Origin of the sequence: Maribacter aurantiacus (genome assembly GCF_005780245.1) — a bacterium.
GTDB lineage: Bacteria > Bacteroidota > Bacteroidia > Flavobacteriales > Flavobacteriaceae > Maribacter > Maribacter flavus.
The window spans coordinates 57672-173014 of sequence record NZ_VBUK01000006.1 but is presented as its reverse complement, the minus strand read 5'-3'; the positions used below and the strand labels follow the sequence as shown (position 1 = coordinate 173014).

General features: G+C 41.5%; 95 protein-coding genes and 1 tRNA gene (2 of these 96 cut by a window edge). 42 read left to right on the top strand and 54 right to left on the bottom strand.

The genetic code is table 11. The features are described 5' to 3' along the window. A protein-coding gene (locus tag FEK29_RS11685) for a relaxase/mobilization nuclease domain-containing protein (protein ID WP_138258615.1) crosses the window boundary here: on the top strand, positions 1–1198 show its 3' portion. 1106 nt of this gene lie to the left of the window's left edge; only the last 1198 of its 2304 coding nucleotides appear in the window; the start codon falls outside the window, past its left edge; it ends in the stop codon at positions 1196–1198. A gap of 146 nt (positions 1199–1344) precedes the next feature. Here FEK29_RS11685 and FEK29_RS11680 read toward each other — a convergent pair whose 3' ends face one another. From FEK29_RS11680 to FEK29_RS11640, 9 genes are all read right to left on the bottom strand, one after another. After that, positions 1345–3612, bottom strand: a complete 2268-nt coding sequence (locus tag FEK29_RS11680; protein WP_138258614.1) for a S8 family serine peptidase — start codon at positions 3610–3612, stop codon at positions 1345–1347. Next, positions 3602–3943: a hypothetical protein gene (locus tag FEK29_RS11675; RefSeq protein WP_138258613.1), complete on the bottom strand. Its 342-nt coding sequence runs from the start codon at positions 3941–3943 to the stop codon at positions 3602–3604. The genes FEK29_RS11680 and FEK29_RS11675 overlap by 11 nt, the downstream gene beginning before the upstream one ends. Positions 3944–3946: 3 nt before the next feature. Further along, positions 3947–4357 carry a hypothetical protein gene (locus FEK29_RS11670; RefSeq protein WP_138258612.1) on the bottom strand — a complete coding sequence of 137 codons (411 nt, stop codon included), beginning with the start codon at positions 4355–4357 and terminating at the stop codon, positions 3947–3949. 476 nt (positions 4358–4833) lie between these two features. Then, complete coding sequence (locus tag FEK29_RS11665; protein ID WP_138258611.1) at positions 4834–5946, bottom strand: Fic family protein; 1113 nt, start codon at positions 5944–5946, stop codon at positions 4834–4836. 88 nt (positions 5947–6034) lie between these two features. Continuing rightward, entirely contained in the window at positions 6035–7249 is a 1215-nt protein-coding gene (locus tag FEK29_RS11660) for a site-specific integrase (RefSeq protein WP_138258610.1), read from the bottom strand. Between the two features lie 431 nt (positions 7250–7680). Further along, positions 7681–9855, bottom strand: coding sequence for an alpha-glucuronidase family glycosyl hydrolase (locus FEK29_RS11655; RefSeq protein ID WP_138258609.1), 2175 nt, complete (start codon positions 9853–9855; stop codon positions 7681–7683). A gap of 313 nt (positions 9856–10168) precedes the next feature. Continuing rightward, on the bottom strand, positions 10169–10387 hold the full coding sequence (locus tag FEK29_RS17960; RefSeq protein WP_154918731.1) for a hypothetical protein: 219 nt from the start codon (positions 10385–10387) through the stop codon (positions 10169–10171). A 32-nt stretch (positions 10388–10419) separates the two neighbouring features. Beyond that, entirely contained in the window at positions 10420–12351 is a 1932-nt protein-coding gene (locus FEK29_RS11645; RefSeq protein ID WP_138258608.1) for a tetratricopeptide repeat-containing sensor histidine kinase, read from the bottom strand. 144 nt (positions 12352–12495) lie between these two features. Continuing rightward, positions 12496–13989, bottom strand: coding sequence for a DUF1593 domain-containing protein (locus FEK29_RS11640; RefSeq protein ID WP_240042739.1), 1494 nt, complete (start codon positions 13987–13989; stop codon positions 12496–12498). 272 nt (positions 13990–14261) lie between these two features. Here FEK29_RS11640 and FEK29_RS11635 point away from each other — a divergent pair, with 272 nt between their 5' ends. From FEK29_RS11635 to FEK29_RS11605, 7 genes are all read left to right on the top strand, one after another. Continuing rightward, positions 14262–14849 (top strand): DUF4202 domain-containing protein, encoded by a 588-nt coding sequence (locus FEK29_RS11635; protein WP_138258607.1) that lies wholly within the window; start codon positions 14262–14264, stop codon positions 14847–14849. Between the two features lie 20 nt (positions 14850–14869). Continuing rightward, positions 14870–15454, top strand: coding sequence for a precorrin-2 dehydrogenase/sirohydrochlorin ferrochelatase family protein (locus FEK29_RS11630; RefSeq protein WP_138258606.1), 585 nt, complete (start codon positions 14870–14872; stop codon positions 15452–15454). 4 nt (positions 15455–15458) lie between these two features. Beyond that, positions 15459–15827 carry a DUF7009 family protein gene (locus FEK29_RS11625; protein WP_138258605.1) on the top strand — a complete coding sequence of 123 codons (369 nt, stop codon included), beginning with the start codon at positions 15459–15461 and terminating at the stop codon, positions 15825–15827. A 62-nt stretch (positions 15828–15889) separates the two neighbouring features. Further along, a complete protein-coding gene (locus FEK29_RS11620; RefSeq protein ID WP_138258604.1) occupies positions 15890–17758 on the top strand; it encodes a feruloyl-CoA synthase in 1869 nt (622 codons plus the stop codon). A gap of 318 nt (positions 17759–18076) precedes the next feature. Continuing rightward, positions 18077–19504: a DUF1593 domain-containing protein gene (locus tag FEK29_RS11615; RefSeq protein WP_138258603.1), complete on the top strand. Its 1428-nt coding sequence runs from the start codon at positions 18077–18079 to the stop codon at positions 19502–19504. 694 nt (positions 19505–20198) lie between these two features. Beyond that, positions 20199–21473, top strand: a complete 1275-nt coding sequence (locus tag FEK29_RS11610; RefSeq protein WP_138258602.1) for a ribonucleotide-diphosphate reductase subunit beta — start codon at positions 20199–20201, stop codon at positions 21471–21473. 1 nt (position 21474) lies between these two features. Next, positions 21475–23280: a ribonucleoside-diphosphate reductase subunit alpha gene (locus tag FEK29_RS11605; protein ID WP_138258601.1), complete on the top strand. Its 1806-nt coding sequence runs from the start codon at positions 21475–21477 to the stop codon at positions 23278–23280. Between the two features lie 72 nt (positions 23281–23352). Here FEK29_RS11605 and FEK29_RS11600 read toward each other — a convergent pair whose 3' ends face one another. After that, complete coding sequence (locus FEK29_RS11600; protein WP_138258600.1) at positions 23353–24864, bottom strand: carboxylesterase/lipase family protein; 1512 nt, start codon at positions 24862–24864, stop codon at positions 23353–23355. 18 nt (positions 24865–24882) lie between these two features. Beyond that, positions 24883–26865 carry an alpha/beta hydrolase-fold protein gene (locus tag FEK29_RS18100; RefSeq protein WP_205123417.1) on the bottom strand — a complete coding sequence of 661 codons (1983 nt, stop codon included), beginning with the start codon at positions 26863–26865 and terminating at the stop codon, positions 24883–24885. Between the two features lie 260 nt (positions 26866–27125). Between FEK29_RS18100 and FEK29_RS11585 the strand changes: the two genes are divergently transcribed. After that, positions 27126–27956 (top strand): DMT family transporter, encoded by an 831-nt coding sequence (locus FEK29_RS11585; protein ID WP_262710138.1) that lies wholly within the window; start codon positions 27126–27128, stop codon positions 27954–27956. A gap of 10 nt (positions 27957–27966) precedes the next feature. On the opposite strand, the gene FEK29_RS11580 is transcribed toward FEK29_RS11585, so the two are convergent. Then, entirely contained in the window at positions 27967–28158 is a 192-nt protein-coding gene (locus FEK29_RS11580) for a hypothetical protein (RefSeq protein ID WP_138258599.1), read from the bottom strand. Positions 28159–28420: 262 nt separating this feature from the next. On the opposite strand from FEK29_RS11580, the gene FEK29_RS11575 reads away from it, so the two are divergent. The 6 genes from FEK29_RS11575 (at position 28421) to FEK29_RS11550 (ending at position 37028) form a co-directional block, all read left to right on the top strand. Next, positions 28421–29674 (top strand): tetratricopeptide repeat protein, encoded by a 1254-nt coding sequence (locus tag FEK29_RS11575; protein WP_138258598.1) that lies wholly within the window; start codon positions 28421–28423, stop codon positions 29672–29674. Positions 29675–29806: 132 nt separating this feature from the next. Beyond that, complete coding sequence (locus tag FEK29_RS11570; protein ID WP_138258597.1) at positions 29807–31519, top strand: PorP/SprF family type IX secretion system membrane protein; 1713 nt, start codon at positions 29807–29809, stop codon at positions 31517–31519. Positions 31520–32146: 627 nt separating this feature from the next. Then, positions 32147–32767, top strand: a complete 621-nt coding sequence (locus FEK29_RS11565) for a response regulator transcription factor (protein WP_138258596.1) — start codon at positions 32147–32149, stop codon at positions 32765–32767. A 269-nt stretch (positions 32768–33036) separates the two neighbouring features. Beyond that, the gene (locus FEK29_RS11560) at positions 33037–34518 is read left to right on the top strand and encodes a xylulokinase (protein ID WP_138258595.1); all 1482 of its coding nucleotides are present in this window, start codon (positions 33037–33039) and stop codon (positions 34516–34518) included. Positions 34519–34539: 21 nt separating this feature from the next. Further along, a complete protein-coding gene (gene xylA, locus FEK29_RS11555) occupies positions 34540–35856 on the top strand; it encodes a xylose isomerase (protein WP_138258594.1) in 1317 nt (438 codons plus the stop codon). Positions 35857–36011: 155 nt separating this feature from the next. Beyond that, positions 36012–37028 (top strand): LacI family DNA-binding transcriptional regulator, encoded by a 1017-nt coding sequence (locus FEK29_RS11550; RefSeq protein ID WP_240042738.1) that lies wholly within the window; start codon positions 36012–36014, stop codon positions 37026–37028. Here the strand turns inward: FEK29_RS11550 and FEK29_RS11545 are convergent, their stop codons facing one another. Then, positions 37029–38405, bottom strand: a complete 1377-nt coding sequence (locus FEK29_RS11545; RefSeq protein ID WP_138258593.1) for a Gfo/Idh/MocA family protein — start codon at positions 38403–38405, stop codon at positions 37029–37031. Positions 38406–38549: 144 nt separating this feature from the next. Between FEK29_RS11545 and FEK29_RS11540 the strand changes: the two genes are divergently transcribed. The 5 genes from FEK29_RS11540 to FEK29_RS11520 all read left to right on the top strand — a co-directional run bounded on the left by FEK29_RS11540 (position 38550) and on the right by FEK29_RS11520 (position 45071). Beyond that, entirely contained in the window at positions 38550–39926 is a 1377-nt protein-coding gene (locus FEK29_RS11540) for a sialate O-acetylesterase (protein WP_138258592.1), read from the top strand. Between the two features lie 141 nt (positions 39927–40067). Then, a complete protein-coding gene (locus tag FEK29_RS11535; RefSeq protein WP_138258591.1) occupies positions 40068–41789 on the top strand; it encodes a GMC family oxidoreductase in 1722 nt (573 codons plus the stop codon). A gap of 4 nt (positions 41790–41793) precedes the next feature. After that, positions 41794–42516 carry a gluconate 2-dehydrogenase subunit 3 family protein gene (locus FEK29_RS11530; protein ID WP_138258590.1) on the top strand — a complete coding sequence of 241 codons (723 nt, stop codon included), beginning with the start codon at positions 41794–41796 and terminating at the stop codon, positions 42514–42516. 11 nt (positions 42517–42527) lie between these two features. Continuing rightward, positions 42528–43346: a sugar phosphate isomerase/epimerase family protein gene (locus tag FEK29_RS11525; RefSeq protein WP_138258589.1), complete on the top strand. Its 819-nt coding sequence runs from the start codon at positions 42528–42530 to the stop codon at positions 43344–43346. Between the two features lie 99 nt (positions 43347–43445). Then, the gene (locus FEK29_RS11520; RefSeq protein WP_138258588.1) at positions 43446–45071 is read left to right on the top strand and encodes a sulfatase family protein; all 1626 of its coding nucleotides are present in this window, start codon (positions 43446–43448) and stop codon (positions 45069–45071) included. A 1-nt stretch (position 45072) separates the two neighbouring features. On the opposite strand, the gene FEK29_RS11515 is transcribed toward FEK29_RS11520, so the two are convergent. From FEK29_RS11515 to FEK29_RS11505, 3 genes are read right to left on the bottom strand one after another with little or no spacing between them, the layout of a single operon-like run. After that, a complete protein-coding gene (locus tag FEK29_RS11515) occupies positions 45073–46062 on the bottom strand; it encodes a sugar phosphate isomerase/epimerase family protein (RefSeq protein WP_138258587.1) in 990 nt (329 codons plus the stop codon). Positions 46063–46100: 38 nt separating this feature from the next. Then, positions 46101–47879 (bottom strand): arylsulfatase, encoded by a 1779-nt coding sequence (locus tag FEK29_RS11510; protein WP_138258586.1) that lies wholly within the window; start codon positions 47877–47879, stop codon positions 46101–46103. A 55-nt stretch (positions 47880–47934) separates the two neighbouring features. Continuing rightward, positions 47935–49056, bottom strand: coding sequence for a glycoside hydrolase family 130 protein (locus FEK29_RS11505; protein ID WP_138258585.1), 1122 nt, complete (start codon positions 49054–49056; stop codon positions 47935–47937). 142 nt (positions 49057–49198) lie between these two features. Here FEK29_RS11505 and FEK29_RS11500 point away from each other — a divergent pair, with 142 nt between their 5' ends. The 3 genes from FEK29_RS11500 (at position 49199) to FEK29_RS11490 (ending at position 51283) form a co-directional block, all read left to right on the top strand. Further along, a complete protein-coding gene (locus FEK29_RS11500) occupies positions 49199–49912 on the top strand; it encodes a M15 family metallopeptidase (RefSeq protein ID WP_138258584.1) in 714 nt (237 codons plus the stop codon). A gap of 19 nt (positions 49913–49931) precedes the next feature. Further along, positions 49932–50846, top strand: a complete 915-nt coding sequence (locus FEK29_RS11495) for an alpha/beta hydrolase (RefSeq protein WP_138258583.1) — start codon at positions 49932–49934, stop codon at positions 50844–50846. A 363-nt stretch (positions 50847–51209) separates the two neighbouring features. Continuing rightward, positions 51210–51283, top strand: a tRNA-Pro gene (locus FEK29_RS11490). Positions 51284–51910: 627 nt separating this feature from the next. Here the strand turns inward: FEK29_RS11490 and FEK29_RS11485 are convergent. Further along, positions 51911–52711 carry a membrane metalloprotease gene (locus tag FEK29_RS11485; protein WP_138258582.1) on the bottom strand — a complete coding sequence of 267 codons (801 nt, stop codon included), beginning with the start codon at positions 52709–52711 and terminating at the stop codon, positions 51911–51913. A 363-nt stretch (positions 52712–53074) separates the two neighbouring features. Between FEK29_RS11485 and FEK29_RS11480 the strand changes: the two genes are divergently transcribed. Further along, positions 53075–54025 (top strand): DUF4382 domain-containing protein, encoded by a 951-nt coding sequence (locus FEK29_RS11480; RefSeq protein ID WP_138258581.1) that lies wholly within the window; start codon positions 53075–53077, stop codon positions 54023–54025. A gap of 74 nt (positions 54026–54099) precedes the next feature. Here FEK29_RS11480 and FEK29_RS11475 read toward each other — a convergent pair whose 3' ends face one another. The 11 genes from FEK29_RS11475 to FEK29_RS11425 form a co-directional block, all read right to left on the bottom strand. Next, positions 54100–55236 (bottom strand): serine hydrolase domain-containing protein, encoded by a 1137-nt coding sequence (locus FEK29_RS11475; protein ID WP_138258580.1) that lies wholly within the window; start codon positions 55234–55236, stop codon positions 54100–54102. A 47-nt stretch (positions 55237–55283) separates the two neighbouring features. Continuing rightward, on the bottom strand, positions 55284–55889 hold the full coding sequence (locus FEK29_RS11470; RefSeq protein WP_138258579.1) for a hypothetical protein: 606 nt from the start codon (positions 55887–55889) through the stop codon (positions 55284–55286). Positions 55890–56051: 162 nt separating this feature from the next. Next, complete coding sequence (locus FEK29_RS11465) at positions 56052–57011, bottom strand: alpha/beta fold hydrolase (protein WP_138258578.1); 960 nt, start codon at positions 57009–57011, stop codon at positions 56052–56054. Between the two features lie 91 nt (positions 57012–57102). Then, positions 57103–57747, bottom strand: a complete 645-nt coding sequence (locus FEK29_RS11460; protein ID WP_138258577.1) for a hypothetical protein — start codon at positions 57745–57747, stop codon at positions 57103–57105. A 215-nt stretch (positions 57748–57962) separates the two neighbouring features. Further along, positions 57963–58580: a CatB-related O-acetyltransferase gene (locus FEK29_RS11455; RefSeq protein ID WP_138258576.1), complete on the bottom strand. Its 618-nt coding sequence runs from the start codon at positions 58578–58580 to the stop codon at positions 57963–57965. Next, positions 58577–58963 (bottom strand): hypothetical protein, encoded by a 387-nt coding sequence (locus FEK29_RS11450; RefSeq protein ID WP_138258575.1) that lies wholly within the window; start codon positions 58961–58963, stop codon positions 58577–58579. Before FEK29_RS11450 ends, FEK29_RS11455 begins: the two co-directional genes overlap by 4 nt. Before the next feature lie 5 nt (positions 58964–58968). Continuing rightward, entirely contained in the window at positions 58969–59832 is an 864-nt protein-coding gene (locus tag FEK29_RS11445) for an SDR family oxidoreductase (RefSeq protein WP_138258574.1), read from the bottom strand. 25 nt (positions 59833–59857) lie between these two features. Next, a complete protein-coding gene (locus tag FEK29_RS11440) occupies positions 59858–60316 on the bottom strand; it encodes a hypothetical protein (protein WP_138258573.1) in 459 nt (152 codons plus the stop codon). A gap of 21 nt (positions 60317–60337) precedes the next feature. Beyond that, positions 60338–61417 carry a serine hydrolase domain-containing protein gene (locus FEK29_RS11435; RefSeq protein WP_138258572.1) on the bottom strand — a complete coding sequence of 360 codons (1080 nt, stop codon included), beginning with the start codon at positions 61415–61417 and terminating at the stop codon, positions 60338–60340. A 100-nt stretch (positions 61418–61517) separates the two neighbouring features. Next, the gene (locus tag FEK29_RS11430) at positions 61518–63290 is read right to left on the bottom strand and encodes a helix-turn-helix domain-containing protein (RefSeq protein ID WP_138258571.1); all 1773 of its coding nucleotides are present in this window, start codon (positions 63288–63290) and stop codon (positions 61518–61520) included. Between the two features lie 179 nt (positions 63291–63469). Continuing rightward, on the bottom strand, positions 63470–64936 hold the full coding sequence (locus tag FEK29_RS11425) for a sensor histidine kinase (RefSeq protein WP_240042737.1): 1467 nt from the start codon (positions 64934–64936) through the stop codon (positions 63470–63472). A 302-nt stretch (positions 64937–65238) separates the two neighbouring features. Here FEK29_RS11425 and FEK29_RS11420 point away from each other — a divergent pair, with 302 nt between their 5' ends. From FEK29_RS11420 to FEK29_RS11390, 7 genes are all read left to right on the top strand, one after another. After that, positions 65239–65640, top strand: coding sequence for a response regulator (locus FEK29_RS11420; protein ID WP_138258569.1), 402 nt, complete (start codon positions 65239–65241; stop codon positions 65638–65640). A 77-nt stretch (positions 65641–65717) separates the two neighbouring features. Further along, a complete protein-coding gene (locus FEK29_RS11415; RefSeq protein WP_138258568.1) occupies positions 65718–66260 on the top strand; it encodes a heme NO-binding domain-containing protein in 543 nt (180 codons plus the stop codon). Next, positions 66253–68655, top strand: a complete 2403-nt coding sequence (locus FEK29_RS11410; protein WP_138258567.1) for a PAS domain S-box protein — start codon at positions 66253–66255, stop codon at positions 68653–68655. The genes FEK29_RS11415 and FEK29_RS11410 overlap by 8 nt, the downstream gene beginning before the upstream one ends. Then, complete coding sequence (locus FEK29_RS11405; protein WP_138258566.1) at positions 68624–69754, top strand: FIST signal transduction protein; 1131 nt, start codon at positions 68624–68626, stop codon at positions 69752–69754. The genes FEK29_RS11410 and FEK29_RS11405 overlap by 32 nt, the downstream gene beginning before the upstream one ends. Beyond that, positions 69754–70812: a sensor histidine kinase gene (locus FEK29_RS11400; protein ID WP_138258565.1), complete on the top strand. Its 1059-nt coding sequence runs from the start codon at positions 69754–69756 to the stop codon at positions 70810–70812. Before FEK29_RS11405 ends, FEK29_RS11400 begins: the two co-directional genes overlap by 1 nt. A 1-nt stretch (position 70813) precedes the next feature. Then, on the top strand, positions 70814–71134 hold the full coding sequence (locus FEK29_RS11395) for an Hpt domain-containing protein (RefSeq protein WP_138258564.1): 321 nt from the start codon (positions 70814–70816) through the stop codon (positions 71132–71134). Positions 71135–71136: 2 nt separating this feature from the next. Further along, positions 71137–71847: a LytR/AlgR family response regulator transcription factor gene (locus FEK29_RS11390; protein ID WP_138258563.1), complete on the top strand. Its 711-nt coding sequence runs from the start codon at positions 71137–71139 to the stop codon at positions 71845–71847. 580 nt (positions 71848–72427) lie between these two features. Here FEK29_RS11390 and FEK29_RS11385 read toward each other — a convergent pair. Continuing rightward, the gene (locus tag FEK29_RS11385) at positions 72428–74449 is read right to left on the bottom strand and encodes a tetratricopeptide repeat protein (RefSeq protein WP_240042736.1); all 2022 of its coding nucleotides are present in this window, start codon (positions 74447–74449) and stop codon (positions 72428–72430) included. 587 nt (positions 74450–75036) lie between these two features. Between FEK29_RS11385 and FEK29_RS11380 the strand changes: the two genes are divergently transcribed. The 3 genes from FEK29_RS11380 to FEK29_RS11370 are packed head-to-tail and all read left to right on the top strand — an operon-like array spanning position 75037 to position 78746. Further along, positions 75037–76179: a response regulator gene (locus FEK29_RS11380; RefSeq protein ID WP_138258561.1), complete on the top strand. Its 1143-nt coding sequence runs from the start codon at positions 75037–75039 to the stop codon at positions 76177–76179. A gap of 38 nt (positions 76180–76217) precedes the next feature. Continuing rightward, complete coding sequence (locus FEK29_RS11375; RefSeq protein ID WP_138258560.1) at positions 76218–77495, top strand: oligosaccharide flippase family protein; 1278 nt, start codon at positions 76218–76220, stop codon at positions 77493–77495. Positions 77496–77516: 21 nt separating this feature from the next. Continuing rightward, complete coding sequence (locus tag FEK29_RS11370) at positions 77517–78746, top strand: glycosyltransferase (RefSeq protein ID WP_138258559.1); 1230 nt, start codon at positions 77517–77519, stop codon at positions 78744–78746. Positions 78747–78797: 51 nt separating this feature from the next. Here the strand turns inward: FEK29_RS11370 and FEK29_RS11365 are convergent, their stop codons facing one another. From FEK29_RS11365 to FEK29_RS11320, 11 genes are all read right to left on the bottom strand, one after another. Next, positions 78798–80324: a glycoside hydrolase family 2 TIM barrel-domain containing protein gene (locus FEK29_RS11365; protein ID WP_138258558.1), complete on the bottom strand. Its 1527-nt coding sequence runs from the start codon at positions 80322–80324 to the stop codon at positions 78798–78800. Then, a complete protein-coding gene (locus tag FEK29_RS11360; RefSeq protein ID WP_138258557.1) occupies positions 80321–81544 on the bottom strand; it encodes a hypothetical protein in 1224 nt (407 codons plus the stop codon). Before FEK29_RS11360 ends, FEK29_RS11365 begins: the two co-directional genes overlap by 4 nt. A gap of 2 nt (positions 81545–81546) precedes the next feature. Continuing rightward, positions 81547–84636, bottom strand: a complete 3090-nt coding sequence (locus FEK29_RS11355) for a hypothetical protein (protein WP_138258556.1) — start codon at positions 84634–84636, stop codon at positions 81547–81549. 407 nt (positions 84637–85043) lie between these two features. Then, positions 85044–85886: a universal stress protein gene (locus tag FEK29_RS11350; protein ID WP_138258555.1), complete on the bottom strand. Its 843-nt coding sequence runs from the start codon at positions 85884–85886 to the stop codon at positions 85044–85046. A 149-nt stretch (positions 85887–86035) separates the two neighbouring features. Then, complete coding sequence (locus tag FEK29_RS11345; protein WP_138258554.1) at positions 86036–86449, bottom strand: DUF6691 family protein; 414 nt, start codon at positions 86447–86449, stop codon at positions 86036–86038. Between the two features lie 3 nt (positions 86450–86452). Further along, entirely contained in the window at positions 86453–87010 is a 558-nt protein-coding gene (locus FEK29_RS11340; RefSeq protein ID WP_138258553.1) for a YeeE/YedE family protein, read from the bottom strand. A 218-nt stretch (positions 87011–87228) separates the two neighbouring features. Continuing rightward, on the bottom strand, positions 87229–87366 hold the full coding sequence (locus FEK29_RS17955) for a hypothetical protein (RefSeq protein WP_161595348.1): 138 nt from the start codon (positions 87364–87366) through the stop codon (positions 87229–87231). 30 nt (positions 87367–87396) lie between these two features. Next, positions 87397–88851: an NAD(P)/FAD-dependent oxidoreductase gene (locus FEK29_RS11335; protein ID WP_138258552.1), complete on the bottom strand. Its 1455-nt coding sequence runs from the start codon at positions 88849–88851 to the stop codon at positions 87397–87399. Between the two features lie 116 nt (positions 88852–88967). Next, the gene (gene cydB, locus FEK29_RS11330) at positions 88968–90005 is read right to left on the bottom strand and encodes a cytochrome d ubiquinol oxidase subunit II (RefSeq protein WP_138258551.1); all 1038 of its coding nucleotides are present in this window, start codon (positions 90003–90005) and stop codon (positions 88968–88970) included. A 10-nt stretch (positions 90006–90015) separates the two neighbouring features. Then, on the bottom strand, positions 90016–91371 hold the full coding sequence (locus FEK29_RS11325) for a cytochrome ubiquinol oxidase subunit I (protein ID WP_138258550.1): 1356 nt from the start codon (positions 91369–91371) through the stop codon (positions 90016–90018). A gap of 161 nt (positions 91372–91532) precedes the next feature. Further along, positions 91533–92198: a peroxiredoxin gene (locus FEK29_RS11320; RefSeq protein ID WP_138258549.1), complete on the bottom strand. Its 666-nt coding sequence runs from the start codon at positions 92196–92198 to the stop codon at positions 91533–91535. Between the two features lie 195 nt (positions 92199–92393). On the opposite strand from FEK29_RS11320, the gene FEK29_RS11315 reads away from it, so the two are divergent. Next, on the top strand, positions 92394–92771 hold the full coding sequence (locus FEK29_RS11315) for a hypothetical protein (RefSeq protein WP_138258548.1): 378 nt from the start codon (positions 92394–92396) through the stop codon (positions 92769–92771). A 76-nt stretch (positions 92772–92847) separates the two neighbouring features. Beyond that, positions 92848–95145: a TonB-dependent receptor gene (locus tag FEK29_RS11310; protein WP_138258547.1), complete on the top strand. Its 2298-nt coding sequence runs from the start codon at positions 92848–92850 to the stop codon at positions 95143–95145. Positions 95146–95203: 58 nt separating this feature from the next. On the opposite strand, the gene FEK29_RS11305 is transcribed toward FEK29_RS11310, so the two are convergent. Both FEK29_RS11305 and FEK29_RS11300 read right to left on the bottom strand, forming a co-directional pair. Then, positions 95204–95800 carry a class I SAM-dependent methyltransferase gene (locus FEK29_RS11305; protein ID WP_138258546.1) on the bottom strand — a complete coding sequence of 199 codons (597 nt, stop codon included), beginning with the start codon at positions 95798–95800 and terminating at the stop codon, positions 95204–95206. Positions 95801–95807: 7 nt separating this feature from the next. Continuing rightward, a complete protein-coding gene (locus FEK29_RS11300; RefSeq protein ID WP_138258545.1) occupies positions 95808–96335 on the bottom strand; it encodes a DsrE family protein in 528 nt (175 codons plus the stop codon). A 198-nt stretch (positions 96336–96533) separates the two neighbouring features. Between FEK29_RS11300 and FEK29_RS11295 the strand changes: the two genes are divergently transcribed. Continuing rightward, positions 96534–97574 carry a c-type cytochrome gene (locus FEK29_RS11295; protein WP_138258544.1) on the top strand — a complete coding sequence of 347 codons (1041 nt, stop codon included), beginning with the start codon at positions 96534–96536 and terminating at the stop codon, positions 97572–97574. 6 nt (positions 97575–97580) lie between these two features. Further along, a complete protein-coding gene (locus tag FEK29_RS11290) occupies positions 97581–98918 on the top strand; it encodes an OprD family outer membrane porin (RefSeq protein ID WP_138258543.1) in 1338 nt (445 codons plus the stop codon). 71 nt (positions 98919–98989) lie between these two features. Here the strand turns inward: FEK29_RS11290 and FEK29_RS11285 are convergent, their stop codons facing one another. Together FEK29_RS11285 and FEK29_RS11280 are read right to left on the bottom strand one after the other, a co-directional pair. Then, positions 98990–100297 (bottom strand): NAD(P)/FAD-dependent oxidoreductase, encoded by a 1308-nt coding sequence (locus tag FEK29_RS11285; RefSeq protein ID WP_138258542.1) that lies wholly within the window; start codon positions 100295–100297, stop codon positions 98990–98992. Positions 100298–100454: 157 nt separating this feature from the next. Then, the gene (locus FEK29_RS11280; protein ID WP_138258541.1) at positions 100455–100658 is read right to left on the bottom strand and encodes a YgaP family membrane protein; all 204 of its coding nucleotides are present in this window, start codon (positions 100656–100658) and stop codon (positions 100455–100457) included. 199 nt (positions 100659–100857) lie between these two features. Between FEK29_RS11280 and FEK29_RS11275 the strand changes: the two genes are divergently transcribed. Both FEK29_RS11275 and FEK29_RS11270 read left to right on the top strand, forming a co-directional pair. After that, positions 100858–101742: a sterol desaturase family protein gene (locus FEK29_RS11275; protein WP_138258540.1), complete on the top strand. Its 885-nt coding sequence runs from the start codon at positions 100858–100860 to the stop codon at positions 101740–101742. A gap of 157 nt (positions 101743–101899) precedes the next feature. Continuing rightward, on the top strand, positions 101900–102751 hold the full coding sequence (locus FEK29_RS11270) for a universal stress protein (protein ID WP_161595347.1): 852 nt from the start codon (positions 101900–101902) through the stop codon (positions 102749–102751). A 152-nt stretch (positions 102752–102903) separates the two neighbouring features. Here FEK29_RS11270 and FEK29_RS11265 read toward each other — a convergent pair whose 3' ends face one another. From FEK29_RS11265 to FEK29_RS11220, 10 genes are all read right to left on the bottom strand, one after another. Then, positions 102904–103908, bottom strand: a complete 1005-nt coding sequence (locus tag FEK29_RS11265) for a c-type heme family protein (protein ID WP_138258538.1) — start codon at positions 103906–103908, stop codon at positions 102904–102906. Positions 103909–104045: 137 nt separating this feature from the next. Continuing rightward, positions 104046–104312, bottom strand: coding sequence for a heavy-metal-associated domain-containing protein (locus FEK29_RS11260; RefSeq protein WP_138258537.1), 267 nt, complete (start codon positions 104310–104312; stop codon positions 104046–104048). 19 nt (positions 104313–104331) lie between these two features. Continuing rightward, on the bottom strand, positions 104332–104679 hold the full coding sequence (locus tag FEK29_RS11255) for a rhodanese-like domain-containing protein (RefSeq protein ID WP_138258536.1): 348 nt from the start codon (positions 104677–104679) through the stop codon (positions 104332–104334). A gap of 335 nt (positions 104680–105014) precedes the next feature. After that, positions 105015–106424 carry an MBL fold metallo-hydrolase gene (locus tag FEK29_RS11250; RefSeq protein ID WP_138258535.1) on the bottom strand — a complete coding sequence of 470 codons (1410 nt, stop codon included), beginning with the start codon at positions 106422–106424 and terminating at the stop codon, positions 105015–105017. A gap of 389 nt (positions 106425–106813) precedes the next feature. Then, a complete protein-coding gene (locus tag FEK29_RS11245; protein ID WP_138258534.1) occupies positions 106814–108229 on the bottom strand; it encodes an MBL fold metallo-hydrolase in 1416 nt (471 codons plus the stop codon). 129 nt (positions 108230–108358) lie between these two features. After that, on the bottom strand, positions 108359–109171 hold the full coding sequence (locus FEK29_RS11240) for a sulfite exporter TauE/SafE family protein (protein ID WP_138258533.1): 813 nt from the start codon (positions 109169–109171) through the stop codon (positions 108359–108361). 72 nt (positions 109172–109243) lie between these two features. Beyond that, complete coding sequence (locus FEK29_RS11235; protein ID WP_138258532.1) at positions 109244–109876, bottom strand: Crp/Fnr family transcriptional regulator; 633 nt, start codon at positions 109874–109876, stop codon at positions 109244–109246. An 8-nt stretch (positions 109877–109884) separates the two neighbouring features. Beyond that, positions 109885–110274 carry a DUF983 domain-containing protein gene (locus FEK29_RS11230; RefSeq protein ID WP_138258531.1) on the bottom strand — a complete coding sequence of 130 codons (390 nt, stop codon included), beginning with the start codon at positions 110272–110274 and terminating at the stop codon, positions 109885–109887. Positions 110275–110419: 145 nt separating this feature from the next. Beyond that, complete coding sequence (locus FEK29_RS11225) at positions 110420–110779, bottom strand: DUF2200 domain-containing protein (protein WP_138258530.1); 360 nt, start codon at positions 110777–110779, stop codon at positions 110420–110422. Between the two features lie 23 nt (positions 110780–110802). Next, a complete protein-coding gene (locus tag FEK29_RS11220; protein ID WP_205123416.1) occupies positions 110803–111603 on the bottom strand; it encodes a 3-keto-disaccharide hydrolase in 801 nt (266 codons plus the stop codon). 297 nt (positions 111604–111900) lie between these two features. On the opposite strand from FEK29_RS11220, the gene FEK29_RS11215 reads away from it, so the two are divergent. Beyond that, the gene (locus FEK29_RS11215) at positions 111901–115224 is read left to right on the top strand and encodes a transglutaminase family protein (protein WP_138258529.1); all 3324 of its coding nucleotides are present in this window, start codon (positions 111901–111903) and stop codon (positions 115222–115224) included. A gap of 13 nt (positions 115225–115237) precedes the next feature. Continuing rightward, positions 115238–115343: the start of a circularly permuted type 2 ATP-grasp protein gene (locus FEK29_RS11210; RefSeq protein ID WP_138258528.1), read on the top strand. The gene runs 2459 nt beyond the window's last position; the window shows 106 of its 2565 coding nt (coding positions 1–106); its start codon is at positions 115238–115240; its stop codon lies off the right edge, out of view.

The window sequence follows — 115343 nt, the reverse complement described above, 5'->3', positions numbered from 1 at the left end:
GACATCCTATCTGAAATCTCCGAAGCAGAACGGGTTGCTATCGGAACATATCATGAAAAGTAAGTTAGAAGATGTCGTCCCAGCAATATTGGCTTCGGAAAAATATAGTTTCTTGGAACGTTATGTTCCACGGAACCAAAAGTCGGAATTCAGGAAAGTCATGGAAAATGAATTCCCCATGGTCAGAAAAAAGATATACGAACTTGAGAACAAAAAGGAGAAGGCACTATTGGATGACAAGTTCAAACTTATAGGAAACATATTGGAAAAGCGGATTTTCAATGTCGGTACGGAACAGGGAAGTATCCGTCTATTGTTCCAAGCTTTGGGCGTAAAGTACCATGACAACCAATTGTCCTTTACCCAATCAGACAAGCATATCGTACCCGTTAAATTGGGCAATCTAACTTTTCCAAAGGAAATGGAAAAATATGTGTCTTCGGGTTTTGTCCGCCAAAACCATTTGATGTTGGAAATGTTGACGGAGCAGTCTTCCGTAAATAGTCCTAAGCTGACGGCAGCTGCCATGTTCCTACCAATGATTTTTCCTCAACTGTATGATAGAATGGATGCCGATTATAAAAAGCAGTATGAAAGTGTCGCCCTGGGTTCGTATATTAAGAATGCCGAACGTATGCATGAGCCTTTCGAGAAATCGGCGAAAGATTATATCGCCCTTTTCAATGCCAAAGGGTTCTATTTTGTCAAAGGGGAAAAAGGAATCGAGGTCAAATCTATTTATACGGACAACAAATCTAGTTGTACCCTGCCGAAACGGACGAGCCAGTATCTGGGTTCGATTCCCGATTTGGCCACAACATTACAAGGGCAACAACCCGTCATCAACGACCTTATTGAAAAAGGCAGGAATAAGCTCGAAAACCTATGGGCAGGACATTTGATGGAAAAGGGGCTATACGATAATTTCGCATATATGCTCACAATTGAAAATGTACGTCCCAACTTGCATTGGGAAGTGGTCCGGCACCATATGGACAACGGACTTCGAAAATGTATGAACCATATGATCCAACAAAAAGCAAGTGTCCAACAAAACCGTTTGCTTAAAAAGGGTGTTTACGCCATTAATTCGTTATTGGGCGGTAGCGGTAACAAAACGGAGGAAATGTACAACGGGTTCAAGGATGAGCTGACCAACTACTCAAAATTTAAGAAGAGTAAGGGAATTACATTTTAATCCTAAAAAATTGATATTTATTTAATGGTCCGAAAATCTTAAGTTTTTCGCGACTATCAAATGTCAATAATTTAGCAAGAGTCCTTTCAAAAGAAAAATCGGGGGATTCATCCCTCGATTTTTAATTGTTTTATGAAATGAGGAACCTATTCCTTTATTATCTGGTGTACTTCATCGATTTCTTTACCTATAATTCTTAAAAAGTAGGTAGCCTGTTTTAGGTCGGATATATTGATTCTCGGCACATTACTGGACTTTTCAAATTGTTTAGCCATAATCAAATTGCCATAAAAATCATAGATTTCCGTTTTTAATGGGCCCTGCTCGGTAACAGACCGGATTCGTCCCCCATTTTCGTCACTTGATTTCTCATAATCATAGACTATGAACAATTCCGAACTTGATGGGTTCGGATATACTGCCATCATATATGAGCCACAATTTTGATAGATAGTTCTTGTGCCTTCCGATGTTCCACAATTAGTATTACAGGTTACTTTCAACAGCCCTCCTGAGCAACCCCAATTGAGATATACGGATGGCGAACCTGATGATAACAGAAGGGCACCATTCTTGTAATATTTGTAATTTCCCGTACCGTTGCTTACAGATACCGACAGGCCGCCCGAAGCATCCGCCATGTTTGGGGCGGTAACGGTGATTGCAGTGCCCACTAGAACAGTTTTCGATAAAACTGCAAACTCACAGTTAGCATCGGATCCCATTATTGTTGCTCTTATTGTAACGCTTCCAGTAAAATTATTTACCCTAGTAAAAGTTTTAGAACTACCTCCACCAGAAAAACTAAGTGCATTTGTGGGTATAACATTCCAGCTTACGGTAGTTCCTGCAGGGTTGGCCACAGTATAGGTTCCTGTTGTGCAAATACTATTTGAACCATTAATCGGCAACATAGCAGATTGAACTGCCTTTTGGGCATCCAACCTACCATGGCCATATGTGTTGTCAAAACCTGTAGGTCCCATAGGGTAAGCTGTAGTATGGAGTATATTCTTTAAATTCTGTTCGGTCAAATTAGGATTCAATGACAACATTAATGCTGCCACACCGGATACTTGAGGGCACGCCGCCGACGTACCCCCAAAAGTATTGGTATAATTTCCTCCATTATAACCAGGTGCACCTGGGCGATCAGTTGTACGTACATTACCTCCCCCTGAGGGAGCCACTAAGTTCATTTCTGGACCTCTACTACTATATCCTTGGATAGTACCCGTATTTGTAATTGCGCCTACAGTAATGACACCAGTCACTTTAGAGGGGAAAGCTACACCGTTAAACTGGATAGGTTCCCCTCCTCCAGGATGGTAATTCCCGGAGGAGAATACAACTACAGAACCATTACCATTTCGACCCAATGTACGAGCACGCCCGATTGCTTGTGCAATATTGTCATAATAAACTGTTGCTGATGGATACGACCAAGAATTACTTAGGACATCTGCATTTCCTTCATCCCATGCCCAATCTATGGCATCTGCAATATCAGCAGTAGATTCGTTTCCAACAAAAATGTTTATGGGCACAATGGTTGCACACGAATAAATCCCCGCCACACCCTCACTATTGTTTCTTGTAGCTCCTATTATTCCAGCACAGGCTTGGCCGTGTTCGGAGGGAGCTGTAGGTGTACCAAACCCATTTGCATTTCTTGGGGAAAATCCTTGTACAACCCTGCCATTTAAGTCGGGATGGTTTTCAACACCATCATCTATTACTGCTACCCTCACATCAAAAAGTCCTGTTCCTAATGCCCATGCCTGAGGGGCATTAATATCAATTCCTGCATTTCCACCAAACTGCCCGGTATTGTTTAAATAATATTGATCTGGGTACAAGGGGTCATTTTGAGATTTTATAAGTTCCATAATAAAATTAGGATGGCTATATTCTACAAGCCCACTCTCATAAATTTTATTTGATACAGATAATAGATTTTTATATTCATTTATAAAGACCCTAAAACTTCCATATTTTTCTTTTACAATTTCAAATTGTCCACCTACAAGTTTATTTATATCATTTAATGAAACACCCTTTTTAGGCATAAATAGAATTTCTCCAGTAGGAATTACCATATGGCCTGAATCATCGAAAAATGAATATGATAAATTGCCAGTTATAGAACTTAGACCTTCAATGCTTTTGAAGCTGGGTTTTAATCTTATTAAGAGAGTATTTTGATTTATTCTTTCAATAGTTTCCAAGTTCTGTAATCTCGAAAGACTATTCTCAATCTCAGATTCAATTTCAGCTCTTACTATTATAGAAGTCGTATCTACTTCAAGTGTTATTTTGTTATTCGCCCCCCAATAATAATTCTGACCCTTGACATTTAATGAATTTATTAGAAATAAAAAAAATGCCAATCTAAAAGTAAATCTAATTTTCATCTAGTAATAATTTAACGTTACTTATTTTATAAAACTGATTAGGAAAAAAATTGTCGGTACAAATGGTCAAACCATCTTTTGAGGGTTTCATATCAAATTGAATTCTTAGTCCTTCTTGCTTAAATTCCTCGGGCAATGTAGCTGTAATGATGAATTCTACCTCATTCAAGCCATCAACGTCTATAGTATAGGCAAGATTGTTTTCTTTGGTATTACAAGAAGTCTCCACAAGAACGGTTCCCATCTGATTTAAACGAAGGTTATCGTCGTCGTTACTGCAACCTTGTATGACAATTGTTGTTATAAGCATTATTATTAGATTCTTTTTCATGATTTAGTCGATTCGTTTATAAATGGATGTTGTGAAAATGGCGTTGACCTGCCAGTCCAGTCTAAGCCTGTTTCGGTTTTGGAACTCATACTTAAAGCTGTCAATAAAGGTTAATGTGTCCCTATCTATCACGTCTATATAACTGGACTCGTGCATTAAAAGGGAATTCTGAAACCAATACCTTTGAACAATAATTTCTTCGCCGGGATTTCCGATGCGCATGATGCTATCTGGCAAATATTCGATAAAACTGCCATTTCCATCATATTCGGGAGGGTTGGAGCCGTTTCCCAAATGGGTGATCTGCCATCTACCCAAAATTGCCTCTTGGGGATCTCCAATAGGAAGGTCTTCTTTATTACAGCCAATAAGAAGGAGTATGACTAAAATTGGACACCATACTTTCCAAATCATAATTTTTGGTTTAAGGTTGTTAATATGTTTTTTTGACTATTACCAATCACAATTTTCCATCATGAAAGGTTCTAAACCCTCAAAGATTTTGAAAAGGGAAAAATTGTCAAGATAATTTGAAAATGGAATGCGGGATGCTGAAGTTGGCTTTGTCCACCGATGGGCAAGATGCCAGATGTTGATTATATTGCCCGCATAAGATTAAGAATTAAGTATAGTAAATATAGGAAATTTCCCAATTCAAAATACATGTCGTAAAAAAAATAATCCCATTAAACTATTGAAAAACAATTGTTAAGGTCTTTAAATGAGAAACAACATTAATTCCTTCAATTTCACCTTTCGTTTTTATACTCGTCGATAGATTTTTTGACAACCTAAATTGAACACGTACGCCCTAACGGGCGTTTTTTTATGGATAGGGAGAAGAAGAACCGAAAATTGACCAAAGTGACCTAACGGCAATCCAAGGCAACCTACAAAGGTTTGAGGTTCAAGTAATACCTAGTGCCCTTAAGTTGTCCCGTTTTTATCACCATTCTTTTTTGCAACATATCCCCCAAATCCCTAGTTGCCGTGGAAGCCGAGGTCTTGGCTATTTTGGTATAATTGTCCGCACTCAAACCTCCTGTAAAACCCTCTGGCCCGGCCTCGAATAGTCGTTTTATGACTTTTTTCTGCCGTTCGTTCATTTCAGGGGCAAATCGGTCATAGAATTTGGCTTTTTCGATGATGAAGTCAATCGTTATCAACGTATCCTCCTGAGCCTGAATAACAGTCCGGGCAAAATAGCGCAGCCAATCGGTGACCTCAAGGTTTTTGTTGTTGGCTTCCAAGGCATCGTAATAGTCTTTTCTTTTGGCCTCGATCGTTTTGGAAAGCGAAATCAGAGCGGGCTGCCCTATACTAATTCCTAAAGATTTTTCTGCCAAGGCCCTTGCTATTCGGCCGTTGCCATCCTCAAAGGGATGGATGCAGACAAAATATAGATGTACCAGCCCGGAAAGTGCAAGGGGCAGGAGGTTCTTTTCTTGATGTATTTTGTTGAACCACGAAACGAATTTTTCCATTTCCTCTTGAACCCTTTCCGACGGAGGAGCTTCGAAATGTACCGTGGGCCTGTCCAACCTCCCTGATACGACCTGCATGGGTTCCGAATGGGTGCGGTATTTACCAATGTCGGTCAAATCACGTCTACCATTGGTAATCATTCTATGCCACTGAAAAAGCTGTTCATGGGTAAGGGGTGTGTCGTAATGGTGGTATAGGTCGACCATCATTTCGGAAATTCCATACTCGGCAGGAGGCACTTTGCGCTTGTCCGTGGAGAATCCCAAATTGTTTTTGATGGATGATTGAATACTATCCCTGTTTAAGTATTCTCCCTCGATTTCAGAAGTTTTCAGGGCCTCGCTGGACAGCACCTCGACCAGAAAGGTGTTTTTTTCTTCAACACGAACATGTTTCAGCGCACCCAAGACCGTTCCCGTATTTTGGGAAAATTGAAGTTCCAAAGTGGAAAGTGCGTCTTTATCATAGGAAAAATGGGGCCATTCTTCGCTTTGCCAATTCCAGATATTTCGAGCCATGAGCTATATTACAGTGGTTTATAGCTCAAAAATAGTAAATTTTTTGGGCTATATTTTGTTTTCTTTTAGCCTGAACATATAAACCAGTTCAAATTTCAAGTCGTTCCTGATATTCATCCATGATGTGGGTCGGGAGGTCTTTGATGTAGATTTGAGTAGTCTGTAAGTCGCTATGACCTAACATTTTACTTAATGCATTGATTGGTACATCACTTAATATGAGATTGGTCGCCATAGAATGGCGGCTTACATAACTGGTCAAGTTTTCCTCAATATCACAAAGCTTTGCAATTTCCTTTAACCGACGATTGTATTTGATACGGGCATCCCGAATGTCCCTGTGTTGGTTTTCAAGTTTTGTGCGTTTAATTACCGGAAAGATAAAATCATCATCCTTTTTATCAATAAGGTAAAAATCCAAAATAGGAGAAAGTTGCTCCGTAATTTTTATATCATACCGCTTACCAGTTTTTTGTCTACGATATTGAATTCGTTCATCGACAATATTACTTAACCTGAGAAAGGCCATATCTATAAATGAAATACCGTTCATAAGGTAGGAGCATATAAAGTAATTCCGAGCATGGAACAGGGGAGAGGCAGTTTCCAACTCCAACTCCAAAATCCGTTTTATTTTTTCCTTGGAAATAGCACGTTTGGCCGTGGGTTCTGATTTTATCCTATAACGGGTGAACGGGTATCTATCCTGTGCAACCAGCCCTTGGGTAATCGCTTTATTATAAATAGCCCTTACTGTTCTTAGATACATGGAAAGCCCATTGATACTATTTCCTTTTTTCAAATGCGCCGTTTCAAAGCGTTTTAGAAACTGATAGGTAATTTCCTCAAATCGAAGGCTTCCTGTTCCATTAAACGTCTTTAGGACGTTATATACCTGCTGATAAGCCCGGGCATTCCCAAATTTCTTGGCTTCCTTCATCTCGGCGATCAAGGTCGTCGTAAACTCAAAAAAGGAAATACTGTTCGATGGTCGGGATAACGTATTCTTCAATTCCAATATACTTAGACCTTCTAATCGGCCTTCTTCCTCCAAAGCATTGATACAATCTGTAAATTCCGTCTTCTTTTTGGTGAGCATATTGTTCAGTCGGGTAACCGAGCTTACACCTTGATAATTTCTTTTGACCTCCCTTTTCTTTTGGTCCCAATATTCGGGAGGTACAGAAATGCCAGATGGAATGGCTATGGTTTTGCGGTGATGGCTCAATCGAAATATAATGGGACAGGTACCATCTTTTCTTTTTCGCCGGGCATCAAGGGAAAGGGTTATATTTGTTTTCATAACCTCAAGATACTAAAATTTGCACTCAATTTGCACTCAAAATATGGTTTTATATGGTCGTTTATGATTTTATAAAATTTATAACTAATTGATATACAGAATAATTATAATTTTTTATAAACCATATCAAACCATAAAAAGGCCGCTTTGGGAGCAGGAGGTCGCAGGTTCGAATCCTGCCACCCCGACTTGATTATCAGAGGTTTACAAATTATTTTTTGTAAACCTCTTTTTATTTGTACTCTACAAAATACTTAATATATATTCAATTCGAAATTTGAAATTCAGTATTTGAGGTAGTACAATTTACCATTTTGATCTGCATACAAAAATCACATCTAAAAACTGAGGTTTTTTAGTATAGAACTAACAGGAATCTTTGGCCGCCAATCCGTAGCCGTAGTACCTTGTTTCTAACTTACATCAATAATTTAATCCCATCTAGGACGTATTCCCGGTGCAAATGGGAACTTTAAGGATTTAAAATATTCCAAGGATTTCGTGGGCCTTTCTACACCTGTGGGCAAAGGACGATTGGAAAAGGTCTGAAAGTAGAGGAGACAGGCATCTCGCCACCATTTTGCTTCCTTCAATTGGATTTCCAATAACATGGACACCTCTTTGTACTCATTTTCAGAAAGATAAGGTTTCATACGATCCCATGTTTTGATCATTTGTGTTACCTGGTCCACACCTTCCTGATATTTTAATGCGATGGCATCCCAAAGAATTTCACCATTTTCCAACTTATAATCCCAAGGTAGGTGATGAAACCACAACAGGTATTCCTGAGGTATGGTTTTTGGGTCATTATACTGCACGGCAATTTCGGATGCGTATTGCTCCGTGGCATTGCTTCCGCTTGGCGTTCTATCAAAACCAACTCCTAATGAATCGGCTTTATGATAATAAACAGGGTTCCAATCCGGTCTACCTAGATTGTCGACCCAAGGACCCGGTCCGTAATGGTGACCGGTATCGAATATGTGGTGCAGACCAAGCGGATTCATATAGTTAACTATCGCTTCCCTAGAATCTAGCATCATTTCCTTTATCGGATCCACAAATTCCTCTTCATTGGAATAGGTGGCCCTTAGCCATTCCTCTGCAATGGTGTTCGCGCTTAGGTAAGGGTCCCAGGCCAAACGTCCAAAACCATACCAATTGGCCTGTGCAAAAGGGTGGCCTGTCCAATTGATATCAGTACCAATGTTGGAGACTCCCGCCATACCTGTCAGTTTGTTCCCATATAGGCTTCCGTCTATGACTTTTGCTACAGTAGAACCTTCCCCTTTCTGAAAAGTATCGGCGTCCAAGACTTCTTCGAAAAGTTTGGGCAAATACACCAAATGAGTGCTGAACCCCAAGTATTCTTGGGTTATCTGAAACTCCATTATTAGCGGTGTCTTTTTCATGGCACCGAACATAGGATGAAAGGGCTCCCTTGGTTGAAAGTCTATAGGGCCATTTTTTACCTGCACCAAAACATTGTCCATAAAGTTACCGTCATACGGTAAAAACTCGTCATAGGCCTGCTTGGCACGATCCGTATCGTCATGTTCTGAATAGACAAAGGCACGCCAAATGACATTGCCCCCAAAGGGTTTTACGGCCTCTGCCATCATATTGGCACCGTCAACATGATTCCTACCATAATTTTGGGGTCCGGGCTGTCCTTCGGAATTGGCCTTAACCAAAAAACCACCAAAGTCTGGAACGATTGCATAAATTTCTTTGACCTTATCTTTCCACCATTGTTGTACTTGGGCATTTAAGGGATCCGCAGTTTCCAGTCCACCGATTTCCATAGGAGCGGAGAAACGTGCTGTCAAATATACTTTGATGCCATAGCTCCTAAAGATATCTGCCAAGGCCTTTACTTTTTCAAGATACATGGGAGTAAGAATCAAGGCGTTTGCATTAACATTGGTAAGTGCGGTAGCGTTTATTCCAACGGAGGCATTGGCCCTGGCATAGTCAATATAGCGTTGGTCTACATATTCAGGTAATTTTTGCCAGTTCCAAAGTGAGAATCCCGCATAGCCCCTTTCCACTGAACGATCCAGATTGTCCCAGTGGTTGAGCATTCGAATGTCCAATTTAGGATTGTCTACAACTTTTAAATCATCGAGGAGATGTTGGGACTGCATAAGATGTAGAAATCTGAATGTACCATAAAGAACCCCAAGATCCGTTTTGGCGGTGATTACTGTAACTTTTTTATTTGTTAATTTGACAGATTTCAAAACGAAACCATCGCCTTTTACATCCATCATTTCCTTGGATACGGCCGATTTAAGGTCTACCGGTAGATTCTGATAAACGTCCACGATCAGGGCGTTGCCCTTATCGATCGCACTCAAAAACTCGATGTCCGTACCAAGCATTTGAGGCAGGGCCAGCGCTAGTTCTTCTTTGGCATTAAGTAGCGAAGGCGTGCTCTCGCCAACAACTATTTTGGAGCTTATATCTTTGTAGGAAGCCGATAATTTGGAATCGGTAATTTGTTCATATTTCAGCCAGAGCTTATAATCATTTAATTGTTGACCGTTTGTTTCTAAGTTGTAAAAGCATAGGAATATTAGAAAAAACCTACATAGTTTCATTTGATGTATTTTAGAAGTATTCAATTTATGCCAAATTGCTAATTCTTTGCGGGTTAAACAAGTTAATTAATAGTATTCACACAATATATTTTGGAAAGACAAAATATGGTGATTAAAAAATGGTCCCACCCCCCGTACAACGGTACAATAATTCCCTTTTTTTATGAAGCTAACTAAAAGCTTTTCGTTGATTTTCCTATTCGGATTATATATCCTTTGGGAATTTTGGTAAAACGGAAAACAATGAGTAAGCTACTGATAAGGCTTATGAATTCACCTATGACCTTATTTATAAATCCAGTCCCTATTTGCTTCAAAATCCGCATAATCCTATGGATTGGAAACCTTGGATACCTGTAGTGGCCGTAGCAGAGGCTTTACCAATTTTGTAAGGACTAGGGCATCCTAAAATTATTTCGTCCACATTCACGAATTTCTTATAATCAAAGGTTTTTAACAGGGATTTCGTTACTGTCCTGGGCAACATGATGACAACCCGAAACATGCTACTTTTTAAGTCTCTAGATAACATCAATTGTTTTTTGAAGATAGGGATTTGTATACCTAGGCTACTTTTTGATTTTCGGAAAAGGTTACAGTAATCGTAGTTCCTCTATCCTCAACGCTATCCACATGTATATCACCATGGTTCCTTTTTATGAGTTCTGAGCTGAGTACCAGTCCAAGCCCACTTCCTTTTTCACCGTTGGTACCGTTCCTTCCTTTTGGTTTTTGTACCGAAAATAACTGTTTTCTGAATTCAGGGGTCATACCGATTCCTGTATCTGATATTATGATCTTAATTTCCTTGAAAGTATGGGTAACGGATAGTTTGACAATGCCATTCTTGGGAGTAAATTTTATGGCGTTATTTATCAAATTTCGAACTACAAACTCAATTTGGTTCTTATCTCCCATAAATTTTGGATTACCTATTACGGAAGTTTCAAGTGCTACCCCTTTGTTAGATGCTATCACCATAAAAATTTCCGTCACTTCATCAATTATTTCCTTAAAAGAAATTAGTTCCGTTCTGTCCTCCAGCACGTTCATTTGACATTTGGCCCAGATAATCAAATTATCCGTCATTTTTAGTGTATTATCAACAGATGAACTTAGTTGTTTTCCCATATTCAATATCTCCTCCTTGCTTAATAAATCTAGATGATCAACCAGAACAGTAATGAAGGATTTTAAAGAGGTCAAAGGGCTTCTAAGGTCATGTGCTACAATGCTGAAGAATTTATTTTTAGTGGCGTTTAGTTCCTGTAGTTCTTCTTTTTGCGTTTGAATGGTTTCATTTTGCTCCGTTAGTTCTTTGTTGATGCGTTTCAATTTTCTTAAAACAAGGAAGAATCCAATAAGAAATAAGAGAATTATGATTATACTAATGTTTCTATATACTATCGTTGAGGCCTGCGCGGCATTTTCCTTTTCCAAAGCTTGGGTGGTTCTGTTCAATGTATGTATAGAGGCCATACTTTGCGTCAACCTATTTCTATCCTCCAGTTGAATTCTTTTAATGGATTCAGAGAGTTCATTATGGGCATTGAAATAGTAGTTTACCTTTTCTAGGTTGCTCCGTTCCAAATAAAAAGCCTGTAAGTCTTTATATACCCTTAATAAGGGCTGGTTCAAATGAAATTTATTGCAATATGCCTCGGTGCTTTCCAAGTAAGAATATTGAAGACTTGAATCGCCTTCGTTTTTGGCAATTTGGGCTAGTTGAAGCATTGCCTCCACTGTCGCAACCTTTTGGGAGTTTTTACCTAGCTCCTCGGAAATCTTGAGTATACTTTTAAAATAATGTTTAGCGGAGTCGATTTGGTCATCGTTTACCTTTATAAGTCCCATAACTTTAAAGCAACTTGAAAGAACGGGTAGATTACGTATGGAATCGTTTATTTTAATGGCATACCGGGTTAAGTTTTCGGCCTCGGCCAAGTCTTTGTTGTTATAGTAGCTTTCTCCTAGATTATGGGCCGATACCCCTATTCTTTCGGTGATACCCAAATCCTTGAAAATCTCGAATGATTTTTTGTGGTAATTTATTTCTTGTAAGCGATTGTTAAGAATGCGATAGATATGTCCCATGGAAATATAACAGTTCGCCAATCCCTCCTTGTTGGAATTTTTCTCAAAAATATCGATGGCCTTATGAATATATTCAGTGCTCATAAAATAATTATCATTTATGGCATATATACTGGATAATATCCTGTAGCTGTAGGCTATACCTGTTTCATCCTTCAATTCTATAGATAACTGCAACGCCTTTTCGGCATATTTTAATGATTTTAAATTATCTACGTACGTCAATTCCCTACTAAGGGTATAAAGAATTTCAATTTTTTCCTTGGAAGTGAGCTCTGGTTGGGTCAGTAAATATTCAAGTTCCTTTACGGTTTGCGAGCGTACAATTGTTCCTATCAATAGAATTAATAGGAAAATGAATTTCCTGGACCGTATTCCAGTTAGAAAACCAAAAATGTTCATATTTCCGGGGGATTTGTAGGAAATTATTTATAACTGAACGGTTGCCCTCTTAAAATAGTATGTTCAACCGTTTAATATAAATCAATATTGTTTCGTTGCCCTAAAGAAACACATTTTTGAAAAGTTAATTTTTCGCATTTTGAGCTACAATACAGAAACAATGACTCTTTGATATCGTGTCAATGCTGGAAATCCCGTATCGGTCCCTTCAACAATAATATGAAATTGATTCTTTTTTTTGGCCGTTTTGGGTATTTGTACGGTAACGATAGCGTTCTCCACTTTAACCTCGGCATGACCGTCACCCGACTCGTCATAGCACCAGGCCTTCAGGTAAACAGGATGCCCGTCAATGTCATTTAAAGCAACGTGAATGTTGAAGATTTCACCCGCTTTAGCGGTTATGGAAAGCCCTTCTTTTATGATAACTTCAGGTGCGTGGTTGGCTTCCTCAAAGGTTTTGACGCACCAATCCGCACGAGCGGCAAAATCGAGTTGCATGGCTTTTATCCATCGGGTTTGGGGATAGCTTTTGTCCATCTTGCCCGTTTCGGGATTTAGGTCAGCCGCATGGTCCCCATCCTCATATCGGTACGGGTTATCCTTGGAAAGCACAAATCGACCGCTCCATCCACCTCTTGAAGGGTCTTCGTAGTTGTTCAATCCTACATCCAATAAATGTAAAAATGCGGGACTGTCGCCTTCCGATATAAAGTCATATTTGGAGAAACTCCCGCGTTCCGTGTTGGCAATTTTAGTGATATCGCCCTCAAAATGATTGGGGTCTCCTTCTTGTTTTTGTCCGTCCCCATAGGAATAATATTTTTTTAGAAGGGGACCATGGTCATTGATAATATTGGCGCCCATAAAACTTCCCTCTAAAAAAGGTTGCTGACTTTTGGGAACCACTTGTTTCCAAGGATAGGCAAAACACCAGAACTGATTCGCGTTGTAGAAAACCCTAATCTTCGGCCAATTGGGTCCTATATAGTTTTTGTAGGTGGCATCTTGGTCCATAATGGTATAAATAATGGCTTTTTTAGAGACTTTTTCCTTGATATCTTTCCAGTCCCGGGTGTCCTTGTAATCTTCCTCAATGGATTTTAAGGCCCTGGCAATGGTATTGGTACCTCCCCATGCTTGTAAAAACAGCTCTCTATCGTCATCATCAAGCAACTTTTCTCGTATCAATTTTGAACCTTCTGTACGTTGGGCCATTTCCCCTTCAAAATCGATATTGCCCACGCGTACCAAGTCCAATAATTCTTGCGGGGAAGGATAATTGCTATCATGGCCTATGAGGTTTGGGTAGACCTTGGCATATTCCGCCAAAAGCTCTTGTATCCAATTGGTTCCCGGCCATCGTAGGTCCGTAAGGTCCTTGCCATAGATTTTTTTGGTCATTTCCATTTCGGACGTGAATGTAGTACCCTTACCATCACCCTTCCAATGCCACATGGAGCTGGAATAGACCAAACCCTGGGTTTCAAATTCATTGGAGTAGAGGAGGTACCTGATGAAGGTATCTACATCGTCAATTTCACCATCGGTGGTCACAATGGTTCTTTTCATGGTTTCCTGGGCCCAAGCCATAGTGATAAAGGCCAAACCTAGAGAAAGTAATAGGATATTTTTCACACGTTTAGTATTGGATTAATTGCTTGATTTTAAACATTTCTTTTTATAGAGGTATTTAACATAGCATAACAAATCCCTCGATTAGGGTTTCATGCGGTAATGTATTGTCATTCAGTATGTTTTATGGAAGCGTAAACTCCGACTTTGAAAAGATATGAAAATTCAAATTTTGGAAAAGACATATTATAGGTATTTTCAGAGGCATCCAGTTAGTTTATTCGGTCCATTTACAGCGACGAATCATTATCGTATCTTAGTCTAAAATTCCGATTATGGCAACTTCCAACAAATTATTGAAGGCATTTGAGCTCTTTGACCTTGCAAACTCAAAGGATCCAAACAAGGAGCTTTTCATGGGAAGGGAATATCCCAAAGAAGTGCTGTATGCCATTAGGATGACCGAAAAACTCAACGAATTTGCCCCTGATGCCTCAGAAGTTTTGCGCTTAACGGTAAGGGCTCAACACATTTGTAGGTGGGAAATTCCTAGGGAATCCTATGAAATAAATCGGACAGGTTATTTGAAGTGGCGACAGTACCTTAAAAAGTTTCATGCCGAAAAAGCCTCTGAAATATTGGAAAAAGTTGGATATGATTCGGAAACAATAGGCAAGGTGAAATTTCTGTTGGAAAAAAAACAACTGAAACGAAACGCAGAAACCCAAACCTTGGAAGATGTCATTTGTTTGGTCTTTTTGGAATTTTACTTTGAGCCCTTTGCCAGGGAGCATCCAGAGGAAAAGGTGGTGGATATTTTACAAAAGACCTGGCGGAAAATGTCGAAAAAGGGACAGGAGGCCGCATTGAAACTCCCTTTGTCACAAACATCCAAGGAGTTCGTGGAAAAGGCCTTGTCATAAATGAGAATAAATGTGAGCATATGGAGCGAAATGAACTATATCCTATTTTTTTAAAGGTTTCCAACCTAAAAATATTGATCGTGGGCGGAGGCAATGTGGCCTTGGAGAAATTGACCTTTTTGCTAAAATCGAGCCCCAATGCGCAGGTGGAAATGGTTTCCCCCATGTTTCGGGAGGAGACCGTGCAATTGGCCCAAACTGCGCAAGTGGTGATGCATAAGGAATACTATGACCCAAGTTATTTGGAAGGCAAGCATATGGTCGTTGCCACGACGGATAATGTTGCCGTGAACGAGCAAGTGTACCATGATTGTAGGGAACGAAGTATTTTGGTGAACGTGGCGGACAACCCTCCATTTTGTGACTTTTACATGGGAGGTATCGTCACCAAGGGGAACGTAAAAGTGGCGATTTCCACGAATGGAAAATCCCCCACGACCGCCAAAAGACTTCGGCAGTTTTTTGAGGACGTCATCCCTGAGAATATTGATGATTTGGTAAAAAACCTCAATGAATTCAGAAAGACCATCAAGGGCGATTTTGAGGAGAAAGTGGAAACCTTAAACGAATTCACCAAAGGTTTGGTTGAAAAGAAGAATAAATGAACTTATGAAAATTAGAATCCAAGGGAATACGGTGCGCTATCGACTCACAAAAAGTGAAGTGGAAACGTTGGCGCAAACGGGATATTACAAAGAGGAGACCCTCTTTGGGGAAAGGACCTTTGTGTACGCGATTAAGGCAGATCAGGCCATACAAGAATTGCATGCCGACTATGTAAACGACACCATCACCATGTACCTGAACAAGGACAAAAGCTCAGCATGGCCTAAAAACGAAATAGTGGGTTTCAGCTCGGAAATAAAAACTTCAAAGGGCAACACCTTGTCGCTTTTATTGGAAAAGGATTTTGTGTGTATGGATAATACCGATGAAGACCAATCTGACAATTATCCAAACCCGAAATTGTCAAAATAGGGCTTGATTGACTATTTTTACCTCCTCTGGACCGTCAAGCAGATGGTCAATTCAATTACGTTATGAGCGAACAGACCTGGGTGACCGATAACATTCCCTATTTGGAGGTACCAACAATTTCCATTGATATAGAGAGACGGGTCGGGGAAAAGGGCGTTAATTATCTGAAATCCAAAATTCCTCTGGGGCAACACCCGGTAAAGGTCACCGAACGTTTACAATTTTGGGCACATACAACACCTAAAGCCATTTTCTTGGCCCAGCGTGAGGATGGCGGAGACTGGAGAACGCTGACCTATGTGCAAGCTTGGCAGAAAATTCAGGGAATCGGGCAGTATCTATTGGATACCGTGACCTCAAAAGACAGGCCCATTGCCTTGCTTTCCGGCAATAGTATTGAACATGGACTATTGGCACTGGCCGCCATGCATATCGGGATACCTTATGCGCCCATTAGTCCCGCGTACTCCTTGAAATCGGATAGTTTTGAAAAACTGAAGCATTGTTTGGATGTTTTGGACCCCGAATTGATTTTTGTTCAGGATGGAAATGCCTATAAAAAGGCGTTGGATGGCGTAGCCAGCAACACCCGTAATACCCGATTGGTTTTTGTTGAAAATGGGATGCCGGAGTCGGACCGTTTCGAGGATCTCTTAAAAACCAAATCGACACCCAAGGTAGCGGAGGCCTACGATAAAATAGGCAGGGAAACCTTGGCAAAGGTATTGTTCACCAGTGGTTCCACAGGGCTGCCCAAGGGTGTCATGAATACCCACGGTAACCTTACGGCGAATTGGCAGCAGATTACCCAGACCTTTCCCTTTGTGCAGAACGGTGCCTTGCAGTTGATGGATTGGTTGCCTTGGAACCATACCTTTGGTAGCAACCATAATTTTGGGTTGGTCATGTACAATGGAGGTTCCCTGTACATCGATGAGGGTAGCCCAACCCCAACGGGAATGCTGCAATCCATTAAAAATCTAAAGGGTTTTGCCCCAACGGTTTATTTTAACGTACCTAAAGGGTTTGAGGAGCTTTTGCCCTTTTTAAATACCGATGAAGATTTGCGGCAGACGTTCTTTTCCAGACTGAAGATGCTTTTTTATGCCGGAGCCAGTATTTCACAAAAAGTGTGGGACGAACTTGACAGACTTTCCATACAGACTACAGGCAAACGGATATTGATTTCATCCGGTTTTGGGATGACGGAATCTAGCCCGTCTGCCATGTTTTGTACCGCCTATGACAGCAAGGCCGGATTTTTGGGGGTGCCGGTTCCAGGTTTGGAAATGAAACTGGTACCCATGGGGGATAGGTGGGAGGCAAGGTTCAAGGGACCCAATATCACGCCGGGCTACTGGAAAAATGAGGTAGCCACCGCCAATGCTTTTGACCGGGAAGGATTTTATAAAACCTCGGAAGCTTTAAAATTCATTGATGAGGGCGACCCCAATGTAGGCATGCGCTACGATGGTAGGATAGCCGAAGATTTTAAATTAAGTACGGGAACCTGGGTCAATGTGGGAAATCTCCGAGATAACATTATAGCCCAAGGCAAAGGTTTGGTAAAGGATGTTGTCATCACGGGGCATGACCGAGATTTTGTAGGGGCCGTTTTATTCCTGAATCTGGGATATTGTGCGGATTTTTTGGGTGGCGAACGTCAAACGACCGACTCCAATGCAGCGCATTCCCTCCCCATACGGGACCGTGTACAGGAAATGCTGGATACCCTTGCCCAAAACAGTACAGGCAGTTCCACAAAAGTAAAGCGTGCCCTCATTGCCGATTTTGAACTTTCACCTGAAAGGGGAGAAGTAACGGAAAAAGGATCCATAAATCAGTATGCTTTTTTAAAGCACAGGAGTTCCTTGGTGGCCAAACTATATGGGCACAACTTGGAACCCGGTATTTTGGAAACGAACTACTAGCGGATCAAGAATGTACCGTAGGTCCTTTGTTGCTCCTTATGTTTTTTGGCATGTAAGTTCGAATGATTTTCGATAGAAAATTGTATCGAGAACCGCATGCTAAAATGACAAATTTTACTTGTAACAACCAATAACCAATAACCTGCATCTATCCTTCCGAAATTGCCCCGGTGCTACACCCGACTGGTTTTTGCAGGAAGGAAACAGTATCAATCTTACTTTGGTTTTCTTAACTTTAGCATCCATGTATAAAACTAGATCAATAGAAACGAAGCTAAACGGGGTACACCCTTAAGTGCTACACCTAACTTTATTACTATGAAAACATTTTTGTGCTTAATTTTTCTTTGTTTACTTGTTTGCACACCATCGCTCGCCCAAAACCATCAAAAAAACAGGGTCATTATCCTAACGGATATTGAAGCGGATCCAGATGATACGCAGTCCTTGGTGCGTTTGCTGCTCTATGCCAATCAAATAGATATCAAGGGACTGGTGGCTACTACCTCCTGCTGGATGCAAAACAAAATAAATCCGGAGTCCATTGCCAGGGTCATCCGCGGCTATGGCAAAGTACAACCCAACCTTTTAAAACATGAATCCGGCTATCCGGAATCGGAAACCTTGTTATCGCTGATCAAAAACGGACTTCCGGTCTACGGGATGGACGGTGTAGGCGACGGTAAAGATTCCGAGGGTTCAGATTGGATCATTAAGGTTTTGGAAGAAAAGGATGATCGCCCCTTGTGGATTTCGGTTTGGGGCGGGGTAAATACCTTGGCGCAATCCCTCCATAAAATAAAACAAACGAAAAGTAAGAGCGAAGCGAAGCGGATGATCTCAAAACTGCGGGTATATACCATTTCCGATCAGGATGACAGCGGACTTTGGATACGCAATACGTTTCCGGAGCTGTTTTATATCGTTTCCCCGGGAGATCACTATGCCTCGGCGACTTGGACGGGAATTAATACGTATGTCAACGGAATCGATAACAGTACCATTAGCAATACGTGGATTGCCGAAAATATTCAGCAGGTCCATGGGCCTTTAGGTGCGGAATATCCCGATGTGGCTTGGGGCATGGAAGGCGATACCCCGGCTTTTTTGTCCCTGATACCCAATGGGCTCAATGCACCCGAACATCCGGAATGGGGCGCATGGGGCGGCCGATATGCCCTCTACAAACCGGAATTTGACAAGACCAAAAAAGGAACTTCGGTGGTAACCATTGCTCCCGAGACCCGAGCAATTTGGACGAATGTTGATGATACGTACACGCCTTATGTGTCCCAAGAATATGGGCGGACAGTAAAAAGGGATACCCTAACCTTCAAGAACAATAAGGCCACCTTATGGCGGTGGCGGGATGATTTTCAAAATGATTTTGCCGCCCGTATGGACTGGTGTCTCATGACGTATGAGGAGGCGAACCATCCGCCGGTGCCCGGTCTGACCCATCCGGAGGAATTTACCGTAAAATCGGGCGAAGCTTTCAGTCTGGATGCTTTTAAATCCACCGACCCAGATGGGGACAACCTAAGTTATTTATGGTTTCACTATCCAGAGGAAAGCACGTATCAAAAGGAAATCTATATGGGGGCGGAGAACGTTCATATCGTGAACCTTACGGCACCTGAAGTGGATAAAAAGGAAACCCTTCATTTTATTTTGAAGCTCTCCGATAAAGGCAGCCCTTCCTTAACAAGGTACAAACGGGTTATCGTTACCGTTGTGCCTAAATAGAGGGATCTAGTTAATGGAGTAGAAGCTGAGCCATACGTTTTTTTGGGACACTTTTACGGTATAGGGCATTTACAATTTTGCATACCTAGTGATGTGTTACGTCTTACCAATGAAACATACAACTAATAATGTCTCTTTTTTTTGAACATTTGGGACACAAATTTAGTTGTAACGCATACATAAGACGCGAGACGAAAATCGAAAAGTACGTAATCAACAATCAAACGCAGGAAATAACAAAAAATCCTATTGGTCAAACCAATCTACGGTGGATTTGTTTCTATTGACCAAAAAAATACAGAAGGATTATTTTTGTTTTTTAAAATTTGTAATACATCAATTTGTAAAAATTTAGAGGTTGGGCGCGCATTTATACAGGTCCTATTTGCCACTATTTTAGGGGTATAGGTTTTTATATCTTTTGAAGGCCTTTAGATCGATTATAATTGTAACCCTAAGACGTACTAAATTGAGTGCTGCCGGGTATTCAAGGTAATTTGTAACTTTATTTGTTTGTTTTTAAATAACTGAAAAACAGTTATTTAAAAATTATATTTTTGCTTTTTTACTCAGTTCGGGTTTTTAATTGTTGATAAAACTGTTGAAAAACTAAAACGTCCCACCTACCATTTAAGGGTTAAAAATTTGACCTTTATACCTCTCGAAAATAGTTTCATTTTAACCTTTTATTAACATGGAGATAACTGAAGTCATCAAAAGGGACTTTACCACTAAACCCTTTCAATTAGAGAAGATAACGAATGCAATTTTGAAGGCAATGACCGCAGTGGAACTTGGTGGTCCCGGTGATGCCGAAAAAATTTCAGAAACCGTTTACTCGGCGCTGCTGGAGAGAAAAAGGGCAGATGACGCTTACAAACCTACCGTAGAGGAAGTCCAGGACTTTGTGGAGAAGAAATTAATGGAAGGTGGCTTTTTTGAAGTGGCCAAGGCCTACATCCTTTATAGAAACGAACAGGCCCAAAAAAGAAAGTCGAACATTTTCGAGAAACGCATCAACCTAAAACCCTATGAATATCCTGCCTTGTACGAGTATGTACCGGCAATAAGACATTCGTACTGGATTCATACCGAGTTTAATTTTACCAGTGATATACAGGATTTTAAGACCCGTCTTAATGACACCGAGCGTAGTGCCATCAAGAATACCATGTTGGCCATTTCACAAATTGAGGTAGCCGTAAAAAGTTTTTGGGGCGATATCTATCACAAAATGCCCAAGCCTGAAATAGGTTCCGTAGGCGCCACTTTTGCCGAAAGTGAAGTGAGGCACCACGATGCTTACTCCCATCTACTGGAAATCCTGGGCTTGAACCAAGAATTCAAAACCTTGAAGAAGAAGCCCGTTATTATGAAGCGTGTCCATTATTTGGAGACCGCCCTCAAGAATGCAAAGAGCGAGGACAATAAAGAGTATGCGGAATCCATCCTTTTATTCTCCCTGTTCATTGAACACGTTTCCCTGTTCTCCCAGTTCTTGATCATCATGGCCTTCAACAAATACAAGAACATGTTGAAGGGTATCTCCAATGTGGTGGAGGCCACTTCCAAAGAGGAGCAGATTCACGGGGATTTTGGTATCGACATTATCAATATCATAAAGGATGAAAATCCGGATTGGTTTGATGTGGAATACCACGCCATGGTTCAGGATATGTGTAAGGATGCCTTCGAAGCTGAAAGTGATATCATCGATTGGATTTTTGAGGCAGGAGAAATCGACTTTTTGCCTAAAGTTTTGGTAAAAGAGTTCATTAAAAAGCGATTCAACGATTCCCTGGACAGCATAGGAATCGACAAAATATTTGAGGTAGACGAAAATTTATTGGCGCAGACCGAGTGGTTTGACGATGAGATTATCGGTACCAAACACGGAGACTTTTTCGTGAAAAGATCTATCAACTATAGCAAAAGAACACAAAGTATAACCAGCGACGACTTATTTTAACATGAACGAGACAAAACCAAACCTACAAAACGAAGTAGTACAAGAAGGAAAAGTATTAAAAGGTTCAGACCAACTGGTGCAAGCCAGAAAGGAGGCATTGAGGAACTTGTCCGAAGAGAAGGGCCAAGGAAAGGGATTTGCCTGGTTGAACGAACATAGCCGAAATTTTTTGGCATCGGGCTACCTTACAAAAGGAGTTACCCCAGAGGAACGAATCCGTGAAATTGCCGATAGGGCAGAGGCTATTCTGAAGATTCCAGGATTTTCCGATAAGTTCTATGGCTACATGAGCGAAGGCTTTTTCTCGTTGGCCTCACCTGTATGGTCTAACTTTGGTAAACAGAGGGGATTGCCTATCAGTTGTTTTGGGTCGCACATCGATGATGATATGGGTAATATCCTGTATACCCAATCAGAAGTGGGCATGATGTCCAAATTAGGTGGAGGAACATCTGGCTATTTCGGAAAAATCAGACATCGCGGGGCAGAGGTTAAGAACAACGGTCAGGCTTCCGGTGCCGTGCATATCATGCAATTGTTTGAATCCATGGTGGATGTCGTTAGTCAGGGTTCCGTACGTCGCGGTCGTTTTTCACCCTATTTACCTGTGGAGCATCCGGATATTAAGGAGTTCTTGGAAATCGGAACGGAAGGAAATCCCATTCAGGAGCTGACCCACGGGGTAACCGTTACCAACCAATGGATGCAGGAAATGGTGGATGGCGATACCGATAAAAGGGCTATATGGGCGAAGGTTTTACAGCGAAGGGGAGAAATGGGCTACCCATATATCTTCTTCAAGGACAATGCGAACAACGGTGCTGCGGATGTATTCAAGGATAAGAACCTGCCTATCTACGCCAGTAACCTGTGTACCGAAATCATGTTGCCTTCCAATGACAATTGGTCTTTCGTATGTGTATTGTCCTCCGTAAACCTTTTGCACTACGATAAATGGAAAAATACCGATGCCGTGGAAACTATGGTGTACTTCCTGGATGCCGTGATTACCGAATTCTGTGAAAAATTGGAGGCCTACCGTGATTCAGATAGCCGTGAGGACCGCCAGACCTTCCTATTTATGGAGCGTGCCTATAATTTTGCGAAGGACAACCGCGCTTTGGGCCTAGGTGTTTTAGGATGGCATTCCTTCCTACAATCCAAAATGTTGGCCTTTGACAGTCAGGAAGCCTATAACTTGAACAGTGAAATTTTCAAGACAATTAAGGACAAGTCCTATAAAGCATCCGAGGAGTTGGCGGAGAAATTTGGTGAGCCAGCCGTTCTAAAAGGTTATGGAAGACGTAACGCCACCTTGAACGCCATTGCGCCAACAACCTCCTCCGCATTCATTTTGGGCCAGGTTTCACAAGGTATTGAGCCAATTTGGTCCAACACCTATGTAAAGGACATCGCCAAGGTAAAGACCACCATACGAAACCCATATTTGGAAGCGCTATTGGAAGAAAAGGGAAAAAATACCACCGAAGTTTGGAGAAGCATCCGGGATTTTGACGGTTCCGTGCAACACCTGGATTTCTTGACCCAAGAGGAGAAAGACGTGTTCAAGACGTATTCCGAAATCGACCAAATGGATATCATCTATCAAGCTGCCAACAGGCAGAACCATATTGACCAAGGACAGTCCGTGAATATCATCGTCCACCCGGAAATGCCCGTGAAGGAAATCAACAAAATCCATGTAACCGCTTGGAAACTGGGCTTGAAGTCATTGTACTATCAACATAGTATGAACGCGGCACAGAAGTTCAAGCAGAAGAAAGATTGTGCTAGTTGTGAAGCATAGTCCATGAGTTATAAATTAAGAAAGGCCCGCGGGAAAGCGGGCCTTTTTGTTTTCTGAAGTTAAATATCGATATCAATTCGTCAAAAACTCAAATTCGGATTTATACCTGTCCTGCATGCCCAAATCATTGGTATCAAAAACCATTATATTTCCGATATTCAAATCATAAGGTTCCCAGTTTGGTAAGTTTTCCCCATTTGGATTCCCGGTTTTGGCAAAATTGACCCAATAACCGGACATTTGATTTTCCAAGGTACGCTCCGCAGGCTTCCAGTCCCGTTGCCACTGATCTAAGGTATGAAGGGCAAAAGGCACTTCTGAGGTATGGAAGGCCCCATAATTGGGAAAACCAGGTTTGTCCGTGGGAACATGGGTAAACTCATACAACCATACGTCCTTGTCCATGTATTTGGCCAACAGGTAACTAGGTATACCCGCGAAATTCAAAAGGTTCAATTTCTTTTGGGATTCGGCGGCCTCTTCATTGGTGTTGGCGGGAAAATATTCCAGAAATTCACCCGTTCTATCCCCATAATTCTTAAAAACCTGTTCTTTGAAGGAATCCGAGGTAATATCGTTTACGGGAAAGAGGGCCGCATCACCGGGCAACCAACCCGATAGTACGGAAACCTGATTCTGTTTCCCATCCTTGAAGGACTGTAGCAAATCGGTCGGCAGGAAGTAGTCGTCCAAAACCACCCCAAATCTGCCAGCCTCCCGCTGCGAACTCATTTTTTGAAGCTCGTCCGCAGGTATTTTTCGTAAATCTGATATGGAGTTAGCTCCGGCCAGTTTTTGGAAAGTCAATCCTTGTTGCTCGGCAGTAGGTAGATCTTGCATCAACCGACCGCTTAAAATCCCTCCGCTTTGGGTGATGGCCTTATGAAAATATCCCGATGCCAAAGGAGAGGCAATCTGGGCATTCACGCTAAAGGATCCGGCAGATTGCCCTGCAATGGTCACATTTTCAGGATCCCCACCAAAGGCTTGAATATTATTTTTCACCCATTTCAGGGCTTGGAGTTGGTCCATGAAACCGTAATTTCCAGAGGCATTATTACCGGATTCCGCACTCAATTCTGGGTGCGCCATAAACCCTAAGACCCCAACTCGATAATTGATACTGACATAGACAACGCCCTGTTCCGCCATCTGGGCACCGTCATAAATATCGCAGTTGGCCGACCCTGAACTTAATCCACCCCCATAGATCCAGACAAAAACGGGCAGTTTTTCGGTTTCGGATTTTGCGGGCGTCCAAATGTTCAGGTACAGGCAATCCTCGCTCAAGGGCTCAGGTTTGGCAATAAATTCTTCGGTCCAACATAGAAAAGGTTCCGGTTTGTTCTGTATGGGACTGGGCCCGAATTCGGTACATTCCTTTACGCCCTCCCACGGAGTTACAGCTTGTGGCGACTTCCATCGCAAATCTCCTACTGGGGGCTGGGCGAAGGGGATTCCCTTAAAAATTTGGATATCGTTACTGGTGTAGCCTTTTATCATTCCATCTTTCGTCTGTATGGTTTGTGCTTGTACTCCATACGTAATCAAGACGAGTAGTACACCAAAAGTCTTTAGTTTCATCCTTATCGCGTTTAAGCATTATTTCTTTTTAAACAGTAAGGGCGCAAAATCGTGTAGATTTCGTCGCCATGCCCGGAAGGTATGGCCACCTTCACTATTTGTATAGTTGTATTTGATTCCGAAGTCGTCGAACATGGCCATCATGTTCAAGTTGTTTTGGTAGGCGATATCGGCTTCGCCACCCATGTAAATTTGGAAAAGTTCAAACCGATTGATTTCTTCGTTTTCCATTACATCGGCATAATTTTCCTTTATTTCCTTGATATTGGGAGAAAAATAGCCGGTACTCATAGGTATCACATAACCGAACAATTCCGGATTCCAAAGTGCGGTGTTCAAGGTCTGTACACCTCCCATGGAAAGTCCGGCAATAGCCCTATCGGTACGCTTGTTGGAAACTGGATAGGTGTTCTCTATAAATGGAATGATTTCGTTTAGCAAATCCCCGCAAAAGGGATCTTGTTGTGGTCCCGCACCCATGAAAAATCCTTCTTTACCGGTATGTCCGCTGGGCATTACCACGATCATGGGGGCCAGTTTTCCTTCGGCGTATAGATTATCCAAAATCACATTGGCCCTGCCCGCTGTGGTCCAGGATGCATCATTATCGCCTCCACCGTGCAATAAATACAGGACTGGAAGATTTTCCTTCTTCTTTAATCGATCGTACTTAGGTGGGAGGTAGACATGTAGCCGTCTTTGGGCACCATCCAAAGTTTTGGAGGTATACCAAACTTTTTCGACTCGACCGTGCGGAACATCCTTTCTGGTTTGAAAGTCATTTTCCTTTCCTTCAATCTCTACAAGATTTGAGAAACCGTTCAGACTTTCCTTGACCAGGGTATTTTTAGGATCCAAGGTCTTGATTTTGTTCACGGTAAAGTCATACGTATAAATATCAGGGGTAACTTCATTTTCTGTCTGACCGGACCAAACACCCAAGTAATTCTTTTTCAATGCAATTCCCGGAAAGCCATTTGGGAAATCCCCAGTAACGGATACTTCCTCCGCCATTGGGGCATAAATTTTAAATTCCAATTTCTTGTCCGCATTCAATAAAACGGATCGTAGGGAGTCATTTGGGCTAGTGGGTCTTTGAAACGGGGAGAGGTTGGTAGAACCTTCCATTAATCCGTGCATTTTCAGCCATGCCCCAAAGGATTCGTACCATGTATCGGTCGGCAGGTTTTGTGTTCGCATGCCAAATCCATGCCCTCCTTTCTCATAAATATGAAGTTCCGCGGGTTGCCCGGCCTTGAACCATTTGTTGTAAATATTTATACTGTACGGTACCATGCCCAGTAGATCATCGCTTGCCACAGCAATGTAGATGGGGGTTTCTTCCGATGGTATTTCAGAACCGATGATTGCCGGTTCATAGGCATAGATAGGCGCAACAAAGTTGGGTCGGTTGCTCTCTTGGGAATTATATAAAACCGACATTGTTAAGGTGCCACCGGCCGAAAAGCCCATAAACCCGATTTTTTCAGGGTCGATATTCATGCTTTCCGCATTTTTCCGAACATATTCCATGGCCTTTAGTCCATCGTTCATGGCAAGTGTAACAATAGGTTCGTTTTCCTTGTCCAACGCTTCAAAATCGTTCATTTTACTCATGAGTTCCTTTACGGGGTCATCGGTAAAGCTTCGCGCTACCCGGTACTTAAGAACAAAAGCGGCAATACCCTTGCTGTTGAGCCATTTGGCCACATCGACCCCTTCTGATTGGATACTTAGGGTATGAAAGGCTCCACCGGGAGCAATGATTACCGCAGTTCCATTCGCCGATGCCTTGTGGGGTAGATAGGCCGTGATTGTAGGGTCCGTGACGTTGTAGACGACCTTGGTATTAAAAAGGTTGTTTTCGCTCAGACCTTCCTTCCAATCCCATGTCTCAGAGCCTGGGGCGATTCCCTCATATAATTTAATTTCCTTTTGCCCATGGGCAAATTGGGTGAAGGTGAAAAAGAGAATTAATATCGATATAGTCTTCGGTAACATGAATGCCTAAATGTTTAAATAGATTGTCTCAAAATGTAACAATATTATACCGATTTTTTGATACTTGCTCGTTTTTATGTAATTAAATTCAATTCTATGTGATTTTCTTTAGTATTTATTGTCAATACGGACGGAACTACTTTTAGTGAGTTGGTAATAATAGGGTATTCCGGTTTGTGTTTTTTGTAGTCTGGAAATTATCGGGTTTCATATTTTATACGGTTTCCTTCGCGTAACTTTGTACAAAGCCATGCTAGACCTTGAAGAAAGCCGTCCTGTACATGATCATAAGTACGTTCTCGTTCACCTTAATGAACGCATTCGTAAAATACTTAAGCCATTTCCCAACGTTTGAAATCGTTTTTTTCAGGTCCGTTGGCTCGCTGTTTCTAGCTACCTCCTACATTCTTATAAAAGGCATACCTATAATGGGTAACAACAAAAAGCTCATGCTCTATAGGTCGTTTGCAGGCTTAACGGCCATGAGCCTTTTTTTCATGTCCTTAAAATACATCCCTGTGGGCACTGCCGTTTCCTTAAGATATATCGCCCCCATCTTTGCCACCTTTTTTGCGGTCTTTTGGTTGAAAGAAAAGTTGCGGGCCGTACAATGGTTACTTTTTTTAATAGCCTTTTGTGGTGTTTTGGTCATAAAGGGTTTTGGGGAAGATTTGGATACAACGGGTCTGTTATTGGTATTAACGGCCTCCGTATTTAGTGGGCTGGTCTACGTGTTGATCCGCAGGATCGGAAATGGGGATCATCCCTTGGTGGTGGTGAACTATTTTATGTTTATCGCCACGCTGATAGGTGGCTTGTTGAGCATAAATAATTTTATGCTGCCTAAGGGAAATGACTGGTTCTTGCTGTTAAGCTTAGGTTTTTTTGGTTTTTTTGGTCAATTGTTCATGACCAAGGCCTTTCAAGTGGCCAAAACGACCTTGGTCGCTCCGCTGAAATATATTGAGGTAATTTTTACGCTTACTATAGGCGTATTTTGGTTTGGGGACTTCTACTCCTTTTTTAGTCTCTTAGGAATCCTGATGATCATTGGTGCCCTGGTGGCCAATGTCTTTATAGGAAAACGGTAGCTACTACCATTTACTTACCTGTCCTGGTTTCGGCAATACTATGGTTAATGTCGTGCAGGGAATTAAGGAGAACACTTGAAATCTCATTTTCTATTTCATGGTAGTTCTGAAAGAACAGCATGGCTACTATAATGAACATTATTAAAACCAAGTTGTCCGTAAGTAATTTAATGTTCGGGTTTGTTTTGGAAGAAGTGCTCATATCAAATAGTGTTGGTATTGTGTACTAGCAATTTACAAACCTTTAACAGAATTAACAAATAATTAAGAAAAATAAACCATGTCTTGACTAAAATTTTTAGTTAGAAACTGAAATTCCAGGATGAACGGCTACAATTATTCGATGAAATACATAAAATTTTAAGGAAATCATCAAAAAAAGGGTAAAACCTATGAATTTTTAATAAGTCGGTGCACGGTATCTTTTGGGAACTTTGACTTGTTGAACCCCAAATACCTGTATTATGAGAAATACGTTAGCTTACAAAATGGTCATAGGGTGTAGTCTTTTAATAGGATGCTATACGCTGAATGCCCAAAATGGAATGGCGGTTTCCAATGAATCGGCTCGTATAAGCGAGTTGGAGAAGCGCCAACAGAACTATGAGGACCTAAAATCCCTGGGTTATACTGAAAAGGAGATATATCAGGATTTGGGCAATGCCCATTTTTTGTCCCACAATTATGAGACGGCGCTGTTTTGGTACGAAAAGTTGATGGAAATCAGTCCCAATGGTCAACTAGATTCGTCCTATCAAAAACGGTACGACCATGCCCTGTCCAAATTGGGACAGGAAGCCAAAAAGACCGATGCCGATGAAAACTGGACGGAGCTGGTAAAACAGGACTATCACATGACGGACGCTTCCTTGAAGTCAAACAAAAGGCAATTGAGAAGGAACTATTTTAAACCTTTATATATCGATTCGGATTACAGTACGGCTTCCATTGGGAACGATAGGCCTTATGTAGTAAAAGAGCAGGAAGTAAAACCCGAGCGGGAATTAAACTACGAAAGCCCAGTGGTTTTAACTAGGGACGGTAATACCGCCTATTTTAGCAAGGAAGTTTTGGTAAAACCTACGACCGGCCTGTTTTCAAAGAAACAGAAGGTCCACCGCATCTTTAGGGCGGACAAGGTAAACGGTGAATGGAAATCCATCAAGGAACTGGCCTTGTGCCCCAAGGATTATTCGGCCTTGCATCCTGCCATTTCAAAAGATGGTACCAGATTGTTCTTTGCGTCCAATATGCCAGGTACCTTTGGCGAGTATGATATTTATGTATCTACCATAAAAACAAACGGTGTGGTAGGCGTAGCCAAAAATTTAGGTACCAAAGTAAATACCCCAAAAAACGAAATGTATCCAAAGGTTATGGAAGGCAATACCTTGGTGTTTGCCTCCGAAGGCCATCAAGGCTATGGAGGGCTCGATGTTTATATGGTTGAAGTGGAAAAACGGAACGTTGGTTTGGCCATGAATATGGGCAGTTCCATAAACAGCCCAAGCGACGACTTCTCCATACAGTTTACCAACGGTCAAATGGGATACGTAATGTCCAATAGGGGAGGCGATGGACGAAAGACGGAACTTGTCGCCTTTTCGTTCCCTCAGGAAGGAAAAACACAGCATGCCAGGGACTTTCAGTTGATGGAGGCCTTAAATACAGCGGGTGGGACCCAATATTCAACTTCCGTTTTTGAAGAAGATCATTAACTGATATATCCCCCTAAATATAGAGATTCGGAACCTAACAAAGGACATCGGAATCCATTTATGGAACATGGAAAATTCGATACCCCCATTCCTTTGAAGACACAATTTACTTGAACTTTTAACCCTACTCAAATGAAATTCGCTATAAAAAAATCGGTACTAATAGGACTGCCCATTTTACTGTTCCTATTTGTTGGAAGCATGGCTGGATTCGCCCAGGAATCGAATGCCAATTTGAACTCGAGCAGCACCTATCACAATCAGCTTTTCTATAATAGGTACTTGATCAACCCTACATTTTCACTGGTTAGGGAAAATAAATCCTACCTCAACATTTTGCACAGGAACCAATACGCCACTTTTGATGACAATACCCAAAACTACTTCCTTGGTTTCAGCAATTTGCTTAATGACAGAACCGCAATAGGTGTTGGTGTTTACAGTCAATGGTCCGGAGTCGTACAGGAATTCGGTTTCAATGCCAACTACGCCACTGCCGTAAAATTGGGTGATAAAAGCACGCTAACCTTTGGAACCAACGTTACCTATTTTAATCAAGGTCTGGATAAAAACCGCGTGGTAATCTCCGAAGCCGATCCAGAAATATCCGATGCCAGAAAAGAGAGTAAAATTGCCGTACAACCGGGAATCAACCTATCCATTGGAAAGTTCGATTTTGGATTGTATGCCCAGGACTTACTCCGATACAACCAAACTACGGATGAATTTTTGACAAACCTGTCCACCCGAAGCGTAAAGGCCTCCATGCAGTACACACATAGCTTTAACGCTGGCCGAGGGCTCTTTGAGGACGCACGATTGATGCCCTTGGCCCAAGTGGGCAAAAACGAGGATGGAAGCATGTACTATTTAGGTTCCCTGCTGTTGGATCTACCCAATTATGGATGGTTACAGACTACTTTGGATCAAGAATATGGAATGTCCGCCGGAGTAGGCTTCAACTTCAGCAAAAAAATGTCCCTAGGATATTTGATAGAAAAGGACCTCTCGCAGAACGAATCCAATTTGGGGTGGAACCATGAAGTTTCTTTGGCTTACAAATTCAAGGATGAGGACATGTCCATTACAATTGCAGATCGATCTGAGGACAGTAAGATAGATGCAATTGTCCGGAATTATGAGGAGCAGATTGCCGATTTGATATCGGAGCGTGATAAAACTCGAAAAAAGGAAAAGCGTGAAGCTGAAAAAGAGACCGTCGCCAATCCGGTTGCGGCGTCCGCCATGGAAAATATAGATCCGAACGATCTGGCCTATCAAAACCGATTGATCCTTGACGAGCTCATCCTAAGACAGGATTCCATAGAGGAAGCGAGGACCTTGGCTTTTGAAAAGAAGTTCGAAACCATTGTACGGCTTTTACGCAACGATATAAAGAACAGCGTGGACTCCAACCTTCAAAATTTCAAATTAGAAGAGCGGACCATGATGGCGGCCAAAAAAATGGAAGAGGAACATGCACGTAGGGCCGCAGAGGAGGATTTCGAAAAATATAACAAGCTGCCCATCAAAATGCTGGGAAGCGCGGATATGTTGGGGGTTAAATCTGGCTACTATGTTATTGCCAATGTGTACAGCAACAAAAAGTACTTGAACGCCTTTATGCAAAAGCTAAAGGACCAAGGCTTGAACGCCCAACAGTTCTACAACAAAGAAAATGGTCTGTATTACGTCTATTTGGCGGATTATGATTATAAGAGTGATGCGCATGATGCCTATGTATCCAATCTAGGCGGTAAGTACAATGATGAAAAGTGGATTATGCAGGTGGACGAGCACACGGCCACTGTGTCAAACACCTTTGAAGATAGTGATTCATATTAAGAAGATTAACAAAAATATAGCAAGAATTGCATACTAGAATCGATATATAAAAGTTTGAGTATTTCTATGTTTGAGTAAATTGTCGACAGAAGGAGGGGTAGTATCCGGGGGGATAACTGGGGCCCCTCCTTTTTATTTTAAGCTATTATTTTCGATGAACTACACTCAAATAGTGTATTTGAACGAAAAAATTAGGGAGATTGTCAGGTATAGTTGTTAAAGAAGTATATTTCGGAAACAAACAGAAATAAACCATTCTTTAACCCCAAATCCCCCAGATTATGGATAACTTTTACCTACAGCTTGCTACCCACAGGCAATCCTTCTTAACGACAAGCCCAAAGCATTTGCTCAATTTGCTTTATTTTTTGAAATGTATCTTGAAACCTATTTGGCATCGACCGTTGTTTGATACAGAGCAGCATCGCCGCTAAATTAATTTCGCCCTACACCTTTATTTTTTCGGTTTGATTTCCAAATGTACCCAATTTGGAAAGGATGTTTTTTCGGCTAGGCCCAAAAAAACTTCCTAGCGAATAAGGGCCGTAGGCTACCCAGATTTTACCCAATTATTAACCCCCGGATTTGGTTTCCAAAAGAAACCGAACAGGACAATTTAACTTACTTATGAAAACTCAGGATTTAAAATTTATCATTGTTGAAAAAAACGAACATTTACATGTTAGCTATCTAAACTACCTAAAAAAAGTGGATGGTTTTCAACTCATGGGAATTTATACCACACCCCATAAGGCACTAAAGGATTTTAATAGAACCAGGCCGGACATTGTGTTGACCGAGGTTGACCTGGAGGAAACCAGCGGTTTGGAAACCATTCAGTTATATAGAAAAAAGGACTGGAACGTAAAGGTGGTGATGATCAGTGAAAACAACGACTTCGAGCTTATTAAAAAAAGTTTCAAAAAAGGAGCAAATGGCTATTTGACCAAACCCATGTCTGCAGACAAGTTTAGCCATGCTTTGACCAGCGTCAGGGAAGAAGGAGCAACCATCAGTAACGATATCGTTAAACAAGTTGTCTCCAATTTCAATAGGAAATCCTATAGTTTCTTTTCCGAACGGGAGAATCAAATCGTAGACTATTTATGCAATGGGGCAACCTATAAAATGATAGCCGACAAACTATTTGTTACTACCAGTGCCGTCAATTTTCACATTCAGAATATCTATCTAAAGTTGGACGTAAATTCAAAGTCCGAAGCTTTAAGCAAGCTTGAAAGTCTATAATACCTACTTATGCTTTGGGTAAAGGTCCTTGGAAACAAATCTGGTTTCCTTGGGCCTTTTTCTTTACGAAAAGGGTTTCGATAAATTTTCGTAATTCACGAAAAAAATATAAATATCTAAAAATCAATAGTATATTGATGATGAATACTAAATAATCACTCGAAAATTCTTTCTTATTGACAAGTAATCTTAGCCGTGCTATTCTTTTTAAAGCTTGTATTATAGTACCTTTATAAGGCTAAATTAGAATGCATTAAAGTAGTCCGTATATGTATTATGTAGGTTTGGATATAGGTAGTTCTTCCATTAAAATCGCTTTGGTGGAATCAGGTACTGGAAAAAGTGTGGATGTGGTACAGGAGCCTGAGACCGAGATGTCCATGTTGGCAATAAAAAATGGTTGGGCGGAACAGAATCCTGAGGATTGGTGGACCTATGCCTGCAAGGGTATCAAAAATCTGATTCAAACTCACGGAATTTCTTCCCAGGATATAATTGGTATAGGTATTTCCTACCAAATGCATGGGTTGGTGCTCGTGGATAGTGACGGGGAAGTGCTTAGGAATTCGATTATTTGGTGCGATAGTCGTGCAGTGCCTATCGGTCAAAAAGCTTTTGAGGAAATAGGTGAGGACAAGTGTTCCGAGTATCTCCTGAATTCCCCCTCCAATTTTACGGCAAGTAAGCTAAAATGGGTAAAGGACAATGAACCTAATATATATTCTAAAATCTATAAGTTTATGTTACCCGGGGATTACATAGCAATGAAGTTTTCGGGTGAAATAAATACAACGGTCTCCGGTCTTTCGGAAGGGATTTTTTGGGATTTTAAGAATAAGGATATTGCCACCTTTTTGATGGACTACTATGGTCTGGATGCCAATTTGGTTCCTGAAATCGTTGACACTTTCGGTATTCAATCCAAGGTAAATGAAAAGGGTGCTTCGGAAAGTGGACTACAAGTAGGGACACCTATTTTGTATAGGGCTGGGGACCAGCCCAACAACGCCTTATCCTTAAATGTATTTAACCCGGGTGAAGTAGCTGCCACAGGAGGTACCTCCGGTGTTGTCTATGCCGTTACCGATAGTCTATCCGTAAAGGAAAGTGCTAGGGTAAATAATTTTGCCCACGTCAATTATAGTCCGGGAAGCGACTCAAGAATAGGGAAGCTCTTGTGTATAAATGGTTCCGGAATCCAGTACAGGTGGTTGCTGAATAATTTAGGAGTGGGTTCCTATGACGAGATGAACAGATTGGCCAATGAGATTCCTGTTGGGTCTGATGGTGTGGTTATCATACCTTTTGGTAATGGAGCGGAGCGAATGCTTAACAATCAGGAAGTTGGTACAAGGTTGGTAAATATAAACTTGAATAACCATGGTAAGGGGCATCTTTGTAGGGCGGCCCTTGAGGGTATCGCATTTTCCTTTGTTTATGGAATGGAAATAATGGAATCCGATGGTATTCAGGTCAACGTCATGCGGGCTGGTAACGATAATCTTTTCAGGTCCAAGATATTTTCGGAAACGGTGGCTACCCTAATAGGCTATGATATAGAAATTTATAATACTACAGGGGCCATTGGGGCCGCTAGGGCCGGACTTTTAAGGGAAGGTGATTATGATGCTTTTGGGAAGGCTATCATGGAAAACGATTACGTGATGACATTTAAGCCGCTTGCACATAAAGCGGAATATCAAAAAGCCTACCAGCATTGGAAAAAGGAATTGGAATTAATAACAAAGTAAACAACTTATAAATCAGTAATAATGGCAGAAAAAGTATATTTCAAAGGAATTGATGCAATTAAATTTGAAGGCAAGGAATCTGATAATCCCTTGGCATTCAAATATTATAACCCTGAACAAGTGGTGGCGGGCAAAACGATGCGTGAGCATTTTAAATTTGCCATCGCCTATTGGCATACGTTCTGTGGACAAGGGTCTGACCCATTTGGTCCGGGAACACAGAATTTTGAATGGGACCAGTCTTCTGACCCTGTTCAGGCGGCAAAGGACAAGGCAGATGCAGCCTTTGAGTTTTTTGAGAAAATTGGTTTCGATTATTTCTGTTTTCATGATTTTGACCTAATTCAAGAAGGTCCAACCTTTGCGGAGTCGGAAAAAAGATTGCATACCATTGTAGACTATATCAAGGAGAAGCAGAAGGCATCCGGTAAAAAATTGCTCTGGGGAACGGCCAACTGTTTTTCAAATCCACGTTATATGAACGGTGCGGCGACCAATCCCGAGTTCAATATCGTTGCAAGGGCAGGTGCCCAAATTAAAATGGCCTTGGACGCTACCATGGAGCTAAATGGTGAAAACTACGTATTCTGGGGCGGTAGGGAAGGTTATATGTCGCTATTGAATTCTGATATGGGCCGAGAATTGGACCATATGGGGCAGTTTTTGACCATGTGTAGGGATTATGCCCGTGCCCAAGGGTTTAAAGGAAATTTCTTCATTGAGCCAAAACCTATGGAGCCCATGAAACACCAATACGATTTTGATTCCGCTACCGCCATTGGTTTCCTAAGGGAGTATGGATTGGATAAGGATTTCAAGATCAATATAGAGGTAAACCACGCTACTTTGGCGCAGCATACCTTCCAACATGAATTGGCGGTTGCCGGAAAAGCAGGAATGCTGGGTAGTTTGGACGCCAATAGGGGCGATTACCAAAACGGATGGGATACGGACCAATTTCCAAACAATATCCTTGAAACTACTGAAGCCATGTTGGTATTCTTGGAAGCGGGAGGACTTCAAGGAGGCGGTATTAATTTTGATGCCAAAATCCGAAGAAACTCTACGGACCTGGAAGATATATTCCTAGCACATATTGGCGGTGCGGATACCTTCGCCCGTGCCTTGATAACCGCGGATAAAATAATTTCCTCCTCTGCTTATTCAAGCTTGAGAAAAAAACGGTATAGTTCTTTCGACTCAGGAAAGGGGAAGGAATTTGAGGAAGGCAAATTGGACTTGAAGGATTTGTACGAAATTGCCAAGGAGAACGGCGAGTTACCTCTGGTTAGTGGCAAACAAGAGCTTTTTGAAAATATTGTAAATCAATATATTTAATCAAAGGATTTTTTTATCAATAAGGTCTTGATATGCTTCAAGACCTTTTTGGTTTTAAGTAAACAGTCTCGCTTAAAGCAAGCGAGGTGAGGATAGAGATATTCATTTGGTTCATGGCGCTAGCGCCATGGCATTCAAAATTTGATTATCGGATAATGAAGAAGATTACCCTAAAGAATATAGCGCAACATTTTGATGTTTCCATCTCTACGGTATCCAAGGCGGTCAACGACAGCCATGAAATTAGTAGGGATTTGAAGAAGCGTATACAGGAGTATGCCAAGGAACATCATTACAAACCTAATAAGCTGGCCTTAAATCTTCTGAACCGAAGTACCAAGACCATTGGGGTCATCGTTCCAAATATTTTGAACTACTTTTTTGTTCAAGTATTATATGGTATTGAAAAGGTGGCCAATGAAAATGGCTATAATATTATCAGTTGCATAAGTGATGAATCCTATGAAAAGGAGTCCAAAACCTTGGCGTTTTTGGATTCGGGAACGGTAGATGGTCTTATCATTTCTTTGGCTGAGGAAACCCAGGTAAAGGAACAAATCGAGGGGTTACGGGAAATAACGGAGAGTCAAATACCATTGGTATTGTTCGATAGGGTATCCGAGTTGATAGACTGCGATAAGGTAATCGTAGACGATTTTGAAGCAGGATATAAGACTACAAAATTCTTTTTGAACCTAGCATGCCAGAACGTAGCTTTCGTTTCTCCCATAGGCAAATCGAGCGTAGGGAAGTTGCGGTTGGCTGGGTACAGAAAGGCCTTGGAAGAAGCTGGAATCAAGTTCGATGAAAAGTTGGTGGTCAATTTTACGGCCAAGGACGATCTTGATTTGCTCATGTCCTTCCTTTTGAACTACAAACCCATAGATGGTATTCTGGGCTTGGATGAAATTACGGCGGTAAAAATTTTGCACATCGTAAAATCTCGCGGTTATAATGTTCCTGGGGATGTGTCCATAGTAGGATTTACGAACGGTCAGTTGTCACAATACGTCACGCCTTCCTTGACCATGGTGAGTCAGCATGGAAAATTCATTGGCGAAAAGGCCGCAGAGCTATTGATCAAACGCATAAAGGAACCCAATAGACCATTTGAGACCAAAGTGGTCAAAACAAGCCTTTTGGTACGGGATTCTACCAAGAAACTTCAGTAATTACACGGTGTCCGGATGTGGATGTTCCCAATCCTCCCTATAGTCGCGCGTTAATCTGGCCGTAGCTTCTTCATCCCCCACAACGGTCCTGGTTTTGGGATCATACGTCAAAGGTCTTCCCAATTCCATGGAAAGATTGGCCAAAATACAACTGGCGGTTGAGATATGTCCATCTTCTATATCCGCTATAGGTTTGGTGCCATTTGCTATTGCTTCCAGAAAATCGATCATATGTCTTCGAGTAGCTGGCGCCGCATGCAATTCATTGTCCTTTTCCTCCAAATCCTCGGGATATTTCTCTTTCTCGTAAAGTACGTTGAAATGAATCGGTTCGCCGTTCTTGTAGGGGATAAAATCGGCTTGCATGGTACTTCCTTTAAGTACGCCCTTTTCGCCATAGATTACGAAGGCCCAGGGATATTCCGGGTCCGCTGGGTTGCCCCAGCTTCTATGTTGCCAAACACAATTGAGGTCATCATACTCAAAAACTGCGGTCTGTGTATCGGCTATATTTGATTTTCCTTCTTTCTGTATGTAGATGCCGCCTTCTGAACTTATTTGTTTGGGCCATCCCAAATCCAACATCCATCGTACGGTGTCCAACATGTGTACGCACATGTCTCCCATAATGCCATTGCCGTATTCCATAAAGGTCCGCCACCATCTTCTATGTGGAATTCCGTCATAGGGTCTCCAAGGTGCTGGACCCGTCCACATTTCGTAATCCAAAAATTCCGGTACCGGCTGTACGGGAGGGTTTCCGTTGGCCCTCATGTGATAATAGCAGCACATCTCCACATGGCCAATCTTGCCCAAAAGCCCCTTATCAACAATCTCCCTTTTGACATCGATCAAATGTGGGGTACTTTTTCTTTGGGTTCCAACTTGTACCACCCTGTTATATTTTCTGGCGGCAGCCACCATGGCCTCACCTTCCATTATATCCACGCTGATGGGTTTTTGGACATACACATGTGCCCCTGATTTTAGGGCTTCAATACACATTAAGGCATGCCAATGGTCTGGGGTCCCGATTAATACAATGTCCAGTTTTTCTTTTTTGAGCATGTCCCGATAATCCGAATACATCTTTGGCTTTTTCCCGTTCTTTTGGCGTTGGGAAACCTGTTCCGCGACATCGTTAAGAAAATTCGAATCCACATCGCAAAGGGAAACCACTTCCACATTGGCAACCTGTATAAGTTTGAACAGATCACTAGTGCCATACCAACCGGTTCCGATAAGTGCTACTTTTTTTGGTTTTTCATCGGCAAAAAATTCGAATCCATAACTGCTCATGGAGGATAGGAGTAGGGAAGCGGCGGATGCACCTTTGATAAAATTCCGTCTACCTAAAAATTGTTTTTCAGTGTTCATAAATAGTTTCTTAAGAATGCTGGACTGTGAAAAAGTTTCGTGTAAGTTATCAGATAAAAACAAAAAAACACATCATGTTGGCATAAAAATTATCTGAACCTTATTAAATATTTATATTTGATTGGTTTAAATTAACAATTTATCATGAGGAGACTGTTTTTACTATTTTTTGTTTGCTGTGTTTCTATTGCGAAGGCGGAAATTACCCTTCCAAGCATATTTTCCAGTAATATGGTCTTGCAACGGGAATCTACCGTTGACCTCTTCGGATGGGCCCATCCGGGCGAGGAATTTACGATTACGACCGGTTGGGATTCCAAGGTACGTTCCATTAAAACGCCGATAAAGGGCAAGTGGAGAATATCCGTGGAAACGCCGGGAGCTGGTGGCCCTTATGAGATTGCCTTTAAAGGGGCTTCCAATGAGATTCTACTCGATAATATTTTGATCGGGGAGGTGTGGCTATGTTCCGGGCAATCCAATATGGAATGGAGCGCCAATAGCGGATTGGACAATAAGGAGGAGGCCATATCTAGTTCTGATAAACCCACAATTAGGCTGTTTACTGTGGAAAAAAGAACGGCTGATCATCCCCAGGACAATTTGGCCGGGACGTGGCAGGTTTGTTCACCAGAAACCATGCCCGAATTCAGTGCAGTTGCCTATTTTTTTGCCGAACGACTTCAGGAAGAAATGGATGTACCCATTGGATTGATAGACTCCTCTTGGGGAGCTTCCTGTGCCGAAGTCTGGACACCGGAAGAGGAATTCGACAAGTACCCGGCCCTACAAGAGTCCTACGGACTTATAAAGCCCAACCCTTGGGTCCCGATTGAAAAGTCGATTTTGTACAATGCCATGATCGCTCCCTTAACGAATTTTAAAATAAGCGGAACCCTCTGGTATCAAGGGGAATCCAATACGGCCAACGCTGAAAGCTATGAAAATACCTTTGGTACGTTGATCCAATCCTGGCGAAATAAATGGGGTTATGAATTCCCTTTTTACTTTGTACAGATTGCGCCCTATAAATATGGTCGGGAATATGAGGGCGGCATCGTTCGGGATCAACAAAGGAGGACCTTGTCACTTCCCAACACGGGTATGGCCATGACCAGTGATATTTGTACCGTGGACGATATCCATCCTAGAAATAAAAAGGATGTGGGCATCCGTTTGGCGAACATTGCCCTTAAACAACAGTATGATGTTTTAGATACAACTGTCTATGGACCTTTGTTCGATAAGGCCGAAGCTATCGGGGATAAAGTAATGGTTCATTTTTTACATAATGAAGGGCTTACCGTGAAAGGAAAAGACTTGGAGCATTTCGAGGTTTTATCATCGGATGGAACTTGGTATCCGGCGAAGGCGAAAATCAAAAATGGTATCGTAACCGTACAGGCAAAAGAGGCAAAGGAGCCAAAAATGGTTCGATATGCTTATAGAAGTACGGACGTTCCAAATTTATTCAATTCGGTTGGTTTACCTGCGTCAACTTTTATAAGTGAGGAGCTTTAATTTAATTCATTGGTGTACGGGATTTTCAAGAAATGGAGTATAAAAACATCAGGATTCATGAATTTATACTTCCAAACAGAGAAATGGCTAATTAGATTTTGAATAATTCTATAAATTGTACTATAAACCAAATACCAAGTTATGCAGATAAAAGAATCCTCCGAAGTGTATGATGTAATTATTGTAGGCTCCGGGGCCGGTGGCGGAATGGCCACCAAACAATTGGCGGATGCAGGACTCAACGTAGCCGTTGTTGAAGCGGGTCCGTTTTTTGACCCAGCGGACCCAAAAACGATGACCCAGTTAAAATGGCCATACGATTCGCCAAGAAGAGGTGCCGGCACCGATCGGGCCTTTGGGGAATGGGATCAGTCTTGGGGCGATTGGGAAGTGGAAGGAGAGCCCTATACCCATGAGGAAGGAACCGAGTTTAAATGGTGGCGTGCCAGAATGCTTGGAGGACGTACCAATCACTGGGGGCGTATTTCACTTCGATTTGGACCAAAGGATTTTAAAGGGAAATCAAGGGACGGTCTTGGCGATGATTGGCCTATAGGGTATGAGGATATAAAACCTTATTATGACAAATTGGACAAGCTCATTGGGGTCTTTGGGACCAAGGAAGGCCGTGAGAACGATCCAGACGGTTTTTTTCTTCCTCCCCCAAAACCAAGGTTGCACGAATTGTTTTATATCAACGGGGCAAAGAAAACAGGTATTCCGGTGATACCTGGCCGACTTTCCATGTTGACCAAAAGAATCAATAACGAACGAGGCGTATGCTTCTATTGTGGCCAATGTGGTCGCTCTTGTCAGGTATATGCGGATTTCTCCGCAGGTAGTTGCCTTATCTTTCCGGCTCAAAAAAATGGAGGCAAGGTAAAACTCTTTGTCAATTGTATGGTGCGCGAAGTGACTACCAATGAGGAAGGCAAGGCGACTGGAGTTTCTTACATCAACAAGGAAGATAGAAAAGAATATAAATTAAAAGGTCGGGTCGTCGTTCTGGGTGCATCCGCCTGTAGTTCCGCTAGGATACTTCTTAACTCAAAAAGCAAGCAGCATCCCAATGGATTGGGCAATAGCAGCGATGTCGTAGGTAGATATTTGCACGACTCTACAGGTGCCAGTGCATCTGGGGTAATACCGGGTCTTTTGAACCGAAAGGTCTCCTACAACGAAGACGGGGTAGGAGGTATGCACGTCTATTCCCCATGGTGGGGAGACAACTCCAAGTTGGATTTTCCCCGCGGCTACCACATTGAGGTTTGGGGCGGCATGGGACAACCCAATTACGGTTTCGGTTTTGATCCCAACGGCATGAATAAGTTTTTCGGATTAAAGGTTGGCGGATATGGTGATAGTCTACGGGACGATGTAAAGAAATATTACGGTTCGGTCATTGGATTTGGAGGTAGAGGGGAAGCCATCGCCTTCAGGGAAAACCGATGCGAAATAGACCCCACCACCGTAGACAAATACGGTATCCCTGTCCTAAAATTCAATTACAAGCACTCTCAGTATGAAATCAATCAGGCCAAGCACATGCAGGATACCTTTGAGGAACTGATCCATAACATGGGCGGTATCCCATTGAGTGAAAAACCCGGGAAGGACCAAAACTACGGCCTGTTAGCTCCTGGACAAATTATTCACGAGGTAGGAACGACCCGTATGGGGGATGACCCCAAAACTTCCGTGACCAATAAATTTCAACAATTGCACGACTGTGATAATGTGTTCATTGTAGATGCGGGACCCTTCGTATCGCAAGCGGACAAGAACTGTACGTGGACGATCATGGCCTTATCCTGGAGGGCATCGGACTATATAATCGATCAATTAAAGAAGCAAAATATTTAAGAAGATGGACAGAAGAAAGAGTTTACAGACCCTACTTCTTGGTGGGGCAGCGGCAGGATCGGGACTGGTTTTCAATTCCTGTAAAACGGAAACTACGGAAGCCGTAGACCAGGCCATTACGGAAAGTAGCGACAAATATTTTGGAAGGACCCCTGCAGAGCTGGAACGTTTGGAAAAACTACAGGCGGAACAGTTGTTCAACGAGCATGAAATGGAAACCATTGCCGCTTTGAGCGTGGTTATCCTTCCGCCAAAAGAACCCCATGGCGGACCCATAGAGGCGGGAGTACCCGAGCTGGTGGAATTTATGGGCAAGGATATTCCGGAGATGGCTCCTACGTTGTTGGGCGGACTCATGTGGTTGGACCATAAGAGCAATACGGAATTTGGCACCGAGTTTAAATCGGCCACCTTAGAGCAGAAAAAACAGATCTGTGATGCCATTTGCTGGCATGATACTGAGAAGCCATTATCCGAACAGCCTTTGGAAATTCAATTCTTCTACATGATGCGGGGCTTGACGGTTACCGGTTACTACACCTCCAAAGTGGGCATAGCGGATTTGGGTTACAAGGGCAACCAGCCCAATGTCTGGGACGGTGTTCCGCAGGATGTGCTGGACCAACATGGCGTAGCGTATGACCCGGAATGGATTGCTAAATGCGTGGACCAAAGCAAGCGAAACGTCATTGCGGAATGGGACGATGAAGGAAACCTTCTAACCTAATTACAAAGAAAATGAAGAAGCTTTTAACGGTAATTGCTATTGGATGTATGGCGTTCGGCGCTAGCGCCCAGGAAGTCGGGTTGCAATTGTATAGCCTTAGAAACCAGTTTAAGGAAGATGTTCCCGGAACCCTAAAACTCATCAATTCATGGGGAATCTCAAAGATTGAAGGTGGCGGTACCTATGGAATGCCTTTAGAGGACTTTCAAGGACTATTAAAGGAGCATGATCTACAGGTTGTGAGCGTTGGAGCGGATTTCAATGATTTGGAAAAAAATGTGGACAAGGTCATCCAGAATGCCAAGGATTTCGGGGCTAAATATGTCATGTGCGCATGGGTTCCCCATGATGGGAACAATTGGGCCTTGGAAGAGACCAAACATGCCACGGATGTTTTCAATACGGCCGGAAAGCGCTTGAAGGAAGCGGGTTTGACCTTGACCTATCATGCCCACGGCTATGAGTTTAGACCGTATGAGGACGGTACGTTCTTTGACTATATGGCCAAGAATGCAACCGATTTCACCTTCGAACTTGATGTGTATTGGGCAAAACATGGTGGGGCCGATCCGGTAGCGCTCATGAAAAAGTATCCCGGGAAAATGACTTTATTGCATTTAAAGGACATGGAGCATGGTGTAAAGGGTAATAATACCGGCCATGAGGATGTAGAGACAAACGTGGTATTGGGAACGGGACAGGTGGATATTGCCGGAGTGGTTGCCGAAGCCAAAAAACTAGGTCTGGAATACATGTTCATTGAGGACGAATCAAGCCGGGTGGTGGAGCAAGTTCCCCAAAGCCTGCAATTTTTGGAAAGTCTTGAATAGTTCAAAATCAATAGATTGAGTAAAAGCCGTTCAGCAGAAACTTTGAACGGCTTTTTGTTTGTAAAAACCATATATTTATGGGATTATCGATTTAATCCTATGCCTTCTAAATATCTGATTACCCCATTACTAGCTTTTTTATTTTTTGGTTGTTCCGAAAAGGAAAAGGACAATCGAATTATGGACTCTCATGACCTTCCCAATATCGTTTGGCTGGTTGCCGAAGATCAATCCCCGGAATGGTTTCCCATGTATGGGGATTCCACGATATCCTTACCAAATTTGGAATCGCTTGCAAACGACGGAGTCGTATTTACAAATGCCGTGGCTCCGGTTCCCGTATGTGCCCCGGCCAGAAGCTCCATTATTACTGGCATGTATCCCACGACCTTGGGAACCCATAATATGAGAACACATAAACCCTGGGCGCCAATCAATGAACCTCTATTGGATAGCTTGCCCAGCTACTCCCCTGTGGTGCCGGAGGGAGTGAAAATGTTTCCAGAATACCTACGAAAAATTGGTTATTACACCGCCAATGGTCCTAAGGAGGATTACAATTTTGAAAGGACCGATGCGGCTTGGGACGAGAGCAGCGGGGAACGCCATTGGAGAAAACGTAAAGAAGGTCAGCCATTTTTTACCGTGTTCAATTTTGCTGTGTGCCACGAGTCCCAAATTTGGAACAGGGGCCAGGATTCACTTTTTGTCGATCCGCAAAATGTACAGGTACCTCCTTATTTCCCGGATTCGGAGGTAATCAGACATGATTTGGCCGTGAATTATAGTAACCTGAAGCGTTTGGATGACCAGATTGGAGTGGTTTTGGAAGACTTGAAGGAAGACGGCCTGTATGAAAACACCATTATCTTTTTCTATGGTGATCATGGGGGACCCTTCCCTCGACATAAAAGGGCCTTGTACGATACAGGGGTAAAAGTGCCCTTGATTATCAAATTTCCCAAGAACGAGAACGCCGGAAGTTATGATGACCGTTTGATAAGTTTTATCGATTATGCCCCAACACTACTTTCGCTAGCAGGTATTGAACCGCCAAAAGTCATGCAGGGCGTGGCACAGTTTGGGAAGTATGAGGTTAAAAAGAAACCCAATTATACGTTCCATACGTCAGATCGGTTTGATGAAATTTATGACCGATTGCGCGCCGTACGTAGCAAGCGCTATAAATACATTAAAAGTTACAATACGGAACTAAGTCACGCGTTGCCCGTTTCCTATCGCGAGCAAATGCCGATGATGCAAGCGTTACGTACACTTTATAACGAAGGAGCCTTGAACGAACAACAGGCAGCTTGGTTGCATTCCACCAAACCGGAGGAGGAATTGTACGATTTGCAAAACGACCCTTATGAACTGGACAACCTCGCAGGAAATCCCGATTTGCAGGATACGCTCATCTTCTACCGAAACATTCTAGATGAATGGATCAAGGAAAGTAAGGATTTAGGTGGAATCCCGGAGCGGGAACTTATCGCCCAATGGCTCCCCGATGGAAAAGCAAAGCGTTTGCCTCCCTTAGAGGTTGACATGAAGGATTCCGTCGTCCAGTTGATTTCCCCGCAACGGGACGCTACGATTGTTTGGAAACTTCCCCAGGATTCCATTTGGAAGGTCTACGTAAAACCGTTATCTAAAGATTTGAATTTTGAAGCCAAGGCGGAACGAATTGGTTATTTGGATAGCGAAATTTTAAGAATGGAATAGGCTAGTAACGTCCCGCTTTTTGTAGTGCTGAACTCAGCACCAATACGGTACTTTCAAAACTCTTTTTGAGCAGGGTATCGGCATCCATGGAATCCCAGTATCCCTTGTTGAAAAGCTCCACGGAGAATCCGCCCCTAAATCCCGCTTCATACAGTTTTGGAACGATGGAATCGTACGGGCAGACCCCTTCCCCGGGTAACACACGGTCGGCATCCGTTAATTTATCGTAGGAGGGTTCAGAGGGATAGTCGTTCATGTGCATTACGGGCAATTTGGCGCCGTTGAGTACATCGACCGTATCCCAGGAATTTCCACCGCGATGCACATGATAGAAATCCAAAAGTAGGGACGCCTTTGGATGGCCTGTTTCTATGATAATTTGTGCACAGTCAGACACCTTGTGCAAGGCCCCCATGCCCCAAAGTTCTAGGACGGGAATCACCCCGGTTTCCGCCTCCAAATCGAGAATGGCACGGTAGCGTTCCGCATATTCGCCCATTTTAGAAGGTTCCAACTTGGAAATTCCCATAACGGGTGCCGCGATATGTTCGCCGCCCAATTCCTTAATGATCGTCATCTCCTTGCGAAGTTGTTCTAGGGCGTTCTTCCTTTTTTCAGGGTCATCACTGCACCATTCCGAAAAACCAATGATATTTTCCAATCTCAGGTTACCGGCCTGCAATTTTTCCCTTAAGGCTTGTGTGGTGCCCCCTTTTTCCAAATAGGTCATGATATCCCGCATCCATAATTCAATTCCATCAAAACCGGCAGCGATTACCTTTTCAATCTGGACATCAACCGGAAGTTGGTATGCCATTAAGGTCGAGGTATTTAGGCTTACCCTAAACGGGAGCGAATGTTTGGGTTCCTGTGCATCCCAACCGACTTCTTGTGTAAAAGTATTGCCAAAGGCCCATCCCGATGAAGCCGAGACAGCGAATAGGGTACCTGTTTTCAATAGGTTTCTGCGGGAAATATTCTTGGTCGACATAAAAATGGTTTAAGTGAGCACAAAATAGAAAAAAGGATTCACTCTATGCGTTCAAATTGCAAAAGTCGGACATCCGGGCCTGTACTTTTTATTCGGTCTAGTTTTAATACGAGCGGCATTCTACCGGCATTCAATTCCATTACGCCCATATTCAACGGTTTAAAATCCTTTACATAGGATTCCATACGGGCTACCCGGTCGTTTTCCATGCCTTTGAGCGGCGGGTCGTATACTTCTGAAATTGTAGTCCTTAAGGTATTTCTTCCTTGTTGTAGCAGGATTTCGGCACCCGAATTTCCCTCGGGTATGGTATAATAGAGGGTAACTTGATAACTTCCTTTTTTTAAGGTTTCTACATCCCAGTAAATGGAATCCTTGGTCTGGGTCCAATTCGTAAAGAACGTGTTGTTGGGAAATCGGTTACTACGCTCAATGTCTCCTGTTGCCATTGCATCCCTGGCGGGTAGTTGGGTAAACTTGAAATTGGGATGGCCCAAGGTAAAGGGTCGGTCGTCCGTTTCCTTGGTGAGCGGAGGGTATTTTGACAGCCATTTCAGTTTTTCTTGTAGTAGCGAATCCCGAATTTTGGGGAGTTTTTGGGCAATATCCAATTTTTGTTCGGGGTCGCTGACCATATCGTACAACCGGTTTTCATCATCCAAACGGTATTGTTGGGTTCTTAAACTGGTGCGCCCGGCCCAGTGGTTGTAAATAATTCGGTCCTTGTAGTCCGAATTTGGTTCGAAAATCCACGGGGCCAAATTTATCCCATCGGCTTTAAATTCGGTATCGGTAATATCCAACAACCCCAATAGGGTAGGGGTGATATCGATGGACCCACCAATTCTTTCTACTGTGATACCCGGTTTGATATGGTCCTTCCATTGGATAAAAAAGGGCGTTTTAACACCGCCTTCATCGGTAGCACCTTTTTTGCCCCGCAATCCGCCGTTCCACCGCCATCCATTGGGGCCATTGTCCGATAGATAAACGACAATCGTGTTTTCCTCCAAAGCAAGATTTTTTAAAGCCTTTGAAATCCGACCTACATTCGCATCGATATTTTCCACCATGGCCAAAGCGGCCCGTGTAAATTGAGTGTCTTCCTCCTCCGGATTTTGATAGTTCATCACAAGTTCTTTGTCCTTGAATCGGTTCCAATACGCATCCGGAACCTGCATGGGACTGTGGGGCGTATTTAAAGGAAGATAGACAAAGAAGGGTTTATTTTTGTGGGTTTGAATAAAGGAAATGGCACGATCGGTTAGGTCATCTGCCAAGAAACCATTGCCTTGGACCAATTCTCCATTGTGTTCCAACAGCGGACTAAAATAGTTGCCCCAGTGCCCCGAGGCGAATCCATAAAATTCATCAAAACCTCTGGCGTTGGGATTATATGGCGGTTGCATGCCGTTGTGCCATTTTCCAAAAGCGGCGGTTTTGTATCCGTAGTTTTTTAATATTTCGGCAATCGTGGGTACACCAATGTCCATTCGCTCGCCGCCTGCCGAGGTATCATGCACCCCAAGTCGGGTAAAATAGTTTCCGGTCAAAAGTTCCGCTCGAGTAGGGGAGCAGACAGGTTGTACGAAGAAATTGGTAAAGGATACCCCTTTTTTGGCAATGGCATCGATATTGGGAGTGTTCAGATTGGTATTGCCATGAAAGCTCAAATCGCCCCATCCTTGGTCATCGGCCATGATTAAGACGATATTGGGTCTTCCTTCATCGCTTTTTTTTGCCTCTTGAATCTGTTCTTTGCAGGACCATAAGAGTCCGAAACAGCAATACCAGATAATAAAAATAATTGGACGCATACATCAATTTTTAATACTTACTCCTATCACCTAACCCCTAATCCCTAACTTCTATCTACTTCTTAATCGCCAATCCCACCATGGAATCTGCCGTCCCATAGTACAGAAACCATTGGTCCTTAAAATAGACCAATCCTTGTATAAAGGTGGTTCCGGCCTTGTATTGCCCGCTGACTTCATGGGGCAAGCTGGGGCAAATGAAAGGGATTGCCAGTCGTTCTAGCATCTTGGTTGGGTTTTCTTTATCAAAGAGTACCTGCCCGCCACAATAGGTGCCTTCTGGATATTGGTCGGTTGCACCTTCGCCGGAAAGATTCTTTCCGTTGTACAACAACAAAATCCCATTTTCTGTATATAATGCAGGGGGTCCAGGTTCGGTCAGGTGACTATCGAATTCGTTCAAGGTCGGTTTAAATACATGAAGGAGTTCGCCATTTTCATCGAGTAGGGGTGTCCAGTCTATGCCGTTTTCACTTTCGGCAAGATTTACAAAAAGTTCTCCCCAATACATGAGGTATTTACCATTGAACTTTTTGGCGATTAAACGGCCATTGGTTAATTCCGTCACTACGGAACCCGACTTGCTCCAAACATCCAAGAATTTACCGTCGTAGGCCCTTTGAAATATGGGGCCATGGTTGGTCCAATTTTTCAAATCATCTGAAGACGCTACCGAAAGTCGGGCTACATCCTGATTCCAACTGGTGTAGTACATAAGATACGTACCATCAGGCGTTTCTACGATCCTAGGGTCTTCCATGCCCCCCGGATAATCCCATTTCTTGAATGCGTCGTCCTGTGGAAAGAAAACCGGTTCCGGATATTTGGTGAAATCAATACCATTGGTACTATAGGCAAGCCCGATTCTTGAGGTGCGTCCACCTAAGATTGCATCGGGGTTATCCTCGGCCCGAAACAGGAGATAGACGGTATCGTTTTTTACAATGGCCCCGGGATTAAAGACATCCGCCTTTTGCCAGCGAACCTCATTTTGGGTAATTGGGTCGGTAAATATGTAGGTGGAATCGGGAATCATGATCGGATTTTTTTCGGCCTTTTCAAAACCTAACAGCCATATGGAAGCAGGTTCTTCTTGAGGTGCGTCCGTTGGCTCGGATTTGTTTTTACAGGCTAAAAAAAGGATTAGAATACTAACGAGGGAAATTCTTGAACACATAATTTGGGTTTGATTTTTCACAAGCTTCAATTTACGCATAATTGCAAGAATCGGCATTAAAATTTAAAACCCTGTTTTTAAGGCGAGCAGCTTTTAGGAAGTTCCCTCAATTAGATGTAATTTAAGCGCAATAATTGCAAGTATGAAATACCTTTTTGGAATGCTTTTCTGTCTATTGATTGTTTCCTGTAAGTCGGGAAATAAAAAGGAAAAGGAGTCAGTAATCCCCGAAAAAATACATAAAAAGGATACCATGATCGAGGAAGCACCAGTTCAGGAAATCCGACTAAAAAGTTTTGATGGTCTGGCCGATACTACCTTTATTAGGCTGGCCGACTTTAGTGATGACTTTGCCTATGACATGCGCTATGCCACTGAAAATAACTTCTTAAAGGCCAAGGTATATAAATGTGCCGAATGCTACACCCGGGTCAAAACCGCGAAGGCCCTAATTGCCGCTAATAAGGACTTTTTAAAGGAAGGTGTAAAAATAAAGTTCTACGATTGCTACCGGCCCAATTCCGTTCAGTACAAGATGTGGGAGATTGTTCCCAACCCACAATATGTGGCGAATCCGGTAAAGGGTTCCATTCATAATAAAGGAGGGGCAGTGGATATTACCTTGGTGGATATGGAGGGGAAGGAATTGAATATGGGAACCGATTTTGATTTTTTCGGGAAAAAGGCCTATCATGATACTACGGACCTTCCCCTAGAAATTTTGGTCAATCGGAAATTTTTAAAGGAAACGATGGAAAAGCATGGCTTTTGGTCCATACGCACGGAATGGTGGCATTATAACCTCGCATCGGCATCCAACGATAAAATAGCCAACTTTACCTGGGACTGTGAATAAATTGACTTAAAAAATGGAAATGATCAAGAAGCTTTTTTATGGTGTTATAGTTCTAATTTGTATGACAATCTCCGCACAGGATACCATCATGCCCCTTTGGCCCAACGGCAAAATACCAAACCACGTTAAGAGCGAGGAGAAAGAGACTAATAGAGAAGAAGGTATTCTCATTATCAGTAAGGTGCAAGACCCCACTATTGAGGTGTATTTGCCTTCTGAGCGCAATGCCACGGGAGAAGCTATGTTGATATTTCCGGGTGGAGGTTATGGGGTTCTGGCCTATGACTGGGAAGGAACGGATATTGCGAAATTTTTAAATGGAAAAGGCATTGCCGGTATTGTGGTTAAGTACCGATTGCCTTCCGAGGTATCGCAAGTGGACAAGCACAATGTGCCCCTGATCGATGCCCAACGCGCCATACGTTTGGTGCGTAGTAAGGCCGAAAGTTGGAATATCAAATCGGATAAAATAGGAATTATAGGATTCTCAGCAGGAGGACATTTAGCTTCTACCTTAGGGACGCATTACAATGAAAAGGTGTATGAGCCTTTGGACACAGTGGATAAACTAAGTGCCAGACCGGATTTTATGGCTTTGGGGTATCCTGTAATCACTTTTGGAGGCAAGACCCACGGAGGGTCCAAGAAAAACTTGATTGGTGAAAATCCGTCCGAAGCTATGATCGGACACTTTTCCAATGAAAAACAAGTTTCTGCGGATACACCTCCAACCTTTTTGATGCATGCCACGGATGATGGGGCGGTTCCCGTTGAAAATAGTTTGTTGTTCTTTCAAGCCTTAAGGGATAACGGCGTCTCAGCTACCATGCATATTTACCCGAAAGGTGGCCATGGATTCTCCTTGGCAAGTAAAGATAATCACTTAAGGGGCTGGACGGAACGAATGTTCGAATGGATAGAAAGTCTACGATAGTATACCCAAAATATGCAGTAGAAAATCCATTATGGCTCCAAACTACTGCAAACACACGCTTTTTGCTGTTTCTTAATTTCACCATAGCGGTGCTATGCTAAAATTAAGAAAACACTTGTGTTTAATGTATTTTGGACCCTCACAACGAAGTCCTAATGCATAATTTGGGTTTAAAATTTGCAAAAAGATAGGGAGTAATCTATTTTACTTTTTTATTTTTGCCATCCAATTTCGGGATGTAGCCCTTCGACACTTCGTCTGCGCTCAGTGCAGGCGAGCTCAGGATAAACTGCACTACAGGATGTTCTGGCAAGGTCTTAAAACTACAAGGCCAACATATGTTTGGTTCTTATATTGAAGTTTCGGGATGTAGCGCAGTCCGGTAGCGCACTCGGCTGGGGGTCGAGTGGTCGCAGGTTCAAATCCTGTCATCCCGACTGAATGTCAAAGTGAACTGTGAAAACAGTTCACTTTTTGCTTTCAAAGGAGTCGCAAACAAAATTGGTATAAATATTTGAAAGCAAAAAGTGCGAAGGCGGGAGCCTTCACTTTGTCATTTGCAATGAGGGTTTTGAGGATTATCTAAATCCATTACTCCAGTAGATTAAAATCTTTCGCATTTAGCTAAATTAAAGCGAAGCTTTAATTTGCAACAATAGCGGTGTAAAAGGATTCTCCAAAACTTTGCCCTCTTTAGAAATAATAAAATTCCAACTTTATTATTTCCGTCATTGGAGGTATAAGGGATTCTTTTAATCCAACTTTCTTGAAAAAAATCAAAGCTAAATTAGCTATGAGCGTTTTTTTGACTTGCCAAATCAATCTTTTGATTTGCCACTTTTTAAAATTTCAATTTTAAATAACTAATATTTTCTACGTATATTTTGTTAAAGTATAGAATTTATAATTAGGATGAGTATGAAAAATGTTGAGGCATTTAAAATAAGCTTAGACAACCTAAAAAAAATATAGATTACTAATTATTTAAAAGTCGGCTGCGGATTGGCCTTAAAATAGGTTCATCTAAAGCCAAATATTTTTTATTGAATAGGATAATTGATTTATCACTTTCCACCATTTGCCTGCAAGTCCGAAATGCAAAGCGCATCCAGCGGTGGAACGGAACCTCCGGTCAACATGTTAAGCAATCCTTCTCCTGTTTCGGCTGTCCAGAACATGAGACAGTTTTCATTCGTACAATGCCTACCATGCTCGATATCTTGGTGATTTGTCTGCATGGTAGTTCCAGCATTTACTAACCCGAGTAAATGCCCCATCTCATGATTTACCACAACTGTTTCCAAAGTGGACAAACTGGGAGCCAAAGGTTGATTGCTAAATTCTCTTATAGTCTGCTCAAAAATTACAAATGAGGTATTACGATAAGCCACACCTAATACCGAACCGTTTTCGGTATTTTGGTCATACTCGCCGTCTATAAAGATACCGCTTACCGCAATCGTCCCTTTCTCATTGAATTTACTGCGATGCGTGTCCTCTAAATTTCTTATGTCCTGTATAGAATAAAATTCTTGGTCTACCTTTTCAATTTGTCGCAGAATAATTTCAATTCCTTTCGGCTTGTTCAACCGGGCTTCCAAGAATTCCTTAAAATTATCCAAAGTTGTAGAAGTTGGGTTCAGTTCGCCCACATACAATATTTCCAAAATCAACTTTTCAAAACTACCAGATGATAAAAGATCGTTCGCCGAATCCCCTACACTTTTTTTATTTACAGAAGTGTCCACTTCGATGGGGTTTCCATTCTCATCTTCAATAATTTCGGTGCTATTTCCTGTATCCTTTGAACAGGAAATAAGAACTGAGAATAATAGGAGAATAATTTTTAGACTTTTAGTTCCCATAGTTATTGAATTACTTGCTTGACAAACAAATAGTCGACATAAATAAAACGTGATTCATGTACTGAAATTGTATTTCTAAAACAATTCACAAAGGAAAAAGAAAGATGGCCGCTAATATTTATAGTGTTATTGGCACATATTGGCATCTTTCCTTATTGTGGATTTGGCTTGTCTAAAAAATTCTAATTCGAAAAGAGGAATTTTAGGCCCAAAATAGTTAAATGGCTTAACGGATTAAAGAACAAATGATTAAGTAATTCGAATAGTGGCGTAAGGCTTATTTTGAAAAATTTTAACACTTTTTATATAGGGAAAATTCACTTTCGGATGTTATATAGGTCCAAATCATAAAAATTAATAGACATGAAAAATCATTTAAAAACAGTAACGATCGCATTAACAACCATATTCCTCATGACTTCGTGCAGTAAGGATGATAATGGGGGTTCGGAGATGGGTGCTGAATCTTATGAAACTACTTTCATGATTACTGATGCACCAATCGATAACGCCAATGTTGAGGCGGTCTTTGTTACGGTTTCTGACATTAAGGTAGATGGTACCTCCTTAGAGGGTTTTAACAAAACAACCTTCGATTTGGCCGCTTTGGTCAATGGACAGACTAAAACTTTAGGAAACTTGCAGTTAGAAGCAGGTTCTTATTCCAATATTGAATTGGAGTTGGACTATGATATGGATGCCTCGGGGAATGCCCCAGGCTGTTATGTAGAGATGGTCAATGGAGAAAAGGATAAACTGGAGGCCGCTTCCAACAAAATAAGTATCACTGATTCTTATGAAATATTTGCCTCCAATACCAATGAGATAATTATAGATTTTGACCTAAGAAAGACCATAAAGGAAGAACAGGGAACCGTATCCAATAATTTTGAATTTGTCACAATGGCAGAGCTGTCAGCAGGTATACGTACTCTTAACAAGGAAACTACGGGAATGATTTCCGGAATTGCCAACGATGTCCAAAATACCTCCGATAAAATTATTGTATATGCCTATGAGAAAGGAGCATTTAATGCCGAAGTGGAAACAAATGGGAAGGGAGATAGCAACGTAACTTTCGCAAATGCTGTTACCAGTTCTGAAGTAAGTGGACTGAACAATGAATACAGCCTGAATTTCTTGGCTGAAGGTGAATATGAGCTGGTCTTTGCCTCATATAAAGAGGAAGGTGACGTGGTTAGCTTTAACTCACTTTTGCAAGTGGAATCGACGACTGGACTTAATCTCGGGGCCCTCTCCGTAACTTCTGCTATTCAGCTAAGTGCCAATGTTACGATAACTGGTACGAAATAATCAAATTTAGTGTTTCATCATTTATGTTTTTAGCCCCTTGTATTGCAAGGGGCTAATGCTTATTACCTATAATGTCATTCTAATTGGATTAATTTAAGTATTTCATACACCAAATTTAGCGCTCCCTTTGAAGCTTCCAATTGATTTAAAGTGCCTGATACATAGGTGTCCAATTGCGGGCAGTACCATAAAAAGGAGGCGGTACTACCCGTGTGGCCGATTACTTCTAAATTTGAATCATTATTATAAAGCTCTTTAAAGGATACTCTTCTAAGTCCGTAACCGTAATCCATTCCAACGGTTTCATACACCCATTGCTGCATGTCCTGACGGGTTTCTTTCTTTACCAATGCATCGTTGTTGAATCCCTGAAGGAATCGGGTTAAATCTTGGGTTGTTGCGACCAGACCACCTCCACCCCAATCGGCACTTAAACTTTTTAGCGTTGATAGCTCCGCATCGCCAGCATAAAATTCGGCCATGGCCATTTCATTTTTCAACGGCGATGATTTTAGATTGATATAGGAACCGTTCATTCCCAAAGGCTTAAAAATATGCTGTTTAAAAAATTCGTTCAAGGAAAGGCCGCTTACCTTTTCTATCAGCAGTGCCAACAGCACATATTCCGTATCCGTATAATCGTAACCCTCACCCGGGGCAAAATGGGGTACCATCTTCTCTTTTGAAAACTCAATGAGTTCCTCGGGAGACCATATCTTATCGGTATTCATTAACAGTTGATTAATGATATTGGGACTACCATCAAGGGTGTCATCCGTAAAATAGTCCGGTAAACCTGATGTATGCTGCAGAAGATGCGCTATGGTAATGTCTTTTGAGTACTCATTTCCATCCAATACGTGCAGCTTTTCAATCAGTGATTTTGGTAGATGTTGGGCGATTTTATCTTCAAAATTCAGTTTCTTTTGGTCCTTTAACATGCTTACAGCGGTAGCCGTGAGCATTTTGGTAATGCTGGCCGTATAAAATGGAGTATTGATTGTTAAAGCATTTTCCGAATTCACGGTACTTTCCGCCAACCGAATATCAATTCCTTTGGATTTTGAATAGACGTGCAGAAAAGCACTTTTGATAGGCTCCTTTTCCAATTCGGCCGAAAATAATTCCACAACCTTCTGAGGTCCGGTCTGCTGACCAAAAGTCCATATGGAAACAAAGAGTACTATGGTTCGTATTACCTTATTTTTCATTGTATTGCTTTCGTTATGTAAGATACTCCATTTAAAATAGTCCCTTATTAGAACCAACTGAACCCTAGCCCGATGTTAAGGCTTACTGCGTCCCTATGCGCATCTCCTGCTAAAAAAACCCTGCCCAGTACTAGCTTGGACTGAACATTCAGTGCAAAATTATTCTTTTTGTAGATCTCATAGCCCGTACTGGCCATCACGGCACATCCAAAATTCCAATCATCGTTTTCGTTGTCCTTAATGTCGTAGAGTGCTGGTGAATCTACGGCCAAACCTATACCTCCATGAATCCACCAACGGTCTTTTACCCAATATTGTAGGGAGGGTATAAAGCCTCCAAAATGTCTGTCATTGTCCTGAAATTCGTATATGTTTCCCGGTAAAGAGACGGTAATGGCGAGATTGTCGTTCAACATATGGCCAAACTTTACATCTGGAAAAACAAACGTTCCCTGGGCTTTGTCAAACGTTTGATTACCAGCACTATCTTCTATACCGATGATACCTCCGCCTACTTGGAATTCTAAGAAGAAACCGTCCCTCTGTGTTGTTGTTACAGAATGTGTGTTTTGTGCATACGTTATACTTGATACGAATGCAAAGGCTACACAAGCCATTTTAGGTAAAATTTGTTCTTTAATTGTTTTACTCATGCCTTTGTTATTTAATTTTAATAGGTATTCGTGAATCTTTAATTTCATGATTGTTCGTTTTTTGATTGTTTTATATTGATGTTACAAAGTTGGGATACCTATTCAAGCAAATCGTCTTGAATTATAATTTGAAACCTAACTATTCCTTTTACTTTGGATTGATTACTTGTTTGCCTTCGCCAAGACATTATATATCAAGTTTTGCATTTCTACGGATTTGTACATCGGTATTTGATGACCCACATTTTTCAGCCGAAACAGTTGCTTTTCGGGTGCTTCTAGTTTTTTATAAAATTTTTGTGTGAGTTCAAAACCGGTGGTTAAATCGTCCTCTCCTATGATTACATATACGGGGATTTTAAAATGGGTTCCATGCTTTATTGCGTTAATGCTATACAGTTCTTTATAAAGGGGCATCCATTGTGGCTCCCATTCCTTAAAGAATTTCATGTATTGCACAAATTCATTTGCTGGAATGGGAGTTCCCTTGTAATCACTGATCCATTTAAATTGAACGGCCATATCCTCAACATTTTCATAAGGTATATGTACAGCTTTAAGTTGCCCAACGGCTTTCTTATTGTTCCGTTCCCTGTAGTGTTTTAACAGTTTGGCTTGGGCCGTGTTTTGACTTTTTTGATTATCCAATACGGGACTAATGGCCACCAATGAGGCTATTTTATTTGGATATTCTGTTGCCAAATGGAACCCTAAAACGGTTCCCCAAGAATTGGCTACCACTATCATTTTGTCTTTATGAAACGCTTCCAATAGATATTCAAAGATGTCCTCGGCATCTTGTGTCATAATCGAAAGGGTGGGCGCTTTTAAATTACCGAGCGTCGATTTTTCTGATCCTCTTTGGTCCCAATGGACCACCAAGAAATGTTCTTCCAGAATATGGGTGATTTGTTCCCTGTGGGATGCGCTCGCCGCTCCAGGCCCACCATGTAAATACAGCATAAGGGGCTTGCTTTCATTCCCTTTGATACTGATGAATTGCTTACTGTCCCCAATTTTCACAAATTGGGTGGTATCCACACGTTTTGAATCAAGCCTAGGGCTTTGCGCGATTAAAGTACAGGATAGCACAATACAAATTGCTGTAAATAGATATTTCATTGTGTAGTAGTTAGAAAATCGTTGTTAAATCACTATACTCCAAAGTCTTACTTGATGTCCCATCGAGGACTGTATCGCTTTGGGGTTATTTTTAAAATTTGATTCCAACGTACAGATTCGGTTCAAAAAGGAAATAGGATTTCCATCGATTGTCCAATTGTTTAAAGGCGTCCGGGGTATTGGTATCGAACATCCAATTTTGAAAATGGACCTGGGGCTCAATAAAAATGCGCTTCTTTTTTCCGAAAGCAATATGATAACCTAGATGGTAAGACGTGTAGAGCTTGAATCCATTGGCTATTTTTTCATTGTTTAGGTCTAGATAGGTTTTGTATTGCGGTAGCACTTCTACCGTAGCGAACAATCCTTTCCAGAGCATGCGTTGGTATGAAATTCCAATACCCGTTTCACGTAGGTAGCCGGGATAGAACTCACTTTCGGAATCTATTTTATCCAATAGTCCATCCCACCACTGTATGCCCATGGGCTGAAACAACCTCCAAGTGGCGAATTTTACACCGATGATGTTTTTGGAATCCAATTCGCGCTTCACATGAAGCTCAATATGTTGTGTATTTGTTCTTTCGCCTCCTTTACCAATATTACCTAGGATGATGGCAGGAAAGCTCACCCGGTACTTATAATCGGAACCATTACTCAATACAGATTCCTTGTTACCCTGTGAAAAAATACTTAACGTGCAAAGTGTTAGACCGATGATGAATAGTTTTTTCATTGTAATGTGTTTTAAATTTTTGTTTTTGATTCGTAATGAATTGATGAGGCAAAAAAACTGTACATAGGAAGGCGCATCGTCCTGAATTATGATTCCAAACCTTTTTGTTTTCCCTACTATTTCTAGGTTTTAGTATCGGGAAAGGAAAAGTTGGATGAACAAAAAAGGCTTAACACTTAAAGTGCTAAGCCGTCTGGAACATACTATGTAAGTTTTTAAAACAACGCTTCCGGATTACTGGTGAGTTTCCCTAGATTTTGGGTGATTTTTTCTATACCCCAATGCCACCATTGTAGTTCCAATAACTTGGAAATGGTAGCCTGGGAGAAGCGTTTTTTAATTGGTTTTGCAGGATTGCCCCCCACAATGCTGTAAGGTTCCACATTTTTTGTAACCACTGCCTTTGTGGCAATAATGGCACCATCTCCTATGTGTATTCCCGGCATAATCGTTGCCCCGTGGCCTATCCATACATCATTGCCGATAATGGTATCCCCTTTTGTGGGATAGCTTTTACCCTCCATGGCGTTTTCCCAGGCACCTCCAAATATGGCGAAAGGATAGGCCGTTGCGGCTTCGGTGAGATGATTGCCCCCGTTCATAATAAAGGTAGCACCGGAGGCGATCATACAGAACTTCCCTATGATGAGCTTGTCCCCAATAAAATCGAAATGGTATTTGACGTTTTTTTCAAAGTTGGCAACATCTTCAAAATCATCGTAATAGGTATAATCCCCAACAATGATATTCGGATTTGTAACGATGTTTTTCAGAAAACAAAGCGTCTGGTAGTTTGGTAAGGGGAAACGAGTATTTGGGTCGGGAGCTTTCATGGATTACGTTTGGATATTTTAAATAAACTTAGCGCTAAAATAAGGGTAAGCAGGGCTTGCGATTTTTCAAAAATAGTTTCTGCCAGCAGATTACCAAGGGTATTGAGTATAAAATATACGGAAAACACCATTAACCATCTATTTAGGGTTTTCTCTTGCCATTTGTTGGGAATTACTTTGGTTTTCATTAGAATCACACTGCCTAAAAACAACATAACCAAAAGCGCTACCCATTCTAAAATTAGGATTGTTTTGGGTTCCATTATTTTTCCTCCCCAAACCACATGGGATGGGATGAGTTGCAATAAAATCAGTATGTGAAATAGAACGTAGGCCATTACAATACCCAGCGCAGTTCTTCCAAAAACGTTTATTTTTTTCATTTTGGTCAGATATTGTTTTGAACTACTTCCTTGTAAAAATCCTCCAAATGATGGGTCCCAAAACAGGGGGCAATACAATCCTCTGCCATTAAGGTGAGAAAAAATTCGATGGGTCCATAGGTTTTGACACTGGTAAAAGTTCGCAAAAACCAAATGGTCAGTTTTCTGGACCAATCCGGCAAATGCACCATTTTAACGGGTTTGTTCAAGGTTTTTAGTGCAAGTTCACTTATTTCATTCAAGCTTAAAACATCCGGACCTCCAATAGACAGTTCTTTGTTGCCTTCATCCAAGGTAGCTACAATGGCCCTTGCCAGGTCATCGCCATGGATAGGATTGAATTTTTGATGGCCGGAACCAAACAAATAAACACGTCCCGATTTCGCCATTTCTAAAAAATCCTTCATATCCGAGAAAAAACCATTCGGTCGTACGATGGTATAATGCAATCCCGAAGCTTTCAAAGCATCCACAAACTTTTCCTTGGCTTCAAGGATTTTTAGATTGCGGTGTTTGTCCCCGTTAATGGCGGACACATACACAAAGTGTTTTACACCCGCCTTTTTAGCTTCTTCCAACAAATTCAAATTGGCCTGATAATCCACGTCCATGTAGGTAAGACCGTCTTTTTGCCTGGTGATGCCCACGGTAGAAATTACGGTGTCAATGCCCTTACAGATATCACGTAAGGTTTCAGGTCGTGTTACTTGGGCCTGTTTTATTTCCAAATAGTTCTCATGGTCATTTTGCAAGCTATCGGGATTGCGCACAATGGCTACAACCTGATTTTTCCTTTCGATGAGGACTTTCAATAAGAAACCACCCAAATAGCCTGTAGCGCCTGCCAATAATACGTTGGTATGTTTCATCACTAATAAAGATTTAAAGTGTTTTTCAGTCCAGTTTTCTTTTAAAAATATATCGGGTTATAAAAATCCCATTATCGTCATTTCTGCCTGCGTCACTTTCCACGGCACTGGTTACGAATACCAGATCCCAACCTTCAGTAAGCATGTCCGTCAGTTTTGATGAAATCAAGGCATCGTTCGCTACAATATTTTGAAAGCGTATTCCGCCCAAATTGTAAAAGTTCAACAGTTTCGTTTCCTCAAAGTTTTTGACCCTAATGTCCTTTCTCTTTGAGGTATTCCGGGTATTGTCGTCTTCTGTTTGCTCAGAAGTGAACTCTTTGTAGTCCCTATCATCGTTGGAAGAAAGCATACGTGATCGGCCCAATCCGCTGGAAACAATAGATTCTACACTTGTTATGACCTTAACTTCATAGTCTTGCTGACTAAAAACTGGATTTGTACAAAATACGTACAAGGCCAATAATACTACTAATTTTTTCATGTCTCTATAATTGAAATGTTTTTAATTAAACGCTGTGGTCAATAGGTGTTCTATAATGGTGTTGCGCTGCGTTCCCGTATCGTCTTGCTGATTACTTAACAGTACAATCGTAGCATCATATTCCGGTATAAAACCGATCATACTCCAATAGCCATTAATATCGCCACCGTGCCAGTACATGGTGGTACTGCCCTCTTGTGTGGTAAACCATCCCAAGCCAAAATCCACATAGCCACTTGGAACATCTTTGGCAAGTATTTCCGACCTTTCAGCTTCGGTAAACCAATCCGTTTTTACGGCATTTGTCCAAGTTTCCATATCGCTTGGCGTACTACTGAAATAGCCTGCCCCAAAAGGGATGTCCATAGGATACGAACTGTTAGGACTTCCGTCCAAATAACCCTGTGCATGGGTATCGCTGTCAATCTCATCCCTCCCTTTGTAGGATTCTGACATCCCTAACGGATTGAAAATTTTCTGCTGCACATATTCGTGATAGGGCATCCCTGATACCTGCTCGACCAACAAGGCTGCAATGAGATAGTTTGAGTTGCAATACTCTTTGTTGGACCCTGGTGTAAACTCGAGTCCATTTTCAAGGATCAATTCTTTGATAAGATCATAAATAGTGCCTTCATCCAAGGTTTCCCCTTGTTCGTAAGCACCTTCAGCCAGTAATTGATACTCCGGTATACCGGATTGATGGGATAGTAACTGTGCAATGGTAATTTGATCACCATTCGGGAATTCGGTATCAAATTCATCCAAGGTTTGATCAAAGCTTTGGATCAACCCATCACGTTTCAATTGCACTACCGTCGCTGCCGTTAGTGTTTTGGTAACCGAACCTATTCGGTACCCTAGGTTATCACCTTGGGGCAGTTCCGTGTCTTGATTGGCCCATCCAAAACCCTGGCGTACCAAGTCCTTCCCGTTTTTGGTTACAATGGCATAGCCTTGAAACCCGATATCGGTGAGGACAGTTTCAATGGTGGTTTCGTTGGGATTGGGTGAAATTGTATCGTCTTCTTTAGAACACGATGTAAATATTAGTACAGTGGCTACTATAAAAGGTAGTAAGAATTTGTGTAAAGTTGTCATAATTGTTCGTTTTTTGATTTATAATTTTGATGCAAAGATTGACGGTAAGTACAAATCAATCGTTCTGAATTATAATCTGAAACGAACTAAGGAAGATGAATCATGAATTGGTCTTCATCCAAGCCCTAGGGGTTATCCCCTCTATTTTTTTAAAGTAGGTATTGAACACACTTTTGGAATTGAACCCGCTATCATAGGCCAATCCAAGAATGGTCAAATGTGAGTTTTTGGGGTCCAGGGCAATGGATTTAAAGCGTTTTAGTCGGTATGAATTCACAAAGTCATTAAAATTTAGATCAAAGGCGGTATTGATCAGGTAGGATATTTTATTGGTGTTGAACCCTAGGACATCGGCCACGAATTTTAAACTCAATTGCGGATTCAGAAAAGGTTCCTCTTCCTCAAAATAGGTAAGCAGTTCCTCTTTTAAGGCCGCTATTTGGGAAGCATCTAATATAGTAGGTGTCGATTTTTCTTCCTCTTCCACGGGGGATGCAATATCCGAAAGGTACAGGTTGGAATGGTGCAAATCCGAAAAACCTACCATTCCGTGTAAGGGTTTCAAAAAAGGTTCTTGCCTGTAATTGATGATTTGGCCACGCCTGCGGTCGATCATTTCCTGCAAACGGGAAAAACCCAGCGCTTTATGGTTGGAATTACTCAATATATAAAGGTCGTAGGGAACAAGCATGGTTTCGTTGCTTTCACTAGCTGTCCATCGTGATACAATTTCCTTCGGGACTTCAACAGGCTTTTCATTGATAAGTTGGAACAACAATTTTTTCTCTTGGACTAGTGGCGTTTCTTTTATAAATTTTTCAAACTGCTGTTCTTGGTTTAGCCATATCAAACAAAAACACTTTAAATGATGCGCTAAGGCCAATTCCGGATTAATAGTTAAGGCATAGTTTACACCTTCCAAGGCTTTGTCAAATTGACCTTGATAATAGCAGATATGGGCAAAAGTGTAATGATTGTTTGCCGAAAGCGGGTCTACATCCAAAAGTTTGTTGGCATATACTAAGGCCTCGTCAAAAAAGCCGAGGGCAATGAAGAGTTCCGCCATAGCTTCCAAACCATCGATGTGATTCGGATTAATGGCCAAGACTTTATTGATATGGATGTACGCATTTTTAAAATCCCATTCCTCCCAAAAAAACTTACCAACAAAAGACAACGGATATTCTGGCAAGGAAGTGTCTATTTCTTTGGCGATCAAAAGATTGTCAATGGCCAAATCCATAGCTTCTTGGTAGGGCATATACCCCCACATGGCCAATAATCCGTAGCATTGCAAATTGGCATAATAGGCTTTCGCATAATTTTTATCCAATGCAATGGCCTGATCATAATAGGTTATGGCCTCGTTAAGGCTTTCCGGGGTCCATTTTAATTGTAATGATCTTCCTTTTAAAAATAATTGATAGGCATCAATATTGTTTGTTGGTTGATTGATCAAATGCTCCTGAACTTCGAAATGTCCAAAATTGTTGCGGACCTCGTCCGCAATCGCTAGACTGATCTCATCCTCCAAGTCAAAAATATCGATTAATTCACGGTCAAATTTTTTGGACCAATAATGGGTACCTTGGGCAACTTCAATGAGCTGTGCCGTAATCCTGACCCTTTTGTCGGACTTTTTGATACTCCCTTCAAGAATGGTATCTACGCCCAATTGCCCACCTATTTTGCGTATATCGATGTCTTTTCCCTTAAAGGCAAATGAAGAGGTTCGTGCAATTACTTTGAGCTGATCGATTTTGGTAAGTGCATTTATAATCTCCTCCGTAATTCCATCACAGAAATACTCGTTCTCAATATCGTTGCTCATATTGACAAAAGGTAAAACTGCTATGGACTGCTTACTACTCATTAATTAGGTAAGCAAGGTGGCATCTCAAAGAGGAAATACAAAAGAAATCAATATAGCCACTTGCCAGGGTTCAAACACAAAACATAAGGATAAACTTAATATTTTATTTTTCAACTAAAACTCTATACTACAAAAATTCTTGCGATTTTGGATGGGTATATGAATTGGTTGGACGGCTCCTATTCCTTTACAAACCGCATGATAAAGTTCGTTCCGGCACCCTTGGTACTCTCGCAGCGCAATGTACCGCCGTTCATCTCGGTAAAATCCTTTGCAATGATAAGGCCAAAGCCGGTTCCTTTTTCTCCATCGGTTCCCAAACTTGTCTTTGGGGCATCTCGTTGTTCCAGATTTTCATACCAATCCATATCCATTCCAACCCCAAAATCCTTAACTCCCACTTCAATGGCCCCAGAAAAACAATTGGACCAAATCACCACTTTTTGTCCGTTCTCACTAAACTTGATTGCGTTCGAGGTCAAGTTTCTAAGAACCACCAAAAGCATATTTTTGTCAATAAGCAGGGTCTCACAACCTGTATCCAGCGAAATATCAATTTGTTTATCCATGGCCATTTTCTCGAACTCTTTTTTGATGGTGGAAAAAATCGATTGTAAATCACATTTCTCCTTATTTAATTGTACCCCTTCCAATTGATTATAGGACCACTGCAATAGGCCGTTGACCATAGTTATTTTATATGAAATATCGCTTTTTAGCTTACCCGTTAATTTTTTCATGTCCTCATTGACAAATTCACTTTCAATAATGTCAACCATCTGTCCTAGATTTATTAAGGGAGCCCTAACATCATGGGTAATCAGGGAGAATAATTTGTTTTTTAGTTTATTTACTTTGACCAACTCTCCGTTTTGGTCCTCCAATTTTTGTTTGGCAATTTGAAGGTTTTCGGTTTGTTTGTCGACCTCAATTTTTAAAAGTTCGTTGGCCGCTACCTGCATCTTGATGTTCTCATCTTCCAAAAACTTGAACTTGAAGCCTATCAGTATTGAAAATAAGATCAATTGTAATGTGATCAGGATAGCACTTACCAATACTATGAATCCTGTGTTTATAGGAAAATGATTCATCAAAAACCAAGTAACTACATATAAAACACCCGAAATCAATAGAGGAGTATTAGCATACAAATAATAGGTGTTGAACTTCTTTGTTTTGAACAAAAGAAATCCCGATACTATGTTTAATATCAAGGTAACCAGTGCGGTACATGCGGCAAGTAGCTCTAGTATTTCAGAGAGTAAAGGATTTATTACCGTTAGTATGTTCAGAATGTGCAAAACGGGAATGACAATGACCAAGAGGATCAGAAGATTATAAATTTTGAACAGCCGTGGATTTCCCTCCTTATCAATATTCAAATAATTCTCGGTAAACTTCAATAGACCAAAGGTGGTCAACATGGCGGTAACCAACGAGGCATGATAAGCGATATTAGCGATGTTCGGACCAAAACGACCTTCAATGAAAAGATACAGGCTCCAATGGAGGGTCAAACCAAATATCAGTATCGCATAATAAAGTAGGATTCTATGCTTTAAAACAAGGAATGAGAGTAGATGATATATCCCAAAAACACTAAAGATGGCCGTAAAAACGATTGTTGAGATATACCGTACCTCCATGGAATCCATACCTGTTTAACTAATTGGTTTTAATATAGAATATTTGGATAATTCACACAATTTTTTTGGAGTCTGGAGTGCATAGGGTTTTGTCCAACTTCTGTCATTCTTCCTAGTATAAATTAATTAAACTTAATTTTAAGGTGTTGGAATATTCCGTTGAATAAATATTCTGAAATTATTTCAATTCCTTTATCTTAGGTAATTTACCATTCGTCTACATTAAAAAGTAATCCGCCGATAGTGATTCATAAATATGGTATCTTAACAAGAAATTTGTTCGTTACTCTAAACATAAACTTATGCACATTTTACTAATTGAGGATGATACAATAGAAATCATGAAGTTGGAGCGCACCGTGAGTAAGCTAGAGGTAAATCATAAAATAACCCAAGCAAAAAATGGAGAGGCGGCGCTGGAGTTTCTTAATTCTGAAAACAGGTTGCCAGATATCATTTTGTTGGATCTGAACATGCCTAGAATGAGCGGTATAGAGTTTCTTAATATCCTTAAAGAGGATGATAAGTTACGTTACCTTCCAACAATCGTTCTCACAACATCCGAGAACAGGGTCGATTTGTTGGAATGCTATAAGATCGGTATCGCCGGTTACGTCATCAAGCCCTTAAAATACGAGGATTACGAGCATAAACTTAAGCGCGTTCTGGAGTATTGGGACATCAATGAATTGGTGAAAGCCTAGTTAAAAAGACCATTTCACAACAAAATTTTAGCGGCACGTATTACTTTTCTTACATTTAACCTGAATTATTCAGCAACATGAAAGGAATTGTTTTTACAGAGTTTTTGGAAATGGTAGAGAATGCTTATGGACTTGAGGTAGTGGACTCAATCATAGAAAAATCCAATCTACCGTCCGAGGGTGTGTATACATCCATTGCAACTTACGAATTTAATGAAATGGTCAGCCTTATTACTGCTTTGAGTAAAGAGGTTAATGTGCCCTCTGGTGACCTAATATACACTTTTGGCCATTATCTTTTTTCGAGCTTGGGCAGAGCCCACCCAGAGGTAATACAAAACTACAATAGTCCCTTGGGGTTGCTTTACTCCATTGAGGATCATATACATGTACATGTAAAAAAACTGTATCCAGATGCAGAGTTGCCTTCCTTCAAAATTCTAGAAAAGACAGATAGTTCCTTAACAATGATCTATACCTCTTCAAGAGGCCTTTATCGTCTAGCCCATGGTCTAATAGAAAAGACCTTTGAGCATTTTAACGGTAAGGCAGATGTAACTTATGAACTACTAAAAGAGGATGGAACCCAAGTAAAATTTAAGATTGTCCAAAATGGATAATAAGGAAATCAATCTTCTTAAAAAAGCCCTTGAACGGCAAAAGAAAGCACGTCAACAGGCAGAGAGAATTCTAGAAAACAAATCCAAGGAGCTTTATGACGTAACGCGTCATTTAAAGGAGACCAATAACAAATTGGAAAATCTTTTAAGCGAAAAAACATCAGAATTAGATGGTGTTTTCATGAACATTTTAGATCCATACGTACTCATGGATCTGCAGTTCAATGTTATCAATATGAACACTTCCGCGAAGGAACTGTTGCAAAAAGACCACACCAAAGAGAATGTAAATCTGGCACGTTTTATACACCCAGATTTTCAACAATATACCTTGGAATCCATGCAGTCTTTATTAGAGGTGGGCACCTTAAAAAACTATAGGGCGAAAATCATTATATCCCAAGAGATGGAAATTTGGGTTCAAATTAATGCCAGTCTCATTTTCAATAGCCAAAGAAAACCAATTGCGGCTCAAGGTATCATTAGGGATATTACCGGGGAGATGGAAGTAAAGGAATTGCTTGGGGAACAGAAAAAGCAATTGGACATAATCGTGGAAAACTCCCCTTTAGGTATTCTGCTGGCGAAGGACAATAAAATAATCAAGGCCAACGAAACATTCATGCAGATGTTAGGGTATTCCCATCATGAGCTCATGCATATTTCCTTGAAGGATATATCCGCCCCGGAGGAACAATCGGATTCATGTATGCTTCTCGATCAAATGAACGAAGGTATCTTGGAGGAGTTTACCGCCATTAAAAAATTCTTTAAAAAGGATGGGTCGTTCATTTTGACCAAGACCAGAATGAATGCCGTGACCAACCATCAAGGGGAGATAAATTATCAGGTAGGTATTATTGAGGACATTTCAAAGGAGCGAAAGGCCGAAATGGAATTGAAGTCATCGGAGAGTAGACTTTCCACCCTAATCTCCAATCTACATTCTGGAGTTTTATTGGAGAATGAGGATCGAAAAATTGCACTTACCAACAAAATGTTCTGTAACCTTTTCAACATTCCCGCAAATCCGGAAGATTTGAAAGGAGCGGATTGCAGCGAATCAGCAGAACAGAGCAAGGTTTACTTTAAAAACCCCGACACATTCGTAAAACGAATAGAGGAAATACTAGAACAGAGGGAGATCGTTCTTTCGGATGAGCTTGAGTTGATCGATGGTAGGATTCTTGAAAGGGATTATATTCCAATTTACAATGACGGTATTTACAAAGGGCATCTATGGGCATATCATGACGTTACCATCGGAAAAAATTATAAAAAGAATCTAGAGGCCCAAAGGGAGAAGTATAGTAGCATTATTGCCAATATGAACCTTGGTCTTGTGGAAGTGGACAATAATGATGTTATTCAGATGGTGAACCAAAGTTTTTGCCAAATGAGTGGTTTTAGGGAGCATGAACTAGTGGGCAAGGTTGCCAGGGATATCTTACAGGTTTCCAATAAGGAATTAATTCCTTCCAAAAATAAGAGACGTTTGTCCGGAGCATCGGATTCCTATGAAATAGAGGTGCAAAGCAAGGATGGTAGAAATAGGCATTGGCTCATCAGCGGGGCACCAAGATATAATGAATCCGGGACTGTCATTGGATCGATAGGGATTCACTTGGATATTACGGATCAAAAGAACTTGGAGTTCCAAAAGGAAAAACTTTTAAAGGAATTGGAAATAAGCAATACCGGATTGCAGGAATACGCTCATATTGTATCGCACGACCTAAAATCCCCCCTGAGAAGTATTAGTTCCTTAGCCACTTGGTTGTATGAAGATTACAAGGATATTCTGGATGAAGGTGGTAAACAGAATTTACAGATGATGCAGGAAAAAGTGGCTTCCATGGATAAATTGATTCATGGCATCCTAGAATATTCCACAGCCAATAGTTCTGAACTGGATAGTTCAACGGTAAACCTCAATGAAGTGGTATCGGAGATTAGGGAAACTATTTATATCCCTGAACATGTTACTATAAGTGTTCCTGAAAAATTACCAGTAATACAAGCGGATAGAACAAAAATGTACCAACTTTTTCAAAATATCATTGGCAATGCAGTGGTTCATATTGAAAAGAAGGTGGGTGTTGTTGAGGTTACTGCAAGTGAATATGATGATTTCTGGGAGTTTTCCATTAAAGATAATGGTGTAGGAATTCCGGAAAAATTCCATAAAAAAATCTTTAAGATTTTTCAATCTATAGGGAACAATGAAAGATCTACCGGCATAGGATTGTCCATTGTTAAGAAGATCGTGGATCGGTATGAGGGTGACGTTTGGGTAGAAAGTGAAGTGGGGAAAGGAACGGATTTCCATTTTACGATTAAAAGAAGTTTAGTAAGTCAATCAGATGAAAATTGTACAGGCAATAAAAAGGCATAACAACCCTTTTGAGTTTAATAATAAGAAATACTTGACCAGGCCTTTGGTGTTGGTTTTTGGCAATAGGTTTATTTTGGAAAATGGAACTATTTACGAAGAAATAAGAGATTTGTTTCCGGATGGACATTTGGTCTTTGGAAGTACTAGTGGTGAAATTATGGATGATACCGTTATGGAGGAATCTGTAGTACTGACAGCCATAGAGTTTGAGAAAAGTAGTTTTTTGGTCAAATCCAAAAATCTGAAGACCTACCAAAACGATGAAATAGCATTGGGCAATAGTTTGATCAAGGAGTTTCCCAAAGAAGGATTAAAACATGTGTTTATCATTTCTGACGGTAGTAGTGTCAATGGCAGTGCACTAATTACTGGTTTGGAGAACGGAAAAGAAATTGGTGTAAGTCTTTCGGGCGGATTATGTGGTGATGACGATCGTTTTGAACGAACGTTGGCTTCGTATAATGAACCTCCAAAAGAGGGTGAAATCGTGGGTATTGGATTTTATGGTGAAACCTTGGAGGTGACCAGTGCCAATTATGGGGGATGGACCCCTTTTGGGCCACAGCGAATAATTACACGATCCCAGGGAAATTTACTTTTTGAACTGGATGGTAAACCTGCCTTGGACCTATATGTAAAGTATTTGGGTAAGAAGGCAAAGGATCTTCCCAAGTCGGCCCTTTTGTATCCATTAAGCGTGAAGACATCAGAAAATGCAGAACCTATTGTTAGGACAATTTTAAATATAGATGAAAAGGAAAATACCATGACCTTGGCCGGTGACGTACCCCAGGGCTCCAAGGTACAATTGATGATGTCCTCAGTAGATGATATCGCTAATGGAGCCAATGAGGCCGGGAGGTTGGCAATGAAGGATAGATTGAAATCTCCAGAACTTGCCCTTTTGGTCAGCTGTATTGGCAGAAAATTAGTCATGGACCAAAGAACGGAAGAAGAGATAGAGGAAGTTAAGTCCGTAATTGGTGGTGATGCCTATATTGGCGGATTTTATTCTTATGGAGAATTGGCACCCTTTAGTCAAAATAACTCCTGTAAGCTTCACAATCAAACGATGACACTAACCTTATTTAGCGAATAATGCACTCCTTGTTAAAGAGACAATTACGTAAATATTTACCTAATGAAGAGCACCTTACTGAGGAAATGACCCAATTTTTGGATGCTGTCCAGAAATCATATGAAAATTTCGACGAGAAATTTTACATGCTACAAAGGGCGTCTACCATAAGTTCAGAAGAATTGTTCGAGGCCAATCAAAGGCTGGAGAAAGAGGCCGTTCGTCAAAAGGCAATTTTGACGGACCTAGAAAGTGCCATTGAAAGTTTAAGTAAGAATCTACAGGAGAAGGAGGTATTGTTCACAGAGGGAGAGCATGGATTTAACGCAGAATATTTGGCCAAGAATATTAGTGACCTGGCCTTACGTATGTCAGACATGACCACAGAAAAGGATAGGCTTTTAAAGGATTTGGAGGAACAGAATAAATCTTTGAATAACTATGCCCAAATGGTCTCCCATGATCTAAAATCCCCCATTCGAAATATAAACGCCCTCATGAGCTGGATTGTGGACGAGGAGAAGGAAAAGTTTTCGGATATAAGTAAAAACAACTGCTCTTTAGTATCCCAGAATCTGGAGAAGATGGACAAATTAATATCGGGAATCCTAAAACATGCTACTTTGGGCCAAACCCAGGAACAGCCAGTATCCTTTGAACTGAGGAATCTTCTTGAAGAAATTCAACGTACTATTTATATTCCTGAAAATGTTTCTCTTACGTTTGGCGAAGAGCTCCCTACCATGACTTTCGAAAAAGAAAGATTGGAACAATTGTTCATGAATTTGATAACAAATGCGGTCAAGGCTACCGAAGACAAAGAAAATGGGATTATTTCCATAAACTATGAACCGGATGACACTTTTTGGAAGTTCAGCATTGCAGACAACGGAAAGGGCATACCAAAGTACCATCAAGAAGGAGTTTTTGAAATGTTCAAAAAATTGGAAAATGATGTTCTTTCCACAGGAATAGGCTTAGCCATTGTAAAGAAAATCATTGAACTGTATGAAGGTGAAATTTGTTTGGAATCCGAAGAGGATAGGGGAACAACTTTTTATTTTACATTAAAGAAATGATATGACAGAACAGCCTAACCTAGAATACATCAACCAGCTCTCCGGGGACGATATGGATTTTAAACAACAATTTATTACTATTTTAAAGGAAGAATTTCCTTTGGAAAAGGAAGTGTATTACGATCATGTTGAAAACGCTAGGTTAAAACAGACAGCGGACATTGTTCATAAGATTAAGCATAAGTTTAATATATTAGGACTTCATAATTCTTACGAAGTAGCGGTAAGGTATGAAAAGGAGCTATTGGAGGGGCGTACCCACTCTGAAACTGAATTTAAATCCATCCTAAAAAAAGTGGAGACCTACTTAGACATAATTTGAGTATGAATTGCATTATAATTGATGATGAAGTTGCGGCAAGGGCCATAGTTAGAAAATTGTGTTCTAATTTGCCGAACATTGATGTCATCGAAGAGTTTGACAATGCCATTGAAGCCATCAAGTTTTTAAACCATCAGGACATAGATATTGTATTTTTGGATATACATATGCCCGGTTTTAGTGGGGTCGATTTTGTACAAACCTTAAAAAGCCCACCAAAGATTGTATTGACAACTTCAGATACCCAGTTTGGCATAGCCGCCTATGAATATGAATGTATCGTTGATTATTTGGTAAAACCTATTACTTTGGAACGGTTTGAAAAGTGCATTCAAAAGGTAAAAAACACGTTGGTCCAGCAACCTAAGAATAGCCCTGAAAGAACGGAAGAAACCTCGGTAGGTGAAGACCTCTACATTAACATAGACCGCAGGTTAATCAAATTAAAGTTCCACGAGATTTTAGTGATCGAGGCGAAAGGGGATTATATCGATATAAAAACTGAAAAGGAGGGTTTTAGGGTACATAATACTTTAAAGAAAATTAAGGAAAAATTACCGGACAAGCTGTTTCTGCAAATCCACAGGTCTTATATAATTAATTTTACTAAAATTATTGATATTGAAGATAATAGTGTTCTTATTGAAAAAAATGTAGTACCAATAAGCCGCTCAAATCGTCCTGAATTAATGCGTAGGCTCAACCTCTTGTAAGTTTTCCTTAATTTCTTAGTATCCAACCAAGAAAAGATATCAACTGTCTATACCTTAAGACTTCAACACTAAAAAAGTTCTACCATTGGAAGCTTATTATAATTAATTCAAATCATCAAATTATGGAAACTATAGTATTAATAATAGCGGCAATGAAGAAACTTATATCGACTTAAAAATGAATGTTATCCATAGTTGTGTTAAATATTACACTGTCCTTAATAGGCTTGATTTAAATTTCTTTTGATATAAGAAGCTTAGGATCCTTTTCTTAAAGAAAATAGTGCTTGCTTAATGACCTTTTAGACCAAGATTCCAGAAAACTTCAAATTTTGAGCAAGATTCCCAAGTAGATTTTTGTCAAATTTAAAAAACTACACATTATAAAATAGTTATTGCTAGCAAACGTAACCCTTACTTTTTTAAAGTTTGGTATGACCTAGGGCCACTTTGTTGGTAGAATATACCAGTGATACAGGTCCAATTTATTTCAAAGACAAGAATTAAGTTGTAGGTTAAGGAACTGCGTTGCATTAAACTTCTATGACAATTGTTAGTAATCAAAGCATTCTAAAAAGTACTACTGGCCAACACTTTTTTGGTATAACGGTTGTTTTGTGAACATCCATTTGAATTTGAGGCCCACCTCTGAGAATTCAAAACCTGCTGCAGTTGCAGATGCTATGTTGCTATATTTCCCATAGATTTTAAGATTAAAGTAGTTGGATACCTCATATTGCAGCCCAAGCTCTGCCCTAAAAATATTGGTATCTGGGTCTTCCTCTACCTTTTGGATACCAGTTGCGGCACTTGCCATGAAATCCAATTTTTCGGAAAACTCCTCGCGTACATCGACAAAGACTTCAAATGCTTGGTACTGTTCCGGACTAAAATAAACTATGGGTACTTGGTCCTTAAAAGTAATGTACTGATAGTTTACACCCATTTTGAGCGCTGGTTTTTTAAGTAAGGTATAGTACAACGAGGTGAATAATAGACTCCTAACATTTTCATCACTCTGAAGGGTATACATAGCTTGGGTATACCATCCTAGATTAAAGTTGGTCCCTAAATTGTAATTGAGTCCGTAGTGGTTTTGAACGATTTCCCTTTCTATAAGATCTGCATTGAAGTTTTGGATTTCCCGTTGATAACCTAGGTTCAGATTTTGCAGTTTAAAGGGTTGAAGCTGTAATTGCGCATCGATTAAAGGCTGTGAATACCTATCGTTCATAGAAATACTGTTATTGACGCCCATTGCCAGCATAACGTTTGTCTTGGGTAGCAGTTTATATTGGAGACCTGCAAGTAAAACATGGGAACTAGCTTCATTGCCACTTGCTGTATTCTGGGTACTTCTATACATGTATGACAGATGTGTCCTAAATTTTGTGGACCAAGGGATTTCTACAGTAGTATTGGTAAAATAAGCTTGGTTTTTACCATTATCAAAAGAGAAAGCCCCATGTTCCTGAATATTTGGAAGATGCATCAGGTCCAACTTTTCTATAAATCCTAGGGCATCTTTTTGATTTTTATAATAATCAAGGGTTTTGAATGCCATTTGGTATGCTGGCATAATTTTGTCTGCGGCAAATAAAGCATTGGCCTTACCTAAATTACCATCGAACGAGGCGCTGTCATTTTGCAGAATGGCATCATAATGGGCAATACTACTTTTGGGGTCTCCCGTGTAAAGGCCTAAGGTTGCCTTTAAGGCAGAAAGCCAGTCCCTGGTGCCATATTTTTCTTCCAGTACCCGTATTTCCTTTTTGGCCTTCGGAAATTTCCCATTCCAAATCAACGCCTGTATGTAACGGTCATTGGTGCGTTCCGTTAATTCAAAATCGTAAATATTTTTTACTTCGGTCAGGTTGCGGGTTGCTACCTTAAGGGCTTCTTTGTCCTTTTCTCCAATGTGTTCGGCAAGACTAATTCCATTGCGCGCTATTATGGTATCCTTCTGGGTTGTGGCGTATCTCCAATAAGTAGCTTTGGCAAGGTCCACTTCCTTGGTTATGAGATATAGGTTGGCTAGATTTAGAAGTGCGTCTTTGTCCTCTGGAAAATCTTCAAAAATATGGTGGATTAATTTCTCTCCCTTATCATATTCTTGGTTATTTACAAATTCATTGGCATAACCTAGCCTTATATATTTTCTGGATGTTCTGGCACTTCTATTGGTCGAATCCAATGCTATGGCTTTCTCAATCCACTCGAGGGCGATTTCGTACTGCTTAAGGTTACTCAAGGTATTCGCATAACCTAACACAGCCCCAAATTCCTTGGGATACTTTTTCAGGAGACTCTCATATAGTGGTTTGGCCTGCTCATATTCCTTAGACCATAAATAGGATTCGTTGTAGTTTATCAGTATTTCAAAATCCTCAGGATATTCTGTCAACAGGTCTTTAAATAACGAAGTAGCTTTCTCAGGTTCCCCACTTAATCCAACTGCTCTGGCATAACAGAGTTTTGCCGTTTTGTTGTTGGGGTTTGTTTTTAAATAATCGAAAAAGAATGCCTCGGCCTTTTCAAAATCTCCATTCTCCAGATAGGTAAACCCTTCTGTCATTTGTGAATGCAGAAAAGTAAATGTCATGAAAACAACAATAAATATGAATAATTTCCGAATCATTTAAATTGTAAGATTTATACTGTTAATACCTAACGTGGATAATCTTATTTTATTTGTGTGTTAGGGTGTTATAAAATTATAATGCCAGGATTTACTTTGGAAGTAAGTTATTTACCATTGGTCTATACTTATGGATTAACCACCTAAGCTGAGGAATTTGAGACATCAAGAAACTGAATATTTGTGGAAGAAAATAAAGGATACTATACAATAAAGTACCCAGTGAAACCAGCAATTGAAGAAATAAATACTTAATGCATAAGGGTGGTAAGCTTATTTAGATGTTATGAAAAAGAAGGGCTCCAAATAAGATTAGCATCATTTTAAATTATTTGTGCCTGATTAGAAGGTAGCCCAAAGGCTTTTGGATACTAATACTAATTTGATGGGTTATACTAAATGAGAGTGTTTTGAATGGCCTTACCCTTAAACTTTTTTTAATTAGTCCTCTAAAGCCATGGTGAAGTAGTATTTCAACGAAAAAATAACATGAAATAAAATATTTGAAAAATACTACGTTAAATGTAAGTTAAATATTACCTTTTAAAATTATGAAAGTTCTTGCGATTGATGACCAACAACTAATTCTTCTTTCCGTTGAAAGGATGTTAAAGGAATTAGGATATACTGTAATGATAGCCGATTCTGGTGAAAAGGGTATTGCATTGTTCAATTCTTTTGAACCAGACCTTGTCCTTGTCGATATCAATATGCCCGACATGTCTGGTCTAGACATCGTAAAACGGATAAAGACAAATTCCAAGAAAGATGTGCCTGTAATGGTAATGTCTGGTAATACGCAAGAGGAAACAATTATTTCTGGATTTACACTGGGTATCGATGATTACATGAAAAAGCCTATTAGTTTGGATGAAATGGCCGCCAGGGTAAAGCGAATTATAGGAGCGCCCAATATTGAAACCACCACGACCTCCCATAAAAACGATAGCAGGATTTTACAAAAGAACTGTGTAGGTGTTGTAATTCCCTGTTATAATGAAGAAGAACGATTATTGAGTGAGGAATTCAAGGACTTTGCCCATAAAAACCTTGGTTACCATCTCTGTTTTGTTAACGACGGGAGTACGGACAATACTCTGGAAGTGCTTAGGAAGCTAGAAGAAGAAAGTGACAATAATATAAGCGTATTTGACTGTGAGAAAAATGGTGGTAAGGCTGAAGCTGTTCGCCAAGGTATGCTACACCTGGCCAAAGATCAGCAATTGGATTGTATTGGCTTTTTAGATGCGGATCTTTCCACAGATTTTAGGGATTTTGATGATTTGGTGGAAACGCTTGATCAATCAGATTTTGAAATAGTGAGTGGTTCAAGAATGAGTAGGATGGGGGCCAATATTACCAAGGAGTCTGCCAGAAAAATCATAAGTATGACCATTAACCTAATTATCAGGACCATATTAAGAATGCCTTTTAACGATACCCAATGCGGAGCCAAGGTCATGAAGAGTTCCTTGGTCCCTTTATTGTTTGAAAAACCTTTTATAACAAGATGGCTGTTCGATGTGGAAATCTTTATGAGGATAAGAAAGCATTTTGGTAAAACCAAAGCCAAGGAAATGATTTGTGAACAGCCATTAAAACGTTGGATTCACGCAGACGGTTCCAAATTGTCCATGAAGGATTCTGTTAAGATTGTGGGGCAATTAGCCAAAATAGCCATTTCGTATAGATAGGAACTACCTTCAATATTCATCCCAATACAACAATATTAATGACCTCCGTCAAACTGGTTTTAAAAAAGGTTTCGCCCCAACAAATGTTCATGATAAGTGCCATTTTGGTAAATGGTGGAAATTATCTCTACAATTTGCTTTTGGGTAGGATCCTGGGACCCGGTGCTTTTGCGGATGCCGCCCTGTTGGTAACGTTATTATTGGTGCTTTCATTTATAGGAATGACCTTTCAATTGGCCACGACAAAATTTGCCGTGGTTTATTCAGGTGATGTTTGGATCGCCTTTAAGAACACCATGTATAGGTATGCCGCCTTTTTTGGTATTACATTCGGGGTATTAATCATATTGTTTTCCAGTCAGTTACAAGATATTTTCCAAACTCGTAGTTCACTAATCTTTGTTCTTTTTGGGTTGGCCGTGCCGCTTTATTTTCTAATGAGTGTCAATAGGGGGAGATTTCAAGGGCGTCAGGAATTTGGCAAGTTGGCAGCTACCTACCAGACAGAGATGTGGAGTAGGTTACTTTTGACATTCATTGCCTTATGGCTTTTGCCTTTCGAGTCTGGGATTGTAATAGCATTAGGTATTGGATTATCCTTTTGTTTTGGTTTATTTCCATCCGGAATAAAAATGGCCAATTTCAGGTCTAATTTTCACCTTACAAGTACACAGCTTAGGGAGGTTTGGGTGTTCATTGGCCTTACTGCGGGTTATGAACTTACCCAGATAATAATCAATAATAGTGACATCTTGTTGGTCAAGCATTATTTTGATAATTATAAGGCAGGTCTCTATTCATCCTTGGCCTTAATTGGTAGGGTGGTATATTTTGTGGCTTGGATGTTCGTAATGCTATTGATGCCTACGGTAATACAAAAGCAAAAGGATGGTGAGCCTACCAAACCTGTCCTATTAAGATATGTATTGTTGATTGGTGCTTTATCAGCAACCATAGTAATTGCCTGTTCTTTGATGCCTGAGTTCATTATTACAGTAATGTTCGGTGAGTCCTACCTCCCTATTTCAGGTCTACTATGGAAATATGCGCTGGCCACGTCGCTCTTTGCCGTATCCAATATCTTTGCCTACTATTTTCTATCCTTGAATCAGTATATACCTGTAATACTTTCTGGAGTATTGGGATTGTCACAGGTATTTTTGATTACCTTTTTTCACTCAGATTTGGCAATGGTAGTGCATGTTCAAATCCTTGCAATGTTGATTTTGTTGTTTGCTCAAATACTATTCTTTTTTGCATCCAATAAAACAAGTGCGTCCCGTCGGGACAACGATATAAATACAAAAGAAGTATAAACAGAAATATTTGAAAACCCTATGAAACTAGCAATCGTTACCGCGTACCCCCCTAGTAAAGTAACCTTGACCGAATATGGCTATTATTTGGTGAAGCACTTTAGGCTTCAGCAAGAAGTGACAGAGCTTATCTTGATTACAGATTATACCCAACAACCTAAGGAAATTGATTTTGAGGAGGAAGGTTGTAAGATAACAGTAAAGGAATGTTGGAAATTTAATAGTTACAAAAATATATATACCATCAATAAGGCTATTTCCCAATCAAAACCAGATGCGGTACTTTTTAATCTTCAGTTTTTAAAATTTGGGGACAAGAAGGTTCCTGCGGCATTGGGGTTAATGCTTCCATTTATCTGTAAGACCAGGGGAATACCAACAATTTCGCTGCTACACAATATTTTGGAGAAAGTTGATTTGGAAAATGCCGGGTTTACTAAGAATAGATTCTTACAATGGGCCTATAATCTTATAGGCACAACTTTGATGCGCTTCGTCCTTTCTTCGGATATTCTCGCCGTAACCATGAGCAAATATGTTGGTATTTTGGAGGAGAAATACAAAGTACGCAATGTTGCCCTCATCCCACACGGATCTTTTGAAACTCCACCCGAGCCTAGTTTTGAACTTCCTTTAGGGCCAAAGAAAGTTATGGCATTCGGTAAGTTCGGGACCTATAAGAAGGTCGAAATACTAATCGATGCCGTAGAATTAATAAGAAAGCGAAGCAACGAAGACATTGAGATCGTAATTGCGGGTACAGATAGTCCAAATACACCGGGATATCTGGATGCCATCAAGGAGAAATATAATGATGTGGAACAGCTTACATTTACAGGCTATGTAGCGGAAGAGGATGTACCCATGCTATTTGGCGATAGTGCGGTAACCGTATTCCCGTATACTTCAACAACAGGTAGTTCAGGGGTATTACACCAAGCAGGCAGTTATGGAAATGCCGTAGCTCTTCCAGATTTGGGAGACCTTAGTACCCTAGTTCAAGAAGAAGGATATAGAGGTGAGTTTTTTGATGCCTACGATCCGTCTTCCTTGGCCAATGCCATCGAGAAGATATTAAATGACGAACAATACAGGGTTAGCCTTGGTAGGGCCAATTATAATGCTGCATGTTCACTCCCAATGTCTTCAATTACCCAGATGTACATAGATTACTTTAAGGCCATTCAGAAGGCCAAGGCCAATGGTTTTAAATTGAATGACTTGACTAAAGAAGAAAAAGTGGCGGTTTAATTTTTGATTAGTTGTAAATGAAAGGATTGACCACAGTTAGTCACTCCTTTTTTATTTATCCACTATTACTTTTACGACTTCCTTTGGATTGCCATTTTTATCCAATAAGCCAAAATATTTTTGTTTGGATTTTCTCCAGGGTAATCGGCCCACTACGGAATTGGGTACAAGGTCAAAATCATACAACGTCCAAAAAATGCTTGGAATACCTTGGGATTCAATGCCCTCTTGTATTTTCTTAAAATAGGAGGACTGTTTCCTTTCTGATCCCATGTAGGCGTTCCAAAAGCCACTATATGAGGAATATCCATATTCTTGTAGAACAATGGGTTTATCCGGTACGGCTGTTTTAAGTAGCGAATAAGCCTCTGTAAAATTATCAGGGTCGAGATAATAATGAAACGATACATAATCAACCTCTTCCGACAGGTTTTGGGCCGCCTTTGCATTTGACCAACCAATGGTGATAGGATGCTCAGAATCCCATTCCTTGATTTCTTCCAAAGTGTTCCTTAGCCATGCTAGTACATTGGATTTACCACGTGATTCAAAATCCAAATCCGGCTCATTCTTAAGGTCCCAACCTAGCAAGGCTTCATGGTTTTTAAGCGCTTCAACAATTTGCTCCGCATGCCTATGGGTCAGGGTCCAGTCCTGTATCCCATAGTCCCCGTAAAAGTCAAATAGCGTTACAATTACCTTTAGGTTAAATTTTTGGGCAATATCCAAGGTTGTTGAAAGTTGACCCAATTTAACGCTATCGACCTCAGCTTTACCAAAAGACTCGTAAGGCACGAAAATCCTGATGGAATTAAGGCCTAAATCCTTAATTTTTTTAAAATCCTTGTAAATAATGCTGTCCTTGAAATTGCTCCCGAACATATCCCAGGGATGGTCCTTTGGGTAGTAGTTGACACCTTTTACTTTGGAGAGCAAACTTTCATCCAAATTCTGTATGGTGTTGGCTATATTTCTTTTCTTACCCGCATCCATTTGTACCATATGACGAACTCTCCAAAAACCATCTTCCAATAAAAGTAAAACTTGATAGGTGTTCGTAGAATTTTGGGAATGTAGAAGTCTATCTTGTAGGTAGGTCTCTTGATAGTGCTCCACATTATAATCGGTAAGAACGGCAAGTTTACCGTCTGCACTATAAAACTCTAGTTTTGGGTTATGCTTTATGGAAGTTGTCTTTATGGTTATATTTTGGGATTGGTTCAGTTCGATTAGATCGTACAATTTTACACGGGCACTGTCTGTAAAATAATCCGAAAGACCGTAACGATTATTTGTTTCCAGAGCAATACTTTTTACTTGCCAAGACTTTAAATAATCCCTTTCAATTTCATTTAAAGTTTGTTCCTCAATGGGGCGACCTTCGCTGTATTCCAAATTCCATTGAACCTTTGGTAAGTAAGAAGCGGTAAGCTTTTCAGGAAGATGGAGCATTTTTGAACGGTCGGCACCCGAATTTAAATAGGACCAAACAGCGCTTATTCCAAAAATGATCAAAGCGTTAAGTGCCAAAAAAGACACAATAAGTAACGTTTGGTAGATGGTACGGTTCAATCTCATTCTATCTCCAAGTTTTCAGTTTTATTAATACCGGCACTTTCAATTCTAATTTTATATGAGCCTTTTTTTAAGAAGTCTTTGGTAAGGCTAAAAGAACCTTTACCAAGGCGGGTAGTGGTTGTTTTGGTTTCTATAAGTTCACCGTTAGGTTTGCTGATAACCATAGTAATGGGGATACCGTCCGGTACCAATTGTTGCATGAAACTTTTCATGTTCGTAACGAATACCGTAGTGCTGTCTTTTGAAATTTCGATATCAAAACTCTCAATAGCTTTTTCAAAATCCACAACTAGGGTATTGCTCTGCGCAGCACCAATCACATAGGCGGTCACGTTCCATCGCTGTTCTTTATTTGGGTGTAATATTTTACCTTTTGCAATTCCGTTTAGCGTTGTGCCCACTGTTTGCAGTATCATGTTTTCTGAACTTTTAATGGTAAATGTAACCATGGTCCCATCTGTGATAACATTTCCAAATTCATCTTTAATGATGTCCGTTATAAAGGCTATCTGTTGATTGCCATCGGCAAACTTATGGTTTCGTTCAAAGGAAATCCTAAAATCAGTTGGAATGGATGGATAGACCTTTGTCACGAATTCCTTGCTATTTACATTATCATAAGATGCGGCCACCAATATCTGTCCGGATTCCTTCGGACTAAAGATTCTTTCCCAACCTATAAGATTTTTGGTATGAACGAACTCGCTCTGAATAGCTGCCTTAAACTGAAAACTATAATCTATCCTGGTACTATCCAATAGAGGATTGTCATAGCTATCTGTGGGTGCAATGACCAACATAGAGAAATCCTGATTACCTGCAGAGATGCTTCTTGGGCCCAGATAGGTCTCCAAAACGGGATACGAATTATTAGGGAGTATGTTTAATTGCCCCTCCTCGTGAGATAAGCCGTTGTAAACCAGATTCCATGAGCAAATTCCGGCTTTGTTTTTGAATGATGGAGGAAAAGTGTACGATAGTGTATCCCCTTCGACAATAGGGTGCACAAGTGTCGAACCTGTTGCATTGTTCAAGAGTAAATACACATCATCGACTACGTTTGCCCTAAATTTTACGGTAATAGCGTGACCGGCCACAACTTCAGTAACTGGGCTCAATAGTTGGAACGACCCATTTTTATTAATAGCCACAGGTGATTTGTTCTCCCTGCATCCTGTCAAAAGGATAGTTACCAGTGCTATGTACCTTATAAATTTCAAAACTATCTTGGATTGCCTATGTAACCGTTTACTTCAACTTTAATAAAATCAAAACCGCGTCCTGGAGTAGGTTGAAAAAGATTTTCCTGATGTGATGGAATCCTGTTAGGGAACATCTTTCTGGAAATAGATGCATTGGGTAATCCATTGACAAAACAGTTTTCAAGACTGTTGTTAATGGTCTGAATTCCATTTAGGTCGTTTAACGAAAAATCGAAAGTCTGTTTTCTTTGGATGCGGACCCCTTCCTTTAAAAAACGATGGTCTACCCATATCAATTCCTTATCAGAATTGTAGTAGGAGAGCAATAACTGTGGTATGGTCACTTCTTGGATACCAAAATTGAACAAGGTACCCCTAATTGAATTTTCTTCTATGTGGAGTTCTTGAAGGGCCACGCTTTTGTAGAGATCTGTTGTAGCGGAATTACCGGCGCACTGTAAGTTGAATTTTGTAGGTTGCTCTGAGAGCGAAACCGGTGTAAATTCATCGGGGTCAAAAGTAGGGGGGATGGTATCTTTGGTGGAGGACCAGGCTATACCTTCAAAATCTACCCTAAAACTCGTTATTTCCTTTGGCATTAACTTATGCTTCATTTGATATTTTGCATTATAGTTTGCCAGTTCTTGGTTTTCGTTATTATAGAGCGTGGCTTTAAGAACCACATCCGATGGAATATCGTCAACGTTTTGTAGTTCTCCAATGATACTGTATCCGTTGTCGAATTTTACCAGCTTTGCCTTTAATATCTCGAGTATCGGTTGCTTCAATACATCTTCATGATTTGTTTGTTGCGTGGTAATGCGCCTTCTGCCATGATTAAAATAACTTGTGCCATTGGATGATAGGAATTGATCTGGAGGTAAATCATTATCAAAACCTTTGGCATGGATGAACCATTTACCATTTTCCTTTATTAGGTCGTGTTCATAATCCTTTTTTATTTTTTCCAAAGGGGTAATCCATTGGGTATGAACATTGGCCTTTGCATAATTATCAGATTCTTCAATAATATCTACGCCAATTGAATCCAATTTGGCATACGAGCTTAAAATACCGTCAGTTACAGATACTTCCAACATATATTGGGAAAGGCTTACCTGGTCATTTGGGTCAATATAGGAATAGGCCCTTGTAAATTCTTTGAAATCCAGTGCGTCATAATAGGCCATTAAGACATTTTTGGGGGCAATTTGTTCTGCGTGGTTCAAATAAGCTTGATATCCACCATAAGCAAATACAATTAGTAAGAAAAATGCCCAAATATGGCTTGTAAACACAATTTTGGGTGAAAATTTATCATAGGATACGGCATACTTCAAAAACAAACCTTCAGGTAATTTTTTTGACTTCAAAGCACGTAGCCAGACCCATTGGATATTAATAATAAACGCAACAATAACGGTTAATAAAGGAACAATGCCCCACATTATTTTTAACCAATTGGAAACGTCCTCTTTTGATATAATAGCTGGCATGGGTGGAACATTTAGCTTTTCCCAGACCATAATACCGTTTTCTAATTGTTGCAAGCGTTGCCATCCACAGAAATATAAAATTGGGTCATAGAATTTGTCATTTGAGAAGATATATTTCAAATTATATTTTTCAGGAACGGTTAAAAATTGTTGTAACGACCCAATACCTTCAACACCCCTAAATTTAGAATTTTCCAAACGTTCAATGGCCCTTGTTGTAAGTTCAGGTAGTCTTCTGGCCGAATGATAATTACCATCAACGGTCATGGCATTGGTTTGGGCAGATAGCCAAGCCATCTGATCTCCAAAGCCAAGAGGTAGGTAACGCCACTGATTATGTTGGTCCTGCCCTAAAAAATTTACGATGGGTAGCATGTTTATTTTTTGTGGCTGCGATGGCCTAAAATAATTTAGACTCATTGTAAAGACGACCATGAGCAAAATACCTCCAGCAATTGATCCACCAACAATTTTGTGGTAGATGGACCCAAACCGGTCTTGGATGTATATTCTTAAATCTCCCTCTACCAAGCGAAAAACAAATTCACCAAAAATGGGAAGCGCCATAATGGTTGCCCAAAGCGTGAACCTATCCAAGGTTAGAATATTAAATGCGGTTTCACCTAAAGCCAGCCGTGGTATTGGTGTAGTACCACCCGTACCCAAGATTGTAAGGATGGTAAAGGACAAGCCAAAGAAAAGGTAACGTTTACTATAAAACCTATAAAATATATAGGGAAGTATAAACAACAATATGCCCCAAGGAATAAGAAAGAAAACCAGACCCGATGATGTAACCTCTAGAAAATTGTCCCTGGACCCATGGGGTATGGGGACTTGAGTAATGGGGTTTTTCTTTGAATTCAACCAATAGGGTAGAATACAGGAAACAAATAAAACAAGAGATCCAAATCCAAAAATTACGATTCGCCAAAAAAGCTTTTTAAATTGAAACCAGAAAACCTTGAATGTGATAGCCCTATTATACTGTACTTGATCTTTACTGGCATCCATAACCACCATAGCAATCAGTGGAAATATGAAGAATACCATTCCAAAAATGGGTGTCACGTGATGGGAGGTTACCGTTACGGCAATTAGCGATAAACTAGTGACCAAGTACCTTAGTTTTCCAGATTTTATCCATAAATATATTTCGGGCAAGGCATGCAGTAATATGGATAAGGCCAAAATACTGGGTAATTGCCCAAAAATATGCAAGGTTTCAATGAAGGTCGATGAGAATACGGCCAAGAGCGAGGTGTACCCTGCGATTTTCCTATCACCTGTAATTAATAGTCCAAACCGGTATGCACCCGTAATAAAGAGAACTATTCCTATCAAGGCCACCGTAAACATACCAAATTTAAGACCGCCTAAATAGGATAAAATGCCTATGGTCTGATGTACCAGAGGAGGATAGGACTGTACCGTAAATCCGGTATACCACCTGTAATCCCAGGGTTCAAACCAGCTTTGGGCGTAATGGTCTGCAAAGAACAAATGGATCAATGCATCATAGGTTGATTCCAGTGTGAAGAAAATACTAGAACCGTGAAAGCCCACCCCAATAAAGAGTGCCAGAATTAGTAGTGTATTCGACCTTTGTTTCATTTTAAAGGTGTAGGAAAATATAACAATATAAAAGTAAATATATTGTGGTAGTTTCTTGTAGTCATAGGTCTATCTAAAAAAACCTTTCATCTATAGAAAATCACCATCCGCCTTCGAGGATTAATTGAAAAGTTAAACCATCAGTAGTTTGATTAACGCCCACTTAGAAACTATACTCTTAGAATTCCATTTTAGTTGAAGCCAACTTTATTAGAATTCTTAAGCCTACAGCAATGAATTTAAAAAATAATGCATTGTAGATCTTTCGTTGAACTTTTGTATAGACCATAAAGTATACATGAATTCAGATTTGCTTTAGGAGTACTAATAATTATATATTGTCCTAATACTTACTATCAATTGCAGTATAGTAGGTTGTAGTATAGATATACTATAGTTTGAATTGATTAATTCAATGATTTAGGATTAATGGAAAGAATAGGAATTTTTATCTGCGATTCCATGGATTTAATCAAATCTTTATGGAACAGTCTTTTGAAAACTGATTGCTCTTCCCGCTCCAATAATGCAATCATGCTTGAGTTTTCATCACCAATGAACATCCTTAACCCAAGGGGTACCGTTTGGGCATTAATAAGGTGAAAGGATATGCTTTCTCCTGGTATTTTTTCAAGCAAGATTTCCTTGAACCATTCCATTTGTTCACCTTCTTTAGTGTTTTCATCGGTAGTCACATGGACAATTTTAACAGTAACTTCTTTGTGAGGAAAAAGCTGTTTCAATTCAGAAATTGCGCGGACATCCGCGTTCTCAAAATCGGTGGCATAGGCAATCGAGGTAATGGTCGAATATTCAAAGGTGTTAGGTACGATCAATAATTTGCAATTGACATTCTTGAGCAGCTTATTGGCAATATTTCCAGAGAACATCCCTCTCTTGGTATGTTCGTCCTTCATGCCCACCAGTACAAGTTCACAGTTTAAGGTTAAGGCGTATTCCAAAATGGTATCGGCAATCGAAATACCATATTCGGCCCAAAAGTGGATTGAAAGTTTTTGTTGGTCCTTTATCCCGTTTTCCCTGTAATATCGGGTTAACAGCTCCAATTTTTCTCCTTTGAGGCTACGCTGTAACTGTTCCTCAGTTTTAATGGTTCTTCCGGCTACTGGTGGAATATCGTACACATAGAGAAGAACCAATTGAGCGTTCAGCTGAAGCGATAATTTTTGGGCATATCGTAAGGCTGATACCGAGTTCTCATTGCAATCTGTGGCGTAAAGAATGGTCATAGGTTTACTTTTTGGGTTTCCTACAAACTATTCAAAACTTTTGGATTAGGGCATGATAAAAGTCATACCAAATCAACCGTAAAATTAATAGGTTGTACGTTTTTCCTGTTTTGCAGTATTGAAAAAACGAGTAGTTTTATGACCTACCTTTAGTGCGGTAGTCTATCCTTCATCAATCCGTACAAAAATGTCCCGAAAATGGATGCGATGATTACCACAATGATGGGAACATAACCTACTCCTACCAAAGTAAACATGGGTCCTGGACAAGCACCGGCCAAGGCCCAGCCCAATCCAAAAAGGATACCCCCAATCATATATCGGCTAAAACTTTTGGCCTTGGGCGGTAGTTGAATCGTCTCCCCATAAAAAGATTTAATGGGAACTCTCTTAATCAATTGTACCAGAATAATCCCAATGATTACCGTAGAACCGATAATCCCGTACATATGGAAGGATTCAAATTTGAACATTTCATAGATCCTGAACCAGGAGGCCGCTTCAGATTTGAACATGGTGATTCCGAATATGATTCCGATAAACAAATACGCTAGTGTTCTCATAGTTTAAAAAAGTAAGGGGAAAATAAGATGTATCATAACCAAACCTCCAATAAAAAAACCGACAACCGCTATTAAGGAAGGCAATTGTAGATTGCTAAGGCCGGAGATAGCATGGCCAGAAGTACAACCTCCGGCATAGCGTGTTCCAAATCCGACCAAAATACCACCAACTGTTAATAGTAGAATACTTTTTATATCGGTCAAGGCATTCATATCAAATAGTTCTGTGGGTAAATAGGACTTTCCGGCACTACTAAAACCTAATTCGTTAAGGGTAGCTACCGTATCTGGATTGATGGCGACCGCGGCATCGGTGGTCATAAAATGTGAACCGATAAAGCCACCTATAATGGCCCCTAGTACAACTATCAGGTTCCAACGTTGTGCCTTCCAATCAAATCTAAAAAAATCCGATTTCTTTCCGGCACCACAGATGGTACATAGGGTCCTTAAATTGGAAGACATCCCAAAATTCTTCCCTACCATCAATAACAAAAACATGACCAAGGCGATCATGGGCCCGGAGACATACCAAGGCCAAGGTTCATAAATCCAGTCCATATAAACTATTATGGCACAAATATATGACTTTGATCAGGTTTTTGTATGTAACAATAGTTACACATCACTGCCTGGGCCCACAATAGGAAAGCTATGCTGTATGGAAAACCAAACTTTCGTGTATTGAAAACAGTCCAAAGAAAATCACTTGTATATGCTCCGAAGTAGATTTACTTTAGGAACAGGGAATTCAATTGTGACCGAATAATTTAGTCATTTCAAGAAATGTTCCTGGTACCTCCATGGCCGCCCGCAACGATGACCAATATTTTTAGGCTCAACCAAATAAACTTAAAAAATTGGATAACGGGGTTCATCATGAAAAAGCGCTTGGATTTTGAAATTCGTTGTGTCATTGCATCAAGGATTGGATTGAAAAGTTATCGTTATTCCGGAATGAGCCACCAAAACGTCCTCATTTTGGCTTTATAAAGAAATGCGTAATGTAGTGCCAATTTTAGCCAATGGCCGGCCAAACCAATTTCCCCAAAGGTTTTTTTAAGTTGTCTTCCCTGGGTATCCGGGTACTTTTTGTAGTCCGGCACAATGGGATAGGTGGTTATGCTTATGCCACTGCCTTGGGTCATTCCGTATCCAGCGGACGCGATACAGGCCGCTCCCATATTCCCGAGCGAACCTTTATGGTGGAGTTCCTTTTTGCCCTTAATGGTATCGATAATATTGTCCGCTACCAACTTGGCCGTAATTCCGGATGGCATTCCGGTCCTTGGTGGTGCAGGTGAAATGGCGGTTCCGTTTTTGCTTATTCTGGGTCTTGAAATGGCATGGGGTGGTGCAAAAGCGATGCCCGGTGCGAATATATTGGCGTAGGACGGGTTTTGATAGGTTTCCGGCCAATCCTGAACGCTCCATTCCTCATAGGGTTTTGGTGTATAATCGGCATCCACGATCATAAAACCATTGAAAAGTTTTCCGGTTATATCATTTTGATTTTTGTCATACGCCTTGAATCCGTGTCCGGAAAAGGCCGGTATGAGCATGGCAAAGTCATAGGTTTCTGATTTGAACTCCCCTTCCAGGTTTTCGTAATGCGCCACACCGTCCTCTATTTTGTTCACTCCGGCCCCTAAAATCCATTGGATGCCCCGGTCCTCAAAGACCATTTCAACCATTTCACTGGATTTCATGATATTGCTGCCATAGCTCAGGAGCATTCCGTCCATGCCAAAGTCCCCTAGTTTGGGTTCGTTGGAGATCCAGACTATGTCTGCCTTATCCCTGACCTTGTGTCGCCTTAGTTCCTGTTCCACATTGAGGATGTACTCAAATGCCGCACCTTGACAGGTCGATTTTGCATGGCCCGTACCAATGAGAATCTTCGTTTTTACACCCCGTTTCATTTGCTGTATTAGGTTGTGGAGCGCATTCCAGGCATGTTCCGCATGGGAATAGGTACATACGGAATATGCTTTGTTGGTTCCAGGGTTGAGCCCTTCCGTCATTTCAAAGGCAAGTTTGGGACCGGTCGCATTGATGAGGTAGTCATAGGTGACCTTTTCAGTAGTTCCCTTTTGTTCCCCGGCCACATATTCTACCGATACAAAAGGTTTGTCGGTCTCCAAATCCCCTTCCGGAAAAAAGGTCATGACCTTTGCCTGTTTGTAACCGATGCCTTTTTTCTTATAAAGGGGCTCCAGCGGAAAGAGGATTTCCTTTGATCGCATCCTTCCAATGCCCACCCAAATATTGGAGGGAATCCATTGGTAATTGCTGTTGGGCGATACTACGACTACCTCATGTTCTTTGGGCAGTTTTCTTCGCAGGTGGGTCGCCGCAACGTGGCCGGCGATACCGGCACCTAATATGACTATTTTGGACATGGTCTTAATTTTACATTAAATATAAAACCAAGTCGGTTTGCCCACAGTTACCAATGTTACACAAAAAAAAGAGCACCAAAGTTGGTGCTTCTCAAAAAACAGCCATTGCTCATACCTCAATAACTGGTATCGTCCAATTTTACCTTTCCGTGGAAGGTTTTGTATAAAAATAAAAAGTATCCCGCCAATAGTGGCGCTCCGATCAAAACAATGGTCAGCATAATGCCCAATGATTTTTGGGACGAGGCCGCATTGTAAATGGTTACACTGTATTCAAGATCTATGGTAGAGGGCAGGAGTACCGGATAGAGCTGGAATGCCACCAACATCAACAAAAACGCCATGATCAATGATGAAAACACTAGTGCATGCGCATATCTTTTTTGGGAGACCAATCTTGGAACGTTGGCAACGGCCAAAAAAGCCAAAACGGGGAGAAGGAAAAAGATTGGTTGTTCCTTGAATTTATCGGTTACTCCATGAAGGAATGTTAGGGTATACAAAGAGGTAATGGCAAAGCTAATGATAAAGAATACCATACCCTTTTTCAGAAGGTAGGATAGCCTGTCGTGCAGCTTGCCTTCGGTCTTTAACAACAAGAAAATCGCCCCTTGGGTCATAAAAATGGATAAGGTAGTGAGGCCCGTCATTAGCGCATAGGGATTTAAAAAGGTAAAAAAGATACCGCCCCTGTATTCAAAATTTGCATGAAGTTCAAAGCCTTGGAGAATGTTTCCAAGAACAACGCCCAAAAGAAAACCTATAAGCGTATTGGATACAAAATAGACGATATCCCAAGTTTTTCGCCACCAGGTCATTTCTTCCGAACTTCTAAATTTTATGGCGGCCGAACGTAAAACGAGCAGCATCAAGAACAACATGAACGGTATATACATGGCCGAAAGCATGGTTGCATACATGACCGGAAAGCCCGCGAAGAGGGCACCTCCACCTATAATCAACCAGACTTGGTTTGCGTCCCACAGCGGACCAATGGCGTTTATGGCGATGCGCCTGCTCAAGTCCTTTCTAAAAAAGAGATGCCAAGCACCTGCACCGTAATCAAAGCCTTCCAAAATCGCATAGCCGGAAAACAAAAGCCCAACGACCAAGTACCATAAAGTGGGGTAATCAATTCCTAGAAATGTTTCCATCATGTCGGGTTTATGTGTATTTCAAAAATTCATCTGGGTTTTTGGCCTCTTCATAGGGCCCGTGTTTTATTTTCTTGTTCAAGGAGTACAAAAACAATAAAAATAGGATGGCATAAACGACTAGAAATAAAATCAGCGAGAAAAGAATTTGATTGGCCGATACTTCCTGTGAAAAGGCCTCACTGGTTTTTAAGTGGCCATAGACCACCCAAGGTTGCCTTCCCATTTCCGCGGCAAACCAGCCCACCTGATTGGCTATCTGCGGTAGCAAGACCGAAAACATAAAAATGCGCAGCAACCATTTTTTCTCGAACAAAGTACCCCGCCACCACAAAAAGCTTGCATAAAGGGTCAACAAGATCAAAAACATTCCAATGGAGACCATGATATGGTAAAACTGAAATACCGCATTGACCTGTGTAGGTATTTCATCCTTGGGAAAGGCATTCAAACCCTTTATGGGCGCCTCAAAATCCTGATGTATCAAATAGGACAATCCACCAGGGATTCCCATACCGGTAACTTTTTGGGATTCGTTGTCTACCCAACCAAATAGGTAGAGATCCGCTGCTTCGGATGCATTATAGTGACCTTCCATTGCGGCCAATTTAGCGGGCTGGTTTTTGGCGACGCCATCCGCAGAACTATGACCGGAGACCAATTGCATCAATGATACGATGGTTGCTATCGCCAAGGAAATCTTGAATGCCTTTTTGGAAATCTCAATATACCTTCCCTTTAAAAGGTAATAGGCATGTACGCTCAAGACCATAAAAGCACCGGCCAAAAAGGCACCCTGCCAAACATGGATTATTCTATCCATACTCGACGGATTGAAAACCATGGCCCAAAAATCCGTTACCTCGGCCCGTGCGTTCAGACCTTCGCCCACAATGTGATATCCGGCAGGGGTCTGTTGCCAACTATTGGCCACCACGATCCAAATGGCGGAAAACATGGAACCCAAAAAAACACCAATTGTGGAAATAAAGTGCACTTTTGGCGAAACGCGGTTCCAGCCAAAAATCAAGATACCCAAAAAGGTACTTTCCAGACCAAAGGCAAAGAGCCCTTCGGCGGCCAGCGCGCTTCCAAAAATATCACCTACATATTTGGAGTACACGGACCAATTGGTACCGAATTCAAACTCCATAATGATACCTGTGGCCACGCCAATACCAAAGGTTATGGCAAATATTTTCAACCAAAACCTAGTTAGGACCTCATATTGTTTGTTGCCAGTTTTTAGGTACAGTCCTTCCAAAACCACCATTATCAAGCCTATTCCTATGCTTAAGGGTGGATAGATGTAATGAAAGGCTACGGTGAAAGCGAATTGAATTCTGGCGAGAATCTCTACATCCATGATGATAGCTTTGATATAAAATTACAATTGGGATACATTTTGTTCTGTAATATGGGTTACAAATTGGAAAATTTAACATTTAGGTCTTTCTCAAAATGAAGCCCAAAAAAAATCGGCCAATTTAAACAGGCTCTCTTAAATCGACCGATGGCAATTAGGATTTAAATGCTTTTTTTGGCTAAATACCAATCCACTTTTTCAAGTGAATCGTCATTAATGCGTTCATTCAGCTCATCCAGGGTTTTTGGAGGTCCAACTATGACCTTATCACCTTTTTTCCAATCCAAGGGCATGGCCACTTTATGCTTATCAGAAGTTTGTAGCGCTTCCAAGGCCCTAAGGATTTCGTCCATATTCCTACCAACATTTAAGGGGTAATACATTATTAACCGTATTTTTTTACTTGGGTCAATAAAGAAGACGGCACGTACGGCAGCCGTTTCACTTTCATTGGGTTGTAGCATTCCATACAGTTTGGACACTTTCATATCCAAGTCGGCAATAATCGGAAAATCAAAATAGACACCTGTGTTTACCCGTACATTTTGCACCCAGCCTAAGTGCGCGTGAATGCTATCGATACTTAAACCCAAGAGTTCTGTATCAAGGGCATCGAATTCTCCCTTTCTAGTGGCAAAACCGCTCATTTCAGTAGTACAAACGGGTGTAAAATCCGCTGGATGGGAGAACATCACCACCCATTTGTCTTTGGCGAAATCAGAAAATTTGATTTTACCTTTTGTTGTTATAGCTGTAAAATCGGGTGCTTGGTCCCCAATTCTTGGCATGGGATTCACATTTTCAGAATTGACATTTTCAGTACTCATAATAGATATTTATTATTGTTAATTTAATTTTTGATAAATTTATATTATCGATTTTCATTCCGAAGTAACCTGGGTTACATAGCTGTCTTTTTAACATTTTTTGAACTTTTTTCCCTTTTTTATCAATTTTTATTTTTCTTCCCTTTTGTGACAAAAGTCACTTTGTAAAACTATTTGTCGATTTACTTTTGCCGGATGCAACTAAAATCCTTGGGTATAACTTGCCTGTTTTTGGCCATTACCGTTGCCAGTAGCCTAAAAATTGCGGGCACATTGGGATATTATGCGCTTTTTACGGAAGACTTTATAGAACGTTATTGCGAAAACAAGGAAAGACCGGAGTTGCAATGCGATGGTAAATGCGCCCTTTCCAAAATGTTGGCACAGAAGAAGCAGGAGGAAAGGGAACCCATCAATTTGGATTGGTTGAAAACGGAAACGATACTCTTTTTGGAAAACGTATCGTCCGTGGGCTTTGAAACTTTTCCAATTGTAAGAACGAACAAGTTTCGTCACATCAATTTATACCGGTTCAGGTACATCCAGCATATAGTTATACCTCCCTGGAAATAGATTTTTTCCATTTCCGCTTACCGGAGTTTCCAAGACTCACGGTACTTCTTTTATGTATAATTATTAAAGCTTAAAAATGAATCTAAAGTTTTTTGGGTTGCTAGCGGCGTTGCTACTGGCAAACCTACTCAATGCACAAAATTTTAAAGGCCAGGTAGTATCTGAAAACAACAACGAAGCACTATCGGGTGCCCGTATACAAATAAAGGGCGGCAGCTCCACGTACACGGATGCTTACGGCACGTTCAGAATTCAGGTGGACCCAGAGGGAGAGACCCTTGTAATATCATTTATGGGATATGGGACCAAGGAAATTGAGGTAAGGCCCTCCAACGAGATTATGCGGATTGCCCTAAAAGAGGCACCCATCCAGATTCAAGGTGTCCTGGTTACGGGGCAGCTTCAGAACGATCCCGTTCTTACCATGGAAACGAATGACTATGTGAGGAAAATTGTACAACCGCGAAATGTGGCCGACCTTTTTTCCGATGTCAATGGGTTCTCCTTGATAAAACGTGGCAACTATGCCATCGATCCCAGTTTTAGGGCTGCGCAATATGAACAGCTGAACGTTCAGTTCGATGGGGGAACAAAGGTAATGCATGCCTGTCCCAATAGAATGGACCCCATAACGACCCACGTAAATCCTGAGGAAATAGAAAAGATAGAAATCATCAAGGGACCTTACACCGTGCGCTATGGAGCTACTTTTGGAGGTGTGGTGAACATGGTGACCCAAAAACCATCGGCCATGGACTATGGTCTTAGCGGACAAATAAACGCAGGTTATGAGAGCAACGGGGCCTCTATGGTTTCATCGGCCCAAATTCAACAGGCTACTTCAAAATATGATATTGGCGGAACCATAGGGTATAGGGATTTTGGTAATTATCAGGACGGCGATGGCACGGAAATTCCCTCCTCCTTCAGGAGTCTGGAATATGGGGTAAGGGCCGGATATAATTTTAGCGAGGACCAAAGGTTGCAGGCCAATTGGAGACAATCCTATGGTAGGGATGTTTTGCATGCAGGTCTGCCCATGGATACGGACGAGGATAATAGTAGTATGTTTTCCCTGGATTATAAATTGACGGGACGTAGCGGATTGCTCAAAGAGGTCACTGCAAAGGCTTACTACAGCTATGTGGACCATATTATGTCCAATACCAAAAGGCCTTCGTTCATGATGACCGAAGCCATTTCTGAAATAGACGCGACCACATCTGGTGGAAAACTGGAGTTCAAGCTGGTTCCCAATGCAAAGCTTTCACTCTATACAGGTTTGGACCTCTTGCATATTGCCCGTGACGGTGCCCGTACCCGTTTGGTAAAAAGGAACATGATGGGGCCCTTGCCAACGCCCGTGCAATTTGTGGATAAGGTATGGCAGGATTCCTACATAAACGACCTTGGCCTATTTGCTGAAAGCAAGTATTCCCTTACCCACAATACGATTTGGACAGCCGGTGTTCGGTATGACAACGTACGCTCGGAAATCAAGGACCCGGAGGGCGATTTCGCGGCCTTATATCCAAATTTGGACAAGCGCACCGAACACAATATCAGCGCTACCACCTCATTGAAATATGCACCTTCCACAGAATTTATCATGGAGGTCGCCTATGGCCGGGGGGTGCGTTCCGCCAATATGATAGAACGTGTCATCAATCATTTTACGGTGGGGCAGGATCCTTTCGAATATATAGGCAATCCTAATTTGGATGCCGAAGTGAACAACCAGTTCGAACTTGGGTTTAAAGGTAGGCTACCACTTTCTGAAGAAAGCTTGGGTGCTTTTAGCTATAGCACTTCTTTTTACTATTCATTGTATGAAAATTACATTGTTCCGGTCATAGATGGAACCTTGACCCGAAAGTTCATGCCGGGCAACGAACCTCTGAATCCCAAAGTCTTCCGCAATTTGGACGAGGCCTATAAAACAGGATTTGAGGCTATGGTGGGCTTTGACTTTTGGGACCATTTCAATTTTACGACAGAATTGGCCTATGTGTACGCAAAAAATAAGGACTTGAACGAATCCTTGCCACTGGTTCCTCCCTTGAATACACGATTCAGGTTGGGTTATGAGGTGGATAGGTTTTGGACCAATGTGAACTATACCATAACGTCCAGACAGGATGATATCGCCCCTTCCTTTGGGGAACGGAGTACTCCCGGTTACGAGGTTTTGGATATTCGTTTGGGCATAATCCCTGTTACGAATGTGTCCTTGGGCGTGGCGGTGTTAAACGTATTTGATGCCACCTACAACAACCACTTAAATTTCGCCTTCAATAATCAGGCAGGTTTTACCAATGTGCCCATCAATGATCCAGGAAGGAATTTTTCCGCTTTTTTGCAGTATAAGTTTTAGAATTATAAAGGGACATTTTAAATAAGAATAAGGAATACGGAAAAAGGGAACTAAATCATTAGTTCCCTTTTTCACCTACAAATCGAATTATAGAGGCTTCGCCCACATGGTAAAGTCCTTCTTTTAGTTCCATGGTCAGTGCTTCAAGATAAGAAAAACGTATTCCTCTAAATTCTTTTTTGACTTCGGCAACGGAGAACAGCATATCCAAATTTTTGGGACCTCCGGATGGTTTGCCCAACTGTGATTTTGAAAAGGCCTCAAAAATGATCTTGCCACCCGGCCTTAAAAATGAAAGTAGGTGTTGATGAGCTTGATGCCGAATATCTATCGGAAAATGGACATAGCTAAACCCAAGCACATCAAACTGCTTTTCCGTGCGATACTCTAGAACATCACATACTTGGTAATCTAGGTCAAATCCGGACGGATGTATTAAATCGAGGGCCTTATCCTTGGCAGATTCGCTATAGTCAAAACAATGTACCTGCCAACCTTTTTGAAGGGCGTACAGGGCATTCCTGCCCTCGCCTTCGGCGGGGAGCAAAATGGATGCAGGTTGCAATAGATCCAGTTCTTGCTTAAAAAACTGGTTTGGCTCCGTCCCGTAGGCGAACGTTTCCTCGGAATATCGCCGGTTCCAAAAATCCTTCATCAAAAAACTAGGGCATCAAGGCATAGCCTTGCAATTGATAATTGGCCAAAACGGTCATTGCGGATAGGGCCAATTCCGTATTTGGGTTGAGGTCTTCCGCCCTGATATTCCGGGCAGCCGTGGCCTGTGCGCAGACAAATAGTTCAACGCCATATTCCTTCAATAGCTGCAATATTTCCGTATTCGGGTTGACCTTGCTATACATTTCCTGGTGTTTGGCATCGGTCAATGTGGCAAAGGTGGCGGCCCCATGTATGGCCACTACCATATGTACCTTATCCGAAGGAATACCGGCCGATCCCAACATGTTGATGACCCTAGCTATTTTCCAAAGCCCCTTGTTCACGCCGTCCATTTCAGAATCGCTGGTAATATCGAATACCAATTTGTACTCCAATGAGGCATCGGGCTGTACGGCCACCTCCTTGAAATTTTTGATCATACCATAGCCCTTAATAATTGGGGTTTCCCATTCCTGGCCCAAGGAAAGACCCATGCACAGAAGGGCGGACAAAAGACTTAGTACTGATTTCATATAGTTCGTTTCTTAGTTTATAAATTTGATTGGTTTGCTATTGAAGGGACCGATTTTTACTATCCTTCCCTTTGTAAATTTCTCGATAAGTTTACGAAAATATCGTTTCATTTTGGGTTTATTTGTAACAATTGTTACTGTATTTTCTCAGGTTACCTACTATTTTCGTTGGTCTTTTAAAGGGTTGTGCATAAGGTTATGGAGCATTTTGGATATTTGGTAAGACGTCTTTTTTGGCTCTTTGTCACCGTACTTTCCTTGATTACCGTGCTTTTTATCATATTGCTTACCTATAGGCCAGAAACTACTTTACATACCATAACCCCATCCGTTGTTGCCTCTAATTCGGATTGGCAGCCCAAAAATGTATTGGCCGCCTTGGAGAACGGAAGTATGCCCCAAAGGGTTAAAGTCGGATTTCTTTTAGTGTCCGAATCTCCCGGAAATATGGGCCCACAGGCCCCGGACCCAAACAAGCGATATGCCGGTAACAATCTTTCCTGCACCAATTGCCATCTGCAATTTGGAACCCAAGCAGGTTCGGGGTCTTGGGTGGGCGTTGCGAATCGTTTTCCACAATTTGGCGGTAGGGCGAATGCTGTGGGCGATCTAAAAGATCGCATCAATGGATGTATGGAGCGTAGTATGAACGGAAAAAAATTACCTAAGGATTCCCAGGAGATGTTGGCCATTGTGGCCTACATGGAGTGGTTGGGGGAGGATTTGCCCCAAGAACGGGAGAAGGAGTTCAAGGGTTTTCCAAAAATTAAAATTCCGGAAGTACGGGTCGATTTGGAGAAGGGTAAATCCGTGTACGATAGGGAGTGTCTCGTATGTCATGGAGCAGACGGGCAGGGAATCAAAAAAACCGATACTTCCAAAGGCTATCTCTATCCGCCGCTGTGGGGCCCGGATAGCTTTAACAACGGTGCTGGTATGCATCGGGTAATCACGGCTGCGGAATTTATCAAGAGCAACATGCCCTTTGGGTTGGCCACTTACAAAAATCCGAAGCTTACCGATGAAGAGGCCTACCACGTCGCAGGTTACATCAATAGTTTTGTACGACCGATAAAGGCAAACACGGAGGCCGATTATCCCGATAAAAAACTTAAACCCGTGTCCACGTCATACGGTCCCTGGGCGGACGATTTTTCCCAGGAACAGCATCAGTTTGGTCCCTTTCAGCCCATCATGGAATACTATAAAGAGAATTACAATATTGAAAAGGTGAAATAAGGGCCCATGCGAAAAATCGTCATTTTACTCATACTGCCCCTCTTTCTCCATTCTCAAGATACGTCCAGGCCTTTTGTGCAGGGACAGCTTTCCGGACAGTGGCGAAATTATTTTATGCATACCGCGAACAAAGGCGACTTAAAGGATTTTAGGGCCTTGGCCACAGGTGGTCATTTAAAATACCGGTTGAATGTAGGCAACAACTTTACAGTGGGCGCCGCCTTGTATAATTCAACCAACCTGGGACTTCAGGATTTGACCGTTCCGGATGGGATTACGGGAAGGTTGAGTAGGTACGAGGAGGGACAGTTTGACCGCTTGGACCTTGAAAATGATGCAATATTCCTATTGGGCGAGTTGTACTTGGAATATAAGATAAAAAAGCACCACTTCACTTTAGGTCGTATGAAAATCAATACGCCCATGATAAACCCGCAGGATGGCAGGATGATACCCACCTTGGTGCAAGGTTTTTGGCATAGATATAAACCAAATCCGGGTAATACCTTTCAAATTGGCATTCTCAATGCCCTTGCGCCAAGATCTACCGGAGGTTTTTTTGGAATCGGGGAAAGCATAGGGACTTATCCCGTGGGAAGGTCCATATTTGGTACGGAAAGCCGCTATGCTGGGAATACGGAATCGGACTATATTATTTTATTCAATTCCGATGTAAAACTCATGGAAAACCTACAATTGGGTATTTGGAACTATTACGTGGACAATGTCTTTAATACCGTTTACGTAAAGCCCCGATACAGATTGAACGAAGCATGGACCCTGGAAGCCGAGTGGTTGCATCAAAACAAGTTAGGGAACGGCGGAAATGCCTTGGATGAATTGCAATATTTCGGCCAGCCGTCCTCGGATATTTTAGGGCTCCAATGGTTGTATGTTCAAAATAAAACCAGTATTTCATTGGGCTATGATTATATATTGCCTGGCGGACAGTTTTTGTTTCCGCGCGAGTGGGGCAGGGAAGACCTTTTCAGTTTCCAGAAACGGGAACGCAGCGAGGGCACATACGACAATCATGCCCTTGTATTGACGTATGATACTACCTTTCCTGTCCTCAAAAATGATCTGGATATTAGGTCGATTGTGAGCTTGGGCAGGCACTGGAAGCCATCCGTTATCGATGCCGAAAGGAACAAATACGCCATGCCAGATTACACCCATATCAACTTGGACCTTTTTTTTAATATTAAGGGGTTAACCAATTTAAAACCAGAACTTCTGGTTACCGGTAAATTCGGGAACGGGGATATTCCCAACAACCCGAACTATTTCTTCAATAAGGTGGATATGCTCCACGTGGATTTTATCCTCAACTACAATTTTTAGAAGGATTCGACCAAATAAAAAAGATGAGGTTTTGGCCTCATCTTTTTCTTAATATTGAGGGAATTTATTTATTAAATGTCCTGTCCCTTCATCATTTTGTTCCAATACAAATAGGGTAGTCCGTATTTTTTTAACATCCAAAGTCTCCAATGTTCTTTGGAAGAATCTGAGATGAACATTTGCTTTAGCTTGGGATCGGGGGTAAAATTGTTGTGGTAATCGAATTCGGCCAAGACCATTTTTCCATAGTCGGTGACCAATGGACATGAGGAATAACCGTTGTAGGCCTTGGAGCCCATGGACTGTGTTTTCATCAATTTGTCAATGTTGTCCACCACGATGGGAACCTGTTTGCGGATTGCCGCACCTGTTTTTGCCGTTGGCAAAGCGGCCACATCGCCCAATCCAAAAATATTGGGATAGGTATTGTGCTGCAAGGTTTTATGGTCCACATCCAACCAGCCTGCCTCGTTCACCAAAATGGAATCCTTCACGAACTTTGGCGCCACCGAAGGGGGTGCCGTATGGAGCATATCATAATGGATACCGTAGCGGTTACCATCAACGGTTACCTTCACGTCCTTGTAGTTGTATTGGAAGGAGTCGTCCAGAAGTCGGTCATCGTCCTCACCGGCCATTACCACACAACCACCTGCGGTTATATCCTTGCCCAGTTCGTACCATGCAATTTTTTTATCGGCATCCACGGCCACCAACTTGTGGTAAAAGCGCAGGTTGATATCCTTTCTGTCCACAACTTCCATTAATGTTTTGGCCACTTCCTTAACCCCAAATATGACCGTTCCACTGGTTGCAAAAACGACATCTGTTTTGTCCCTTACGCCACTTTTTCTAAAATGACTTTCTGCGAGATACATGATTTTTTGGGGAGCCCCACCGCATTTTATCGGGGTGGTGGGCTGGGTAAATAGGGCGGTGCCGCCCTTAAAGTTTTTGATTACGTCCCAAGTATGGTTGGGGTCCGTATAATTGCTGCACACCACGCCTTTGTCCATGGCCTCTCCTAGACCGGGAACCAAGCTATAATCGTATGCCAAACCGGGCACGACCACCAAATAGTCATAGGATATGTCTCCGCTAGCGGCCGTTTGAACGATGTTATTTTCAGGGTCAAACCCGGTCGCCTTGTCTTTAATCCAGGTAGCTTCCTTGGGCATAACGGATGACATGGGCCGTGCGGTCTTATCAAAATCATAGGCACCTGCGCCCACCAAGGTCCACGCGGGTTGGTAGTAATGGGTGTCCGATGGTTCAATGACGGCTACGTCCTTGGCTTTCTTTTGCTTTATCAGTTGCGACGCCACCATGATGCCGGCAGTACCCCCTCCAATAACAAGAATTTGATGATGTGAGCTCATTTATTGTAAATTTTTATTCAACCTGTTAAATATATAGGGTATTTTTTACGAATTGTGTAACAAAGGTTACAGAGCCTTGAATTTATATGATAGCGGTCATAAAAAAGACCGATTCCTTCGTTAGAAATCGGTCTTTACAAAATGATTAAAATGATAATTATTTTGTTTTGCAGGTACTGATCCCGAAGAGCGTATACAGAGGACAAAAACTGACGAGACTCGTCAATACAAAAATGGCGGCCAAGGCCATCAATACATAGGCTAAGGTTCCCCCGATGACATTAAAATAGTACAGGGCAAACACTGCCAATGCAATAATGATTCGGATAGTTTTATCCGCACTTCCCATATTTTTTTTCATGATTAAAAGTTTAATTTGTTCCTATTGTTTTAAAATCCCAACCAACTGTTCAAGTCGGTGATGTTTCCGTTACATTTTGGTAGTTAATGCGTTACGATTCAAAATTGACTCTAATATAGTGATATTATCGGTCAAGTTTTGTAACCAAAGTTACCAAACCTTACGGAGCAAGAAATTATCTTTGACCTTATAAATTTGGATTATGGAATATCTAAAAGCTTTTTACGATGCTTTTTTGGGAACCCTCAACTGGACCTGGAAATCCATCCTATTTGAGGTTCCTTGGCATACGAATTATTTTTGGGGACTCATCGTGATTTCTTTGCTTGTTTGGGCATTGGAAATAGTCTTTCCTTGGCGAAAGAATCAGGGTATTTTCAGAAAGGATTTTTGGTTGGACGCCTTCTATATGTTTTTCAACTTTTTCCTTTTTGCGATTGTCATCAGCGGGGTATATAAAGTTCTTCAGTTGTTCTTTGAAGAAATGGGCATTACTGCCAAGAGTTTGGCCCTAATAGATTTTACCGCATGGCCTTCTTGGGCGCAATTGTTCGTTTTTTTCCTGATTTTGGATTTTGTTCAATGGTTTACCCATATACTTTTGCACAGATATGAGGTACTATGGAATTTTCACAAGGTACACCACAGCGTTAAGGAAATGGGCTTTGCGGCACATTTGCGCTATCACTGGATGGAAAACATCCTATACAAGCCTCTAAAAACCTTTGGTGTAATGCTATTGGGCGGTTTTGAGCCGGAACAGGCCTATATTGTCCACTTTTTCGCCATTGCTATCGGGCACTTGAATCATTCCAATATCAAGATTACCTGGGGACCCTTGAAATACCTTTTGAACAATCCGGTGATGCATCTTTACCATCATGCCTACAACCTGCCCTCGGATAAGCGATATGGCGTAAATTTCGGCATCAGTTTAAGTCTTTGGGATTATATTTTCAAAACCGATTATGTTCCAGAAGATAGTGGTACCGTGGAACTTGGCTTTGCTGGTGAGGAGTCCCTACCAAAAGACTTTTTTGGGCAATTGTTTTATGGATTTCGCTGGAAGAAAAAGGTAGGGTAAGTCCTTGTTAACGAAGGTTATAAAGCTCCAGTCACGTAAGTTTTAATGATTATGAAATAGTTCTACTAACTTTCCCAATCAAGGATGCGTACATGACAATTGTCAGGTTTTATTATTATTTAATTAAGTAGTTTGTGGCTAAATAAAAATGTCAAGTATGAGAAATGTTATTTTGCCCACCGATTTTTCACCCAATGCCCAAAAGGCAATTGCCTACGCCCAAAATCTTTTTAAGGGGAACACCACAACGTTTTATTTGGTAAATGTCATGGATGGGGCCGTCCCCTATAGTACAACTGGCATAGGTACCAAAAGGATGGCAGAGACCATCAATAAATCACTGTTGGAGCAGTCCAATGAAGGTTTGGAGACCACCATGGCCGATCTTAAGGCACAGGGCATAGCAGAGGAACACACTTTCGTGCCATGTTCCCTAAAGGGCTCTTTTTTTAATACTATTGAAAAGTTTATTGAGGAAAAGGACATTCATTATGTAATCATGGGTACCAAAGGGGCCTCCGGTCTTAAAGAGATGACCTTGGGAAGCAATACCAGTAGCCTTTTGGGAAAAGTACTGGCGGCGGTCCTTGCCGTACCAGAGAATTATACTTTTCAGAACATCGATGAATTGGTCTTTGCTACCGATTACGAGGTTGACTATTCCGAAAAGGGACTTGCACCCTTGCTGGATCTTAGGAGGGATCATAATTCACGCATTGCAGTGCTGTTCTTGGATGAGCAACGAAAAGGGTTGAGCGGCACCCAAATTACGGCCAAGTCCTATCTACAGACTCTTTTAAAAGAAGAAAACAGTGATTTTTTTGAACTGGACGGGGTAGGTGTCGCTATGGGTGCCCGGTTGTTCACTAAGAGCCGTAGGGCAGATCTTCTTTGCCTTGTAGCCAAAAAACATGATAAACTGTTGGATTTATTTAGGAAATCTGAAACCAAGGGAATGGTAAACCATGCAGATGTTCCTATTTTGGTTTTGAACCAAGCTAATTTTTAATTGTTCACTGCCATGTTTTATTAGGAAGGGCAGACTGGACCGGGACTTTTGTAGCCGAGGAAATAGAGAATAAGGTAATGAGTTAAAAGTTAAAGGTATATTTTTCCCAAGTCAAAGATTTTTCATCCTTTCACCTTTGAACCCCGCCGTTCTTAAGGCTCTTCCTTCTGAAAAGTAATACTCCAAATCCCCCTTACCTCATTGGTGGAATATCCCGTAGCGGCATCCTCAGGGTAGCGTTCGTTTAATATGGAGACCACTTCTGAAGGTATATCCTTAGATGGATTCCCATGACATTTCAGGCACATATCGTTGGTGACAATAGGCGCGTAGAAGTGTGTTTTATCGCCGTTTTCCATTACTATGGGCTCATAAACTTCATTTGCCCTAATTTTATCCTTGAAAAAGGCAATGTGCTCCATTTCTTGGGCATTGGCCTTGTTTCTAGGATTTCTGGTCTTGTCCGAAACTCTTTTGATTTTGGCGTTATGTACGATCGCCATGCTATCCGTTAATGGATAGGCCCTTTCATTGCAAAACTTCAATGCCGCGACCGAACCTTCCTTTTGCATTTTTCCCATGAGGTTCTTGCCCAATACCTTTTGGGTACTTTGGGCAATCTCCAAGCCTATTTGTTTTGCCGATTTTTGAAGGGCGTCCGCCTCCTTTAGCACTTTTCCCTGCTGCTCAAAGTTTCCGGAACCGTGTCTTTGTTCCCAGTGCTCCTTAAACCAGCTGGGTTCCTCAATTTTATAGTCAAACAGATACTCCGATATAATTCTGATATCCTCCTCCGAATAGGGTTGATATGGCATTACCCCGAATCTTTTTAGGGCACCTTTCATCTTTCCTTTTTCCAGGCTGGGTTTTTCCACAAAGTTCCAAATGGCATCCACAAATTCTTCCTTGGTGGGGCTGTCCATGAGGTATCTAGCCTTAATGGCGACCATGGGCGGGGCGATCTGTGCATCCTCGCTGGCATCGGGACCATGACATACATAGCATTTGGCTTCCATAAGTTCCTTGCCCCATAAAACATCTTGTTGGTTAAATGCTGGCTTTTCTATTGCTACCTCGGAAATCGATTTATCAGTATTCCCTGAATTCTTACAGCTTGCCAAATATAGAAGCGAGATTATGAATAGGATTTTTTTCATCGGATTGATTTTTTGAATTAAATAGGCTTGCACCGGCTTCCTAGGTATTTGTGGGAAGACTAAAAATATCCCTTCGTTGATATGGATTACTGGTCATTCCAATTGCAACATCGGCATCAAAATACCATTTTAAAGCGCTATTTCATTTTACCTGTAGCACAGCTAACATAGGACTTGAATTGTGCCATCTTTGAATTTTCCATATCCACCGACGGATATCCAATTTTCCGAAGCTTTTCCTTAACCAGTATGGCATCGTCCAAATCCTGGTATTCAAAGGAAACGGAGGAAGTTTCTACGTCCACAGAAACATTGGAAACCGAATCCAATTCAGATACTTTACTGATGATCGTTTTTGCACAGCCCCCACATTTAAGGTTCTGCACCACTAATGTAGCCTTCATACCAGTACTTTTATTATGTTCAGTTCCAGGAATTATAGCCTCCCCGTAGATCGTAAATTTCGTTAAAACCCATAGCTACCAGTTTCTTGGCCGCCTTTTGGCTTCTAGCGCCGGATCTGCAGTAAACATATACAGGCTTATTTTTATCCAATTTCTCAAAAGCCGTCCTGAAGTTCGAGGCATTGAAAAAATCGATGTTAAGGGCCTTTTTTATGTGTCCGCCGTTATATTCAGAAGAGGTCCTTACATCCACCAACTGTACTTTTGGGTCGCTGATGGCAGTGGCATATGCGTTTTTATCCAAAATGACGATGTTTCCCGTATCGGTAGTGTTCTTGGAACCAAATAGTGCGCTTAGAAATGACATTTGTTACGAATTTTAAAGTGAGAATTTTTAAAAGGAGACAGACTTTCTGGCCTGCCTCCTTTAAACAACCAACCAATTAAAAACAATCGGATCAATACCTATCCCTAAATATCGATCGGATTTTTGTTACTACAGTCGTATTACTATAGTACCCTAAAGGTATAATGTAATCCGGGCACCCACAGTAACTATAGTTACACAAGGAAAAAAAATCGAAAAATTTAGGAATACCGGCCTTTGAGGTAAAAAAAAGACCCACAAAAATCATGAAATGAATCTTTCCGTGGGTCTCTAACTAACTAAAGGTTCTTTGAAGGTATTTGATTTACATTAATTTACAAAGTAGATGGGCAAACATATTCGGAAACCGGTATTCCGGCTTCATTGATGGCTTTAAAACCGCCCTTTACATCGATCAAGTTATGGATGCCCCTACTTTTTAAGATGCTGGCGGCAATCATGCTCCTGTAACCTCCGGCACAATGAACATAAAATGTATCGTTATCCGGAAATTCGGCCAAGTAATCGTTCAAATAATCCAAGGGCGTGTTATGTGCTTCCAATACATGTTCGGAAAGATATTCGCTGTTCTTTCGGACATCGAAAACAGGAATATTTTCCTTTTCCATCTGCGATTTTAATTCCGAAGCATCGACCTGACTAACCGTATCATATTCCATGGAGGCCTTTTTCCAAGCCTCAAACCCGCCTTCCAAATAACCAAGGGTATTGTCAAAACCTACTCTGGATAATCTGGTAACGGCTTCTTCTTCCAAACCTTTTGGTGCCACCAATAGAATGGGTTGTTGTACATCTGCGATCAAGGCTCCCACCCATGGGGCGAAGCTACCATCAAGCCCTATGAATATGGATCGTGGGATATGTCCTTTGGCAAAGTCGGCCGCATTGCGAACATCCAATACAATGGCTCCAGTTTCATTGGCTGCCGCTTCAAAGGCTTTTGGGGACAGGGCCCTGGTTCCCCTTTCAAGAATCTGGTCGATATCCTCGTATCCTTCCTTATTCATTTTTACGTTCAAGGGGAAATATTGTGGCGGTGGTAATAATCCGTCCGTAACTTCATCGATAAATTCCTCCTTGGTCATGTCAGCACGAAGGGCATAGTTCATTTTTTTCTGATTTCCCAAGGTATCCACGGTTTCCTTCATCATATTCTTTCCACATGCGGAACCTGCACCGTGGGCGGGGTATACGATTACATCGTCGGCGAGCGGCATTATTTTCTCCCGAAGACTGTCGTACAAGAATCCTGCGAGGTCCTTTTCCGTCAATACGCCCATTTTTTGGGCAAGGTCCGGTCTGCCAACATCTCCCAAGAACAGGGTGTCACCACTAAATATGGCATAATCCTTTCCATCTTTGTCCTTCAGTAGGTAGGTGGTACTTTCCATGGTATGCCCGGGAGTGTGAAGTACTTTTATGGTTACCTCTCCCAGTTTGAATTCTTGGTTGTCCTCTGCAATGATGGCTTCAAAATTGGGATTGGCATTGGGGCCGTATATGATAGGTGCCCCGGTCTCCTTGGCCAAGGTTACATGTCCGCTAACGAAATCGGCATGAAAATGAGTCTCAAAAATATACTTGATTTTTGCATCATCCAATTTCGCCCTATTGATATACGGTTTTACCTCCCGTAGCGGGTCGACAATGGCCACCTCTCCTTTACTTTCTATATAATAAGCTCCTTGAGCAAGGCAACCTGTATAAATCTGTTCAACTTTCATCTGTTTATTTTTATTGTTTTAGTGGGTCATGCTTCGACTACGCTCAGCACAGGGTTGCAATTATTCACATCATTTCAGTTTGTCTACCATCAGTGTTCATGAATCTTCGATTTAGTTCATTATTTACTATTTGCTTTTCAGCGGTATTCATGAAACTTCGTTTTCGCCAATAACCATTTACTCACGAAGCTTGTCTATTTTCAAAAAAGGTGTTCGTGAACCTTTGGTTTCAGTAGGTATCAAGACTTGTTATGGCTCATTTCATGGGTACACAGTTTTTAATTGAAGACAAAATTACTAATTGTAATTTACTAAATAGGTAACAAAGGTTACATTTGCCGCAAACGAAAAGCCCCTATAAAAGGGGCTTTTTCATAGTTTTCAATGAATTATAACATGGTGGACGGGCATACGTATTCCGACTTTGGAAGTGCCGTTTTGGCAAGGTCGGCGAAGCCTCCCTCTACATCCGCAAAATCCTGCCATCCTCGTTGTTTCAGTATGGATGCGGCAATCATACTTCTATAACCGCCCGCACAGTGAAGCACAAATGTGCTGTCCTTGGGAAATTCCGCCAAATGTTGGTTTATCTCATTTAACGGTATGTTCACCGCACCGATCAAATGCTCGGAATCAAATTCGCTTTTTTTGCGAACATCGATTATCAATGGTCTTTCGTCTTTCATGGCTTTTTCCAGTTCCGTGGCCGAAATACGGTTGACCATCTCAAATTCCTTACCGGAATCTTTCCAGGCCTCAAAGCCACCTTTCAGGAAGCCCACGGTGTTGTCATAGCCCACCCTGGATAAGCGCGTAATGGCCTCTTCCTCTTTTCCATCGTAGGTCACCAACAGAATTTCCTGTTTGATATCCGGAATCATTTCGCCCACCCATTGGGCAAAACTACCTTCCAGACCAATGTTGATGCTGTTAGGGATAAAACCCTTCGCAAAATCGGCCGCATCCCTCGTGTCCAGAACCAGGGCCCCGGTTTCATTGGCTACCGCCTCAATGGCTTGGGGCGAGTAAGGGGTTGTGGCTCTGTCCATTATATTGTCCAAACTTTCGTAGCCCTTGATGTTCATCAATACGTTCTTTGGGAAATAGCCCGGTGGCGTGGTAAGCCCGGTAAGCAATTCCTTTATGAACTCTTCCTTGGTCATATCGGCACGGAGGGCGTAGTTTACCTTTTTTTGGTTCCCTAGGGTATCCGTGGTTTCCTTGCTCATCATTTTACCACAGGCGGAACCCGCCCCATGATTGGGGTATACGATCAGGTCATCGCTCAAGGGCATAATTTTGTTTCGAAGGGAATCAAATAAATGCCCCGCCAATTTTTCCTCGGTCAGTTCGGATACTACGTGCTGGGCCAAATCGGGTCTTCCCACATCGCCAATGAACAAGGTATCGCCCGTAATAATTCCGTGCTCGTTTCCTTTTTCATCGATAAGTAAATAGGTGGTACTTTCCATAGTATGGCCCGGGGTATGGATAACCTTTACCTTGTAATCGCCTACTTCAAAAATTTGCCCGTCTTCGGCGGTAATGGCTTCGTAGGCAGGTTTTGCCCCCGGTCCAAAAACGATGTTGGCATTGGCTTTTTTCTGAAGGTCCAAGTGACCGCTTACAAAGTCTGCATGGAAATGGGTCTCAAAGACATATTTGATTTTGGCATTGTCCTTTTTTGCCCTATCGAGATACGGTTGAACTTCCCGCAAGGGATCAAATACGGCGGCTTCACCTTTACTTTCAATATAGTAGGCGGCATGCGCCAAACATCCTGTGTAGATCTGTTCTACTTTCATAATTGCTGATATTTAATGGTTTACTTTTTAAAAGTAGGGATTCCCAAAAAAGGATACAGTGACTTTTGTTACATAAGCCGAAAAATTGTTGGGGTAGGGAAAATGCAGTAAAACTTGAAAAATGCGCGTCTAGGAAAGGGTGAAGAACTCCATGTAAAAAATGAATACGGCCATCACCAGAATAAAATATCCGAAGCCTTTCTTCAGCTTATTACCGTCGATAAAGTTGCCCATATAACTTCCTATAAAGATTCCCAAAAAGGAAAGACCTGTAAAAATGAGAAGGAAAAACCAGTTGATTTCCATGGTCAACGCATCCCCCAAAAAGAAACCCATTAAGGATTTTACCGCAATAATGATCAAGGAGGTTCCCACGGCGACCTTCATTTCTACATTGGCCAAGATAACGAGCGCTGGAATGATCAGAAAACCGCCCCCGGCCCCAATTAGGCCAGTGATACCACCAACCAACAAGCCTTCTGCCAAAATGAAGGGGTAATTGTATTTTACAACGCCAGTCACTTTCTTTGGGGCTTCCTTTTTTGTTTTTAACATGGAATATGCGGCAGGAATCATTAGGATTGCAAACAACCCGAACATACCCATGCGACGTGTAAACTGAAAATCACCTATTTCAAACAAAACATCCGGTAAAATGGGGACGAGATAGTGCCTTACCAAGGTTACCCCTATAATAGCGGGTATACCAAAAACAATCGCCGTTCGCCAGTCCACATATCCTTTTAGATGTTGTTTCCAACCGCCTACCAGGGCACTTGCCCCGACAATAAAAAGGGAGTAGGCCGTGGCCACTTTTTCATTTACGGAAAATAGGTAGGCCAGTACGGGTACGGCCAAAATGGAACCTCCACCGCCAATGAGACCTAGGGATATTCCAATGATTAACGCGCTGATGTAACCAAATATGTGTAGCACTTCCATGTAACATTTACAATTACAGGTGCGAAGCTATAGCACCTACAGAAGCCTTGCAGTAACATTGGTTACAAAGGATTACAAATCCAAAATTTTAATGTAGTTGCGATGCAGCTCAATGGAGCCCATCTGTTCCAGTTTTTTTAGCAATCTGGAAATCACCACCCTGGAGCTATGCAGTTCGTAGGCTATTTCTTGATGGGTGTTGTTGATGATGTCCCCCTTGTTGATTCTAGCCTTTTCCTTGAGATAACTGATCAAGCGGGCATCCATTTTATCGAATGCGATACTGTCTAAGGTACTCAACAATTCGTTCAGCCTTTCGTGATAGCTGTTGAACACAAAATTTCGCCAGCTCTTGTATTTTACGGTCCATTCCTCCATTTTTTGCATGGGCACCATAATAAGCTTGCTATCGGTTTCCGTAATGGCCCTGATTTCACTTTTGGAATCTCCCATACAGCAGGCCAAGGTCATGGAGCATGTGTCCCCTTTTTCCAAATAATACAACAGAAGCTCGTCCCCATCATTGTCCTCCCTTAGGATTTTGATGGCTCCTGAAATCAAGAGTGGCATTCCCTTGATGTAATCACCAATTTCAATGAGTTTGTATCCTTCGGGGACTTCTTTAAAGGTACCTACCTGTACGATTTCATTAATGAGATCCTTTTCAAAAATCGACCCATAACTTTCTGTAAGTTCCTGTATCATTGATGAGATTATTTAACCTTTTCGGCAATTTCCTTATTATAGTTGAAGAAAAAATTTGCCCAGATCGACTTTGACACGGCCGCAATCCAGGGCATGGTCAGGACCAAAACGGTCACTATGGCCCCAAATATTCCCAAAATACTCAGGTCAAGACCCAAGAGCAACGTTAGAACATATACCGCAACGGCAACCGCTACGCCTACGGCATAGGAAACATACATACTGCCATAATAAAAACTGGGCTCTATGCTGTACTTAAGATTGCACTTGGGACAATGCTCCTTCACTTTATTGAAGTTGCTCAATTTATAGGGGTTCGCCTCTAGAAAAGCCCCTTCATGACATCTAGGACATTTTAAAAATAGAATACTATAGATTTTGGAACCTTTGCCGAACATACCGTGTATTTTACTGCAAAAATAAACTATATAAACCGTTATTTGGGTAACTTTTGTTACAGAGGTTTCGGCCGGATATTTAAAATTCGACCCCATTCTCTATGGAAAACTATGAATCTAAAACGGTTCACGCATCCCAATATCCCTATTTCCTCAAAATCTTGTCCATGGCTTTACCCTTGGCGAGTTCATCCACCAATTTATCCAGATAGCGTACTTTTTGCAACAGTTTGTCCTCAATTTCCTCCACGCGGTATCCACATATGACACCTGTGATTTTGGAAACATTGGGATTTAGTTTGGGAGCCTCGTCAAAAAAGGTCTCAAAATTTGTTTTGTTCTCAATAATATTGGCCAAGGCTTCCCTATCATAACCTGTTAGCCAGAAAATTATAGTGTCCACATCCTCTTTTGTTCTCCCTTTTTTTTCGGCCTTGGCAATATAATGGGGATATACGCCTGCGAAGGACATGGTGTAGATACGGTGTTTTCTCGGTTCGGACATAGGAAATAGTGGATATTTTTATGTTATAACTCTCTGAGCCATATGTTTCTAAAACTTATCGGTTCACTGGGGTCGCCATGTGCCTGAAGTCGGATAGGGGATGGGCCATGTTTTCTATAGCTTGGTGGGCCTATCCAAGGGGTGATTCCCTTAAGTTCGTAATTGTTCTGAACCAAAACCCCATTGTGAAATGCCGTAACACTTGCGGCCGATTTTAGTGTGCCATCCTCATTAAAACGTGGGCCTTTCCAAACGATGTCATAGGTCTGCCACTCGCCGGGTTTTCTGGCGGCATTGGCCAATGGAATGGATTGTTTGTACATAGACCCTACCTGGCCATTGACGTAGGTATCGTTATCGTAGTTGTCCAATATCTGTATTTCATACCCGTCCTCGAACAACCCGGTTTCATCAAGTCCCAGATAGGCTAGGAAAATTCCGCTATTGCCCCTGCTTTGGCCTTCGCCCGTAATATTCTCAGGGATTCGGTATTCCAAATGCAATTGGTAATCCAGGTAGCTGTCTCTCGTCGTGAGACTACCTGCTTTTTTATTGACGGTCATAATACCGTTTTCCACCTTCCAAGTTTCGGAATTTTCAGGGTTGTCATAGGTCCACTTTTCTAAATCGGTTCCGTCAAAAAGTACAACCGCATCGGACGGTGGCTCGCCGTAGCATTTCCCGGCATCCACTTTGGGAGGAACGGGTTCATACACTTCTGTTTTTTGGGATTCCTTGTATAGTTTTTCCCAGTCTGGTTCTTGGGAGAAACTTAGTATTGAAGTTGAAAAGGCGATTATCGCAAGGGCTAATTTTATTTTCACGAATGGTACTATTTAAGGGTTATTTCACGTATGTTTCCACTGTCAAAAGGTTTCAAATCTAGAATTAGATCCTACGTTGATAATCACAAGATAGCAATTCGCACTATGAAATCAAGATCGGTTCTTTCCTTTAGTAAGTATTGATTTAACTTATTTAGTTCTGGGTTACAAATTATGATTAATTCAAAAATAATCCCAAGAACTATGATTTGGATAAAAATAGAATGGAAACCTTTCTAAAAATCTGTAATTGGGAATTAAGTTTTTATCTTAGTTAGGCTTGAAATTTATAAGTATATGGCTTTAAAAGTAGCGATTAAACATTACACCCGATACAAATACGATAGAAGGGTCAATCTGTCCCCCCACATATTTAGACTGCGACCGGCTCCGCATAGCAGAACACCCATTGAGGCGTATTCGATCAAAATAAAGCCGGAAAACCATTTTTTCAATTGGCAACAGGATCCCTTTGGAAATTATTTGGCCCGTTTGGTCTTTCCTGAAAAAACGGACGAACTTTCCATTGATGTGGAAATCATTGCCGATATGAAGACCATCAATCCCTTCGATTTTTTCGTGGAGGAATCGGTGGAGAATTTTCCTTTCACCTATAAACCCGAACTGAAAAAGGAACTGTTGCCCTATCTTGAAATTACGGAACAAGGGCCCCTGTTACAGGAATGGTTATCCAAAATAGACAAAACACCCAGACGCAGTATCGATTTTTTAACGAGTCTCAATCAAGGCCTTTACAAGTATTTGAACTATACGATCCGTATGGAACCGGGCGTCCAGACCTGCGAGGAAACCTTGGCCAGAAAATTGGGTTCCTGTAGGGATTTTGCCTGGTTATTGGTACAGACCCTTAGGCATTTGGGCCTTGCGGCCCGGTTCGTTTCGGGGTATTTGGTACAGTTGAAGGCTGATGAAAAATCCCTGGACGGTCCGTCCGGTCCCGAAGAGGATTTCACCGATCTGCACGCCTGGGCCGAGGTATATCTCCCCGGTGCTGGGTGGATAGGCTTGGATGCCACGTCCGGTCTGTTAGCTGGGGAAGGACATATCCCACTGGCCTGTACGCCATCCTTTGAAAGTGCCGCTCCTGTATATGGACTCACCGATCCCTGCGAAACCCAATTCGAGTTCGAGAATTCCGTAACCCGAATCTTTGAATCCCCCCGCGTTACAAAACCGTATACGGAAGATCAGTGGCAGGCCATTTACAACCTTGGCTTTGCCGTGGAGGAAGAATTGCAGGAAAACGATGTACGGCTCACGATGGGAGGGGAGCCCACTTTTGTATCCATAGACGACATGGAATCCGAGGAATGGAATACCGCTGCGGATGGTGCGCATAAACGTCAATTGGCCAGTTCCCTCTCGGTCAGATTATTGGAAACTTTTGGCAAAGGCGGGATGCTGCACCATACCCAGGGAAAATGGTATCCAGGCGAGGCCCTCCCAAGGTGGTTGATCGGGGTACATTGGCGAAAGGACGGCGATACCATTTGGAAGGAACCCGATTTATTGGCATCCTTCACCAAAAAATATGAGCTGCCGAATGATATTACCTCCAAATTTCTAAAAACCCTTACTACCTATTTGAAGTGTCCTGATGATTCCATTATCCCGGCTTACGAGGATGCCTTTTACTTTTTGTGGGAGGAACGGAAACTACCCGTGGATATCGACCCAAAGAAATACGACGAAAAGGATTCTGCCTTACGTAAGAAATTGGGCGAAGTGCTGGAACAGGGTGTCGGGAAAAGTGTTGGGCATGTATTGCCATTGAGTAAAAAAGGGAATCGGTGGATTACAAATCCGTGGAAATTTCGGGGAACACATCTCTTTTTAAGTCCCGGGAATTCGCCCATAGGACTGCGTTTGCCGTTGGAATCCCTGCCCAAAAATCCGGAGATACCCTCGGAACCCACGGCAGAACCGGAATTGTTCGAGGCCAAACCACATCTAAAACCGTATGCCTCAGAATTGAATGAACGGTTGAAAAGTGATGTAATAAATTCCGATAAAAAACATCCGTACGTTCGTACCGCCATTTGCGCCGAAGTACGGGAGGATAAATTGTTTTTATTCCTGCCTCCCTTGGACAGTGCCGATGATTTCTTGGATTTGGTGGCCAGTATCGAGGCAACGGCCAAGGAGCTTCAAGTGCCCGTTATTCTGGAAGGATATGAACCTCCTAGGGACAACCGATTGGAAGTTTTAAAAGTTACCCCGGATCCGGGCGTTATTGAGGTGAACGTGCATCCTGCCAACAATTGGAAGGAACTGACCGAAAATACCCTTAAACTCTACGAGGAAGCGAAAAAATCGCGCCTAGGTACTGAAAAATTCATGTTGGACGGCAAGCACACCGGTACAGGCGGTGGAAACCACGTCACCCTTGGCGGACCCACGCCCGGCGACAGTCCGTTGTTGCGAAACCCGCAATTGTTGCGCAGCTTGCTTACCTTTTGGCAGCACCATCCCGGGCTTTCCTACCTGTTTTCAGGAGCGTTTATTGGACCTACGAGTCAGGCGCCCCGTGTTGATGAGGCGCGTTTGGAGAATTTGTACGAATTGGAAATCGCCTTTTCGCAAATCCCGGAGGACAAGGAAGTTCCTTTTTGGTTGACGGACCGACTCTTTAGGCATTTGTTAACTGATATCACAGGAAATACCCACAGGGCAGAGTTCTGTATCGATAAACTATACTCGCCCGATTCTTCTTCTGGGCGGTTGGGCATTCTGGAACTTAGGGCCTTTGACATGCCGCCACACGCCAAAATGAGCCTGATGCAAATGTTATTGGTACGCACCTTGGTCTCCTGGTTCTGGAAAAAACCGTATAAACATGACTTGGTACGTTGGGGCACGGAACTGCATGACAAATTCCTTTTGGAACACTATGTAAAAGAGGATATTAGGGATATAGTGGGGCAGTTGAACGAAGCGGGATATCCCTTTAAATTGGATTGGTTCGACCCATTTTTTGAATTTAGGTTTCCCCTGTACGGCATGGTTGAGATCAACGGGATGCAATTGGAGCTGCGCATGGCCATTGAGCCCTGGAATGTCCTGGGCGAAGAGATGTCCGGAAGGGGAACGGCGCGGTATGTGGATTCCTCCTTGGAACGGGTACAGGTAAAATTGAAAAACTTTACGGAACAACGTTATACCTTAACGTGCAACGGAATCAAGGTGGAACTGAGCCCAACGGGAACCAAAGGGGAATATGTGGCTGGGGTACGGTTCAAGGCATGGCAACCTTGGTCAGCCTTGCATCCCACCATTGGTGTGGATACACCCTTGGTTTTTGATATTGTGGATGACTGGAACAAAAAATCGATTGGGGGCTGTACCTATTTTGTTTCGCATCCGGGAGGCCGTTCCTACGATACCTATCCGGTAAATAGTTATGAGGCTGAATCTAGAAGAATTAACCGTTTTTGGGAATTTGGCCATACCCAAGGTGAAGTTGTACCGATGGAAGTCGTTCCTTCATCAAATTTTGCTGGTAGAATGGTACAACCTAAGTCGGCTTCTAATACATTTGCATACAAAGAGATACCTATAAATCCGGAATATCCGCATGTAACGGATTTAAGAAAGAAGTAATTAGCAGATTTTAATGTCCACAACTACGAAGGCGAGCTGGTTAAATACCTATGAAACAAAGTTTGGGAACGACGAGTTGTTCACAGCAAATAATGATGTAAAGACCTATTGGAAAAAGC

Excerpts from the sequence above, each read along its gene's own strand:
- FEK29_RS11680 (WP_138258614.1), bottom strand. The coding sequence starts at position 3,612 with ATGAAAATTAGATTTACTTTTAGATTGGCATTTTTTTTATTTCTAATA.
- FEK29_RS11675 (WP_138258613.1), bottom strand. The coding sequence starts at position 3,943 with ATGAAAAAGAATCTAATAATAATGCTTATAACAACAATTGTCATACAA.
- FEK29_RS11670 (WP_138258612.1), bottom strand. The coding sequence starts at position 4,357 with ATGATTTGGAAAGTATGGTGTCCAATTTTAGTCATACTCCTTCTTATT.
- FEK29_RS11665 (WP_138258611.1), bottom strand. The coding sequence starts at position 5,946 with ATGGCTCGAAATATCTGGAATTGGCAAAGCGAAGAATGGCCCCATTTT.
- FEK29_RS11660 (WP_138258610.1), bottom strand. The coding sequence starts at position 7,249 with ATGAAAACAAATATAACCCTTTCCCTTGATGCCCGGCGAAAAAGAAAA.
- FEK29_RS11655 (WP_138258609.1), bottom strand. The coding sequence starts at position 9,855 with ATGAAACTATGTAGGTTTTTTCTAATATTCCTATGCTTTTACAACTTA.
- FEK29_RS17960 (WP_154918731.1), bottom strand. The coding sequence starts at position 10,387 with ATGTTATCTAGAGACTTAAAAAGTAGCATGTTTCGGGTTGTCATCATG.
- FEK29_RS11645 (WP_138258608.1), bottom strand. The coding sequence starts at position 12,351 with ATGAACATTTTTGGTTTTCTAACTGGAATACGGTCCAGGAAATTCATT.
- FEK29_RS11635 (WP_138258607.1), top strand. The coding sequence starts at position 14,262 with ATGGCAACTTCCAACAAATTATTGAAGGCATTTGAGCTCTTTGACCTT.
- FEK29_RS11630 (WP_138258606.1), top strand. The coding sequence starts at position 14,870 with ATGGAGCGAAATGAACTATATCCTATTTTTTTAAAGGTTTCCAACCTA.
- FEK29_RS11625 (WP_138258605.1), top strand. The coding sequence starts at position 15,459 with ATGAAAATTAGAATCCAAGGGAATACGGTGCGCTATCGACTCACAAAA.
- FEK29_RS11620 (WP_138258604.1), top strand. The coding sequence starts at position 15,890 with ATGAGCGAACAGACCTGGGTGACCGATAACATTCCCTATTTGGAGGTA.
- FEK29_RS11615 (WP_138258603.1), top strand. The coding sequence starts at position 18,077 with ATGAAAACATTTTTGTGCTTAATTTTTCTTTGTTTACTTGTTTGCACA.
- FEK29_RS11610 (WP_138258602.1), top strand. The coding sequence starts at position 20,199 with ATGGAGATAACTGAAGTCATCAAAAGGGACTTTACCACTAAACCCTTT.
- FEK29_RS11605 (WP_138258601.1), top strand. The coding sequence starts at position 21,475 with ATGAACGAGACAAAACCAAACCTACAAAACGAAGTAGTACAAGAAGGA.
- FEK29_RS11600 (WP_138258600.1), bottom strand. The coding sequence starts at position 24,864 with ATGAAACTAAAGACTTTTGGTGTACTACTCGTCTTGATTACGTATGGA.
- FEK29_RS18100 (WP_205123417.1), bottom strand. The coding sequence starts at position 26,865 with ATGTTACCGAAGACTATATCGATATTAATTCTCTTTTTCACCTTCACC.
- FEK29_RS11580 (WP_138258599.1), bottom strand. The coding sequence starts at position 28,158 with ATGAGCACTTCTTCCAAAACAAACCCGAACATTAAATTACTTACGGAC.
- FEK29_RS11575 (WP_138258598.1), top strand. The coding sequence starts at position 28,421 with ATGAGAAATACGTTAGCTTACAAAATGGTCATAGGGTGTAGTCTTTTA.
- FEK29_RS11570 (WP_138258597.1), top strand. The coding sequence starts at position 29,807 with ATGAAATTCGCTATAAAAAAATCGGTACTAATAGGACTGCCCATTTTA.
- FEK29_RS11565 (WP_138258596.1), top strand. The coding sequence starts at position 32,147 with ATGAAAACTCAGGATTTAAAATTTATCATTGTTGAAAAAAACGAACAT.
- FEK29_RS11560 (WP_138258595.1), top strand. The coding sequence starts at position 33,037 with ATGTATTATGTAGGTTTGGATATAGGTAGTTCTTCCATTAAAATCGCT.
- xylA (WP_138258594.1), top strand. The coding sequence starts at position 34,540 with ATGGCAGAAAAAGTATATTTCAAAGGAATTGATGCAATTAAATTTGAA.
- FEK29_RS11550 (WP_240042738.1), top strand. The coding sequence starts at position 36,012 with ATGAAGAAGATTACCCTAAAGAATATAGCGCAACATTTTGATGTTTCC.
- FEK29_RS11545 (WP_138258593.1), bottom strand. The coding sequence starts at position 38,405 with ATGAACACTGAAAAACAATTTTTAGGTAGACGGAATTTTATCAAAGGT.
- FEK29_RS11540 (WP_138258592.1), top strand. The coding sequence starts at position 38,550 with ATGAGGAGACTGTTTTTACTATTTTTTGTTTGCTGTGTTTCTATTGCG.
- FEK29_RS11535 (WP_138258591.1), top strand. The coding sequence starts at position 40,068 with ATGCAGATAAAAGAATCCTCCGAAGTGTATGATGTAATTATTGTAGGC.
- FEK29_RS11530 (WP_138258590.1), top strand. The coding sequence starts at position 41,794 with ATGGACAGAAGAAAGAGTTTACAGACCCTACTTCTTGGTGGGGCAGCG.
- FEK29_RS11525 (WP_138258589.1), top strand. The coding sequence starts at position 42,528 with ATGAAGAAGCTTTTAACGGTAATTGCTATTGGATGTATGGCGTTCGGC.
- FEK29_RS11520 (WP_138258588.1), top strand. The coding sequence starts at position 43,446 with ATGCCTTCTAAATATCTGATTACCCCATTACTAGCTTTTTTATTTTTT.
- FEK29_RS11515 (WP_138258587.1), bottom strand. The coding sequence starts at position 46,062 with ATGTCGACCAAGAATATTTCCCGCAGAAACCTATTGAAAACAGGTACC.
- FEK29_RS11510 (WP_138258586.1), bottom strand. The coding sequence starts at position 47,879 with ATGCGTCCAATTATTTTTATTATCTGGTATTGCTGTTTCGGACTCTTA.
- FEK29_RS11505 (WP_138258585.1), bottom strand. The coding sequence starts at position 49,056 with ATGTGTTCAAGAATTTCCCTCGTTAGTATTCTAATCCTTTTTTTAGCC.
- FEK29_RS11500 (WP_138258584.1), top strand. The coding sequence starts at position 49,199 with ATGAAATACCTTTTTGGAATGCTTTTCTGTCTATTGATTGTTTCCTGT.
- FEK29_RS11495 (WP_138258583.1), top strand. The coding sequence starts at position 49,932 with ATGATCAAGAAGCTTTTTTATGGTGTTATAGTTCTAATTTGTATGACA.
- FEK29_RS11485 (WP_138258582.1), bottom strand. The coding sequence starts at position 52,711 with ATGGGAACTAAAAGTCTAAAAATTATTCTCCTATTATTCTCAGTTCTT.
- FEK29_RS11480 (WP_138258581.1), top strand. The coding sequence starts at position 53,075 with ATGAAAAATCATTTAAAAACAGTAACGATCGCATTAACAACCATATTC.
- FEK29_RS11475 (WP_138258580.1), bottom strand. The coding sequence starts at position 55,236 with ATGAAAAATAAGGTAATACGAACCATAGTACTCTTTGTTTCCATATGG.
- FEK29_RS11470 (WP_138258579.1), bottom strand. The coding sequence starts at position 55,889 with ATGAGTAAAACAATTAAAGAACAAATTTTACCTAAAATGGCTTGTGTA.
- FEK29_RS11465 (WP_138258578.1), bottom strand. The coding sequence starts at position 57,011 with ATGAAATATCTATTTACAGCAATTTGTATTGTGCTATCCTGTACTTTA.
- FEK29_RS11460 (WP_138258577.1), bottom strand. The coding sequence starts at position 57,747 with ATGAAAAAACTATTCATCATCGGTCTAACACTTTGCACGTTAAGTATT.
- FEK29_RS11455 (WP_138258576.1), bottom strand. The coding sequence starts at position 58,580 with ATGAAAGCTCCCGACCCAAATACTCGTTTCCCCTTACCAAACTACCAG.
- FEK29_RS11450 (WP_138258575.1), bottom strand. The coding sequence starts at position 58,963 with ATGAAAAAAATAAACGTTTTTGGAAGAACTGCGCTGGGTATTGTAATG.
- FEK29_RS11445 (WP_138258574.1), bottom strand. The coding sequence starts at position 59,832 with ATGAAACATACCAACGTATTATTGGCAGGCGCTACAGGCTATTTGGGT.
- FEK29_RS11440 (WP_138258573.1), bottom strand. The coding sequence starts at position 60,316 with ATGAAAAAATTAGTAGTATTATTGGCCTTGTACGTATTTTGTACAAAT.
- FEK29_RS11435 (WP_138258572.1), bottom strand. The coding sequence starts at position 61,417 with ATGACAACTTTACACAAATTCTTACTACCTTTTATAGTAGCCACTGTA.
- FEK29_RS11430 (WP_138258571.1), bottom strand. The coding sequence starts at position 63,290 with ATGAGTAGTAAGCAGTCCATAGCAGTTTTACCTTTTGTCAATATGAGC.
- FEK29_RS11425 (WP_240042737.1), bottom strand. The coding sequence starts at position 64,936 with ATGGAGGTACGGTATATCTCAACAATCGTTTTTACGGCCATCTTTAGT.
- FEK29_RS11420 (WP_138258569.1), top strand. The coding sequence starts at position 65,239 with ATGCACATTTTACTAATTGAGGATGATACAATAGAAATCATGAAGTTG.
- FEK29_RS11415 (WP_138258568.1), top strand. The coding sequence starts at position 65,718 with ATGAAAGGAATTGTTTTTACAGAGTTTTTGGAAATGGTAGAGAATGCT.
- FEK29_RS11410 (WP_138258567.1), top strand. The coding sequence starts at position 66,253 with ATGGATAATAAGGAAATCAATCTTCTTAAAAAAGCCCTTGAACGGCAA.
- FEK29_RS11405 (WP_138258566.1), top strand. The coding sequence starts at position 68,624 with ATGAAAATTGTACAGGCAATAAAAAGGCATAACAACCCTTTTGAGTTT.
- FEK29_RS11400 (WP_138258565.1), top strand. The coding sequence starts at position 69,754 with ATGCACTCCTTGTTAAAGAGACAATTACGTAAATATTTACCTAATGAA.
- FEK29_RS11395 (WP_138258564.1), top strand. The coding sequence starts at position 70,814 with ATGACAGAACAGCCTAACCTAGAATACATCAACCAGCTCTCCGGGGAC.
- FEK29_RS11390 (WP_138258563.1), top strand. The coding sequence starts at position 71,137 with ATGAATTGCATTATAATTGATGATGAAGTTGCGGCAAGGGCCATAGTT.
- FEK29_RS11385 (WP_240042736.1), bottom strand. The coding sequence starts at position 74,449 with ATGACATTTACTTTTCTGCATTCACAAATGACAGAAGGGTTTACCTAT.
- FEK29_RS11380 (WP_138258561.1), top strand. The coding sequence starts at position 75,037 with ATGAAAGTTCTTGCGATTGATGACCAACAACTAATTCTTCTTTCCGTT.
- FEK29_RS11375 (WP_138258560.1), top strand. The coding sequence starts at position 76,218 with ATGACCTCCGTCAAACTGGTTTTAAAAAAGGTTTCGCCCCAACAAATG.
- FEK29_RS11370 (WP_138258559.1), top strand. The coding sequence starts at position 77,517 with ATGAAACTAGCAATCGTTACCGCGTACCCCCCTAGTAAAGTAACCTTG.
- FEK29_RS11365 (WP_138258558.1), bottom strand. The coding sequence starts at position 80,324 with ATGAGATTGAACCGTACCATCTACCAAACGTTACTTATTGTGTCTTTT.
- FEK29_RS11355 (WP_138258556.1), bottom strand. The coding sequence starts at position 84,636 with ATGAAACAAAGGTCGAATACACTACTAATTCTGGCACTCTTTATTGGG.
- FEK29_RS11350 (WP_138258555.1), bottom strand. The coding sequence starts at position 85,886 with ATGACCATTCTTTACGCCACAGATTGCAATGAGAACTCGGTATCAGCC.
- FEK29_RS11345 (WP_138258554.1), bottom strand. The coding sequence starts at position 86,449 with ATGAGAACACTAGCGTATTTGTTTATCGGAATCATATTCGGAATCACC.
- FEK29_RS11340 (WP_138258553.1), bottom strand. The coding sequence starts at position 87,010 with ATGGACTGGATTTATGAACCTTGGCCTTGGTATGTCTCCGGGCCCATG.
- FEK29_RS17955 (WP_161595348.1), bottom strand. The coding sequence starts at position 87,366 with ATGACACAACGAATTTCAAAATCCAAGCGCTTTTTCATGATGAACCCC.
- FEK29_RS11335 (WP_138258552.1), bottom strand. The coding sequence starts at position 88,851 with ATGTCCAAAATAGTCATATTAGGTGCCGGTATCGCCGGCCACGTTGCG.
- cydB (WP_138258551.1), bottom strand. The coding sequence starts at position 90,005 with ATGGAAACATTTCTAGGAATTGATTACCCCACTTTATGGTACTTGGTC.
- FEK29_RS11325 (WP_138258550.1), bottom strand. The coding sequence starts at position 91,371 with ATGGATGTAGAGATTCTCGCCAGAATTCAATTCGCTTTCACCGTAGCC.
- FEK29_RS11320 (WP_138258549.1), bottom strand. The coding sequence starts at position 92,198 with ATGAGTACTGAAAATGTCAATTCTGAAAATGTGAATCCCATGCCAAGA.
- FEK29_RS11315 (WP_138258548.1), top strand. The coding sequence starts at position 92,394 with ATGCAACTAAAATCCTTGGGTATAACTTGCCTGTTTTTGGCCATTACC.
- FEK29_RS11310 (WP_138258547.1), top strand. The coding sequence starts at position 92,848 with ATGAATCTAAAGTTTTTTGGGTTGCTAGCGGCGTTGCTACTGGCAAAC.
- FEK29_RS11305 (WP_138258546.1), bottom strand. The coding sequence starts at position 95,800 with ATGAAGGATTTTTGGAACCGGCGATATTCCGAGGAAACGTTCGCCTAC.
- FEK29_RS11300 (WP_138258545.1), bottom strand. The coding sequence starts at position 96,335 with ATGAAATCAGTACTAAGTCTTTTGTCCGCCCTTCTGTGCATGGGTCTT.
- FEK29_RS11295 (WP_138258544.1), top strand. The coding sequence starts at position 96,534 with ATGGAGCATTTTGGATATTTGGTAAGACGTCTTTTTTGGCTCTTTGTC.
- FEK29_RS11290 (WP_138258543.1), top strand. The coding sequence starts at position 97,581 with ATGCGAAAAATCGTCATTTTACTCATACTGCCCCTCTTTCTCCATTCT.
- FEK29_RS11285 (WP_138258542.1), bottom strand. The coding sequence starts at position 100,297 with ATGAGCTCACATCATCAAATTCTTGTTATTGGAGGGGGTACTGCCGGC.
- FEK29_RS11280 (WP_138258541.1), bottom strand. The coding sequence starts at position 100,658 with ATGAAAAAAAATATGGGAAGTGCGGATAAAACTATCCGAATCATTATT.
- FEK29_RS11270 (WP_161595347.1), top strand. The coding sequence starts at position 101,900 with ATGAGAAATGTTATTTTGCCCACCGATTTTTCACCCAATGCCCAAAAG.
- FEK29_RS11265 (WP_138258538.1), bottom strand. The coding sequence starts at position 103,908 with ATGAAAAAAATCCTATTCATAATCTCGCTTCTATATTTGGCAAGCTGT.
- FEK29_RS11260 (WP_138258537.1), bottom strand. The coding sequence starts at position 104,312 with ATGAAGGCTACATTAGTGGTGCAGAACCTTAAATGTGGGGGCTGTGCA.
- FEK29_RS11255 (WP_138258536.1), bottom strand. The coding sequence starts at position 104,679 with ATGTCATTTCTAAGCGCACTATTTGGTTCCAAGAACACTACCGATACG.
- FEK29_RS11250 (WP_138258535.1), bottom strand. The coding sequence starts at position 106,424 with ATGAAAGTTGAACAGATTTATACAGGTTGCCTTGCTCAAGGAGCTTAT.
- FEK29_RS11245 (WP_138258534.1), bottom strand. The coding sequence starts at position 108,229 with ATGAAAGTAGAACAGATCTACACAGGATGTTTGGCGCATGCCGCCTAC.
- FEK29_RS11240 (WP_138258533.1), bottom strand. The coding sequence starts at position 109,171 with ATGGAAGTGCTACACATATTTGGTTACATCAGCGCGTTAATCATTGGA.
- FEK29_RS11235 (WP_138258532.1), bottom strand. The coding sequence starts at position 109,876 with ATGATACAGGAACTTACAGAAAGTTATGGGTCGATTTTTGAAAAGGAT.
- FEK29_RS11230 (WP_138258531.1), bottom strand. The coding sequence starts at position 110,274 with ATGTTCGGCAAAGGTTCCAAAATCTATAGTATTCTATTTTTAAAATGT.
- FEK29_RS11225 (WP_138258530.1), bottom strand. The coding sequence starts at position 110,779 with ATGTCCGAACCGAGAAAACACCGTATCTACACCATGTCCTTCGCAGGC.
- FEK29_RS11215 (WP_138258529.1), top strand. The coding sequence starts at position 111,901 with ATGGCTTTAAAAGTAGCGATTAAACATTACACCCGATACAAATACGAT.